Origin of the sequence: Arthrobacter sp. CDRTa11, from assembly GCF_026427775.1 — a bacterium.
Taxonomy (GTDB): domain Bacteria; phylum Actinomycetota; class Actinomycetes; order Actinomycetales; family Micrococcaceae; genus Arthrobacter.
Genome location: NZ_CP044532.1, coordinates 4,856,520 through 4,971,862, shown reverse-complemented (window position 1 = coordinate 4,971,862; position 115,343 = coordinate 4,856,520). Strand labels below are relative to the sequence as shown.

Below are 115,343 nucleotides of genomic sequence, written 5' to 3'. Positions count from 1 at the left end.
CGGCGCCGGGTGCGCCGTCATTTCGCTGGACTGCTGCGTTGCCTGCGCAGTTTTCTTCTGCTGGTCCAGCCACGCCATGATGGCGGCCAAGCGGATTCGCCGGTGCGTGCCGCGGTATTCCACCGGGATCTCGCCGCGGTCCGTCATGTTCCGCAGGTAGGTGTGGGAGATGCCGGCAAGTTCGGCGGCCTGGGAGGTGGTCAGCATTTCTTCGACGCTGCTGACGGTCACCGCTTCTCCCCTGCTGAAGCGGCTGAGGAGATCGACGACGGCGTCCCTCGCCTGGGGCGGGAGCCTGTGGACGGTGCCATCCACGAATACTGTGATGTCATGGCTGCCCTGAAGGGCGCGCTGCAGTTTCTCTGCGTCCTCGGCCGGCAGGCCGGCCGTCATCCTCGGGGCGATCAGTGCCATGCGCTCAAGCCTATCCCTGCGCCTTCAGACAACGGGTATGCTCGCCAGATGAAACTCAGTGGTGGCCGGGACGTGGAGTCCGGTGGACTGACCGGGCGGGTGTATGCGTCCGTGGACCACAAAAACGACGGCCCGCGGCCAACGTACGTGCTGCTTCACGGAATCGGCGTCTCACACCGCTACCTTGCCCGGCTGCATCTTGAGCTGGCCCTCTCGGCCAACGTCTACACTTTTGACCTCCCGGGATTCGGCGACGCACCACGGCCGCGTCGGCAGGTGCCGGTAGGCGAGTATGCAGCCTTTGTGCACACCGTCCTGACCGAGGCTGGGGCCGGGCCGGTTGTGGTTATTGGTCACTCCATGGGCGTGCAGTACGCCGTGGAACTCGCGCTGCAGGAGCCCGCCTCTGTTGCTGGCCTGGTACTGATGGGCCCGGTGGTGGACGACGATCGAAAGTCCGTGCCATGGCAGGCGATGGCACTGGCCCGCGATGCCCTGTTATGTGAGTCCCTGTCCTCGAACATCATCGTATTCTCGGACTACTTCCGTGCCGGGCTGCGCTGGTACCTCACGGAGCTGCCCGTGATGATGGAATATCCGCTCGAAACAAGGCTGCCAGGCGTGAGCCAGCCTGTACTGGTGATGCGCGGAAGCAAGGACCCGGTAGCCCGCCGTCCCTGGTGCGAACGCCTGGCATCCACGGCACCGCGGGGGAGCCTGGCCGAAGTTCCCGGCGTGGGCCACGTCCTCCAGCACACCGCGACGGCGGCGACCGCGGCCGCGATCAGCAGCTGGGTACGGGCGGCGGACGGCTTCGGTGTGACCGCCTGACCCGGCGCTCTAGCTCCCGCCGGACGCGTCTGACCGCCCGGACCGGCCTGGCCGCCCTGGCGCGTCTGACCGCGCGGCCCGGCGTTACCGCCGTCAGAGACCGAGTTCTTCCAGGACGGGCAGTTTCTCCCGCACCCAGGCCCGCGCCTCATTGGCGCTTGGCGCGGACAGCGCAAGTTTGGCCAGTTGCTGCGCCTCCGCGAGGGTAACTGTCTTCAACACTGCCGCCACCGCGGCCAGGGACCGTGCCGTCATGGACAGCGTCGAAACCCCCAGGCCGGTGAGGACGACGGCGAGGGCAGGATCCGCTGCCGCCTCACCGCAGACGCCGACAGGTTTGTTGCTGCCTTCGGCCCGGGAACCTTCAACAGTGAGGCCAACCAGCCTCAGGACGGCAGGCTGCCACGGCGTGTTCAGGTTGGCGAGCGGGCCGAGCTGACGGTCGGCCGCCATGGCGTACTGGGTGAGGTCGTTGGTGCCCAGGCTGGCGAAGCCCACCTCGCGCAGGATGGCCTCTGCCGTCAGGGCCGCGGAAGGAACCTCCACCATAACGCCCGGAGTCTTGATGCCGGCATCTGCGCACATGGAGGCAAAACGGGCAGCTTCCTCGGCCGTCGAGATCATGGGGGCCATGACCCACACGTCCGCCTCGGACTGCTTCTCCGCCAGTGCAATGGCCTCCAGTTGGCGGTCCAGGACGCCAGGGGTGGTGAAATCGGTGCGGTAGCCTCGGACGCCCAGGGCGGGATTGGGCTCGGTGGAGTCCGTCAGGAAGGGGAGTGGCTTGTCGGCGCCCGCGTCGAGCGTGCGCAGCACAACCTTCTTGCCGGGGAAGGCATCAAAAACCTTCTTATAGGCGACGGCCTGTTCTTCGACCGAGGGTTCGGTGTCCCGTTCGAGGAAGCAGAACTCGGTGCGGAACAGGCCAACGCCCTGCGCGCCCAGCTTGGCCGCAGCCTCGGCATCCTTGCCGCCGCCCACATTGGCGAGCAGCGGCACCAGGTGGCCATCCGCCGTCGCGCCCGTGCCGCTGAACTCGGCCAACAGCGAAGCCGTGGCCGCCCATGCCTCCGCTGCGGCACGCAGTGATTCGTCCGGTTCAGAGACGACGGTGCCCGCGGCACCATCCAAATACACTTCCAAGCCGTCCGGAAGTTCGTCCACGCCCACTGCGGCGACGACCGCGGGAAGGCCAAGGGAGCGGGCGATGATGGCGGTGTGTGACTGGGGCCCGCCGCCCGACGTCACTAGGGCCAGGACCTTGTTCGGGTCCAGGGTGGCGGTGTCGGCCGGAGCCAGGTCCTCGGCCACTAGGACAAAGGGAGTGCTGGACGTGGGGATGCCCGGTGCGGGAACGCCCCGCAGTGCGGCGACGATACGGGCCCGGACGTCCAGGACGTCGGTGGCGCGTTCTGCCATGTAGCCGCCCAGGTTGTGGAGCATTTCCGAGACGGAGGACCCGGATTCCCAGATGGCGCGTTCGGCTGATACGCCGCGGGCGACGAGCTTGGCGGCACCCTTGATCAACATGGTGTCCTTAGCCATCAGTGCCGTGGCTTCCAAGACTGCCTTGCCGTCGCCGGTGGCATGCGCGGCTCGCGCTTTGAGCTCGTCATGCACGGCCTGGGAAGCCGACTTGAGCGCGGCCGTGGCTTCCTCGGCGGAGGTTTCCGCGGCCAGCTGCTCTCCAGCCGGAGGTTCGCTGATCGGTTTGGGCATCTGCCGGATGGTGCCGATGATGCGGCCGGGGCTCACGCCTACTCCTGGGAAGTTCTGCACTGAAGGTCCTCATTCTCTGCCGGTAGCCAGGCCCGCCAAGGTTGTCCCGGCGCCATGCCGGGGGCCGCCGCACCCGGGTGGTGCGGCGGCGGAAACGCGCCTGAAAAAATTGTATGTGATGCAGTTCATATAGCAACGCTATAGGTGATAGGGTAGCGGCTATGAGTTTGGATGGCCAGCTTCCCCCCAAAATGAGACTGCTGCGTGCGGCGGCCGAATTGCTGGCAAACTCTGCGGGGGCTCCCGTTTCCACCCGCCAGATCACCCAGCTGGCGGGCGTCACGGCGCCCACGCTGTACCACCACTTCGGTGACAAGGAAGGTCTGTTCGACGCCGTCGTCGCCGCAGGTTTTGAAGAGTATGTTGCGGGCGAGAGGGACTTCGCCCCGTCCGGGCACCCGCTGGAAGATATCCGGCGGATGTGGGACAACCACGTACAGTTCGGCCTCAACCAGCCGGAACTCTACTTGGTGATGTTCGGCAATATCCGGCCTGAAAGCCGCCCCGCCATCGTGGCTGATGCTGAGGCGCTGATGGAGGAGATGCTGAACAAGGCAGCAATGGCAGGCCAGCTCAATGTCCAGCCGCGGGAGGCAGCCAGGTCCATCCTGGCCGCGAACGTGGGTGTGACGCTCATGCTGATCGCGGAACCCGCCACCGAACGGAACCTTGAACTCTCCACCATGACCCGGGACGCCATGATTTTTGCGGTGTCCGCCGAGCAGTCCGCCGGTGCGGGCCCGGATGACTCCGGGAAGTCCTCGGTAGTGGTGGCAGCGATTGCCCTGAACGCCGCGCTTCAGTCATCGCACTCCGACCAGCTCTCCAGCTCCGAACTCAAACTCTTCCTCGAATGGCTGCACCGGATCTCGTCCAGCTCCAACGGCTAGTCAGCGCCCGCAGCCAGGCAGCTTCACCTTTTGCAACGGCGACACCTCACATCGGCGACACCTCACAACGGCAACAGCGAACACAGTTGCCGTCACCATCGGACATCCTGCGGAGCAGCAGGAATCACGGTTAGGAAATCACATGGCAACAGAGACAGTTGCAAAGCCTCGCACCAGCATGCGGGTAGGCGTCCAGAAATTCGGGACGTTCCTGTCCGGCATGATCATGCCCAATATCGGGGCGTTCATCGCCTGGGGCCTGATCACGGCGCTTTTCATCGAAAAGGGCTGGATTCCCGTTCCCCAACTGGGCGGCTATGGCGAGACGAACGGTGTCAAAAATGTTGGCCTGGTTGGCCCCATGATCACCTACCTGCTGCCGCTGCTGATCGCCTACACCGGCGGCCGGATGGTCTACGACGTCCGCGGCGGCGTCGTGGGTGCCATCGGCACCATGGGCGTGATCGTGGGTGCCGGCATCCCGATGTTCATCGGCGCCATGATCATGGGCCCGCTTGGCGGCTGGACCATGAAGAAGATCGACTCCCTCTGGGAAGGGAAGATCCGGCCCGGCTTCGAGATGCTGGTCAACAACTTCTCTGCCGGTATCTGGGGCGCCCTGCTGGCCATGCTGGGCTTCTATGGCATCTCCCCACTGGTCACCGCCTTCAGTACCGGAGCAGGCAACGTGGTGCAGTTCCTGGTCAATAACGGCCTGCTGCCGCTGACCAGCATCTTCATCGAACCCGCTAAAGTGCTGTTCCTGAACAACGCCATCAACCACGGCGTGCTGACCCCGCTGGGCATCCAGCAGTCCCTTGACCAGGGCAAGTCCATCCTGTTCCTGCTCGAAGCCAACCCCGGCCCGGGCCTGGGTATCCTGCTCGCGTACATGTTCTTCGGCCGCGGCATTGCAAAGGCCTCCGCCCCCGGTGCCGCCATCATCCACTTTTTCGGCGGCATCCACGAAATCTACTTCCCGTACGTCCTGATGCGTCCGCTGCTGATCCTGGCATCGATCGCCGGCGGCATGACGGGCATCGCCACACTGGCCATCACCAACGCAGGCCTCGTGGCGCCCGCGGCTCCGGGTTCCATCATTGCGGTGCTCGCCCAGACCTCCCGTGACAGCTACGTCGGCGTGATCCTCTCCGTGGTGCTTGCCACCACCGTTTCGTTCCTGGTTGCTTCCGTGATCCTGAAGACCACCAAGCACAGCGACGAAGTGGACCTCAGCGACGCCACGTCCAAGATGGAGGCGATGAAGGGCAAGAAGAGCTCCGTCGCCTCGACACTGACCGGTGCCGGTGCGGGAGCCGCTGGCGGCGTGGGCACCGCTGTGATGGCAGGTCCCATCCGAAACATCGTGTTCGCCTGCGACGCCGGCATGGGATCCAGCGCCATGGGCGCCTCGGTACTGCGGAACAAGATCAAAGCGGCCGGTTTCCCGGACGTCAAGGTCACCAACGCGTCCATCGCCAGCCTGAAGGACGACTACGACGTGGTGATCACCCACCAGGACCTCACCGAACGCGCCAAGCCCGTCACGTCCAGCGCCGCGCATTTCTCGGTGGACAACTTCATGAACAGCCCGCGGTACGACGAGATCGTTGAGCTGGTCAAGGAAAGTAACACCGAGGGAACCCCGCAAAGGACGTCCGACGCCGGCGCTCCCGCGGCCCATGGTGCCCATGCAGCTGATGTTCCCGCCGGAACTGCGGCCGGAACCGCTGCCGCAACGGGAACCGCTGCCGCAGCCGGGGGCGCTGCTGCAGGTCCCGCCGTCGGACGTTCTGAGATCCTGTCACCGGACAGCGTGATCCTCAACGGCACCGCCACTACCCGCGACGCCGCGATCGACGAGGCCGGCCGGCTCCTGCTGGCCCGGGACGCCGTCGACGAGGGCTACATCACCGCCATGCACGAGCGCGAGGAATCTGTCTCCACCTACATGGGCAGCTACCTGGCCATCCCGCACGGCACCAACGCAGCCAAGGACCACATCAAGAGGTCCGCGGTTTCCGTGATCCGCTACCCGGACGGCATCGACTGGAACGGCAAAGAGGTGAAGTTCGTGGTGGGCGTGGCCGGCATCAACAATGAGCACCTCCACATCCTGTCCTCCATTGCAAAGGTCTTCACCGACAAGGCCCAGGTGGCCCAGCTCGAAGCGGCCACCACTGTGGATGAAGTGCTGGCGCTGTTCGGAAAGGTCAACTCATAGTGAAGGCGGTACATTTCGGAGCGGGCAACATCGGCCGCGGCTTTGTGGGCCTCCTGCTGCACCAGGCCGGGTATGAGGTGGTTTTCGCAGATGTCGCCGACGACCTCATCAACCAGCTCGCCGCGGCGGACAGCTACGCGGTTCACGAGGTGGGCGAGAACCCCACAGTCAGGACGGTAACCAACTTCCGCGCGCTGAACTCCAACACCCAGGAGGCGGAGCTTGTTGCAGAAATTGCGACGGCGGATATCGTCACCACCGCTGTGGGGCCGCAGGTCCTGAAGTTTGTGGCACCGGTGATTGCCAGGGGCATGGTTGCAAGGGGACCAGAACTGGCTCCGCTGCAGGTCATGGCCTGTGAGAACGCCATCAATGCCACAGACATCCTGGCCAAGGAAGTGGCTTCCCAGCCGGGCGCCGCCGCCGGGGCGCTGGACGGCAAAGCGGTGTTCGCGAACACCGCAGTGGACCGGATCGTGCCCAACCAGGAACCCGGACAGGGCCTGGACGTCGCGGTGGAGACGTTCTACGAGTGGGTCATCGACCGGACGCCCTTTGCCGGGGCAGCACCGGGCATCCCCGGGGCCACCTTTGTGGACGAGCTTTCGCCCTACATCGAACGGAAGCTCTTCACGGTGAATACGGGGCACGCCTCGGCGGCCTACTTCGGCTTTGAGGCAGGCCTGGAGAAGATCTCGGACGCCATGGCTGACCAGGATGTGGCCGAAGACGTGCGGGCGGTCCTGGAGGAAACCAAGCAGCTCCTGGTGGCCAAGCACGGCTTCAACAGCGACGAGCAGGAAGCCTACGTCCAGAAGATCCTGGTCCGGTTCTCCAACCCGCACCTGCCAGACACTGTGCATCGGGTGGGCCGCGCCCCGCTGCGCAAACTCAGCCGGAACGAACGCTTCATCAGCCCGGCGGCTGAGCTGGCCGAACGCGGGATCGTGCCGGAGGCCCTGCTGGGCGCCATCGCCGCCGCACTGCGCTTCAACGATCCCGCCGACGCAGAGGCCACGGAACTGGCACAGATCCTGGCGTCGTCTTCTCCTGACGCGGCAACGGAGAGGATCACCGGCCTGGCTCCCGGGCACCCGCTGTTTGCTGCTATCTCCACCCTGGTGGAGGAACGCCAGGCGGAGGTGGCCAAGGCCCCGGCCTGACCTCCTCCCGACGCTCTCTCACCTTGGCGGCTTTTGGCGGAAGCCTTCCCCGCACGACGCCGGCGCTCACCCCGAGTGCCGGCGTCGTGCGTTTCTGCTTTGGCTCGGCTTTTGCCTCCCGGCTAATCCGGATATGCAATGCTGGGCTGGTGACCCAAAACCCAGGTGCCCTCTCCGCTTTGCTGACTGCTGATGTCGGCGGCGGTACGTTCCACCTCCGCCGCGCCCTGCGGACCGATGTGGCGGCCATCGTTGGACTGCTCGCCGATGATGCGCTGGGTGCCTCCCGTGAAAGCGCGGAGGATCTGGCGCCCTACGAGGAGGCCTTCGGGGCGATCGACGCGGACCCCAACCACTTGCTGGTGGTGGGCGAGCTGGTGCCTGACGGCGAGGCGTCAGGGCAGGTGGTGGCCACGTTCCAGCTGAGTTTCCTGCCGGGAATTTCACGCCGCGGTTCGTGGCGTGCCCAGATTGAGGCTGTCAGGGTAGCGGCAAGCCTGCGCGGCCAGGGGATCGGCAATCTGATGGTGAACTGGGCCATCGAAGAGTCACGGGCACGCGGCTGCACCACAATGCAACTGACCACCCACAAGACGCGCAAGGACGCCCACCGGTTTTATGAGCGCCTTGGGTTCGATATGAGCCACGAGGGCATGAAGCTCACGCTCTAACTTTCCCAACTAGGTAGCAGTAAGTGTCGTTATGAGCCCTCAAAACGACACTTACTGCGACCTAGTTGGGAAACAGGGGCGGACAGGGGAGAGGGGCGGTGCAGTCACTTACGCCTTGACTGATCCCTTGGGCACAAACAGGGTCTCGGCCTGTTCCAGGGACATGCCGTTGGTTTCAGGCACCTTGAACATCACAAAGAAGAATGACGCCGCCGCGAACAGTGCGTACATGGCGTAGGTCAGCGGCAGGGAGGCGGCCGCCATCACGGGGAAGCTGAGCGTGATGGCGAAGTTGGCCACCCACTGCGCCGCCGCAGCCAGGCCAAGGGCGCGGGCGCGGATCCGGGATGGGAAGATCTCGCCCAGGAGTACCCACACCAGGGGTCCCCAGGAAGCTCCGAAGCTGACCACAAAGATGTTGGCGGCCACCAGGGCCACCGGTCCCCATGCGCCCGGCAGGGAGATGTCCGGGCCGGAACCCACCGCGGCGGAGAACGCCAGGGCCATGGTGCCGAGCGCGACGGCCATGCCAATCGAGCCGGCCAACAGGATGGGCCGGCGCCCGATGCGGTCCACCAGAGCGATGGCCACCAGGGTGACCAGGATATTGGTGATGGAGGTGGCCACGGAGATGGTCAGCGAGTCCTTCTCCTGGAAGCCAACCGCCTTCCACAGCGTGGTGGAGTAATAGAAGATCACGTTGATGCCCACGAACTGCTGCAGCACGGACAGGGTAATGCCCACCCAGACCACGGCCTGGAGGCCAAAGGTCCTGCCGCGGAGGGATCCCTTCTGGCCCGCCAGCTTGTCCTCTTCGATCGCATCCTGGATTTCGCGGATGTGCCTGTCGGTGTCTTCCGCCGGGGCGATGGAGTCGAAGACCTTGCGGGCTTCCTCGTCTTTGCCCTGGAAGACCAGGAAACGGGGGGACTCGGGGAGGGTGTAGGCGATCCAGCCGTAAACCACAGCAGGCACCGCCGCGGCCAGGAACATCCAGCGCCACGCTTCAATGCCCAGCCAGAACCCCTGGTCCGCTCCACCTGCGCTGGTGGCGAAGAGGGCGTCTGAGAGGAGCGCGGCGAAGATACCTGTGGTGATGGCCAGCTGCTGCAGCGAGGCCAGCCGGCCGCGCACCTGCCGTGGGGAAATCTCCGAGATGTAGGCGGGGGCGATGACCGAGGCCAGCCCGATGCCGAGTCCTCCCACCAGGCGCCAGAAGATCAGGTCCCAGACGCCGAAGGCAAAGCCTGTCCCGATGGCGCTGACCAGGAACAGCAGCGCGCCAAGCTTCATGGCGGGAATGCGGCCGTAACGGTCGGCAACCTTGCCGGCCAGGTAGGCGCCCGCCGCGCAGCCCAGCAGGGCAATGGCCACGGCGAAGCCGGTGACGGCCTCGGAGAGCGCAAACTCGTCCTTGATGGCGTCAACAGCGCCGTTGACCACCGACGAGTCGAAGCCGAAGAGGAAGCCGCCCACCGCGCCCGCCAGTGCCAGCCAGATCACCCGCTGAGGGATCTTGGCGGTTATCTGCTCCTTGGCGGTGGACATGGTACTCCCTGGGTTTGGGGTCGGGTGGCTGCGGTGCGGACGTCGTCGGCTGCGGTACCGGCCCAGACGCCGGCGCACACGCGCTACACAGTGTGGCACGTCACCGGCCACTGTTCCACTTGGGCCCCACCTGCCCCACAACGGAAGACGACGACGGCGTGATGCGCGCCGTCGTCGTCTTCAGCCCTATTTTCGTCTTCCGCGCTCGGCGTGGGCCAGTGAGTCGGGTCAGTGCGCTGGCACTGCCTCCGGCGCCTTCTGCGGCGCGGACTTCGGGTCCATCAGCTTCTTGTTCGGCAAGGCGAAGCTGATGAGGAAGGCGATCCCCGTGAGCACTGCCGCGGTGATCATCACGGTGTCGATCGCGTAGGCGAATCCCTCGGTGATGGGCCGGGTGAGCACGCTGTTGGCGGTGTGCAGCCAACTGGTGTCGTTGAGGGACTCGTTGGATGCGCCGTGCTGGAAGAACTCATAGAGCTTGGCGTTGGCGGGGTCGGCGGCCACGGCCGGGTCATTGAGCACGGCCTGGTAGTCGGCACTTCCCATGGCCGATTTCATGGTGTCGGCAATCCGGGCCGCGGCCAGGCTGAAGAGCATGGAGATGAACACCGCCGTGCCCACCGCGCCGCCCATCGAGCGGAAGAACGCGGCGGAGGAGGTTCCCACGCCCATGTCCTTCGCGGGGACCGAGACCTGCATGGCCAGGGTCAGCGGCTGCATGCAGAAGCCCAGTCCCATGCCAAAGAAGACGGCGATGAGACCCGGCACCCAGAGGCCGGTATCCACGCCGAGGGTCAGGCCCATGGCCAGGGCGGCGGCGGTCAGGATGGCCGTACCCATGATGGGGAAGATCCGGTAGGTGCCGGAGGCGGAAATGGTGCGGCCGGCTGTGATGGAGCCGGTGAGGATGCCTGCAGTGAAGGTGATCATCATCAGGCCGGCCTCCGTGGGGGTGAGCCCCTTGACCAGCTGCAGGTACATGGGAAGCATGGCGATGGCCCCGAACATGCCGACGCCGATGATGAAGTTCAGGAGCGAGGACAGGCCGAAGGTCAGGTTCTTGAACAGCCGGAGCGGAATCAGTGCGTAGTCTCCGGCACCCTTCTCGGCCAGCAGGAACCAGACGATCCCCACCACGCCCAGGCCGTAGCAGAGGAACGAGGTCAGGGACGTCCAGCCCCAGCTGCGGCCCTGCTCCGCGACGAGCAGGAGCGGCACGATGGCAAGGGTGATGGCCGCTGCGCCCCAGTAGTCGATCTTTTGCTTGACGTGCTTGGCCGGCAGGTGCAGGTAGAGGAACACCACGGCCAGGGCGGCCAGGCCGATCGGCAGGTTGATGAAGAACACCCAGCGCCAGCCGTCGAATCCCAGGATGTTCGCGGAGCCGGCGAAGGCGCCACCCACCACGGGGCCGAGGACAGAGGAGATGCCGAACACGGACATGAAGTAGCCCTGGAACTTGGCACGGTCCTTGAGGGAGACGATGTCGCCGATGATGGTCAGGGCGAGGGCCAGCAGGCCGCCGGCGCCCATGCCCTGGATGCCGCGGGCAATGGCCAGCTCTGTCATGGAGTGCACGGACCCGGCGTACAGCGAGCCTGCCAGGAAGATCACGATGGCGGCAAGGTACAGCGGGCGCCGGCCGAAGATGTCGCTCAGCTTGCCGTACAGCGGCGTGCTGACGGTGGAGGTGATGAGGTAGGCGGTGGTGGCCCACGCCTGGAGGGAGAGCCCGTCCAGGTCGTTGGCGATGGTGTAGATGGACGTGGACACGATGGTCTGGTCAAGCGATGACAGGAACATGCCAAGCATGAGCCCCACCATCACTGTGACTGTTTGCCGGTGCGTCAGGGTTTCTCCGGCGGCCCGCACTGCGGTGGCTTTGGACATGGCTGCTCCCAGGGAAAAAGAGGAATTGGTACTAATAGTTGCTTCCAGTAACTATGTTAGTTCCGTTTTTGTTCCCGCAGCCTGAATTTATTCCCGCTCAGCGCTCCACAAGGATGCCGTCGGGGTCGCACCAGACAGTGATACCGGGGCGGAAGGTCACGCCGTCGATCTCCACATCCACGTCAACCTCGCCGGCGCCGGCCTTGGCGCTCTTGCGCGGATTGCTGCCCAGCGCCTTGACCCCCAGGTCCAGCCGGGCAATGGCCTCACGGTCCCGAATGGCACCGTTGATCACCACACCGGCCCAGCCGTTCGCGACGGCGCTTTCGGCAATCATGTCGCCCATCAGGGCCGTGCCCAGCGATCCGCCGCCGTCCACCACCAGCACCGCGCCGTCGCCGGGAGTTGCCAGCGTCGACTTCACCAGGGCGTTGTCCTGGAAGCAGCGGATGGTCCTGACCGGGCCGCTGAAGTGTGAGCGGCCACCGAGGGACTGGAACTGCAGCGACACTGAGGCCAGGTCTTCGCCGCGCTCATCGTAGAGGTCTGCGGTGTTGACCGCCTGGGCTGGTTGGTTTCCTGCAGCTGTTGTCATGCGTTCTCCTGAGGTTTGCGCGCCGCTGGAAGGCAGTTTTGCCGTATGGCAAGCGGCGCGATGAAGCCCACGATAGTCTGATTTTCAGAATCACCAACTGTTCCAGGGGGAACCAGCCATGAGCCTGTCCAACACACCCGCACCGCCGGATCCCGGCGCCGCAGCGGACAGCACGACGGCGGCACTCGCCGAACCCACCCGGAAGGTCACCGCCCGCTGGGTCACCGGCCTGGTGCTGGTCAACGTTGGCATTAATGCGGCGTTCTTTGGACCCATCAACATCTTTATCGGCCAGCAGGCCATCGGCATTGACGAGGACAACAAGGAAGCCATCCTGTCCCTTGTGACAGCGTGCGGCGCTGCCGTGTCACTGGTGGCCAATCCGTTGTTTGGCGCCCTCTCTGACCGCACCACCTCCCGCTTTGGCCGCCGGTCGCCCTGGGTGCTGGCCGGTGCCATCCTGGGAACGGCCGCGCTCCTGGCACTGTCAGGGGCGACGACCGTAGCTCTGATGGTGCTCTTCTGGTGCCTGGTGCAGTTGGGGGCCAACGCGGCCTACGCCGCCATCACCGCTGCTGTCCCGGACCGTGTTCCGGTGCTTCAGCGCGGCGGTGTGGGCGGGCTGGCTGCCATGGGCCAGACGGTGGGAATCCTGATCGGCGCGGTGTTCGGCGCCGTCGTCAGTGGCAACTACATGGTGGGATACGCCCTGTGTGCTGCTGCGCTCATACTCTCTGTGCTGCCCTATCTGTTCCACCGGAACGATCCGCAACTGCCCAAGGGGGAGAAGGTTCCGTTCCGGCTGGGGGAGTTCGTCCGGAGCTTCTGGATCAGCCCTGCCCGCCACCCGGACTTCGCCTGGGCCTGGCTCACCCGCTTCCTGGTCAACGTCTGCAACCAGATGACCATCGTGTACCTGCTCTTCTTCCTCCGGGACGTCCTCAAGCATGAGGACCCGGCCCTGGGGGTCCTGACCCTGACTGGCATTTATGCGGTGATGGTGATGATCACCGCGGTGGTGGCGGGCCCGTGGAGCGACCGGCTGGGCCTGCGGAAGCCGTTTGTGATCGGGTCCTCCGGAATCATCGCCGCAGCGGGACTGACCATGGCCTTCTTCCCTGTCTGGACCGGCGCCCTCATAGGAGCCGGCATCCTGGGCGTCGGGTTCGGGGCATACCTCGCCGTCGACTTCGCCCTGCTCACCCAGGTACTGCCGCAGGCGGCGGACCGGGGCAAGGACATGGGTGTCATCAATGTGGCCAACTCGCTGCCGCAGGTGTTCGCGCCAGGCCTCGCATTCCTTGCCGTGACGTACTTCGGCGGGTACCTGACGCTGTTCATCACGGCCGCCTGCATCGGGCTGCTGGGCGCGGTCTTTGTGGTGAAGATCAAGGGCGTTGACTGACAGCCGCAGGCCCGAACGGCGGCCCATGGACAGCGTGTGCCCGGCGTTGATGGTGTCCGGGAAGTGCGCTCAAAATGTTTCAGCACTGGCTTCGTCAGTGATGCAGCAGGCGTCAGCGGGACCAGGGCGAAGGGTCAGGAGCGCGCAGAGCAGTGCCGCCGTCCCTCGCCACGCGTAGACCCCTTGCTGCCTTTCCGCTCAGAACACGCTTTACCGATGAACGGAAGTTCGCCGTTGCATCCCCTGAATTGCAGGCTTCTGCAGGGAGCCGATCGAGACCTCGGAGCTGACATTACAGCCGGCGTGTCCGTGTCCATGGGACGCTGTATGCCAAATTCAATCAGTCCTAAAAAACCGCCGTGAAGCCACCCCAGCCCCAGCCGACGACGGCGGATCCCTTCCAGCCGCAGGCGCCGTCGCCGTAGTACGCGAGTAGTTGCCCTGCCGAGTTGATGGCCCAGACATCGGGATGGCCGTCACCGTTGAAGTCCCCAGCGCTGCCGACCCGGCTCATGTTCTCCCAGCCCTGTCCTATGACCGCCGTGGTGGTCCAGCCTGCGCCGCCGTTGCCCCCGTAGAAATGGAGCAGACCTGACCGATCCCGGGACAGGATGTCTGCGTAGCCGTTTCCATCGAAGTCACCCGGCGAGAACACCGTGTCCATGGTCCCCCAGCCGGCGCCAATGACCTCCGGAGGATAAAAGCTCCCCTTGCCGTCGCCCGGATACATCGTGAGAAGCCCGTCCGCGGTTCGTCCGATAATGTCGTTTTTGCCGTCGCCGCTGAAGTCACCAGGGGCAACGAGGATGTCAAAAATGTTCCAGCCCCAGCCGATCTGTGCCGGGGGGAGCCAGCCTCCGGTTCCGTCACCGGGGTAGAGGAAGAGCTCGCCGGCGTCGTTGCGGGCAATGATGTCGTTGTGGAGATCGCCGTTGAAATCGCCGGCTTTCAGGATTGCGCTGAACCCCGTCCAGCCCCACCCGATGGCCCGCGGGTCATGCCAGCTGCCGTCGCCGCTGGTGGGATACATCCTCAGCTGCCCGGAACTGTCGCGGGTCATGAAGTCGGGAGTGCCGTCGTCATCGAAGCCGCTGGAGAAGTGGGAGTCGGATTTCAGCCACCACGTAGTCGATCCATGATTGCGGCGGGTGCTGGGTCCCTCCAGCAGAGTCTCGCCGACCATGACATCGAGCGACGCCGCAACCCACATTGGCCCGCCCCACTCGCTGGGGACCAGATCAGCGGGCATGATCCGGTACCACGGTCCGGACGGCCGATCAATCGGAGCAGATCCTGTCCAACGGAAGGCAGCCGCCACCTCCACGCCTTCCGGGGCGATCACAGAGCCTAGATCGAAGTCCGGGCGCAGGATGGACCCCACCGACATTTGGCCTAGCATAGGAATCTGTTCGCCACTCGTCACGGGCCCGACCGGGTCCGTCGTGAAGTCGACAGGGAAGAAGCCCGGCCTCGTCCAGGTGACCCGGACCCGGCACATCCGACCGAGGTCCCAATGGGCCAGCCTGATGGTATGCCACGAAAGCTCGAAAGGCCCGGGCTCGCTCCACCGGCCAAGGTCCACCCCCAGGGTGAAGCCCGACCGAGGAACGCCGATGATCGATGGCTCCGACAGCATCTCGTTGACCCGAAGGGCTTGGCCAGTCCCGTCCACGGCAAAGTCCAGCTCTGTGAAATCAGGAAACCATGAGTCGGGGTCCACGGGTTCGCCGTCGCCCGTTTGTGTGATTTCGCCGCTGCGGTCGTAGTGCACCGAACCGCCTGGGAAGGTGATCTCGATCCGCTGAAGCGTGTGCTCGCCGGCAAAGAAATCGCCATCCACGATTGTCGTAGCTGTGGCAGTTATCGGACCGGATTCAGAGTCTCCGTCCCACCACAGGCTCTGAGTGTTGACCGTGGATTCGTCTGTATAGAGGAACCTGACAGTCTGTGCACCTTCGCTCAACGAGAAGTCGGCGCTGGCCGTTTCGCCGACTGTCAGGATGGGGTCCGATGTCAATTGAACGCCGGTGAGGACTGGAGAGGCGGGTTCCGCCGCTGCAGGCGCCAGCGGGACCAGGGCGAAGGTGGTCAGAAGCGCGCAGAGCAGTGCCGCCGTCGTGCCTCTTACAGTGCCACGCGACGGTCCTTTGCGGAGCCGTACGCGGCCCTTGCGCATTGGAGGCCCTTTAACCGATGAACTGAAGTGCACCATTGAATCCCCCTGAATTGCTGGCAAAGGCCAGCAGGTCCCCTAGAAGACGGCAGTAAAGATCTGCCACCCCTGTCCTATGGCTTCATCTCCAGTCCAGCCACCTGCGCCGTTGCCGTAGTAGGCCAACAGGCGTCCGTCTGAACCGATGGCGAAAACGTCATTGGTTGCATCGCCGTTGAAGTCTCCGGCGCCGCCAATAATGTTCATGACATCCCACCCTTGGCCGATGGTGCTGACCTCGCCCCAACCGCCAGTCCCGTCCGTGTTGTACAGATGCAGTGCCCCGCTTCCGTCGCGGGCAGCCAGGTCCACGGTGCCGTTGCCGTCGAAATCGCCTGTGGCGAGAATGGCGTCCATCACGCCCCAGCCACTGCCCACCACTGACGGCTGCAGCCAGCCGCCGGCTCCGTCTCCGGGATACAAATAGAGTGTTCCGTCAAAGCTGGCGGCAAGGACATCATTGGTGCCATCGCCGTTGAAGTCTCCCGGGCTGAATATTGATTCGAAGATGTTCCAGCCGCTGCCGATCTGCTTCCCTGGAAACATCCCGCCGTCGCCCGTTCCGCCGTACAGGAACAGCCGGCCGGAACTGTCGCGGGCCAGAACGTCATTGTTGCCGTCAGCGTCAAAGTCGCCGGGGGAGAGGAGCTGGTTGAAAATGTTCCAGCCCCATCCGACAGTCCGGGGGGCTTCCCAGGCGCCGTTCACTTTTGAGTACAGGTTCAGCGTGCCGCTGGACGTACAGGCCAGGAGCTCAGATGCGCCGCGCCCCGTGTATCCGTTGACGCGGTTGGAGGCTGCTATGGGCGGCGTTGGCCCGCTGTGGACGGCCATAGGTTCGCAGGGGTAGTTGCTGGCCACATGTGCCTCGATCTGGCTGCCACGGTCCTCTTCGCTCAGATGGTAAAACCACCACGTGCCGTGACTTGGCATGATCTCACCGTCGCGGGTCCAATAGATGCGGTAGTCCGGACCGGCCGCTGCTCCACAGCCGCGGTATGACGTAGGATCGATCTCCACTGTCAGGGTTGATCCGACGAAGGGCTGCCCGCTGATCACGGGATTGTCCGGGTCATTATTCGCGTTGGCCGCCCCGGAAATGGCGAAAGCAGCAGCCATTGCCACGGCTACGCTGGCCCCCAGGCGCGCTGCCCACTTGGCACGTTTGATGATGCTCATTCTGAGACCTCATTTTCAGTTTTGAAAAATAGCTGCAGCCGTTGGTGGTATTGACTCCAGCGGCTCCCGAAGCGAGTGCACTCCAGCCTGCGCCCGCATCCAGGGATTTGGCCCACCAGCCCTTGAAGTTCCCCAGAGTAAGGAACCGGTGTTCCGTACGGCCCTTGTATTACTGGGGCCAGCCATCAAGTCCCCCGACATCATGACATCCATATCGTCTCACCCCAACGATCCAACGGGCTAGCCATGTCTTATTCCGCACGCAGTAAGACAGCTGGCCGCAAGACATCCTGGCCGGGGTAAACACGAATCCGGGGACCCAAGGCTGGCCGGCGGGTTGGCCAGGAAAATTGGGGCCGGCACCAGAAGTGCCGGCTGGATTCACCGGTTCAGGGAGGCCGAAGACGGCCGAGTCCACCGGTGTCCGCTCCGTAGCTGCCGGCCTCCCGGGCGCTCCCTCTGAAGGGACAAATCAAAGGAATGGACAAATTACGCCACGAAAGTGTGGCGTATAGTTGGACCGGATTTGCAGGTGGCATTGGATGGGGATGCTCCTGGCCGCAGCACCATAAAACACAACCTCCGGAAACCTGATGCCCGAGACCCTTTCAGACCATCCGCCCATGGCCGCGAGGCCCTCTGCTCCACGTCAGCAGTTACGCTATGCCCGAATCCTGGAGGCCGCCGCAGGGTGGGCGCGTAAAGGCCTGGACTCTGTGGATATGGCCGAGGTTGCGGCCAGGGCCGACGTGCCGCTGGGCACCCTGTACCGCTACTTTCCCACTCCGACACATCTGATGCTTGCGCTGTATCGCCACCAATTGGAGGAGCTGCAGGGCGCCGCACGGAATGCGAGCCCGCGCTTCCGCAGCCGAGCCCTCGCTGGGGTGGTGATGGAGATCTTCCACATGAGGGTGATGCAGCCCGCCGTCGAGCAGTGCCTCACCAGGGGCGCATACATCACGGGAAGGGACACCACTGCGCTGCTGCGTGAAATCGACGTCCTGGGTGAGAAGGCGCTGGCACCGGTATGCGGCGATCCGGCCGTGGCAAGGGTCCTGCTGCTGACCGTCACTGGTCTGGTCCAGTCGGTCCGAAACAGGCGCCTCTCGCTTTTTGAGGCGGAAGAGGACCTGAAGAAGGCCTGCAGCCTCTTCGATCAGGCCTCCGACGAAGGCTATTCACTGCACCATTCCGCCTGAGTGGTCTAGACCAATCCTGTATTAAATACGTCTTATTACCGTGATCCGGATCACTAAATGAAGTGAAAAATCGTTTCTTCTGCGCTTCCGAGGCCCGGACTGCCAGTTGACGGCTTCCGTTCTGTTTACCATTGCAGAACCGGAGTGGCTGGCAACCCGCCCTGCAAGGGCTTCACACCGGGCCCGACACCCCTGGGCCCTGCGAAGCGCCGACTTGCTCCGCCTTGAGCCTCCCTGTGCTTGAGCCATTATGCGCCGTGCGCCCACGGCTAGCCCCAGGAGACAAAGACGTGTCCATTGACGCAATTGCACCCATCGACAACTCCGCAGCAACGGCCCTGACCGAAGCCGAGATCTTCGACGCCCACCAGGGCGGCAAGCTCTCGATCTCCAGCACCGTCCCGCTGTCAAACAAGCGCGACCTGTCCATCGCCTACACCCCTGGTGTGGCCGAAGTCAGCCGTGCCATCCACAACAAGCCCGAGCTTGCACGCACACTCACCTGGGCCCAGCGCCTGGTGGTAGTGGTCAGCGATGGCACTGCCGTACTGGGCCTGGGCGACATCGGACCCAGCGCTTCGCTTCCAGTGATGGAGGGAAAGTCAGCCCTCTTCAAGACCTTCGGCGACCTTGATTCCATCCCGCTGGTCCTTAACACCACCGACGTGGACGAGATCGTGGAGACCCTGGTCCGGCTGCGCCCCAGCTTCGGCGCCGTGAACCTCGAGGACATTTCCGCGCCGCGCTGCTTCGAGCTGGAAGAGAAGCTCATTGAGGCGCTTGACTGCCCGGTCATGCATGATGACCAGCACGGCACCGCCGTGGTGGCGCTGGCAGCCCTGACCAACGCAGCAAAGGTCACCGGCCGCGACCTGGCCGGCCTTCGCGTAGTGGTTTCCGGTGCCGGGGCAGCGGGCATCGCAGTGGCAGAAATCCTCCTCACCGCCGGCATCCAGGATGTGGTTCTGCTGGATTCGCGCGGTGTCATCAACAGCGAGCGTGCCGACATTGCCGCCGGCCCGGATAGCAAGAAGGCCCAGATGGCACAGCGCAGCAACCCGCGTGGCGTCAGCGGCGGCCCGGGTGAGGCCCTCCTCGGCGCGGACGTTTTCATCGGCGTTTCCTCCTCGAAGCTGGATGAAGAGCACCTGAAGCTGATGAACAGCGACTCCATCGTGTTCGCCCTCTCCAACCCGGACCCCGAAGTCCTTCCGGAGGTTGCCTCCAAGTACGCCGCAGTAGTGGCCACCGGCCGCAGCGATTTCCCGAACCAGATCAACAATGTCCTCGCGTTCCCCGGGATCTTCCGCGGCGCCTTGGACGCCGGAGCGCGCCGCATCACGCCGGCCATGAAGCTTGCGGCAGCCCGCGCCATCGCAGAGCTGGCGGAGGCTGACCTCTCGGCAGAGTACATCGTGCCCAGCCCGCTGGACCCGCGCGTCGCTCCCGCCGTCACTGCCGCTGTCGCCGCAGCGGTGGAAGCGGAGTAGCAAACAGCGACTGCCTGTAGCAGGCCAAAACGTTCGACGGCGGTGCCTCCCGTGTAGGGGAGGCGCCGCCGTCGAGGGTTAACCGGCAACCTGCACGCTGGGAAACCAACCAGGAAGGGGTTCGCCCGGCTGCCGCCCTACACTTGGGGTCATGAACTCCGAAACGGTGGTGACAGTCCTGTGTGGCCTGGCGATCCTGGTGGGCGTGGCCGGCACCGTTATCCCGGTCCTTCCCGGCAGCATCCTGATCGGGGCGAGCCTGCTGGCGTGGGCTATCTGGGGCGGGGCCGGAACAGCCGGCTGGGTGGTTTTGGCGGTGGGGCTGCCGCTCGTTCTGGCGGGAATGGTGGCAAGCGCGGTGCTGACCGGCCGCAAACTGAGGGAGCACCGGATTCCCAACCGAAGCGTGCTGATCGGTCTGGCTGCCGGCGTCGCGGGCATGTTCATCATTCCGCTGGTTGGGCTCTTTGTCGGTTTTGCCACCGGGCTCCTGCTCAGTGAGTTCCACCGCACCAGGAGCATCGGTACCGCAACGTCAACCAGCTGGGCCGCGCTGAAGGCAACCGGACTGGGCATACTGGTGGAGTTTGGCCTGGCGTGCCTGGCGGCAAGCACCTGGGTCATCGGCCTGTGGGTCTCGCTGGCGACGTAGCATGGAGAAATGACCTCGGGGGATGCTGCACTACCAATTTATCGGGACACCCGGGACCTGACGCCGTTCGGGCACGTCCACCTCCGGACGCCGGTGCGGGAACTGGCCGACGGCGTGGGCGGGCTGATCCACGGAGTGCTGGGCGGCCGCGACCCGGCGTTGATTTCGGTGGACGGGGACGTCCCCAGGCTCAAGAGGATGCCGAGCAAGGCGGCCAAGGCCGTCCATACTGCCATCTTCGGCAGCAAGGAACCGGAACGGCTGATTACCGTGGCCCGCACCTATCCCGGGTGGGCAGGCCTCTGCTACATGATGGCCGGGTTGCTGGAGTACAAGCACGGCGGCTACCTGCGTGCCTCTGAGCTCCTTCAGCGCGGCCTGTCCACCAGGAACGACGACGACGCGAACCAGTACGCCGCCGCCTACCTGATGCGCGTGGTCACCAGGGTGGAAGTGGCCGAACGCATCGAAGTTCCCGTGCTCTTCAGCGAGGAGTCGGTGTTCCTGGCGCTCTCGCATTCCCTGCGGGAAACGGGCCAGCTGGAGGCCGCGCTGCAGACTGTGGCCAGGCTGCCGCCGTCGTTGCCCTCCGCGCTGGCGCGCTGTTCACTGGCCTTCGCCCTTGGATGGGACAAGGAAGTGGTGGTCTGGACAGAAGGCCTGCTCAACTCTGATGATCTGTCCGCTGCGTTGCTGTTGCTCAGGGCGCGCTCGCTCCGGCGGCTCGGTGCCCGCGCGAAGGCCCACGAAACGTTGAAGGAGGTCCTCCGCCGCCGTAAAACGGACCTGGCTTTGCGTAATGACGCCCTGACCGACCGCGCCCTGCTCCTGCTGGACAACGGCCGAAAGACCCTCAACCCCCGGGACTGGCTTCGCGGCAGGCCGGCGGAGCTTGAAACATTCGAGGTCATCCGAAAGGACGTCGAGGAGCGCAGGCTCTGGGAACAGGACTGGAAGCAGTCCGGCGGCGACTGAGGCGGGAGTAAGCCTGCCCGGTCAGGACAGGCGCACGTTCCTCAGGACAGGAACAGCGGGACCGCCTGCTCGGACAGGAGCACCAGGCCCAGTCCCACCATGATGATGCCGCTGGCCAGTGTGACCTTCCGCGCAGCCCCGGGGCGGGACTGGAGGAGCTTGCGGGCCAGGAGCGCCACGCAGGTGTAGACGATTGCCGCGAGCAGCACAAACGTCAGGCCCAGCAGGCCGGACTGCACCGGAACGGGGAGGGGCGCCTCCGGGCTCACAAATTGGGGCACCAAAGCCACGTAGAACAGCAGGCCCTTGGGGTTGATGCCACTGGTGCCCATCCCCTGGAAAAAGGTGCGGACCTGGTTGGCGGCCATCCCGGCGTCGGATGCTGTGCTGAACGAGGCTCCGCGCCAGGAGCGCAGGGTGCTGACCCCGAGCCACAAAAGATACGCGGCACCAGCCAGGGTGAGCCAGCTGAGGACGCCGGGCATGCCCGTCAGCAGCGCGGCCAGGCCGACTACCATCAGCACCGTATGTAGGACGTAACCGCCGCACAGCCCAGCCACCGCGGGAACAAAACTGCGCTGGCGCAGGCCGGCCGTGATGGAGTAGGCCCAATCCACACCGGGAGTGCAGGCGAGGGCGGCGGCCACCAGCACAAAGGCGAAAAACAGCTGGGCATTCATGGGGGACTCCTGTCAGATGGCTACAGGACAAACCCTAGTAATTTCACTGCCAGAAGTGCTCGCCTTTTTCGCGCGAAAACCGACGGTCTGGGTAAGATAATTGCGTGATAGACCACATTGACAGAAATATTTTGCGCCACCTTAAAGAGGATGGCCGGATGACCGCAACCGCGCTCGCCGCCAAGGTGGGCCTCACTGTGGCACCCTGCCATCGCCGGCTGCGTGACCTGGAGACGTCAGGAGTGATCCGCGGCTACAAGGCGGACATTGATCCCGCCGCTGTGGGGCTGGGGTTCGAGGCCATCGTCTTTGTGACCCTGCGCCAGGTGGACCGGCCCACGATGGAGATCTTCGAGAACCGTGTGGCGGACAATCCCAACATCGTGGAGGCCCAGCGGCTGTTCGGCTCGCCTGACTACCTGCTCAAGGTCATTGCCGAGGACCTGCCGGCCTACCAGCGCTTCTACGATGCCGAACTGACGTCACTGCCCGGGGTTGAGAGGCTCACCTCAACCCTGGTGATGAAAAACCTCAAGTCCAACGCGGGCCCGCCGGTATAGCGCTTCTATTCGTTGAGTGGTTTCGCTGGGTATTTCGCTCGGTTTCCTACGCGGCCGGCCTGACGTGGACGATGATCACCTGGGTGGACTTGCCGCCGTCGTACCGCAGGTCGTAATTTACGTCCAGCCCCGTTGACCTGCCGGAGGTGATGGAGAAGTCGCTCTTGGTGCCCGGATCCTCCCGGGTACTGCTGATCCAGCGTTCGGCGGAGGCGGAATCGATGCCGTAACGGGCCACGCCGTCCCGGATGAGGTCAAAATACTCCTCCGGTGAATCGGCGGTCAGGAAGTAGGTGACTTCGGTGAAGTCCTGCCGCTTGGTGGTGGTATTGAACCGGATCCGGTCAGTGTCAGCGCTGATCTCGCCGCTGGGGCCAACGATGGTGAGGCTGATCTTTCCTGAATCCTTGGTATTGATTTCGGGTCCGTAGCTGTCGTCGGTGACCCGCACGGCAGTCTTTTCCAGCCGCCCTGAGCTCATGTCCAGCCGGGCAGCCTTGGACGTGCGGATCTGCTCCACTCCGGCAGCGTCCAGCGTAGAGAATTCCGAGGTGCTCATGGTGCTCCCTTGAGAGGTTGGTTCGGTGGTGGTCCCGCTGGCCTGGCAGCCGGTCAGAGCGAGGCTGCCTGCCGCTGCAATGAGGACAGCTGCAGCGGCGTGCCGCCGGAAATGGCGGGTGGCTGTCACTGGTGAACCTCCGCGCTAAAGCCATCCAGGAAGCGGTCCATGATGCCGGGGATGTTGTTGGTGGGGCGGTGTTGCTCCACCCGGTCGTTGAAGTCCGAACCGATGATTTGGCCGGCGCGCGCCGGATCATCGGCCAGGAGGTTCTGATAGGCAGGCAGGGTGTCCTGCCTGATGAGTTCCCACCGCTGGTTTGCATCCGCGATATTGCCGTCAGGGAAGCCTGTGGTGAAGTCCGTACGGAATTGGGCGGGGTTGTCCCAGTTGGTGAAGGGTATGTTTTCCGGCCCTGGGCTTTCCACGTCGAACGTGTAGGGGAACACCTCGGCGTAGCTCTTAGCGCCGGGGATGGAGGGCTCTCCGGCAAGCGTCACCATGTACGTCACGGCTTCCCCGCCAGGATGGTTGCGCATGTTGTCGTAGTCGTCCGCGATGATCTCGTTTTGTTCCCGGAAGAGCAACGCCGTGTTGCCCTCCTTGACCAGTTCGGGGTCCCCGGAAGCAATTTTGGCCCATTCCTGGGCGGTGCCGGGGTCTATTGCGCCCGAATCGCGCAACCGGTTGATCTCGTCCATTCCCCCGGTCATGTAGGCCTGATGCTGGCGGGCCTGGTCCAGGAAGATCTCCTTGTTCATATCCAGCATGCTGGTTTCGTAGTAGCGGATTTCCTGGTCGGTCATCCCCGCCAGTTGTTCAATCTGGTCCAGGACGGGCAGCGGGATGTCCGACGCCGGATTGTCCGAAATCTGTTGGGCGAGCTCCCGAAGCATGGCCATGTCCTTGAACCCGCCCGCGAATGACGGACCGATCATGTTGGCCATTCCGGCCCACTGCAGGTCAGGGTTGGAGAGGTAGGCCTGGCCGTAGAAATCGTAGACCTTGCTGATGGTCTCCCAGTTGTGCTCCGTGCCCTTGGACGTGTCCCAATCGGAGAGGTCGATGCCCATGTCGAGCATTGCCCGCTGGTTCCAGTACGAGCTCAGGAAGTCACCGTACACCTTGGAGTTTTTATCGATCAGGCCCGAATCCGCGGCGGCGTCCATGGCAGTTTTGGCTGCTTCAGGGTTATCCAGGGCCCATTGCTTGAACTCAGCGCTCTTGAGGTAGTCCGCGCGTTCTTCAGCGGTCATGCCGGTCAGGGTGTCGGTCAGATCCTGGGCTGTGCCCTCCCCGGCCCCACTGTTGCTTCCGTTGCCTGCACCGCCGCCGGAACCGCCTGCACCGCTGCCGTTGCCTGTCCCGCCGCTGGTGCTTGCCTTGTCCTGCTCATCAGCGTTGGCGAGCAGCGCCCTGGATGCCAGCTCCAGCCCCGCGGATGCAGACTTTAGTACCTTCAGGTGTCCGGAGTTCCAGTCGCTGCGGAACCTGTCGCCGTCGTGCCCTTTCCAGGGGCTGTTAGTGACGGAGCCGTTGAGTTGCTGGCCCAGCAGGTCCAGCCGGCTGGCGCCGCTGGCCAACTCCTTGGCGAGCTGCCGAAGCGCCGGCACGTCAGCGCCGTAGAATGTTCCCGCCATGTTGCCCCCTGTGTGGATTCCCGTGACAGCCTAGCCGCGTTGAGCTGGTGTCCGCGATGGGGAGAGCTCCCCGTGCCAGCCGGAACTCAGCCCTTCAGCAGTCCGGTGGTCCGGTAAGGGATGACTTCGCGCAGGAACATGCTGGTGGACGTCCGCACGATTCCGGGGCAGAGCCGGATTTCCTCGGAGACGCGGTAGAGGTCATCGGGGCTGGTGGCCACCACGCGAATCAGCAGGTCGGTGTCGCCGGCCGGGGCATGGCACTCCAGGACCTCGGGGATCTCGCGAAGCGCGGCGATGGCTTCGTTGAGGTGGCTCTGGTCCAGCTCAGCGCTGACGGCTGCGGCCACACCGCGGCCCAACGCTGCAGGAAGCACGCGGCTGCTGTTGGGGCGCAGGGCTCCCGACGCCGTCATCCGCTCCAGGCGCGACTGCACAGTCCCGCGGGCCAGGCCCAGCTTTTGGGCAAGCACCATGATGGGTACCCGGGGATCCTCATCCAGGGCCTTGAGGATCCGCCGGTCCGTTGCGTCCAGTTCCTGCAATCTGATCAGTTCCTGCCGGTCACCCCGGCAGGTATTGGTCGGATTGATCAATCAAAGCTCTGCCGGTTGTGCCAACTGTAGGGTGCCTGCTCAAATAATGGCAAGAAGGGCTAAAGGCTACCGCCGCAACCCGCAGGCTACAGGCACCCCGGCACACCACCCGGTCCCTGGACTTCGCTTCCCGCAAGGAGGCCGCCGCTGATTGACACTTGTTCACACCACGGTCATTCTGCAAACACACGGCAAGAGCCCCTGAGCTCCCGACGTCGGTCCGCCGAAGTCATCGGTAGCTGAGGGGCTCTTGTGCTGTGCCGGCTCTTTAGATCTGTCCTGTTCTTCAGCCATGCGTTCTTCAGCCGTCCGCTCATCGGCCTAGTGTTGTTCCATGACTTCCGCCGGCCGCTTCGCCCCGAGCCCTTCCGGTGAACTGCATGTTGGCAACCTTCGGACAGCCATCCTTGCCTGGCTGTTTGCCAGGTCCACGGGCCGGAACTTCCTGTTGCGCGTGGAGGACCTGGACCGCGCCCGGGCCGGTGCGGAGGCGGAGCAGCTCCGCGATCTGGCGGCTATCGGCGTGAGGTGGGACGGCGCCGTCGTACGCCAGACGGACCGCGGAGGGCTGTACGCCGCGGCGATCAGCAGGCTGGCTGATGCCGGCCGGACGTATGAATGCTTCTGCACGCGCCGGGAAATCCAGGAGGCGCCGTCAGCTCCGCACGCGCCCCAGGGTGCCTATCCAGGCACCTGCCGGAACCTTGACCCTGCCGAGCTTGAGTTCAAGAGATCCACCCGGCCGGCTGCCATCAGGCTGCGTTCGGACACGGCGGAGTACACCGTGCGGGACATCCTGCACGGTGAGTTCACGGGAGTGGTGGACGACTTTGTGCTGCGCCGCAACGACGGCGTGACGGCGTACAACCTGGCGGTGGTGGTGGACGACGCCGCGCAGGGGATTGACCAGGTGGTCCGCGGGGACGATCTGCTGGCGTCCACCCCCAGGCAGGCGTACCTGGCCTCGCTGCTGGACATACCGGTTCCGGAATATGCGCACGTCCCGCTGGTGGTGAATTCCGACGGCGTCCGGCTGGCCAAGCGCGACGGTGCCGTCACGCTGGCCGACCTCGCGCTCGCAGGAGTGTCCGCGCCCGCGGTGCGGGACGTGCTGTTGCAGTCCCTGGGCCTGCCGGCCGGAACCCTGGAGCAGGCGCTGGCGGTCTTCCGGCCAGAGGGGCTGCCCCGCGAATCGTGGGTGTGGCCCGGCTACCCTGGCAGGCTGCAGTGAGGCGGCGGCAGCGCTCCAGCGTGTGCGTTCCTGGGCTCAGGCCCGGCCGGAGGGCTGGGCTCCGCTGGTCCTTCGAAGCTCGGCCTTCCTGATCTTGCCGCTTGCCGTCCGCGGCATCTCGTCCACGAACACCACGGATTTGGGGATCTTGTAGCGCGCCAGCCGGCCCTCAAGGTGCGCCCGAAGCTCCTCTTCGGTCAGCTGCATGCCCTCGCGGAGCAGCACCACGGCCCGCGGCACCTCGCCCCACTTCTCGTCCGGCACACCAATCACAGCAACGCCCTCCACGGCCTCCAGCTCCGCGATGACCTGTTCCACTTCCGCCGGATAGATGTTCTCGCCGCCGGAGATGATCATGTCCTTGAGCCGGTCCGAGACAAACACAAACCCGTCGTCGTCCTTGTAGCCCATATCCCCGGACTTGAACCATCCGCCGGGGGCGTAGGATTCCGCTGTTGCCTCGGGCTGGTTCCAGTACTGCCGGATCACGTTGGGGCCTTTTACCTGGATCTCACCCACTGCGCCGGGAGCAGCCAAAGTGCCGTCAAAGTCCGCAATGCGGACGTCAGTGAAGAAATGCGGAAGCCCCGACGAGCCGGCCTTTTCCCGGGAACGGGCGGCCGGAAGCGTGGTGGCTCCAGGCGCTGTTTCGGTCATGCCGTAGCCGTTGGAAAGAACAAGGCCACGCTTTTCATAAGCTTCCAGGATCCGCAGGGGAACAGCGGAGCCGCCGCACGTAAGTTTGTTGAGCGAAGATAGGTCGGTTCCCTCCCAATCCGGGTGCTCGCACAGCATCTGGTACGTGGTGGGGACACCGCTCATGGTGGTGGCATGGTGCTTTTCGATCAGTTCCAGCGTCCTCTGGGGATTGAACTTCGCCTCCAGAACAACGGTCCCGCCCTTCAGCAGGGTTGGCAGCACGCCCATGTTCAGGGACGCAACATGGAACATCGGCGAGATGATCAGCACCACGTCCGTAGACGCGAAATCAAAGTCCACCACCACGTTGAGGCAATTCCAGACAATGTTCCCGTGCGTCAGGAGCGCCCCCTTGGGCCGTCCCGTGGTTCCGGACGTGTAGAGGATCATGGCGCCGTCGTCGAGACCCACTTGCTCGTCCGAAAACTCGGCCGCGCCGGACGCGACGGCGGCCTCGAAATCCTCCACCACCGTCGTGCCCTGTTCGGTGTTGAATTCAGTGGCTCCTGTTCCCGTTGCGTCTTGGACAATGATGCGCCGGGCCACCGGAGTACCCGTTGCGCCACTGATGGCCAGTCCGTCCAAGCTGCTGGAATGGACCAGGCACGCGGCATCGCAGTCCTGGAGCTGGAACTGGATCTCGGGCGGTGCCAGCCGGGTGTTGACGGGGACGAACACGGCCCCCAGCAGGCCACAGGCAAAGAGGGTTTCCAGGAAGGACGGATGGTTCTCACCGAGGTAGGCAACCCTGTCTCCCCTGGCCACTCCGCGGTCCCGTAAGGCGTTGGCCAGCCTGATGCTGCGGTCCGCGAGTTGGTCGTAGCTCACTTCCCGGTCACCGCTGATCAGTGCTGTCTTGGTGCCGGACTTGGGGCGGCGACGCTGCAGCCACGAGCCAAAGTTTTCCACGGCGAATCCTTCCTATCTGTGAGACTAGTCCGTTCTGACTGGCTTGGACCCGGGAAGCGAGTCCGGGGTGGGACGCCAGGAGGTGGGAGGAAGCTAGATGTAGAAGCGGGCGAGGAACTCAGCCACCACGGCGGGGCGTTCCTGGCCTTCGATGTGGATGGTGTTGGCCACTTTGATCTGGGCTCCGCCCTTAACCTCGGTGACGTCGGCGATAGTGGCTTGCATGCGGATCCGTGAGCCCACCTTTACGGGCGAGGTGAAGCGGACCTTATCAAGCCCATAGTTCACCTTGGTGGTGACGTTCTCGACGTCGAACAGCTCGCCCCAGAAGGGGATGATGAGCGAGAGCGTAAGGAAGCCGTGCGCGATCGGGGCGCCGAACGGCCCGTCCTTGGCGCGCTCGGGATCCACGTGGATCCACTGGTCGTCCCCGGTGGCCTCGGCGAACTTATTGATCTGTTCCTGGGTAATTTCCCGGTACTCGGTGAATCCGAGGTCCGTGCCGGTGAGCGTGAGCAGTTTGTCGAAGTCGACGACGAGGTTGGGCATTGGTGGGCTCCTGTGCTTCTGATGTTTAGGGATTATGTGGAGAAGGACTAAAGATGAAGAGGTCAGCTGCCTGGCCCGGTCAATTTAGTCCAAGCAGGCGGATGGCGTTGTGTTTGAGGATTTTGGGGCGGACCTCGTCTTTGAGTGGCAGGTCCGCAAAAGCACCCAGCCATTTTTGTGGGGTGATGAGCGGGAAGTCGGTGCCGAAGAGGACCTTGTCCTGCAGTACAGAGTTGGACAGGCGGACGAGGGATTCCGGGAAGTACTTTGGTGACCAGCCGGAGAGGTCGATGAAGACGTTTGCCTTGTGGGTGGCGATGGAGTTGGCTTCGTCCTGCCAGGGCACGGAGGGGTGGGCCATGATGATCTGCAGTTCCGGGAAGTCCGCGGCAACGGCGTCCAGCAGCAGCGGGTTGGAGTAGGCCAGTTTGATGCCGTAGCCGCCGGGAAGGCCGGCGCCCATGCCGTTCTGGCCGGTGTGGAAGATGGCCGGCAGGCCGAGTTCCTGCAGGGTTTCCCAGAGCGGGTAGAAGCGTTCGTTGGAGGGGTCGAAGCCCTGCAGGGACGGGTGGAACTTGAAGCCGCGGGCACCGAGTTCGATGGCCTGGTGCTTGGCTCCGGCGATTGCGTCCTCGCCGGTGCGCGGGTCAACGCTGCCGAACGGGATCAGGACGTCATTGTTCCGGGCTGCGCCGGCGATCAGTTCCGGGATGCTGTTGGGTTCGTGCTTGAGCTGGGTGCGGGCGTCCACGGTGAAGACGACTGCGGCCATGTTCAGTTCGCGGTACACCTCGGCGATGCGGTCTAGGGACGGGGTGCGGTCCTCGGCCTTGAAGTACTTCGCCGAGGCCTCGGTCAGCGCGTCCGGGAGGGACCCGTGGCCGCAGCTGTCCACCTCGAGATGGACGTGCATGTCGATCGCGTCCAGCGTGGCGGCATCGATGCCCAGTTCGTAGCGTGCCATGGTCAGCGGGCCTGTGCTTGCGAGGGCTGCAGTTCCTCGGGCAGCGGGAGGAATTCCTCGCCGTAACTCTGCAGGGTGTCCGGGCTGAAGAGGGATGCGGCGTTGTCGTGGAGGGCGTCGTAGCTCCAGCCGCCCTCGAGGTATTCGGTGGTGGCCGCTACCGGGTGGGTCCAGACCTGCAACCGGTCACCGCCGGCGCCGATGGCCTGGCCGGTGATGTTGGCGGCCTCGTCCGAGGCGAGGAAGGCAACCAGCCCGGCGACGTCGTCGGCCGTTCCGAAACCTAGGTCGTGGCGGAAGAAGGACGGCATGGCTTCGCCGCGCTCGTCCGCTTCCACAGCCTTTTGGAAATACGGGACTGTTTTAGTCATCGCGGTGGCAGCCACCGGAATCACGCAGTTCACAGTCACGCCGGCCTTCTTCATCTCCAGCGCCCAGGTGCGGACCATGCCCACAATCCCGGCCTTCGCCGCAGCGTAATTGGTCTGGCCGAAGTTGCCGCGCTGACCGGTGGGCGAACCGATCGTGATAATCCGGCCCGGGATGTTGTTTTCCTTGAAGTACGCGAAGGCCTCCCGGACGCAGGTGAACGTCCCCTTCAGGTGGACATTGATCACCAGGTCAAAGTCCTCGTCCGTCATCTTCAGCAGTGACTTGTCCCGCAGGATCCCGGCGTTGGTGACCAGGATGTCCAGCCGGCCAAAGGCCTCCACAGCTTTGGCGACCAGTTGCTTTGCAACATCCGTGCTGCCCACGGGGGCGACGACGGAAACGGCCCGTCCGCCGTCGGCCTCGATGGTCCGGACTGCATCAGCAGCTACATCGGAATCCACATCATTGATGACCACGGCGGCGCCCTGGCGTGCCAGTTCCCGGGCGTAGGCCAGGCCCAATCCCCGTCCGCTTCCGGTGACGATTGCTACTTTGCCTGACAGGCTCATGGTTGCTCCTTTGCTCGCTGACGTACGCAGCATGCTCTTTGGCATAACTGCTGTGCTCATATCAATGAGAATCCATATTGTTGTAAAAGTCAACGATTAATTCTGTTGCCTGGTACCACTTGTTCGACTTTCCATGCCCGTGCTCTAGTTGACGTATGCGAGCCACCGGCGTTTCTGCAGCTGACGCCTCCGCCGAGGCGCTTGGCCGTTTTGCCATCCAGAGCAAAATCCCCGACGAGGCACTGGACATCGGTGGCAAGGTCTACTACCCCCACCACTTGGACATGGGCCGTTCGGCTGAGGATTTTCAATGGCGCACCAAGGGCATAACCCTCGAGGGCGTGACCCTGGGCCTGCTGGAATACGGGACTCCGATGAAGATCTCCACGGGCGATTTGGAGACCGCCTACCAGGTCAATTTCCCCCGGTTTGGCCGGATGAAGTTTTCCCAGGGCAACAGTGTGGTGCTGGGCAGCCCCTCCCTTGCCGCCATCCACGGTCCTGTGGGGCCCACCACCCTCCAGGGCTGGTCGGAACCGACGCAGCTGCTTGGGCTGAAGATCCCCACGTCCCTGATGCATCAGGAACTCGAAGCGCTCCTGGGGCGCTCAGCCGAAAAGGAGCTTGCCTTTGAAGGCTCCTTTGACCTGACCTCCCACCGGGGTAAGGAGTGGCGTGCCGCCGTCGAACTGCTGATTGCCGGCGTGAGCAATCCCGACTCTCTCCTGAGTTCGCCGCTGATGGCACACGCCGCCGTCCAGTACGCCGTGCGGGGATTGCTCCTGTCGGCTCCCAACAACTTCAGCGAAGAACTGGCCGGTGATGCGGAGGCGGTGGGATCTGCAGCCGTTCGGCGGGCAATTGACTTCATGGAATCCAACGCCCATTTGCCCATCACCCTGGAAGCCTTGGCAGCCGACGCCTTTGTCAGCCCGCGGGCGCTCCAGCTGGGGTTCCGGAAGCACCTCGACACCACGCCCATGGACCATTTGCGCAGCATCCGCCTCCGCCGCGTCCGCAGCGAGCTCATCTCGGCCAGGCCTTCCACCCGCGTGGGGGATGTCGCCGCACGCTGGGGGTTCCCGCACGCAGGCCGGTTCGCTATCCACTATGCGAAGACTTTTGGCGAGGCACCCTCACAAACGTTGAAAAAATCAACTGAACCCACGGCTTCCTAACCCTGGACTATCCGAATCGCGCAGGAGGCCATTGTCCTGCCCGTGTTTGACGGCAATCATGATCCGCATCACCCTAGATCCAGCGCAGCGCGTCGCCTGGTCTGGGATTCATGCTTACCGCGAACAAGGAAGTTCAAGCCAATGACAATGACAGAGTCTGAAAAAGTACTCATTCCGTCGGTCACCCTTCCGGACGCCGTCAACCGGGGCCAGTTGTTCATCAACGGCGAATGGCGGCCTTCGTCCGACGGGGGCACCACGGACATTATCAACCCCGCCACCGGTGCGGTGGCCGCCACAGTCGCTGCCGGGACAGTCTCAGACATCAACGCCGCTGTTGCCGCTGCCAAAACCGCGTTCGACGACGGCAGGTGGTCCCGCCTCAGCGGCCGGGAACGCTCACGCGTGCTGAATAGGGCGGCGCTGCTGATACGGGAACGCGCCGAGGATTTGGCACTCACCGAGAGCACCGACGTCGGGAAGCCCATCACCTTCGCACGTGTGGTGGATGTGGCCACAGCAGCTGACCAGTACGAGTACGTGGCCGCCCTGGCGCAGCAGCTCGACGGATCCGTCCGGGAGACGCCCCTCCCTGCCCATGCCTTCACCAAGAGGGAGCCCTTGGGGGTGGTGGCCGCGATTACGCCGTTCAATTTTCCGCTGATCCTTTCCAGCACCAAGATTGCTGCAGCCCTGGCGGCCGGCAACTCGGTAGTCCACAAACCGGCGGGTGACACTCCGCTCAGTGCCCTGCTGATGGCCGAGATTCTCACCGAAGCAGGTGTGCCGGCGGGCGTCTTTAATGTTGTGACCGGCTCGGGCGGCATCCTGGGGGATCAACTTGTGGCACACCCCGACGTCAGCAAGGTGGCCTTCACCGGCTCCACCGACGTCGGCCGGCATGTGGCTGCCCTCGCCGGCCAGAACCTCCGCCCGGTCACTGCCGAGCTTGGCGGCAATGCCGCGAACATCCTTTTCGCCGACGCGGACCTGGACCAGGCCATCGGCACCGTGATCGGCGCCTTCGTCTTCAATTCTGGCCAGTTCTGCATGGGCGGGCCACGGCTCCTGGTGGAACGGCCCATCTATGAAACGGTTTTGGGGATCCTGAAAGAGGCCGTTGCCGGTGTTCCTGTGGGCGATCCAAGCAACCCGGAAACCGTGATGGGGCCATTGGCCAGCCGGAAACAGCTGGACAAAGTAGCTGACTTTGTTGAGGGCGCCAAGGCAGCCGGGGGCCAGGTGGTGGTGGGCGGCGAGCGGCTGGAGCTGAACGGCGGGTTCTTCTACAAGCCGACAGTTATTGCCGGCCTCGCCAATGATGCAGCGGCTGTCCGGGAGGAGGTCTTTGGCCCCGTCCTGACGGTCCAGCCTTTCGACTCCGAGGAGGAGGCCATCGAGCTGGCCAACAGCACTGAGTACGGGCTGGCCTCCGGGGTCCAGACATCAAGCATTGCCCGGGCGCACCGCGTTTCCTCAAGACTTGATGCCGGTATTGTCTGGGTCAACTCCTGGGCGCTGTTGGATCCTGCGGTGCCTTTCGGCGGGGTCAAGAACTCCGGTTGGGGCCGCGAATATGGCCCTGAGGCCCTGGAGTCCTACAGCCGCACCAAGTCCGTCGTCATCGCCACGGATTAGGAGATGACCATGCTTCTTACTACCGACGCCGCCATTGTTGAGTCCCCGGGTGCCCCTTTTTCCATCCAGTCCGTGCAGCTGGACAACCTCAGGCCCCATGAGGTCCTGGTGGATATCAAGGCCGCCGGCCTGTGCCACACCGACCTTTCCGTGGCCGGCGGAGGCCTGCCCTTTCCACTGCCGGGCGTCCTGGGACATGAAGGTGCCGGCGTGGTGGCCGACGTTGGCACCGCTGTCACCAGGGTCCGGCCGGGCGACAAGGTAGTGCTTTCCTTTACCTCCTGCGGATCCTGCGGGAACTGCCGGGACGGCCACCCGGCCTACTGCGACACCTGGCTTCCCGCGAACCTGATCGGGGGAGCCAGAAGCGACGGAACTTCCCCCATATCCCGGGGAGGAGAACCTGTGGGTGGCCACTTTTTCGGCCAGTCATCCTTCGCGCGGCAGTCTGTAGTGGACGAGCGGAGCATTGTAAAAGTGGAGAGCGATCTTCCCTTTGAGCACCTGTCACCGTTGGCCTGTGGCGTGCAGACCGGTGCGGGGGCGGTGTGGAACGCCATTCAGCCCAGGCCAGGATCCAGCCTTGCTGTGTTCGGCGTCGGAGCTGTAGGACTGTCAGCCATCATGGCCGCGGCGCTGTCTCCGGCGGCCACCATCATCGCCGTCGACATGGTTCCTGCCCGCCTGGACCTTGCCCGGGAGTTGGGCGCGACCCACACCATCGATGCCTCCCAAACCCAGGACGTCCCCGCCGAAATCCACAGGATCACCGGCGGCGGCGCGAACGCGGCGATTGAGGCGACCGGGCACACGAAGGTCCTGGAGCAGGCGGTCTTCTCTACGGCGGCCCGGGGCGAGATTGTGGCTGTTGGTGCGCCCGCTTTTGGTGCGACGGCTGCAGTAGACGTCAACTTTATGATGCCGGGGCGCCGTATCCAGGGAATCACGCTGGGGGACAGCGAAATCGAGAGGCTCATCCCAGCCATCATTGCGCTGATGGAAGCCGGCCGGTTCCCCCTGGACAAGCTGGTCAGCACGTACAAACTCGAAGACATCAACCTGGCTGTGGAAGACATGAAATCAGGGCAGTCCATCAAGCCCGTTCTGGTTCTCTGAGCGGGATTTGAGCGGCCCGCCCGGCGCGTAGGCTGGGACTATGTCTGAATTGGAATTTACGGAAGCCGGCTCTCCGGATGTTGGGCCCCGGCCGCGATTCACGGTTGAGACGGCCAAGGTCCTGGCCGAGGTGGCCCACAACCGCCAGAAGGACAAGCTCAAGCGTCCCTACCGTGACCACGTGATCGCGGTAGGGGACGCGCTGGCCGATTTCGACGACGACATCCGGATTGCCGGGTACCTGCACGACATCGCGGAGGACACCCCCATTACGCGCCAGGCCCTCCTGGACATGGGGGTTTCCGAGCGGGCAGTAAGCATTATCGAGCGCGTTACCAAACGACTCCACGACGACCCGGATGACTACCAGGCTGGCATCCGCTTCATCGCCGAAGACCACGATGCCGCACTGGTGAAGATCGCGGACAACGCCCACAACTCCCTGCCCGAGCGGGTCAAAGCCCTGGCCGACAAGTGGCCGGACAAGCCGCCCGTCACGCGCTATGACGACGCCCGGCCGGTGCTGTACGCAGCCGTAGACGTGGAGGAAGTCCGGAAGATCCTGGCCCGGGTGAACCCCTGGCTGCTCAAGGAACTGGACGACAGGCTGGATGACGAGGACCAGACGGACTATGAGAACCTCTCGTACGAAGAGGCCCCCAGCGGAACGTCCGACTCCCGCGAGTCCTAGGCCGGACGGCGCGTTTTAGCCTCCGCCTCAAGCTGTTCCAAGGCCGCGTTCATTTTTTCGACGCCGCGGCGTTCGTCCACGACGATCGAGGCGCCGAGTGCCAGCACGATCACCAAGAGGCAGACGGGAACTGGGACCCCAGCCGCAGCCATGCCGATCGTTGCCGCCATTGCTGCGGTGACGCCTGCGGTTACGGCCATCACCGAGCGGTCCCGGCAGATCATGCCGCTGAACAGCCAGGTCAGCGAGACCTTGAAGAGCACGACCGGAACTGCGACGCTGGCCACCGCTACGGCCGCGCTGATGTGTGCCTGGTGGTCGATGTAGTAGGCCACGACGTGCAGTCCGGCACCTGTGGCCGCAATCGCAGCGAAGACGGGCATGTGTCCGTAGCCAAAGAAGTACGAACGGTGGCGGCGCAGATGCAGTGCGCGGCCGGCGGGCAGGATGAAGTAGATCCACCACATGCCAAAGGCCAGCGCGGTGCCGCCGAAGCCCACCAGTGCAGCATCAACGCTCCAGCCGTGGAGGGCCACGATGGCCCGAAGGGTTTCGATGGCGCCGATCAGGCACTCGCCCAGGGTGATGATGGCCAGGAGGCCGTAGCGCTCGGCGATATGGTGCGCGTGCCATGGCGTGGTTGCCCGGCGTTCGGCGAAGTACGGCGTGGCCATTTCCAGCACGAACAGGGGCACGACCATCATGAAGGTGGTCAACACATCAGCCTGGATGACCGCCACTGCGATCCACCCGAGTTGCACCAGTCCAAGGCAGGTGGCGTAGCGCAGGCAGGTTTCACGGCGGGCGGGATCCTGCCGGGAAGCGCGCACCCATTGGAATACGAGAGCAAGCCTCATGATCACGTAGCCGCCCACCATCACTGCGTTGTCCACGCTTTTTCCCTCAACCAGCGACTCGAACAACGGCTCGATGCCCATCGCCAAAATCAGGACTCCCAGCAACTGAACCATGGTGACGACACGGAAGATCCAGTCGTCGGTGTCATAGGCGCTCGCGAACCACGTGAAATTTATCCAGGCCCAGATCACCGAGAACATGGCGAACCCGAACCCGAGGAACCCGGCGGCAAAGTGGGCCTCGGCAATCTCGTGGGCGAACTGGCTGCCGGCCACTCCGAAGGCAATCACGAAGGTGAGGTCGAAGAAGAGTTCCAGCGGAGTGGCGGCTCGGTGGGCTTGATGCGGATCGCGGCCGCCCATGCGGGCCATGGCGTGCCGAAGCGGGTTCGAGGGCATGGGTCAAAGATTACAGCCCGCCCTGCTCGCTGTTCCACAGCATCGGGGGCGAGGGGCGAGGGGCGAGGGGCGAGGGGCGTGGGGCGTGGTCCGGGGGGAGGCGTGGTCCGGAGGAGGTCCCGGTCCCCTCCGGACCTGGCTCGTGTCGGATAGAGGGCGCGACTCGGCCGTGGGCCAGGTACGGACGGTTGGCCCCGCTCCGACCCGGGCCATGTTCAGAGGGTTGGCGCGGTCCAGACCGGGTGGGATCGAACGGTTGGCGCAGCCTCGGCCCGGGCTAGTTCAGACGGTTGGGGTCGCCTAGACCCGTGTAAGGCCCCATGTCATTCGAGAAGGCTCGGTGTGCGATCCGGCCAGGTGGGTGGTTCCCAGTCTTGGTGTTCGCTTTTGTAGTGGCGGCCGGTGGGTGAGGTCCAGCCGGGTGGTTGGTTTTTGCTGGCTGGGGTTGGTTGCCAGGCCGAGTTGTGTTTGAGGTGGTGGTGTTTTCGGCAGGGTTGGCCGAGGTTGTTGATGCCGGTGGTGCCGCCGTCTGCCCAGGCGAGGAGGTGGTCTGCTTCGTTGTCGAGGGAGTGGTTGTTGCAGCCGGGGAAGGGGCATTTGGCGTCGCGGAGTCTGAGCCATTGGCGCATGGCTGTGGTGAGGCGGTAGCTGGTTCTGCCGATTTCCAGTGGTGCGCCGTCGCGGGGGTCGGTCAGGACGCGGTGGAAGGAGTCGGCTCCGTTGGCGACCAGGTTCCGGGCCATGGAGGCGGGGATGGGGCCGTGGCCGTCGAGGGTGGCAGGTTCATCGGTCAGGCCCAGGAGCGAGAAGACGGGCACGGTGACCAGTACCTGGGCCCGCAGCGGCGGGACCTGCCCGGCTGTGCGCTCTGCGTCGTCATCACGAGTGCGCTCTTCGCCGCCAGTGGGCCGGTTCTTTTCGACGTTCGTGGTTTCTCCGCTGAGGAGTGCGGTGGCGAGGGTGTCGGCGCGGAGTTGGGTGAGGGTGCGGGATTCGGTGGGGCTTTGGAGTGCCCGGGCTGTGGTGGTGGTGTGTTCCCAGATGGCGGCGGCTTGGTCGGCGGGCAGGTAGGCGGAGAGCCAGGCCATGCCGTCGCGGTCCGGGGTGTATTCGACCCGGCGGTCCAGGACGCACTTGGCGTGGCGGGTTTCGATCGAGACGGGGTGGTGGCGTTCGCGCCAGGTCCGGGCCTTGGCACGGAACCGTGAGGGTGTGAGGTCCCCGGCCAGGCAGGCGCGGGAAGCCTTCGCTGCGTCGGGGTTCAGGAAGTGGGCTTCCAGGGCTGCAGCGCCGGCGGGGCCCAAGCCGGTGGTTTCGTCGCAGAGGATCCGGGCGTGCTGCCAGGAGATGGCCCCGGTCTGCAGGGCGGACAGGGTGCGCGGCAGTTCGGTGCTCAGTTGGCGGGACTGGACCAGGAAGGCTGAGGCGGTGCCTTCGCTGATGGTCAGGACACAGGCGACCTCCGCGACCATGCCCATCTCCGCCACAGACTGGTCGTGCAGTGAGGCCGACGGAGGAAGCAGGCGGCGGCAGGCGTCCGCGTAGGCGGCGGCCGCGCGGGCCTTCCGGGCAGCGGCCCGGGCCTCATCACGGGCCGCCTCCGCCATGACAGCCAGGCACTCCTCCGCCAAATCCCGCAACGGATCAGAACCAGCACCGGAAACAAGACCAGCGTCAGGATCAGTATCGGCGCCCGAGCCAGAAGCAGCATCAGGATGCCCGGCGGCAAGAGAAACAGCATCAGGACCTGCATAAGAATCAACGGCAGCGGAGCACGGCTTGGAGTCAGGCCGGATCAAGGCCGCACCAGGTGCGTCTGCTGCCTCCAAGACTTCCCCGTTGTCCATACCCTTAGCTTGTCAGCAGCCACCGACAGTAATGATGGAATTGGCTGTGTTGCGGTGTGACTCCGGCACTGACTGACGCCCGGTGAAGGGTTTGTCTTCTAAATGATCTGTCCGCCGCAATGCAGCTGCATTAGACGCGGCGGCCAGGTGGACATGACCTCATAGGAGCCTGTTCGAGGAGTCCCATTACTGTCTTGTCTGCCCACCCGGCCGGCGTGCCCCTTCGTGTCCATCGCATGCAACGGAAGGTCAGGGCAGTTTCATCATGGCAAAGGAACATCTGAAAGTCATCGCCGGGATCGACACCCATACCGACACCCATCACGTCGCCATCATCTCCGAAACCGGCCGGCACGTTGCCGACCAGGAATTCCTGGCCGTCGAGTCTGGCTATCGAAAGATCATCGAGTTCATAACCGGCTTCGGGCCGGTCGTCGCCGCCGGTGTCGAAGGTACCGGCAGCTATGGAGCTGAGCTCGCCCGAATTTTGACGAAGGAAGGGATCCAGGTCCTAGAGGTCATGCGCCCGAACCGGCAAGGCCGTCGGTTGCAAGGCAAATCTGACCCGCTGGACGCCTATCAGGCCGCGGAATCGGTGCTCGCCGGCCGTAGCACCGCCACGCCCAAGGCCCGGGACGGGGCTGTGGAGTCACTTCGCGTCCTGCGGGCCGAACGGGCGACCGCGATGCGGGCACGCGTCGCGGTCATGAATCAGGTCCAGGGCATCCTCGTCTCCGCTCCTGAGCCGCTCCGTGCCAAATACCGCGGGCTGGGCAGCGCGGCCATCATTGCCGCGCTGGAAAAGACCCGACCTGCCGGGAACATCTCAGAACCTCTGAACGCCACCGCTACCGCCCTCAAACGCCTCGCCCACCGGTACCGGGCGTTGCACCAGGAAATAGCTTTGATCGATGCTGAACTCGACACGATCATCACCACTCACGCGCCTTTGCTCCGCGACCTGCACGGGGTCGGCACAGACGTGGCAAGCCAGCTGCTGGTCACCGTGGGCGACAACCCCCAACGGATCGGCACCGAAGCACAATTCGCCGCCCTCGTGGGGGTCGCACCGATCCCCGCATCCTCCGGCAAGACCACACGACACCGGCTCAGCCGCGGCGGCGATCGGCAGGCGAACAAAGCGATCCACAGTGTCGTGCTCGTGCGGATGATGAGTGACAGTCGCACCAAAACCTATGTCACCAGGCGCCGGGCCGAAGGCAAGAGCACCAAAGAAATCATGCGATGCCTCAAACGCTACATCGCGCGCGAAATCTACGAGCAGCTCCTACACCCGCACCCGGCACCAGATGCTGGAGCACTCCGCGCCCTGCGCAAATCTAAAAACATTACGCTCCAGACCGCCGCCGGTGACCTCCGTGTCTGGCCCACGGCGCTCTCCAGACTCGAACGGGGACTCACCCGCGACGACCACTTCCACGAACGCTATACAAACTGGCTCAACGACCATTGACAGCTATAGGAGCATCAGTAACCGTCCCGAAGCTCGCCCGCTCCCAAAAACGTTCCGTACCCGCAAACGCAGTGGCAACGGCATCCCGTCCAGCCCCCGCCGGGCTCTTCCGGCTCGCTCATTCCAGCCCGACGCCCTATGCCTCGGCCGCCAGACGGTCAGGGCTTGAGTGTCTGCCCGCGCCCGGTGGAGGTGCTTAAGTGTCCGTTCGCGCAGGGGGAGGTGGGGAAGAAGAAAGCTGACCCTGCTTAGACGCGGCCCAGGCGGTCGATATCCTCCAGGAAGTCCTGGTGAACCTCGTCGCTGACGGTGGTCCGCGTCTCGCCGATAGCGTCGAGGTAATCCTGTGTGGAGGGGCCCTTCCGCACCGCGTCGCGAACGGAAAGGGTCCCGCCCGAAGCCAGCCCCCCGTCGTCGTACACTGCTTTTTCCAGCGCACGCTGGGAAGCGCTCCGGGCGGCATACTCAATATCCGCGGGGGAGAAGCCCTCGGTGCGATCCACCAGGAGTTCCACGTCCACGTTGTCCACCACGGCGGAAGGGATGAAACGCTGCCACATCGCTTCGCGAGCCTGGCGGTCCGGCAGGCCGATGGGGATGACGTAGTCGAACCGGCCGTGGCGCAGGAACGCCGTGTCCAGGGATTTGATGAAGTTGGTGGCACAGACCAGGAGGCGGCCGGGCTGTTCGCGGAAGGCGGGAATGATCTTCAGGAGCTCGTTGGTGACTCCCTGCAGCGGCGACGGCGGTTCGCCGGAACGCTGGGAGGCGATCTCCTCCACCTCGTCAATGAACACCACGGCGTGCTCCAGCTCGGCAATTTCCAGGAATGTTTCCCGCAGCGCTCCTGCCAGGCCTTTCGGATCGGAGGCAAGCCTGGACGGAAACACTTCCACAAACGGCCATTCCAGCCGCGATGCGATCGCCTTGGCGAAGGTGGTTTTGCCCGTTCCCGGAGGACCGAAAAGCACGACGGCGCGCGGCGGCACCACGCCGTATTCATCGGCGAGATCGGCTTCAGCCAGGGGGAGGACCAAGCGCCGCTCAAGGAGTTCCTTTTCCTTGCGCATGCCGGCCACGTTTTCCCACAGGTCACGGGCCAGGATCCGGCCGCCCAGTTGGCCGAGCGCACCGAGCTCCTGGCGCTGAACCGGAATGGTCCGCTCGAAATAGCGCAGGTTCTTCTTCAGCGCGAACCCCCGGCTGAGGAAGGCCTCCACCCGGGTTTCCGCTTCGGGCATCAGGGCCGAGAGCTTGTTAAGCCCGTGCGGAGCCATGCGGTTTTCGACGGCGGCCAGCAGCGAGGTCCCGATCCCGCGGCCCCGGTACTCCGGAAGGGTGGCCAGGAAAACAATCCAGCCCTGGTCATGCGCCGCACGTCCGACGGCGGCGCCCACCACCATGTCGCCCAGCACAGCCACCACGGCGTGGTCCTTTTCGCAGGAGGCCAGGACCTCGGAAAGGGCATAGACGGGTTCCACATTGGTTGCCTTGAGCGTTTCCCACAGGTGCAGGATCCCGTCAAGGTCCGCTGAATGAAAGTCCCTGATCCGCCAGTTGGTCATGCCGTGTCTCCCGGGTGGTTCGTCATTGAATCGCTCGTTGAACGTTGAACGTTGATCGCGACGCGCCGAGGCGCTCTGCTGAGCATAGGCGATCAACTCCCGCGCAAGGTTGCGGGAGCGTTGCGTTAAGCGGAGCGGCTCAGGCTGCGGGTTTGATGTTCTGGTTGATGTGGAACAGGTTGTCAGGATCGTACTTGGCCTTAATGCTGGCCAACCGCTGGTAGTTTCCTGCATAGTTGTCGCGGATCCTGGACTGGTCGTCGGCGTCCATAAACCCTATATAGCCGCCGCCGGCGCTGTGCGGATGCAGCCCGGACCAGTAGTCCCTGACCCACGCGACGTTCGCATCGTTGTCCGCTGGATCTTGCCACATGCCCGCGATCACCGCCGCAAAATCCGCACCCCGGTAGGGAAAGGCCGTAGCGTCCGCAGGTACCCGTTGGACGGCGCCGTTGATGGGGTAGAAGTGGTTCGCAGACTCCTCGCTGGGTATGCCTTTGCCGAATTCCTGGGCAACGCGGATGGCCTCGTCACCCAGGGAGGGCAAGAATTCGGCCTTCCAGTACGCCTGGAGTCCCTTAGGAAGGAGCGGGTCGAAGAGGGTGTTGAGGGCGGGGTAGGGGAGAGGGCCCACAAATGCACCCGCCACCGGCGCGACATCCAGGAATTTTTGCCACTGACGCTGCCCTTCGTCGTGGGGGCCGGTCCAGGCGCCCACTATTACTGCCACGGGGCGCCCGTGGTACTCCTCCGGCAGGAAGGGGACGGGAGGGCCCTGGTGAACCCCCAGGAAAATGCCCATTTCTTCGGGAGCGGTGGCGATGTAGTCGCGATACAGCTGCCCAACGGCTTCCATATGCTCCAGCAGGTAGATGACCACCCCGCCGTACACCACGTCCACCGGATGCAGGCTGAACTCAAGGGAGGTCACCACGCCGAAGTTTCCGGTTCCCCCGCGAAGAGCCCAGAACAAGTCATCGTTCTCAGTGGTGCTGGCGTGGCGGAATTTTCCGTCTGCCGTGATCACGTCAGCGGATTTCAGGTTGTCGCAGGACAGGCCGTATTTCCGGGAAAGGTAGCCGATGCCGCCGCCGAGAGTCAGCCCGGCCACCCCCGTGGAACCGATGATGCCCCCGGTTGTGGCGAGACCGAAGGCGTTGGTTGCGTAGTTGAAGTCGGCCCACGTAGTGCCGCCTTCAGCCCTGGCGGTAGCGGTGGAGGGATCCACCCGCACTCCCCGGCAATTGACGAAATCAATCACCAGGCCGCCGTCGCAGGTGCCGAAGCCCGGAGCACTGTGGCCGCCGCCCCGAATGGCAATATCCATTCCTTCGTCCCGTGCGAAATTCACTGCCGAAATCACGTCGGCCACCTGGGAAACCTGGAGTACGGCTGCAGGGCGCTTGTCGATCATGCCGTTGTAGACCAATCGGGCGGCGTCATAACCAGTGTGATCTGCGGTGATGACGGTTCCCCGTACTTTTTCCTGTAGAGACTGCAGGGCGCTGTTGTCCATGTTGAACTCCATAGCTGCTGGTGCTTTGGTGCTCAGGCATGGCGTCCCTCAGCTGGGCATGCCCGATATGCGGTTGCGAGACCGGTGCACCACTGCAGCCGTAAGGTTGGGCCAAAGAGCCTGCGGTGGCGTGCTTCATCAATGCGCGGCGGCCCCGAAAGGCAGCCCCCTTTCCGGTCTGATCATCTGCAGATAGCGGGCCGGATAATGGCAAAGTACGCCTCCGGACCGGGGCGGTCAACAGGTGGATGCTAATCATGAAACAGGCGGGGATGCGCAACCTCGAAGCCGCGTCGATCCAGGCCGAGTCAGGCCGTGGCAGCGTGGCTGAGGAGGGGCGGCCAGAGGAGCCGCGCGCTGAAGGAACGCTAGCCGAGCGGCCTCAGCCGCAACCCCTGCATGCCGCCGTCCACAGCCAGGGACGTGCCGGAAGTTGACCCCGAACGAGGGCTTGCCAGGTACGCTACGGCCTCTGCCACTTCCTCAGCTGCCACTAGCCGGCCATGGGGTTGGCGGGCATTGAGGGCGGCACGCTCGCCTTCAGGATCGTCCGCCTGGCCAAGTAGCCGGGAAACCCAGGGGGTATCCACTGTTCCCGGGTTGACGCAGTTGACCCGGATGCCTTCGCGGATGTGGTCGGCCGCCATGGCGAGGGTCAGTGACAGCACGGCACCCTTGGACGCCGAATACAACGCCCGCTGTGGGAGTCCGGCCGTGGCGGCGATGGAACACGTATTGACAATGGCTGCCGCGGGGGATTGGCGCAGGTACGGAAGGGCAGCACGCGTCACCCTGGCAACCCCCACAACGTTGATGTCCAGCACACGCGCCCATTCGGCGTCGTCGTTGGCCGCGACGTCGCCCATGGCGCCGATCCCAGCGTTGTTCACCACAATGTCCAGCCTGCCGAATTGTGCGGCGACGGCGTCCACCGCGGCCCTCACCGATGCGTCCTCTGCCACGTTGCACTCAACGGCGTAATGAGAGGTACCGGCGGGGTTGAGGTCCAGGACCGCCACCTTGGCGCCGCCTGCCACCAGCCTGTCCGCTATGGCTGCCCCGATTCCGGACGCTCCGCCGGTCACCAAAGCCACCAGGCCCTCGAAATCCCTGTTCACAAAACTCTCCGGTGTGGCAGTCACTGCGATGCTCCTTCACGGTAGAACTCCTGGCGTTGGCGGCCCAGGCCTTCGATGTCCAGTTCCACCACGTCCCCCGGCTGGAGATACGGGAACCGGCCGGACAGGGCCACCCCCTCCGGAGTGCCGGTGAGGATGACATCTCCAGGTTCCAGGAGCATGTATTGGCTGACGTGGTGTACCAGCGTGGGGACGTCAAAAATCAGGTCGGCCGTGGAGGAGTCCTGCCGGACCTCGCCATTGACCCGGGTCTGGAGCTGCAGGCGGCCCGCGTTGATCTGGTCAGCCGGGACGAGCCACGGGCCAAGCGGTGTCGAGGCGGGCAGGGACTTGCCTTTCGTCCACTGGCCTGCGGCACCTGGCAGCTGATAGTTCCGCTCCGAGAGATCGTTGGCCACGAGGTATCCGGCCACGCATTCCAAGGCCTGGCTGGGATCGGAAAGGTACCTCGCTTCCCGTCCAATAACAACGCCCAGCTCCACTTCCCAGTCGTATTTTTCCGACGACGGCGGGATGGGTGCCGCGTCGAAAGGGCCACTGGCAGTGTTGGAAGGCTTAAGGAATACGACCGGGATTTCCGGCGGAGCCGAGCCTGATTCTGCGGCATGCGCCGCGTAATTCATCCCGATGCAAATGATTGAGCCGGGACGGGCAACGGGTGCCCCGATCCGAACCCCGGACGCTGAAACCTCCGCCAGTTCCCCCGCCGTAAGAGCCTGCCGGGTCCGTTCTACGCCGTCAGAAGCGAGGAAGGCGCCGTCGATGTCCTGCGTCAGGGCACCAAGGCTGAAGTATTTGTGGCCCCCGCTCCCGTCAGCCACGAGCACCACAGGTTCTTCTTTGCCTCGTTCACCGAGCCGGGCCAGCTTGATATCCATAAGTTTCCTTCGATTTCCTGGAGCTGCAGCAAGCTAACATCCGAGCTTTGCTTCAACCGTTTTCCTAATAGTACGCAAAACCAGCCCATTGACAAGTGAAACATCCGATGTTTAGGTTGATCTCAGATTTCAGGCCCGGGAGCGTCATCATTTGCCGGGCCGGCCAGCAAGCGGCCCTTCCAACGGCTGCACACGAGGAGCATTGTGAGCATCATTACCGCGGTAGAGACCTTTGACATCCGCTTTCCCACGTCCAGGGACCTCGACGGTTCCGACGCCATGAACCCGGACCCCGATTACTCGGCTGCCTACCTGATCATCGGCACCGATGCCGGAGACGGGCACGAAGGCCACGGATTCGTCTTCACCATTGGACGCGGAAATGAGGTGGAGGCGGCCGCGATTGATGCCCTTCGTCCGCACATCCTTGGCAAGAACGCTGAAGAGCTGCTGGCTGACATGGGAACCACGTGGAAGCTGCTGGCCCACGATTCCCAGCTGCGGTGGCTGGGCCCGGAAAAAGGTGTGATGCACATGGCGATTGGCGCCGTGATCAACGCACTGTGGGACCTGAAAGCCAAGCGCGCCGGGCTGCCGCTCTGGGATTTGCTGGCGGGTCTTAGCCCTGAGGAGATCGTGGCGCTGGTTGATTTCCGTTACCTGAGTGACGCGCTCACCCCCGAGGAGGCACTGGAGATCCTCCGTAAGGCCGAGCCGGGGCGGGCTGAGCGCCGCGCCCGCCTCCTCGCGGAAGGCTACGCCGGCTACACCACAACGCCAGGCTGGCTCGGGTACAGCGACCAGAAGCTGACGCGGCTGGCCAAGGAGGCCGTGGCGGATGGCTTCGGCCAGATCAAGCTGAAGGTTGGCGCTTCGCTGGAGGACGACCTCCGCCGTGTTCGTGTAGCCCGTGAAGCGGTGGGACCAAACATCAAGATCGCCGTCGACGCCAACCAGCGCTGGGATGTGCAGGACGCGATTGAATGGATGGGGCACCTGGCACCCTACGACATCGCCTGGATTGAAGAACCCACCAGCCCGGACGACATCCTGGGCCACGCCGCCATTGCCCGGGGCGTCGCGCCCATTCCCGTGGCTACCGGGGAGCACGTCCACAACCGGGTGATGTTCAAGCAGCTGCTGCAGGCGCAATCCCTGGAAGTGCTCCAGATCGACGCTGCCCGCGTAGGTGGTGTGAACGAGAACATCGCGATCCTGCTGCTCGCCGCAAAGTTCGGTGTCCGGGTTTGCCCCCATGCCGGCGGAGTTGGCCTCTGTGAAGCAGTCCAGCATCTGTCCATGTTCGATTTCATTGCTGTCTCGGCGGATAAAGACGGCCGTATGATTGAATTCGTTGACCACCTCCACGAGCATTTCATCACCCCCGTGGACGTTCACGATGGCTGTTACTGGCCACCGTCAGCACCAGGCGCCGGCGCGGAGATGCACCGGAATACTCTGGCTGCCTACAGTTACCCGGACGGCGTGGAATGGAGCGCCACATCAGCTGCTGACGGCAGTTTCGAGCTGGTGCCGGAATTCCCCCTCAAAGAAGCCGCAGCTGATGCCTGAGACCATCGTCCTGCACACCAGGCTGAAGGCGGGTGCCGCCGAGGCATATGCGGACGCCCATGACGCCATACCGGCCGAGCTCGTGGCAGCCCTGAAGGGAGCCGGCGTCGTTAATTGGCGGATCTGGCGCAGCGGCCGCGAGCTGATCCACCTGGTGGAAGTGGAGGACTACAAGCGCATGCGCCGCGAACTCGCCCAGCATCCAGCGAACGTCCCCTGGCAGGCGCGGATGGCCGAGCTCCTGGAAGTACAGGACGATTACAGCGGACAAGACTCCGGCATCCCGCTCGTTTGGGAGCTGCCGTGAGCGCGCCACTGCGCCTTGGCTCGCTGGGCTTCGGGGGAGCGGGAATCGGCAACCTCTACCGCGCCATGCCGGACAGCAGGGCCACCGCCATTGTTGAAGCGGCGTGGGATGCCGGCATCAGGTACTTCGACACGGCCCCCCACTACGGACTGGGCCTGTCGGAGCGCCGGCTGGGCCGGGTGCTTCAGGGAAAGCCGAGGCATGAATTTGTGCTGTCCACCAAGGTGGGACGCCTCCTGGTCCCACACCAGGGCGTTCTGACGGGTGATACGCCGCCCGACATCCGTACTGCTCAGGATGTGCCGCGCGACCCCGAAGGCTTCGACGTGCCCGCCGTCAGCAGGCGCATCTGGGACTTTTCCGAACAGGGTATCCGGCAAAGCCTGGAGGAGTCGCTCGAGCGCCTCGGCCTTGACCACGTGGACATTGCGTACCTGCACGACGCCGATGTCCATGATCTCGCCGCCGGCATCCGCGACGGATTGCCCGCGCTGGAGAAATTGCGCTCCGAAGGGCTGGTCCGCGCCATCGGCGTGGGGATCAACTCGGCGGAGGCAGCGCTGGAATGCGTCGAGGCGGCCAGCCTGGACCTGGTGATGCTGGCCGGACGCTACACGCTGCTGGAGCAGCCGCAGGTTCCGCTGCTGGAGCGCTGCGTGGAAAAGGGTACAGGAGTGGTAAATGTTGGAGCCTACAATTCCGGACTGCTGGCGCGGCAGGACGTGCCTGATGACGCGCACTATAACTACGGGCAGGCGCCCCACGCGAAGATTGAGCGCGCACGCCAGCTCGCCGGCATCTGCGCACGCTTTGGTGTGGAACTTCCGACGGCGGCCCTGCAGTTCGGACTGCGCCACCCCGCCGTGGTCAATGTGACAGTGGGGGCAACGTCCCCTGACCAGATCCGGGATAACGCGGCTCGGATGGCTGAAGAGGTTCCCGGCGAACTTTGGGCGGAGCTCTTGCGGCAGGAGCTGATCCCGTCATGATCGACTCGCACCTCCACTTATGGGACCTGCAGTCAGGGGACCAGCCTGCAAAAGGGCTGCCAGACGCCGGCCGATCCTCGGAACAGGACGCCTTGGAACAGGACGGCGCCGCCCGCCCCTATTCGTGGCTGGGACCCCAGCACGGAGCGCTCTTCCGCAGCTTTGGGGAAGCGGAGGCCCAACAGACCATCGCCGACGCCGGAGTCAGCGCCGCGGTACTGGTGCAGGCTGACGACACCCTTGCCGACACGGAATCCATGCTCGCCGTTGCTGACCGGAACGACTGGGTCCTCGCTGTCGTCGGCTGGATTCCTTTGGAACACCCGGAGCAGGCAGCAGCTGCGCTGGAACGGTTTGCCCGGAACCCGAAGTTCCGGGGCGTCCGCCACCTGATCCATGACGATCCACGGGACAACTTCCTGGAGCTGCCAGAGGTCCGCGAGTCTTTGCGGCTGGTGGCGGCCAGGGGCCTGGCGCTGGACATTCCGGATGCCTTTCCCCGGCATCTGGGCCGGGCCGCCGATCTTGCCTGCGACCTTCCGGAGCTGACAGTTGTGCTGGATCACCTGGGTAAGCCGCCGCTCGGGGCCACCGCCGGGCCTGACGCAGGGGCAGCAGATGACGGGCTGGACCGCTGGCGCCGGGAGTTCCGGGCCCTGGCCGGGTTGCCCAACACAGTGGCAAAGGTATCCGGCCTGTACATACCAGGGACGGAATATTCAGCCCCGGCTTTGCGGCCGGTTTGGGAAGAGGCCTTGGCAAGCTTTGGGCCTCAAAGGCTCATGATCGGGATGGACTGGCCGGTCAGCACGCTCGGGGCGCCGTACCAGCGCACGTTGGATGTGCTGTTGGAGCTGACCGAGGAGCTGGATGCTGCGGGTCGGCACGCCTTCCTTGAAGCCACGGCGCAGCGCATCTACGGGCCGCAGCACACAGAAGACATGCCGGAAGCGGCAACTACAAGCAAGGAAGAAGGGGTGAGAGCATGACCGCGGATCAAACAACGCTGTTGTCCGTGCATGGGGTGGGCAAGACATTCCCCGGGGTCAGGGCTTTGCACAACATGCAGCTGGACCTTCGGCACGGTGAAGTGCTGGCGCTGGTAGGCGAAAACGGTGCGGGCAAGTCAACGCTGATGAAGCTGCTCTCCGGCATCTACGTTCCCGACCAGGGAACCTTCGAACTCAACGGTGTGGCCTTCACGCCGGCCGGACCAAAGCACGCCCAGGAGCTGGGTATCAGCATCATCCATCAGGAGTTCAACCTGATGCCGGACCTGACAGTGGCCCAGAACATCTACATCGGCCGCGAGCCCCGGCGCTATGGAATCCTCAGCGAGCGCGCCCTCAACCGGAAAACCCAGGACCTGTTTGACCGGATGAGCCTCAAGCTGGACCCCAGGGAGCGCTGCGGGGACCTGACAGTGGCCAAGCAGCAGATGGTGGAGATCGCCAAGGCATTGAGCCACGACTCCAAGGTGATCATCATGGACGAGCCCACCGCCGCCCTCAATGATGCCGAGGTGGCCACCCTGCACGAACTGATTCGCGGCTTCGTTTCGGCTGACACCGGCGTCATCTACATTTCGCACCGTATGGATGAACTCAAGCAGATTTCCCAGCGCATCACCGTTATCCGCGACGGCGAATATGTGGACACTGTGGATACCGCAGCGAGCACCATGCGGGAGGTCATCTCGCTGATGGTGGGCCGTTCCATCTCCGGCGAACAGCGGCCGGCCGCCGAAGAAGCACACGGCGCGGACGACGTCGTACTGGCTGTTGCCGGGCTGTCCACTCCGTCCCTGCTGAAGGACGTCAGCTTTGAGCTGCACCGGGGCGAAATCCTTGGGTTCGCCGGTCTGATGGGCGCCGGCCGGACGGAGGTTGCCAGGGCACTGGTGGGCGCGGACAAGGCCAGCTTCCGGCAGCTGCAGGTAAACGGGGCCGACGAACGGATCCCTAACCCGGCGGCCGCGGCGAAGCTGGGAATCGGCTACCTCTCCGAGGACCGGAAGCACCTTGGCCTTCTGCTGGAACGCGACGTCAAGGAGAACATCATGCTCTCCTCGCTGGCAAAAAATTCGACGGCGGGATTCATCAATGACGGGTCCCTGCGCCGCACGGCCGACGAATACTCGCGGAAGCTTCGGATCAAGACGCCGTCCATCAAGCAGCTGGCCCGGAATCTTTCCGGCGGCAACCAGCAGAAGGTGGTCATCGCCAAATGGCTCGTCAAGGACTGCGACATCCTCATCTTTGACGAACCCACCCGCGGCATTGACGTGGGCGCCAAGGACGAAATCTACAAACTGCTGAACGAGCTCGCAGCTGAGGGCAAGGCGATCATCATGATCTCCTCGGAACTCCCCGAAGTCCTGCGCCTGTCCCATCGGATCGCCGTCATGTGCGAAGGGCGAATCACCGGCTTCCTCACCAACGCCGAAGCCACCCAGGAAAACATCATGGAACTTGCCACCCGGCGGGTCTCCATCACCACAGGAGCACCAACCTCATGAGCATCGTACAAACCCCCACACCGAAAGAATCCAAGGTGCTGACGGCGAAGTCCCAGCCCACGCGGGGAAACGGCCTTAGCCTGCGGCTTCGCTCCTCCCTGCAGCAGCTCTTGGCCTTCGGCTCGCTGATTGTCCTGGTGGTCTTCTTTGGAGCCATGAATTCGCGGTTCCTGCTGCCCGGCAACCTCTCGGACATCCTCCTCTCCACCGTTGTCATCGGACTGCTGGCGCTTGGCGCCACGTTCGTCATCATCACGGGCGGCATCGACCTTTCGGTGGGCACGGGAATGAGTCTGTGCTCAGTGATGGTGGGCGTGGTGCTGACCTACCTGGGCCTGCCGCTGTGGGCCGGGGTGGTGGGCGGCATCCTGATGGGTGCGCTGATCGGGGCAGTGAACGGCTTCCTCATCTCGTTCCTGAAAATCCCGCCCTTCATCGCCACCCTGGCAACCATGCTGGTGGCCCAGGGCATGGCTCTGGTGGTCTCGGGAACCAAGCCCATCTACTTCACCGGGACCGAAGGCTTTTCCAACCTCGCCCTCGGTAAACCGATCGTCGGACTGGTGATTCCGAACGCTGTCTTCATCTTCTTCGCCGTTGCCACCATAGCGGGCGTGGTGATGAGCAAGACCCTCCTGGGCCGCTACACCTTCTCCATCGGGTCCAACGAGGAGGCCACGGCACTGTCCGGCATTAATGTGCGCAGCTGGAAGCTCTGGATCTACACCGCCGCGGGCGCCTTCACCGGGCTGGCCGGCGTGATCATCGCTGCCCGGCTTAACTCGGCGCAGCCCGGACAGGGCATGGGATATGAGCTGCAGGCGATTGCCGCCGTCGTGATCGGTGGAACCTCCCTGGCCGGAGGCAAGGGCTCCATCGTGGGAACGGTGATCGGTGCCCTCATCATGTCCGTCCTCACCAATGGCCTGCGGGTCATTTCGGTGCCGCAGGAGTGGCAGAACGTGGCCATTGGCGTCGTGATCCTGGTGGCCGTCTACCTGGACATGCTTCGCCGGAAGGAGGCCGCCACGTAGCGCCTCCCGCCGCCGCCGGACGGCATCCCCCGGCAACGCACCATCCCAACCATCTCCATTCCCCATCAAAAAACAACGGAGTTTTCACGAATGAACAAGCCCACTTTTGACCGCCGCAGTTTCCTCACCTTGTCCGGCCTGGCTCTGGGCGTGGTGGCAATCGCCGGCTGCGAGGCACCGGCAGGAACGCCGGCCGGAACGGCCGCCGGCGGAGCCAAGCCGTACATCGCCATCGTTTCCAAGGGGTTCCAGCACCAGTTCTGGCAGGCCGTGAAGCAGGGCGCTGACCAGGCTGCCAAGGAGTTCGACGTCGAAGTCAGCTTCGAGGGTCCCAACACCGAGAAGGACGTGGACCAGCAGATCCAGATGTTGACCACGGCCCTGGGCAAATCACCGGCCGCCATCGGTTTTGCTGCCCTCGACTCACAGGCAGCCACGCCGCTGCTGGAACAGGCCAAGGGCAAGAACATCCCGGTGGTTGCCTTCGACTCCGGCGTGGACTCGGACATTCCCGTCACCACGGCATCCACGGACAACAAGGCTGCCGCTGCGGAGGCCGCCAAACACCTGGCCGAGCTCATTGGCGGCAAGGGCGAGATCGCCATCATCGGCCACGACCAGACCTCCAAGTCGGGTACGGACAGGCGGGACGGCTTCAAGGAATACATCGAGAAGAACCACCCGGACGTCAAGATCGTGGCCATCCAGTATGCCGGCGGCGATCAGCTCCTCTCCGCGGATGCGGCCAAGGCCATTGTGACGGCCAACCCCAACCTGAAGGGCATGTACGGCACCAATGAGGGTTCGGCCATCGGCGTGGTCAAGGCTGTGGAGGAACTTGGCCTCAAAGGCAAGCTGACCATTGTCGGCTTCGATTCGGGCAAAGCCCAGATCGACGCCATCCGGTCCGGTCTAATGGCAGGTGCCGTGACGCAGAACCCGGTGGGAATCGGCTATGAAACCGTGAAGGCTGCGGTAGCCGCGATCAAGGGCGACAAGCTGGAGAAGGTGGTGGATACCGGGTTCTACTGGTACGACGCCACGAACATTGACTCGGAGAAGATCAAACCGAACCTCTACCAGTAGGTCCTGCCAACCAGCCAGCCAGCCCGGCAGCATCCTGCCGGGCTGGCGCAGTCTGATGGGATGGGAAAGGCCCGCTGCTGACGCAGCGGGCCTTTTCTGTTCCCTCTTTAGAGTGCCTGCCTCAGCCAGCTCTCGACGCCGCTGATGTGGACGGTTACAAGCGCCCTGACAAGTTCCGCGTCGCCGCGTTCAAGGGCATCGGCAATGGCCTTGTGTTCGGCAAGGGTGTGCGCAACTGCGCGGTCCTGCGTGAGCCCGCGCCAGATGCGGGCCCGCACCGTGCTGCCGGACAGGGCATCCAGCAGGCTTTCCAAATACGCGTTGCCCGCGGCCCTGCTGATGATGCGGTGGAACTCCAGGTCATGGGCGACCAGTTCCTCCACGTCGGTGTTCTCGTCGATGCCCTCCATGGTGGCGCTCAGTTCAAGGAGTTCGCCGGCCCCGATCTTGCCGGTGGCGATAAAAGCGGTGGCGGGTTCGAGAATACGTCGGACCTCGAAGAGCTCAAGGATGGACTTGTCCTGATGAAGTTCCACCACAAAAGCCACGGCCTCGTTGAGCAGCTTCGCGTCCAGGCTGGTGACATAGGTGCCGTCCCCGCGCCTGACGTCCAGCACCTTGATGAGCTCCAATGCCTTGACTGCCTCGCGCAGGGAGCTCCGGGAGAGGCCCAGCCGGTCGCTGAGCTCCTTCTCCGGGGGCAGGCGGTCGCCGGCCTTGAGTTCGCCCCGAAGGAGCATGTCCTTGATCTTGCCGATCGCTTCATCAGTGACTGCCATGGCTCCATCTTAGCGGCCATACATCTGATGTTTAGCAGAAACCGCGACGGCGGCACCTGGGTTCCGTGAAAACAGAACCCGGGTGCCGCCGTCGGGCGTTGCCTGCGGTGGGTATGGCAGGTGTTATTTGCCGTCCTTGCGGGTACCGGGAGCCGGACGATTAGCCACCAGGGGGTACGGCCCAGTGTGGCCGTCGCGGACCTTGGCGATTTCCAGGACGCGGTCGCGGCAGAGGTACCAGCCGAGCATCAGGGCCGGAATGATGACCACCAGTGAAGCGACAGTCCAGGTTCCGGCCGGGGAGTCGAAGGCCATCATGACCAGCACCGCGGCAAGGAATGCGAGCGTAAGCCAGCCGGTCACCGGGGCGCCGGGCATCCGGAAGGCCGGACGCAGTACCTCTCCACGCTTGGCGAGCTTGGCCAGCTGCATCTGGCACAGGACGATCATGGCCCAGGTGCTGATGATGCCCAGCGAGGCGACGTTCAGGACAATCTCGAACGCTTCCGCCGGAACGATCGCATTCAGGACCACACCAAGGACAGCCACCACTGCGGTCAGCGCGATGCCGCCGTAGGGGACACCGGCCTTGTTCATGCGTCCGGCGAACTTCGGGGCCGAGCCGGCCAGCGACATGGAGCGCATGATGCGTCCCGTGGAGTACAGCCCGGCGTTCAGCGAAGACAGCGCCGCCGTGAGCACCACGAGGTTCATGATCGCGTCAATGCCCTCCACGCCGATGGAGCCGAAGAAGGTGACAAACGGGCTTTCGCCGGCCTTGTAGGCCGTGAACGGGAGCAGCAGCGAAAGCAGGATCAGGGAACCGACGTAGAACACAGCGATACGCAGGACCACAGTGTTGATGGCCTTCGGCATGATCTTTTCCGGGTTCTCGGTTTCACCGGCGGCGGTACCGATCAGCTCGATGGAGGCGTAGGCGAACAGCACACCCTGCATCACCACAATGGCCGGCAGCAGGCCATTCGGGAACATGCCGCCGTTGTCGGCGATCAGCGTGAAGCCAACTTCCTGGCCCTCCACCGGAGTGCCAAAGATGACGAAGTAGATGCCAATGATCAGGAAGCTCACCAGGGCAACCACCTTGATGAGGGCGAACCAGAACTCAAGCTCGCCGAACACCTTGACGGAAACCAGGTTCAGGCCGAGGACCAGAACGAGGGCCAGCAGCGCCCAAATCCACTGCTGCACATCTGCGATGGCCGGTACGTACTTCTTGAAAAAGTTCATGTAAAGCGCGACGGCGGTGATGTCCACAATCGCCGTCATCGCCCAGTTAAGCCAGTAGAGCCAGCCGGTGACGAACGCTGCCTTCTCACCGAAGAATTCGCGGGCATATGACACGAAGGAACCGGAGGACGGCCGGTGCATGACCAGTTCGCCCAGGGCCCGGAGGATCATAAAGGCGAAGAAGCCACAGACTGCGTAGCTGATGATCAGGGCGGGGCCTGCGGAGGCAAGGCGGCCGCCGGCACCCATGAACAGGCCGGTGCCGATGGCGCCGCCGATCGCGATCATCTGGACCTGGCGGGGCTTAAGGCCCTTGTGGTAGCCCTCGTCCTCCAGATGCAGGGTTGCTTCGGAGGCGTGGGCGTGCGCTGGAATGGTGTGGTCGGAGATGGCCGCTTTTTGCTGGGCGGCCACTGGGGGCTGTGTCACGGGAGTCCTTTTTCTCTTGGGGTGGGGACTATCAGGTGGGGCTTTTATTAGTGCTCTTGCTGTTATTGCTGGGTGGCGCGTTTGGTGAGGTTTGCCAGGCGTTCGGGGCTGAGGAGTTCCTGGAGCTGCGCGTCGGTGAGCAGTCCGTGTTCGAGGACGAGTTCGGCGACGCCTTTGCCGGTGGCGAGTGCTTCCTGGGCGATGGCGGTGGCCGTGGTGTAGCCCAGGTGCGGGTTCAGTGCGGTGACCAGGCCGATGGATTGTTGGACGGTCAGGCGCAGGTGTTCAGTGTTGGCGGTGATGCCTCGGATGCAGCGTGCGGTGAGGGTGGTGCAGGCTGCCTGGAGGTGGGAGATGCTCTTGTGGAGGCTGTGGACGATGATGGGTTCGAAGGCGTTGAGTTGGAGTTGCCCGGCTTCGGCGGCCATGGTGATGGTGACGTCGTTGCCGATCACTTCGTAGGCGACCTGGGAGACTACTTCCGGGATGACGGGGTTGATCTTGCCGGGCATGATGGAGGAGCCGGACTGGACGGCGGGGAGGTTGATTTCGCCGAAGCCGGCGCGCGGGCCGGAGGAGAGCAGGCGCAGGTCGTTGCAGGTTTTGGAGAGTTTCACGGCGACGCGTTTGAGGACGCCGGAGAGGTGGACGAACGCGCCGACGTCCTGGGTGGCTTCGATCAGGTCCGGCGCGGTGACCAGGGGCAGGCCGGTGATTTGGGCGAGGTGGCGGCAGGCGGCTTCGGTGTAGCCGGCGGGGGCGTTCAGGCCGGTGCCGATGGCGGTGGCGCCGAGGTTGATTTCGTGGATGAGCAGGTTTGCTTCGGCGAGCCGGAGCCGGTCTTCGCCGATGGTGATGGCGTAGGTGCCGAATTCCTGGCCCAGGGTCATGGGCACGGCGTCCTGGAGTTGGGTGCGGCCCATTTTGACGACGGTGCGGAATTCCAGGGCTTTGGCGGCGAAGGCTTCTTCGAGTTCTTCGAGCGCGGCGAGGAGTTCCTTGACGGCGAAGATGGTGCCCAGTTTCACGGCGGTGGGGTAGACGTCGTTGGTGGACTGGGAGAGGTTGACGTGGTCGTTGGGGTGCAGGCGGGTGTATTCGCCTTTGGCGTGGCCGAGGATTTGCAGGGCCCGGTTGGCGATGACCTCGTTGGCGTTCATGTTTGAGGAGGTCCCGGCGCCGCCCTGGATGACGTCCACGACGAACTGGTCTGCGTAGTGGCCGTTCATCACGTCGGTGCAGGCCTGTTCGATCGCGGCGGCGCGTTCGGGGTCCAGGAGGCCGAGTTCGAGGTTGGTGCGGGCCGCGGCCTGTTTGACCGCGGCCAGGCCGCGGACCAGGTGCATGTTCGAGGACAGCGGCTGGCCGGTGATGGGGAAATTTTCCACCGCGCGCAGGGTATGCACGCCCCAGTAAGCCTCCGCCGGGACGTCCCGGTCACCAAGCAGATCATGCTCAGAACGCGTAGACACTTTCTTGCCAACACCGGGGGGTGTGGCAAAGCCGGTAGCGGAGGTTGCCGCCATCCCGTCCGCTGCCTTTGTTGAGGCTGCGGCCTTGATGGCGTCACTGGTATCGGGGGTGGTCATGGGGGTCCTCACGCGGCTTCTTTGACGGGCGTGGACAAAAAGTCAGTGGACAGCAGCCGCCCTACCTGGCGGCCTCCACCCAACACGGGGGCACTGGCAATGCCGGCGAGGGACGCGGTGTCCTCACCCAGCGCCTTGAGGACGCGCACGGTGACGGGCATCCGGGCGCGGTCGGCGCCGTCGGCGATCTTCACGGCTACGGCGCGGCCGTCGGGCAGGCCCACCAGCTGAATCCCTTCAAAGCCGTCCTTGGCCACGGTACCGGGCAGCAGGTGCATCAGTTCGGTGACGTCCCGGTGGTCGCCGGCCACCATGTCCGGGTGCAGCTGGATGGCACGGCCAACGGCGGCTTCTGCCGTCAGCGGCAGTGTCCCGCCGTCGTCGGATGTGACGGTCTTCGTGTTGCCCGCAGCGGCGCTTGTGGTGCCTGCAGGGGCGCTGGCCCGGCCGATCCGGCCGAAGGCGCGCGCCATGCCGGGGAGTGTTAAGGCCAGGAGCGGGGTGCCGCAGCCGTCCGTGCTGTAGGCGAACGGCTGCTCGCCCGTCAACTCGATAATGGTTTGGGCCACGAACTGCTGCAGCGGGTGGGACGGCTCAAGGTAGCCGCGCACAGGCCAGCCGTTGATGACGCACGTGGCTGCCATGGCGGCGTGCTTGCCGGAGCAATTCTGGGCCAGCTGGGTTGCCCGCCCTCCCGAACGAAGCCATTCTTCGCGTTCACTGATGCCGTAGGGAAGGTCGGTGCTGTTTTCCAGGTCGCTGGCCGTGAGGCCGTGCTGTTCCAGGATCCGCAGGGCGCCGTCGCGGTGCTTAGCAGCACCGGAGTGGCTGGCGGCAGCGAGGGCCAGCAGATCGGCCGGGAGTTCCAGCCCGGCCCGGACCATGGCTACGGCCTGCAGCGGCTTGAGCGAGGAACGCGGATAGAACGGGCGGAGGGGATCGCCGGCCGCCGCAAGGATCGAACCATCCGGAGCGGTGGCAATGACCGAGCCGTAGTGCACGCTTTCCACCAGGCCGTCGCGGACGGCAACCGCCAGGGCGGCATGCTGCGGCAGATCATGGGCTGCCGGTGCCACGTCAGCGGTCGCGGCGGTCACCGGGCCAGTCACGTCGAGGGCCCCGACTTCGGTGCGGGCAGCCTTCTGGGCAGCGGAAAATGCAGGGGTTGGCATGGGGTCCTTGGGGTAACGGTTACTTGTTCAGGATGGAATCGAGGGCAAGGCCCACTGCGTACAGGTGCTCGGCCATGGCGGCGCTTGCCTCTTCGGCAGAGCCGGCTTCGATGGCAGCGAGAATCTTCTGGTGCTCCGCGTCTGAGGCGTGCTGGCGGTCAGCCACCATGTTCAGGGTTTCGGACTGGAAGGCCAGGGCGCCCCTGATTTCTGCGACCACACTGGCAAAAACCTTGTTGCGGCTGGCGAACGCTATGGCGGCATGGAAGCTGGAGTCCAGGGCCACCCATGATTCGGGATCGGTTTCCGTGGACATTGCTGCCACGATGTGCCGGAGGGTCTCCAGTTCTTCATCCGTGCGGCGCTGGGCCGCCAGCCCTGCAGCCGGAACTTCGATGTGAGGGCGGGCTTCGTTGAGGTCCCGGGCGGAGTACTGTCCCAGCGTGAGGTCGTTGGCCACCTTGTTGGCCACCACAAAGGTGCCCTTGCCTGTTTTGGTCACGGTGAGGCCCAAGGCGGTGCAGGAGCGCAAGGCTTCCCTGATGACGGAGCGGCTTACGCCATATTGCTGCGAAAGCGTGGCTTCAGAGCTGAGTTTGCCACCAACGGGCACCTTGCCTGACTCGATGTCGGCGCGGATGGCATTGAACACTGCTTCGGCAGCACTGAGCCGGGCCAATGGCTGGGCCATTCCCCCTTGCAGCCCTTGGGCGGCTGGCTGGCTGGCTGAGGACTCGGCAGGCTGTCCTGCTGTCCGGCTGTCTGACAGGTTCACGCTTAAAATATGGCACGGGTCACAGGCGCTGTCAACATCCGGGGGTTATCGAAAGAGCGGAGGCTTTGATCTGCGGGTCAGATCAGGGGTCCCTGCACTGGGCCGGACCTCGTGTCAGATGCTGCTTCACGAGGCCTCAGCGCTGCGCCGGCGCTGTTGGGCTTTGAGGAGCCGCAGGCCGCTGGCCAGCACGCCCACATGGCTGAAGGCCTGCGGAAAGTTCCCCAGGAACTCTCCGGTGTCAGGGTGGATCTGCTCGGGAAACAGTCCCAGCGGGTTCGCCCGCTTGCACAGGGATTCGTAGAGTTCGTGGGCCTCATCCACACGTCCTTGCCCTGCCATGTTGTCTACCAGCCAGAAGCTGCACAGGAGGAATGCGCCTTCGCCGCCCGGCAGGCCGTCCGGGGATTCTGATGGGAGATAGCGGAACAGCAGTCCGTTGCCTGCGTCCAGGTTGGCAGCGATGGCTTGGGTGGTGGCCACCATCCTGGGGTCACTGAACGAAATGACGTTCCGGACGGGGAGCGTCAGGAGCGTGGCATCAAGCCCTCCGGAGCCGCCCAGGTGTTCGGTGAAGGTGCCCCTGTCCTCGTTCCAGGACAATCCAAGGGCGGCGTTGTGAATCTCCCTCGCCGCCGCCTCCCAGCGCCGTTTTGGATACGGCAGCTTGTGTCGCCGGGCGATGCGGATGGCACGGTCGATGGCCACATGGCACATGGCTGCCGAATAGGTGAAGGGCCGGCCGGTGCTCCTGACTTCCCAGGGGCCGCTGTCCGGGCTCCTCCAGCTCCTGATGGCGGCTTCGACGATGGGAGTCAGGGCAGCCCAAAGCTGGCGGTCCACTGGCTGCCCGCTGTTGGACCACTGGTACGCAACGTCCACTATTTCTCCGTAGACATCGTGCTGGGCCTGGTGCCTGGCACCGTTTCCCCAACGCACGGGGGAGGATCCCCGGTAGCCGTGCAGCACCGGATCTTCCACTTCTTCAGGCGGCTGGGAGCCGTCCAGGGCGTACATCACGTGTGGCTCGCCGTCGCGCTCCACGTTGGTGAGGACCCAGGCGAGGAACACGTCGGCATCGCTGGGATCGCCAATTCGGCGGAAGACGTAGTTGGAGAAGGCGGCGTCCCGCACCCAGGTGTACCGGTAGTCCCAGTTGCGGGGCGCACCAGGCCATTCGGGCAGGGAAGACGTGGCGGCGGCCATGATCGCGCCCGTCTCTGCGTGATCCAGCATCTTCAGCGTAAGGGCCGAGCGCTTCATGAGATCGGCCTGGGATCCCTCACAGTCCAGGCCAGAGGCCCACTGGCGCCAGCCCCGCACCGTCTGGTCGATCAGCACCCTGGCGTCCGGCCGCTGACGCAGCCGGAAGCGCCCGGACCAGTGCAGGGACACGGTAATTGATTCACCCGCACGCAGGGTTAACTCAGCGGAGAGGCCGCGGCCGTCAGGCCGGAGTTCCACCGAGGACCAGAGGTACACCTCCGAGGTGCCGTTCACCGGCCAGTCAAACCGCCACCCGCCGGCGAGCTTGTCAAAGCTCGTACCGACCTTGGGCGTCAGGCGGACCCGGACCCGCACATCGCCTCCCACCGCCCGGGCCTGGCGGAGCAACTCACGCCGGCCGGCCGGGACGGGCTCCGCAAGATTGGCTCCGGAGCGAAGGGTAAGGCAGTCCGTCACCTGGAGCATGCCGTGATCGGAGAACAGGGAGGTGACCAGCACGCAGGAGTCCTCCGTATACCGCTGCGCGGAGGAATGCAGAGGCACGGGTGTGATCTCAAAGAGCCCGCCGGCCTCCATGTCCAGAATGCCTGCCAGGAAAGGCGGACTGTCGAATTCAGGGAGGCAGAGCCAGGAAATTGCACCGTCCCGCCCTACCAAGGCACAGGAGGAACCGTCGCCGATGAGTCCATGATCCTCGATAGGCAGGTACCCATCGAGGCGCTCCACCGGGCGCGGGATCGCCGCAGCAAACATGCCTGCTGGTTCCTTCAGATTCTCTTTCCCTGGGTACTTAAATTATCCCGCTGATGCGGCCAGTCCGCCACTGATGGATGGAATTTCCGGAGCGCTACCGGCACGTTCGTTCCGATCCACCTCTTCCGTCTAGGCATGCGTGAGCGTAGACTCTAGCCACCACTGATAATCGGAACGATCGTACCTATAGGAGCGCCGAGCATCATGCCAGAACCCATCAGTGTCCTCCTGGCAGCAGAGGTCCGGACACGGCGGGGACGGCTTGGGCTCACCCAGCAGGATCTTGCAGACATGGCGGGTGTGTCCGAGCGCTTCGTCCGGTTCGTGGAGCAGGGAAAACCAAGCATCCAGCTGGATTCACTCACCGCCGTACTTGAAACGCTTGGGCTGGAACTCCGGCTGGCCGGCAAGCTCGGCAAGGCGGCCCATTCGGTCGCCAGCCAGGCCACGGACGGTGAATCCAGGCCATGAAGCACCGCGTCGCGGACATCTGCAAGGCAGGCGTGCTGGCTGCCCGGCTCGAGAGGCACGACGGCGGCACGCGCTTCAGCTACCTGCCCGCGTACCTTGCGGGCGGGGGACCCGCCGTCGCCACGTCGCTGCCGCTCACGGCGCAGCCGGTGCTGTCCGCGGCCGGGGCGGCCCCACCCTACTTCACCGGCCTGCTCCCCGAGGGGCGCAGGCTCAACGCGCTGCGGCGGTCCGTCAAAACCAGCATTGATGATGACCTCTCCCTGCTGATTGCGACGGGCGCCAACCCGGTGGGAGATGTGCAGATCGTCGGGCACGGTGAACCGCTGGACCCTGACGAGCACGCCGTAGAGCTGGACACCCGGCAGCCTGTGGACTTCGACGAACTGCTGGGCGATCCGGACCTGATCGATCCGGTAGCCCTCGCCGGGGTGCAGGACAAGCTCTCCGCCGGGATGATTTCATTGCCGGTGGCCAGTGCTGGCAAGCGCTTCATCCTCAAACTCAACGCCCCCGAATTTCCCCATGTGGTGGAGAACGAGCTGGTGATGTTCCGTTATGCGGCGCGGCTGCGGATCCCGCTCAGCAGGGTACGGCTGATCCGCGATGTTGCCGGCAGGCCTGGCCTGCTGGTGGAACGCTTCGACCGGGTGCCGGCAGCAGGGGCGGCGCCGGCAGCCCGTGGACCTGATGTGCAGCGCCTTGCCGTGGAGGACGGGGCCCAGGTGCTTCGGCTTTACCCCGCGGACAAATACAACGTGGGCTACGGGCAGGTGGCCCACGCCTTGGCTGACCACTGCTCCGCGCCCCTCCCGGCGCTCCGCAATCTGGCGCTCCAGGCCGCTTTTGCCTGGCTGACGGGCAACGGTGACCTGCACGCAAAGAACGTCTCCATGGTTCAGCATCCGGAGGGTGAGTGGACCATCGCGCCCGTCTATGACATCCCCTCCACAGTGGTCTATGGGGACAAAACACTGGCGCTGACGCTGGGCGGGAAACGCACCGGGATCTCACGGCGGCATTTTCTCGGCTGGGCCACCGAACTCGGGCTGACGGAGCGCGCGGCGGCCCACGTGCTGACGCTCGCCTTGACGGCGTCCGGTCCGCTGATTCCGGACCTGGAGGCGGGCCGGGCCTTCGCCGGCGTGAACGCGGAGGCCGGGAACGACGACGGCGGCTCACCGTTTCCCGATCTGGTCACCAGATCATGGGTCAAGGAGCTGAAGCACCGGCGGAGGCTGCTGGAAAGGTGAGGTACTGCTGGATCGGGGAGGTACCGCGGAGGGCTAAAGGTGCTGGATTCCGGCCCGCTGCATGGCGTCCCGGTAGATCTCCACGCTCTTGGCCAGAAGGTCTTCCTGCTTGGCTTCGGAGACGGCGAAGGCGCGGCCGCCCAGGGCGCTGGCCTTGTAGATCTTGATGCCGCTGTTCTTCAGCGACGAGTGGTACGTCTTCTCGAAGAGGGTGAGGAACGTGGAGGCGTCCGTGCCGTGGGCGATGACGGCGGAGACGCGGCGGTTGATCTTGAGGAACTGACGGAAGGGGCGCAGGCCGTCTGTTTTCTCCTGGACATTCAGTGCTGAGGGAAGGTCCGGATCCCGGATCCAAGGGTAGGCGTTCCATGGCATGACATAGCGGGGGTCAAGCTCTGCGAGTTCGTAAATCTGGGTGGCCCGGCGCGCGGCTTCGTCGTCGTTGTAGTGGGAGATGAACCCGGACTCGGTGCCCTTGCCGGGGCTTACCTGAAGGCTCACGATCCGGCATTCGTCCTCGTCATGCACGGGATCGATGTAGGGAACGATTGACCCTGGCTTCTTTTCCATCAGTTCGTCGCAAAGCTGCGTTACCGCCGCGATGTTCGGTTCCTGTAGCAGGGCCTTTTTTTCGTCCCAGTCAATCGTCACGATCTCTCCCTCAGCAGCACGGCGTCCAGAATCAGGCGTCTTAGCCCACTCTACGCTTTTGGGCGTTAGGGTGCGCGGGGAGAATCTTCCATTACCGACCACCAGCGTCCCTTCACAGCGGGCCATTGAGGAAGAATATCAACGGGGACCCACGTCACCGCACCGTCACGGCTAAAAAAGGAACCTCACGATGGTCAGCAGGAAAACACTCAAGGCTGACGGATTTTCAGGATTCAGGGCCGTGGACGCGCTGGAGATTATGCGGGTGCCGCAGGGGACCGGCGTTTTTGCCGTGCTCCGGCCGGACGGCTTCGAACCTCAATTTCTCAAGAAAAGCACTGCCGGGATTTTCAAAAAGAAGAATCCGTCGCTGCCACTTTCAGCCCTGGGCGCCGAATGGATTAAGGATGCGGATGTCCTCTACATCGGCAAAGCCGGTCCAGGGAGCAAGGGTAACCGGGGACTGCGTCGCCAAATCCAGGAGTTCCTCGATTTCGGGAAAGGGAAACCGCCGGGTCATTGGGAGGGCAGGCTGGTATGGCAGCTCCTGCACGCCGAATCGCTGCTCATCGCCTGGAAAGAGCTGCCTGCAGCGGAACTGAACGCCGCTGAAGCCCGGCTTCACGCGGATTTTGTCGCCGAGTTTGGCAGGTTGCCGTTTGCGAACCTGGTGCAGGCCCGCGTGCGGAACTAAGCCAGTCCGCCGTCGTACGTGAACCTGCCAGACAGGAGCGTGGCCGCAACAGGCATCGCGGCAAACACGCCGTCCGGAACGGTGAGCGGATCGGCGTCGAGCACCACCAGATCCGCCGGATCTCCCACCCTGATGCTGTGACGGCCCCGCGCCGATGCCGAAAGAGCCTGCCGCCTGCTGATGCCCTGCTCCGGATGCCAGGGCCCACGGCCGTCCTGCCTGGCACTGGTGGTGGCGGCCGACATTGCACCCCATGGATCGATCGGCGCAACAGGAGCATCAGAGCCGAGAGCCAAGGCGGCCCCTGAATCCAGGAGGGACCGCAGTGGAAACGCCCGCTCGGTGCGGCCCGGCCAGTTTGCCTCGGCAGCGTCACGGTCGTCGAGGGCATGGGCCGGCTGCACGCTGGCGGTAACTCCCAGCTGGCCAAACCGGGGAAGATCCTGCTGCCGGACAAACTGGGCGTGCTCAATCCGGCCGCCCAAGCCCGCGCGTTCAAAGGCGTCCAACGCCACCCGGTTTGCAGCATCACCGATGGCATGAACGGCCGGAACAAAGTCTGCCGCTTTCGCCTCCTCCAGGAGCTCCAGCAGCTCCGTCTCACTGACGGTCAGCAGCCCGTGGCCGCCGTGGGGATAAGGGTCCGCGCAGAAGGCGGTGCGGGTGTTGAGCGAGCCATCGATGAGCACCTTCAGGGGGCCAACGCGCAGCAGTCCATTCCCGCCGTCGACTACGAGGCCTGTGCGCATGCCGTCGCTGCGGGCCCGCCCGAGGTCCGCCGGATAAACGCCCGCGTCCACCCGCAAGGCGTCGAAGCCGCTGCCGATGCGCCGCAGCCAGGCGTCCCGGTTCCAGGTCATCTCAAAGTCAACGATGCCCACGATGCCGCGGGCAGCTGCCGCGTTTGCCGCATCGGCGACCCAGCGGTCCACCACCTCATGCGGCAGTTTGCCGAGTTCACGGGTTAGCGCGAAAGCCGGTTCCTCCCGGAGCAGGCCACTCCCGTCAACCGCCACCCCGTACCGGGCCGCGGCCGAGCTGTTCACCCACATACAATGCAGGTCGTGGCTGATCAGGGCGGTCGGCTGGTTGCCGGTGGCGGCGTCGAGCATGTCGAGGGTGGGGACATCCTGCCAGAGAGCATCGCGGAAGCCCACGCCCACGGTTGTGACGGAAGACTGAGCGCCGTGGCGGTGGGATCCGACGGCGGCCGCAGCCTCGCGGGCCGAGCGGGCCTCCGCCAGGTCGAGCCTGTTGGAATGCAGGGCCCACTGGACCATGTGAACGTGTTCATCCCAGAGCCCGGGAATGACATAACGCCCATCGAGGCTGACTACGCGGGTGCCGTCCGGAATCAAGCCTCCCCGGCTGATCCGGCTCACCGCGCCATCCACAATGTGCAGGTCCGAGATGGCGTCGCTCCCGGGCTGGCGGACGGACTTCAGGACGAGGCCGGTCATGGATCCAACACCGCAAGCTCCTCGTCAGAACACGGCCCCGCCTCGACAGGAACGCTAAGCGTCAAATCGACCGACGTCCGGCCGAAAATCCGCACCCTTGCTCCCTGCGCATTGCCCGACGTCACAGACCACCATCCCTTGGACCCCTCATCCAGAACTGAGACGCGGCTGAAGCCGTTCGGTTCCAACACGGGATTGATAGTGTCCATAACCCGCTGGAACTCATCCGACGCTCCCACGACGTCACCGTTGCTCCGGAACGAGGGCAGCCGGAGCGAACACTGCCCATCGGTCCGTTCCCCGATGGAGTACGCATCCCCCGCCCGCCAGCTGATATCTGGAAACTCATCTTCCAGCGCCCTTCGGATGTCGTCGATGACCGGTCCATACTTTTGGGAGCTTTCCACCACATTCAACGGCGGCTCGGTCACCGTTGGCAGTACGGGACGTGTCTCTGTCTGCTGGCACCCGGTCAGGGCAGGAAGCAGCAGGGTTCCGAGCAGAATTCCTGCCACGGCCAGCCCCCGATGCGGCGTTCGTGAAACGCCGTAGATGCGCCGAACGGCAGGCTTTTTTGCTGTCCCCATGGTTCCCCCTGATCTGAGGCGGCCCGAGTATCCATCCCCAACCGCAACGGTTCCGATGTACGCCGCCCCGGCCGCCGTACCAGCCTAGCCTTCAGCCTTGCCCGCGCCGATGGGCAGGACTGACCATCGTTCGCACCGGGCGCTGTTCAGGAAACGGAAACCAGATGTCCGAACGCCTAGGTTGCTGGGCCCCGCAGCCGCTCCATATCGCGGCGGTCCTTCTTGGTTGGCCGCCCTGCGCCGCGGTCGCGCTGGGGAAGACCGAGGGCCGGCGCAACGGGACGCGGCGGGGTGTGATCGGTAAAGCAATGGGAAGCCGCCTCTGCCCCAACGCGCTTGGCAATCAGGCGCCTCACCTCAAGAGTCCGTTCGTAGCCGGACATGCGGACTGTCACGGTGTCACCCGTGACCAGGGTGGCGGACGCCTTGGCCGGACTGCCGTTGAGGCGAACATGGCCGGCGCGGCAGGAGGCAGTGGCTGCGGAGCGGGTTTTGTAGGCGCGGATGGCCCACAGCCAAGCGTCGATTCGAACACTGGCAGGGGAGGAAGGAAGGCTGGTCATGGCTGCGACTGAGTATACGGGCGCGGCGGGCCGTTCACGTTTTTGTCCCTCGCAAGTTCTTGACCCATGATGAACTAAAATACCGGCCGTATGGCTTTTTAATGAATTCGTGCGTAGCATGGCGCATACAGCAGACAGGCGTCGGGCACTTTTGGGGGGTGTCCGACGCATCTGTTTAAGCCCGCCGGGGTGCTCTGAATCCCTTACTCCACGATGGCGTTTACGTGCTGCACCACGTTGTTGCTCAGCCCCTGGTAGTTCCAGTTCTGTTCCAGCGGCTGGACAGCCCCGGTGGCATCCGTGCCACGGCAGGCCAGCACATGCTCCCCGGGATCGGCCACCCATGGCAGAGTCCACTTGCACCAGGCGAACGGGCCCGGAGGTTTCTCCAGCTGGGCCGGCAGCCACTCGCCGTCGATCCCCACCTCAACGCCCGTGACCGCGCCCTCGCCTGACCAGGCCCTGCCGTGCAGCAGCACAGGTCCCGGCGGAAGCGACCGCCTGCGCGTGAAAAAGTCGGGGATGCCCGGCGGAATCATCAGGGAACGGATCCTGATTCGCGAAACCGGTGTGCCGGCGTCGTCCGCGGTGTCCTGGTACCTGTATGCCAGGTGCTGCTGGAATCCGGTAAAGGGGGCTGTCACCACCTCAATCGACTCCAGCCACTTAACGCTTGTCATGCCGTACCAGCCGGGAACCACCAGCCGGAGGGGATAGCCGTGCTGCGGCGGGAGGTCCGCGCCGTTCATCCGATAGGCAAGCACGACGTCGGGGCGCAGCGCTTCCCGGATGGGCAGGCTGCGGGCGTACTTCTGCCGGACGCCGCCCTGGATCCCTTCGTCGGCACCGGTGAAGACAACTTCCACGGCCTCATCCAGGACGCCGGCCTTCGCCAGTAAATAGGCAAGCGGGACCCCGGTCCACTCCGCCGTGCCTACCGCCTCAAGGACCCAAGGCTGGCTGAGCGGGCGGGGCTTCAGCAGCGAGCGGCCGTTGCCGGCGCACTCGAGCGTGACCGGGATGGTGATGGCTGGGTCCTTTTTGAGGGCGGCAAGGCTGAGTTCCATCGCCCGTTCCACCGCACCGCCGATCCGCAGATGCCAGGGCCTTGTGCCGGTGTCCGGGATATCGAAGTGCGTCAGGATGTAGTGCATCCCCGGCGGCGTGACATCGTACCGCAGAGCCTCCAGCGGCATGGAGTGGTTGCGGGCCGACAGCTGAAGCTCCTCAGGAGTCAGCGGCCCTGAGGTGGGCTCGCCGGCCTGCGGCACGGCGCGAGTGGATGGACGTTGCCTGTAGATCTGTTTTGTCATGGCGGTGCGATTCTGCTCGAGCGGCGGCCGGATCCCCTGCTCACAGGTTTACGCCCGGCCGCCCGCTCCGTCAACGATCAAATAACCGCCAGCGGTCCAATGCCCGCCTGAACCAGGGCTACAGGATCCAATGTGGCAATCACATCCCCAGAACCAGGGCGCTCCCTAGGCTTCCCGGGTGGCCGGGGATTTTGTCAGCGCCGGATCACGCTCGGCCAGCGCCCCGATGGCGTCGTCGATTTTCTTCAGGATCTGGGGCTCAAGCGTGACGCCCGCCGCCGCTGCGCTGTCCGCGATCTGCTCAGGCCGGGACGCTCCGATGATGGCCGAAGCCACGTTCGGGTTCTGCAGCACCCAGGCCACGGCGAGCTGCGGCATGGACAGCCCGGCTTCCTGGGCAATGGGCTTCAGTGCCTGAACTCCGGTGAGGACGTCGTCGCGCATCCATCGTTCGATCATCCTGGCGCCGCCCTTCTCATCCGTGGCACGGCTGCCTTCGGGCGCCGGCTGGCCGGGCAGGTACTTGCCGCTGAGCACTCCCTGAGCCATGGGGGACCACACAATCTGGGATACGCCCAATTCTTCCGACGCCGGAACCACCTCAGCCTCGATGACCCGCCACAGCATGGAGTACTGCGGCTGGTTCGAGATCAGTTGGAAGCCCAGTTCCTTGGAGAGCGCATGCCCTTCACGGAGCTGGGCGGCCGTCCATTCACTGACGCCGATATACAGGGCCTTTCCCTGCCGCACGATGTCCGCAAACGCCTGCATGGTCTCCTCCAGCGGCGTTTCAAAATCGTAGCGGTGCGCCTGATAGAGGTCGACGTAGTCGGTTTGCAGCCTGCCCAGGGATCCATTGATGGATTCCATAATGTGTTTGCGGGACAGGCCCACATCGTTCTTGCCCTTGGGGCCGGTGGCGCCGAAGACCTTCGTGAAGATTTCCACGGACTCCCGGCGCTCGCCTTTCAGCGCCTCACCGAGGACGGTTTCCGCAGCCGTGTTGGCGTAGACGTCCGCCGTGTCGAAAGTGCTGATGCCGGCGTCAAGTGCCGCCCGCACGCACTGGCTGGCGACGTCGTTCTCCACCTGCGATCCGTGCGTGAGCCAGTTTCCGAACGTAATTTCCGAGACTTTGAAGCCACTGTTTCCGAGGTATCTGAATTCCATGCTTTTCAAGCTACCGGACTTCTACGAATCCGGAAAGGGCTTTCCGAAGCAAAACGATGAGACAGTGAACGGTGAGACTTAGCGGGACGGGCCCAAACATCCACCCCTAGCGTCTGCGCAGCTCGGCGTACTCCAGGGAAGGAACTACAGCCCCTGCATCGCGCTCCACAAAGTTGGTTCCCGGCGGCACCAGGTCATCGATCAAATCAAGCACGGACTCGTCTAACACAGTGTCGGCGGCCTTCAGGTAGGCCTGCAGGTGCTCTTCGCTGCGGGGACCGATGATCACGCTGCTGATGGCTGGGTGGCTCAGGGCAAAACCGACTGCCAGTTCCACCAGGGTCAGCTCCAGCTTATCCGCCAGGCGCGCCAGCGAATCGGCGGCCAGCAGCTTCCGCTCGCTTGCCGGTCCGGAAATGTCGTAGCGGCCAGGGAGTGAATGCGTCCGAGTGGGCGCCCGTCCAGCGTCCAAAACAAAGTCCCCGGAGAGCCAGCCTCCGGCCAGCGGGCCGTAGGCGAGAACGCCCAGGCCGTATTGCTGGGCGATGGGAAGGACGTCCCGTTCGTTGCCGCGAACCAGCATGGAATAGGGGACCTGGTTGGCAACCGGAGGGATCAGGTGGTTGGTGGTGGCAAGCCATTGGGCTTCCACCAGCTGCGCGGGGGTGAATACCGAGGTGCCGTAGTACAGGATTTTTCCCTGCCTGATCAGATCGTTCAGGGCAGTGATGGTCTCCAGAACATCGGTGTTGTAGTCCGGACGGTGGGCTTGGTAGAGGTCGATCCGGTCTGTTTGCAGGCGTCGGAGGCTTCCCTCCACGGCCCGCATGATCCATCGCCGGGAGTTTCCCGAATGGGCGGGGTTGGGGCTCATTTGCCCGTGGAACTTGGTGGCGAGGAAAACATCGTCGCGGCGGCCCCGAAGTGCTCGGCCCACCACCTGCTCCGACTCGCCCTGTGAGTAGACATCGGCGGTGTCCACCGCTGTGATGCCCGCGTCCAGCGCGGCCTGAATGATACGGATGGACTCGTCGGCACCGGTGGGGGCGCCGCCTGGTAGGCCGCTGCCTGATGCACCTGACCCCTCGCCGAAGTTCATGGTGCCCAAAGTGAGCGGGCTGATGGGCGTACCTGACCGCCCGAATACCCGCAGTTCGCTGAGGCTCATCCCCGGATTCCTCACATTAGATTGCCCACGCGGATTGCTGTGGATCGTCATGAGGCTACCCAAATTCCCGGCCGCACAGCCGGAAAGCGCCACAGTGCTTCGCTTTTCGTAGCATGGGGTAACGCCGCGGTTCCGGGTGACGATTTGTGAAGATCGGGCCGGCTGAATCAGGCCGGCTAGATCAGGATGCTTGAGGCCAGCCGCTGGACTCAGTGCCGGTCTGCCGGCAGCTTGCCCTTAAGTACTTTGGCATGGCCGGAGAGGGATACCAGCGAGCCTGTGTCCAGCATGGACAGCGGAGCAGCGGCTGGAGGTTTCTTGAACGAGCGCGGAACATCGTGCACCGGCTTGTCCTGATGCAAAGCAGACTCCACCAGCGGCGCCACGGCTTCCACCTTTTCGGCTGGGACGGCGGGACTGGGAAGTTCCCGCACTGACAGCTTGATCTCGGGTGCCGCGGCCCGTGCACGAGCAATGGCCCGCGCGTCTGCTTCCGCCACGGCCGCGGCCCAGTCCTTGGCCAGGACCGGCGGCTCACTCCGGGCTGCGGTGAGCAAGGGGTGATGTTCGACGGCGGTGCGGAACCGGGAGCGGAGCTCTGCCGGTTTCAGGAGGGCGCCCCAGTCGCGGGGAGCCGTCGGCGCTGAAGCCGGCCTCGCCACCCTGGACCGAAGGACCCGAAGTACTCCGCCGGCCGGTGCTTTCGAGGCAGGGGAGGAGGCGGCAGCGGCGTCGTCGGACTCAGGAATGCCGCGAGACTCTGAAAAGCTGCCCGACACGGGGACTGACTGATCCGGAACCGCTGGGCCCGGTTCCTCTGCTGCCCGGGCTGTGCCTGCTGTCTGTGCTTTGGGGGCAGGGAAGTGGACCAGCGAGGCGGGGTCGTTCCGGGGGAACCTTCCAAAGAGGGCCATCACCAGAAGGGCGGCCAGGCGTCCGATGCCGGCCAGTACAAGGGTGGCCACAACCAGCAGGAACAGGATAAAAAACATCAAGAAGGCGAGGCCGAGTGTCCCGAAAAAGGTCAGATTGAGGGCAATCGTTGTTGCGTCTCCCACGTCACCTTCTCCTCTCTGCCGGCAGCGAGGCCCGTGCCGGCACCATCAACCACGGGCAACAGCCCCCCACCACCTTACGGACTATTCCTGAGCGCTGCCGCCGCCGGGTAGGGCGCGTTCGAGGTTGTTTCAAACCTGTTACCGGAAAACACGATTCCCCGGGCGTTTATAGTCGGATTAGCCCCGGCTGCGATCCGAACCCGCGCCCGGCAGCCCCCGACAGGAGCCCCATGTTTGAGAAGCCGATCAATGCTCGCCCCTGCGTGTGCCTCTCCGGCCTTGAGTACTTTGAGTGCTGCGGCCGTTTCCACAGTGGCGAAGCCCGGGCGGGAACCGCTGAGCAACTGATGCGCTCCCGCTACAGCGCGTTTGTCCTGCTCGACGCTGATTACCTGATGGCCACATGGCACCCCCGCACCGCTCCCGCCGAGCTGGAACTGGACCAGGGGATGCAGTGGCGCCGCCTCGACATCCTTTCCGCCACTGGCGGGCCGTTTGATACCGAGGGCACTGTGGAGTTCAAGGCCCATTTTCTCTATGGCGGGGAACGGGGAGTTCATCATGAAACCAGCCGTTTTGTGCGGGAGGAGGGGCGCTGGTACTACGTCGACGCCGTCCTCATTTCTTAGGTTTCGACTGCCTGGGTTTCGATTGCTTAAGTCTCGTCGTAGGCTTCGTCCGGAGTAAAGCCTGCCCGGTCCACCTTGCGGTGGAAGTGCATGCCTGCCAGCCCGCCCAGCACCGCTCCCGCCAGCGCGATCAGCGCCACAACTACAGCGGCGATGATGCTTGCCGTGGTCAGCTCGCCTTCGTTGATGGGGATGCGCGGAAAGCTGTTCAGATTGGCCAGGATGTTGAACTGTTGCCCGGCGATGAGGCCCAACAAGGCCACCGCCACGGCGGCGATCAGTGCCCAGATCCACACCATGAAGCCCTGCTTGGCGCCGTTGAACCTGGCCATCCTGCCGGCCACGTACCCGCCCGAATAGTAGGAGACAAAAAGGATGGCCAGCAGGACGATGATCCCCACGATCCCCACTGCGCCGTTCGTCGTCACCTGGTTGACCGCCTCATTGACATCCGTGTTGTTGGCGAGGCCTACGGCGGTTCCGGCTCCGGCCACCAGTGCGGTCAGGAGGACGGACATTCCAGTGGCGGTGAGCCAGCCAAAGAAAGCTGAGCCCACTTTAATGCCGCCGAACTGTTCCTTCTCGCGGGCCACAGCCGTGGCGCGGTCGGTCAGGTTCGGATCCGCCGCAGCGGGGTAGGCCGTCCCCGTGTCCGCGTCCGGATCGGCCACGTACTCCCGTTCGCCGTAGGCGGGTGCAGGAGCCTGATCGAATGCCTGGGTCGGCTGTCCGCCGGCGAATGTTTCATCACGAGCACTTTCCCTGCGGAAGTTCTCATCCCCGGCACGCCTGGTTTCATCCCCGGGGGGCCTGTTTTCATCCCCGGCACGCCGCGGAAGCCTGTCATTTGGGCCTGTTGAGCTGCTCATGGCACCACTCAACCACTGCTCAACTGGGATAGCAAGGATGCTTACTATCTGCTAACGGTAGTTTCGGTGCAGGTTTTCCTTCTTGGAGGGGCCGGGAGTGGCGTCCGCAATCCAGGGTCCAGTGCCTTCAGATGAGTCAAGGACACCGGCCTCCAGCCAGGTGTAATCCCCGGCCAGGACCTTGCGGGAAAGGTCATGGTCGGCGTCGTCGGTGTTGCGCCACAGCTGGTCGAAGTACTCGTCAACGCGCACCTTGGCCTGCTCGCAGTACGCCTCGGCCAGTTCGTACGCTGTGGCACCCCGTTCCGGGGCTGTGCGGAGCAGCATTTCAGCCCGCGAACAGCAGGCGGCCATGGCAAACAGTTCCGCGCCGATGTCCACCACACGGCCAAGGAAAGCCTGCTTGTGCTCGAGCTTTGCCTGCCAGCGTCCCATGCCGTAGAAGGTCTGCCGGGCCAGCCGCCGCGAGGACCGCTCCACGAACCTGAGTTGCTTGGCGAGCCGGCCGAACTCGCTGTAGGACCGGGGGTCCATCCCCGCGCCGGCCACGAGCTTGGGCAGCCATCTGGCATAGAAACCCGAAGCCCCGACGGCGGCCCTGGCTTTGTCCGAGAGGCTGGCATCAGCGGAGGCGAGGTCACCCGCGGCGGCAAGGTGTGCATCCACCGCTTCCCGTGCGATGAGGAGCTTCATGATCTCCGACGATCCTTCGAAGATCCTGTTGATCCGTAGGTCACGCAGCTGTTGTTCGGCCGGAACGGCCCGTTCCCCCCTGGCTTCCAGGGATTCGGCGGTTTCGAAACCACGGCCGCCTCGGATTTGCACCAGTTCGTCAGCGATCCGGCAGCTTATTTCGGTGGACCAGAGCTTGGCCAGCGCCGCCTCGATCCGGACATCCTTCTGGCCGGCGTCGGCAAGTTCAGCGGACAGTTCAAAAACGGCGTCCAGGGCAAAAGCCGAAGCTGCGATGAAGGCGATCTTTTTGCCCACGGCTTCATGCTTGCCCACGGGCCTGCCCCACTGGGTGCGGGCATTGGACCATTCCCGGGCGATCTTCAGGCTCCAGCGGCCCGAGGCGACACAAAGGGCGGGAAGGGCCAGCCTGCCGGTGTTCAGTGTGGTCAGCGCGATCTTGAGCCCCTGGCCTTCGCGGCCCAGCCGGTTAGCGGCAGGAACGCGGACCTGATGGAACCTGGTCACCCCGTTTTCGATTCCGCGCAGTCCCATAAAGGCGTTGCGGTTCTCCACGGTGATGCCGGGGGAGTCCATCTCAACTACGAATGCGCTGATCCCGCCCTTGTGTTGGGTGCCGTCCGAATCGGTGTGCGCCGGGACCAGCGCCATGACCACCACCAGTTCGGCGATTACGCCGTTAGTGGTCCACAGCTTCACGCCGTCCAGAATGTAGGACTCGCCGTCGTCCGTTGGTACTGCGGTGCTGCCCATCCGGGCGGGGTCACTGCCGACGTCGGGCTCGGTCAGCAGGAAGGCAGTGATGGCGCCGGCGGCGCACCTGGGAAGGTACTCGTGCTTCTGCTCGGCTGTGCCAAACACCTTCACGGGTTCAGGAACACCGATGGACTGGTGGGCGGAGAGGAGCGCCCCGATGCTGGGGTGGACACTTCCCAGGAGGGCCAGAGCCCGGCCGTAGTAGACCAGCGAAAGCCCCAGGCCGCCGTACTCCTGCGGGATCTTCATTCCAAAGGCGCCCAGCTCGGCCAGTCCGCGCAGGTACTCGTCCGGGATTTTGGATTCACGTTCGATCACTCTGCCGGACAGGGTGCGGGCATATTCGGTCAGCCGCGCCAGAAACGCCTCACCGCGTTCCACGTCCCCGGCATCAGCCGCGGGCCAAGGGTGGATGAGGTTAAGGTCAAAGCTCCCCAGGTACAGGCCCTTCGCGAAGCTTGGCCTGTCCCAGCCGCTCTCCCTGGCGGCTTCCGCCACTGCACGGGCTTCCTCGGCAGTGACTTCGGGGCCGATCTTGCGGGCGGCAACAGGGGTTTCGGCGGCGGGACTGTCAGTAGCGGAGCTCATGGGTTATCTCCTTGACCGGGATGGCCGTTCAAGCCATGGATCCGCCGGGTTGGAGAACCCTTTAGCTGTCCCTCTATATTACCCGCGGGTAGCTACCGGTGCTAGGGGATTGCTGTCCTTGAAAGTCTCCGGATACCTCCACCGTAGAGGCGTGGTGCACCAGCCTGTCCCAGCCGTGGTTAATGCCATGAACCACGGCCAGCAACGTGCTGGACAGGATGACCCAGGCGAGCTTGCCTACACCCACCAGGACAAGGGCGATGAACGCCGCCGTCAGGACAAAAACCAGCAGGACGAGGGCAAACATCAGGGTCCCGATGAACACCATGGTGCCTGTCTCCACTGCACTTAAGTCGAACTGCATGCTTCCCCCTGCTGCGATTTCTACTTTGGTTGAGATCTGGATGGGATCAGTAGCATGAGCGTAGGGGCAGCCGGGGCTCGCTGCCAGACCCGGAACGTTGGATCAGGGTGTTGATGCGGGATCGAAATGCTACCTCGGCGTAGGTCACGGGCCGGTTGCGGAAGCCCCCCGATTAGGGGCCTGATTAGGGGCTGCGCCGGGCTGCGTTAACCTTGTAGCTGGCAGTTTCCGATTCTGCTGCCGTCCCCCATGCAGCTGAAGGAGTATCTGTGCCCCGTTCCGCCAGGTCATCCGCTGAGGCCATCAGCGCCAGGCTCCGGGACCTCGAACTCCTCACCAAGGGACCGGCCTGGGCGCTGACACGCTCCGCACCCTGGGTGATCGCCGTACTGCAGGCCTCGTTTACCCGCGTCCGTCCGCAACTTCCCCTCGAAGAGTTCCATGCCGACGTCGATTCCTTCCTTGAGCAGCTGCGGCGCCAGGAACCGGGGATGGGCGGCGGGGCGAACGGAACGCCTTCCGGGAAAAAATACGCTGATGAATGGACACGCAAACAGTTCCTGACCCGGCGCAACCAGTCAGGGCAGATCATCTATGAAGTCACGGAACCAGCGGCCCGTGTTCTGGCGTTTCTGGACAGCCTGTCCAGCGAGCGCTCCACCCTGAACGGGTCCCGGCTGGGCACGCTCCTGGGCGACGTGGAGAAGCTGGCCAACGAGACCAACCCGGACCAGAGCGCGCGGCTGGAATCCCTTGAGGAGGAGATCGAAGACCGCCGGCAGCTGATCCAGGACATCAGCTCCGGAGACTTCGACGGCCTGCTGGACGACGACGAAGCCGTAGAAGCCGCCGGGAACATCCTGGACCTGGCCGCCAGCTTGCCCGCTGACTACAAAAAGATGCGCGACCGCATCGAGGAGCTGGTGGGCGAACTGCGCAACCAGATCATTGAGGAGTCGCTTAGCAAGGGCGCTACCATGGCCCAGGTGCTGGAGGCGGACAAGAGGCTGCGGCAGAGCCCCGAAGGCAGGACCTTCCGTTCCTTCACGGCCTTCCTGGAGGACCCGCAGCAGCAGCTCAGGTTCCGCTCGGCCATCGGTGAAGTCCTGAGCCGCCAGTTCGCTGACGACCTGTCCCCCGAGGACCGCGAAACCCTCAAGAACCTGGTTGCCGAACTCCGGCAGCAGCACAGCCAAATCCAGCGGATCTACGGCAAGCTCAGCGAGAGCCTGAACACCTACGTTCAAAGCGATGACTTCCGTCAATCAGTACGGCTCCGGAAAGTGCTGCGCGAAGCCGAACAGGCCATCCGTTCCCTGCCGTACGAGCGGGAACGTCCGGGCCTGGTGGCCGGTCCCGTCCTGTACAACGCCGGATTTGAATCCCTGGCCATGGTTAAGCTCTATGATCCGGACGAGTTCGCTGTCCCGCCCAGGCTCGCTGACCCCATTGCCTTCAGTGACTCAGACCGTGTGCGCTCGCCGAGGACGGCCAAGGCCCGCCCCGATGTTGTCAGGGCCGCCGTCGCCGGGGCCTCCACGCTCGCGGAGGCCTGGGGCCAGCTGCCGTCGGAAGAGCGTCACATCAACACCATGCGCGCCCTTCTCTCTCACGCCCTCCAGGCGGGGGCGGACTTCGACCGCGACGCCTGGGGCGCGCTGGACTTTGAACAGATAGACGGCACCACCCGCACGGCCTACCTGCCGGTGGTCACGCTCGCAAAGGATCCCCATGACTGAAGAAATGACGACGGCGGCGCCCCCCGCTGAAGAGGCGACAGTTCCGGACGAGGAAGCCGTTCCTTTGGAGGCGGCAGTTCCTGTGGACCCAGTTCCTTTGGAGACGGGCTCCTTGGCCGAGCGGCCATTTACGGTGACCCCCAGGGACACGTTCGTTGACGGCGCGGCACTCTTCCCCGGGGATACCGGCGTGCTGTCCATGAAGGTCCGTCAGGCGCTGGTGAAGCTCCTGAAGGGTCCTTACATTGATGGCGGCCGGGACGAAAAGCTGTGGACGACGCTCCTGGACAACCAACTGATCCTCCGAAGCCGCCTGTCCGAGCTTTTCCTCACCCTGCAGATGGACCATGAACGCAAGATCGCGGTTTTGCGCCCTGTTGACCCCGAGGCCATCGGCGGCGGCACCCGCTCCAGCATCCTGCGCCAGCAGCGGGCCCTGAGCCGGGTGGAAACCATCGTGCTCCTCCGCCTCCGGCTCCTGCTTGACCGCCACGTCACCGCCCAGACAGACCCCACCATTGCCCGGGAGGAAATCGCAGACCTGGTAGCCCACTACCAGCCCGCCGGCCAGCAGGATGCCCTCCGGGACGCCGACGTGGTCAGCAGGGCAATCACCAAACTCATGGCACGCCAACTCCTCCTCAGCACCGGCCTGGACGACGTCTACACCATCTCCAACGCCCTCCCGCTGGCACTGCCCTTCGAAAACATCGGCGACATCCCAGCCCAAATCGAAGCCCTGGTAGCGGCAACCACAGATCCCACAGGAACCGAAGCGCTGCTGGAGCTCGACGGCGACACTCCCCCGGAGGACGAACCGGACGACGCCGAAGGTGACGCGAACAACGACGACGACGGTGCTGCCGCCCAGGGAGTGGCATCGGGCCTGTCGGAGCCGGACGGCCTGCTGCTTGCAGCAGAGCCGTCCGGCGGAGGGGCGGGGGCGGCAGCGCCGTCGTCGTACCCAACCACGACCTCGGAGGAAGTCAAGTGAGCATCGCAACCATGCTGCCGATGGGCGAGCTCACGAACCCGGGGCAGATGCGCCTTGCCCTGGTCCAGGTGGTTAATTGGGGCACTTTCCATGGAGCCCACACGATGCACGTGGACCGCAACGGCACTCTGCTGACGGGCAACTCCGGCGTGGGGAAATCCACGCTGTTCGATGCGATGCTGCGCGTGTTCGATGCCCGGCCGCGCTCTAATGAGGCGGCGGCCCAGCGTGCGGGCGGTGCTGTGGAGGACAAGAGGACCACTTTCACGTACATGCGCGGAAAAGTGGGCGACAAGGCCGTGGGCGAGGGCTCGGCAAGTGCCTTCCAGCGCCCGGGTGCCACGTGGTCCGCCGTGGCCCTGACGTTCGATAACGCTGCCGGTACCCGGGTGACGGTGTCGGCACTCTTTGACTTGCCCAAGAACGGCACGGAATCCAGCGTCGGCCGTTTCTACGTGATTGACGGCAAGCCGCTGGACCTGGCCGCCGTCGAGGACATTGCGGAGAAGCGCTTCACCAAGGCGGCGCTGGAGACGATCTTCCCGGACGCCCAGATCTTCGATGTCCACAAGGCCTTCGCCGAACGCTTCCGGCGCCTGCTGGGCATCAGCTCGGACCAGGCTTTGCCCCTCCTGCGTGTGATTCAGGCCGGTAAAGGGCTGGGCGGCAGCGTCAACACCTTTTTCCGGGAACAGGTCCTGGACGCCCCGGGCACCCTCGCGGCTGCCGATGACGTGGTGGAGGAATTCAGCAACCTGATGTCCATCCGGCAGCGGTTGGAGGACGTGCGGCAGCAACGTGATCAGCTGGCACCGGTGCCCGGGCTGAACAAGGAGTACGCGCAGTCGCTGCTGGACGCGAACCGGCTCCGCGACCTGGCCGGCGAGGAATTCGATGCCTATAAGCAGCAGCTCTCCGTAGCAGTGCACCAAAAGACCCTGGCCCGGTTCAAGGAGCTGGCCCAGGAAAAGGCCAAGGAGCTCGGGGCGGAGCGGGCGGTGCGTGACGGACTGGCCAAGGAACTGCGCCAGCTGGAGACCGACTACAACAACCAGGGCGGCAACGCGATTTCCGCCATTGAGCAGTCGCTGGAAAATGCCCAGGTAGGGCTGCGCCTCCGTGAACAGGTGGAGGAAGCCGCCCGGAAAGCCCTGGCCGACGCCGGGCTGCAGCTTGAATGGACAGCAGAGGGCTGGGAACAGGCCCACGAGCAGGCGGAGGCCCGAACAGCTGAGCTGAAGGACGATTCGAAGGCGCTCCAGGAACTTCGCTTTGAGGCCTTTGACGGCCACGCCACCAAAAAACGTGAACTCGCGGCAGCACAGCAGGAGCTGGTGTCGCTGAAAACGCGCAAGTCCCTGCTGCCGCCGTCGAGCATTGAAAACCGGGCAGCGATAGCAGCAGCCACCGGCGTTCCGGAGGAGCGGATGCCGTTCGGCGGCGAGCTGATCGACCTCGCCGAGGGGGAGGAGCGGTGGCGGCCTGCCGCAGAGCGCGCACTCCGGAACCTTGCCACCACGCTGCTGGTCCCGGGCGAACATTTCGCGGCGGTGACCCGCTACCTCAATGACAACACTGTCCGTGGCGCCCTGCGCGCAGTGGACGTGTCGAAGCCGCTGCCCGGCGGAGCGCCGGCGGTAGAGGACGTGCGCGACGGCGATCTGCTGACCAAGCTGGACATCCTCACCACTAATGCCGCCGCAGACGCCGGGGCGTGGATCCGGGAGCGGATCGCCCTCGATTTCGCCTTCCCGTGCGTCGAGGACCCGGATGAACTGGCAGCGCTGGACAAGGGCCTGAGCCTGGGCGGGGTGGTTAAGCGCAACCGCCACACGGTGGAGAAGGATGACCGCTTCACCAGCCGGCAGGACTACGTTCTCGGGTTCGACAACGCGTCCAAGCTGGAGCTGGTGGCTGCGCAGGTGGAGGATCTGCAGCAGGAACTGTCCAAGGCAGCGGAGCTGGCGCAAAGCCGCGAGGAGTCGCACCAGGGCATGAGCCGCCAGCTCGAGGCCCTGCGGCGCATCGCCGAAGACCACCGGCCATGGGAACAGGTCTCGGCAGCCGTGGCCGCAGAGGAACTCGGCAGGATTGAACAGCGGCTCAAGGACGCCCTGGCCGCACAGGCGGACCTGGAGCCACTGCGTGCCAACATCGAAACGGCGCGCCGGAAACACCAGTCCAGCACGGAGGCGGCTGCAGTCCTGCAAAGCGAATACAAGGCGCTTGACCGGCAGATGAGCGCCGCCGATTCCCTGCTGGAAGCTGCCCGCGCCCGCCTGAACCAGGCGCCGCCGTCGGAGGCCACCGTCAAGGCGCTGGAACCGTACTTCACCGGGTTTGGTGACGTCACGGAGATGCATGAGCTGGACAACCTGGCCAACCGGGTACGAACGGTACTCCTGGGCGAGCTGCATGCCGCTGAATCGAGCGGGCAGGCTACCTCAGAGCGGCTGACCCGGATTTTTGAGGGGTTTGTGCGGGAGTGGGGAACCGCGATCTCCGCGGACCATGGCACATCCATCGGCGCAGCCGGCGAATTCGAAACCCGGTACCACGCGATTGTGAGCGACGGCCTTCCCTCTCAGGAAGCGGAGTTCCGGCAGTTCTTCAACCAGCGCACGCACGAGTCCTTTAGCACCCTCCTGCACCTGCTGGACGAGGAACGACGGGCCATCACCAGCCGCATCCTGCCGCTGAACGGCATCCTGTCGCAGGTGAACTTCCATGAAGGCAGTTACCTGGAACTGGACATCAAGCAGACCCTGCCGGCCACGGCAAAGCAGTTCAAGGACGCGATCCAGAATGCGTTGAAGGCGCGCCACACCCGTCCGGGTAAACCCGACGGATCCGACGACGGCGAACTAACCACCCGCTACAAGTCGCTGGAGACCCTCGTCAAACGGCTCAGCTCGCAGGCGCCGGAGGACCGGCGATGGCGGGCGGAGGTGCTGGACGTGCGCGGGCACCTGTTCATCCAGTGCAAGGAACATCGCCACCTCGCGGCGGAGACAGCCGTGGGACAGGCGGTTGTAGGACAGGCAGTTGCAGGACAGGCAGAAACAAAGGGCCGGAACGGCGACGCGAAAAAGACCGACATTTACATGCACGCAGACACCGGCTCCATGTCCGGCGGTGAGCGGCAGAGGTTCACGGCATTCATCATGGCCGCGGCGCTGAGCTACCAGCTGGGGATAGCGGAACAGGGCTTCACCACGTATGGCACGGTGATGATGGACGAGGCATTTGTCCTGGCCTCGGAGGAGTTTGCCGGCGCGGGTATCAAGGCCCTTCACGAGTTCGGCTTCCAGCTACTGCTTGCTGCCCCGGAGAACGTTATCGACCTCTCCCGGCACTTGGGCTCGGTGACGGAGATTCTGCGGGATAAGCGCACCAACCGCTCCGGTGTGCTGACCGCTCCCGTAATCAACACTTCGAAGGGTTCCTCCGGCGCCTGGCGTTCTGAAGCCAACCCGGTGGACATTGTGCTCCGTTGACGCACCTCGTTTCCATGCGCCGAGGCGGTCAGTGTTGTTTATATAACAAATCGATGGAGATATTGCCGAAACCCTAGTGGAAGGTGCTGTCTGGCTGCCATTCTGGTGGGCATCAAACACCTCGCCCTGATCCTCCCCCAAGGTGCCGCGGAACGCTGGGTCCCGCTGAGTGCCGGCCGAGTCCGAGGGGCTTTTCCTGAAAGGCACCATCAATGCGCCCAGCACAAGCACGTCTTTTTGCTGTCCTTGCCACAGCCACCCTCGCTCTGACCGGCTGCATGGCCAACGCCTCAACTGCCGGTTCGGAAGCCCCGGGTTTGGAAGCTTCCGCCCCGGCCAGTCTTTCGGCAGCCTCGTCAAGCGCTCCGCCTTCATCATCAAACGCCATCCCGGGTGCGAACACTGCCGGCCCGACGGCGGCCACAGCACCGCCGTCGTCCACTTCCGTTCCGACCGGGCTGGCGACGTATACGTTCCCCGACGGCAGGCTGTCCTTTAAATACCCGGCGGACTGGCGGGTGGAGCTGTTTGAAGCATCAGCCTCGCCCTTTGTGGGCACGGCCACCGTGTACGACGCGAGCGGGGCCAGGCAGGCTGAGATATATACGGGAGAGATTGCCGATGGCGTCAGCAGTCCTGTCACCCGGACGGTTTTCGAATCGGTGCCGGTTCCAGGCCTTCAGGAACAGCCCGACCCGGCTGCCCACTACTCCTTCTACGTAGACAAGGTGAACGACATTTCCACGTACCGGATGCACCTGACGCCCGGGGCGCCCATAGCCGGAGCGGAGATGGCGCTGGGCGGGATCATCCGGATTGGCGACCGCATCCTCATCGCCGAGGTTGACTTCATTGACAACCCCTTTGCCAGCGAGGATGCAGCCAAGTCCTGGCTCGCCGGCCAGGAAGGCCAGTCACTCAGGACGCTCCTGATGAGCATCTCCTACGCATAGCAGAAGGCAGGGGTGTTTCGTTAGCCCTACTCCGAAAGGCTTCCCCGCTGCAGGGGAAGCCTTTCCTGTTATGCCTAAAGTGTGTCCTTAATCACTTGGAAGCAATTAAGACATGGAATCCTTGCGTAATGGAGGCGAGGCTAGGCTAGCCTTACTTGGGTTCGCATCATTCACCTAAGGAGTTCCGTGACTTCCCCCTTTTTCTCCGGCCCAAGTGCCACCCGCCGCACGCTGTTCAAGTCGGCCGGCAAGGCATCAGCTGTTCTGGCCGCCGCGGCGCTCACCATGACTGCCTGCTCCACAGGACCTGCGTCCTCTGCCACAGATGCCGGCACCTCCAGCGCCAGCAGCTCGCAGTTCCCCGTCACCATCAAGCACGTCTATGGCGAGACCACCATTAAGGAACAGCCCAAGCGCGTGGCCACCGTTTCCTGGGTCAACGACGACGTCTCCATCGCCCTCGGTGTGGTCCCGGTTGGACTCCCGAAGAACGAATGGGGCGGGAACGACCAGGGCTCCACGCCCTGGAAGGACGCAGCCCTCGAAAAGCTCGGTGCAGGCTTCGGCTCAGACAAGGCTCCCGTCCAGTACTCCGAGACTGACGGCATCAACTTCACCGAAATCGCCAAGCTCACCCCGGACGTCATCCTGGCCGCCTACTCAGGGCTGACCGAAGAGGACTACAAGAAGCTGAACGAGATCGCCCCCGTGGTTGCGCACCCGGAGCTGGCGTACGGTACCTCCTGGCAGGATTCCACCTCCATCATTGGCAAGGCCCTTGGCAAGGACGCCGAGGCCGCCAAGCTGATCGCCGACACCGAGTCCACCATCAAGGACAAGGTCGCCAAGTTCCCGCAGATCGCCGGAAAGACCTTCATCTACGGCAACCTGGAACCCGCCTCGGCTGACGGCGTCAACGTCTATACCGCCAATGACAACCGCCCCCGCTTCCTGAGCGAGATCGGCATGAAGCTGGCTTCTGTTGTGGAGGACAACTCCAAGGGTTCCAAGGAATTCTTCCTTCCGTGGTCTGCGGAAAAGGCCAACGAGCTTGACTCGGACATCTTCGTCACCTGGGTTCCGGACGCCGCCACCACCGACACCATCAAGTCCGACCCCCTGCTCGGCCAGATCCCGGCCATCAAAAAGGGCGGCCTTGTTGCAGATTCGGACAACACCCTCACGCTGTCCATCTCCGCATCCTCCCCGCTGAGCCTGCCGTGGTCACTGGACACGTTCCTGCCGCAGCTTGCGAGCGCAGCGGATAAAGTCACCGGTGCAGTGAAGTAAGCACTGTCCCATGACGGAAAGTACGACGACGGCGCCCTCCACTGTGCGCGAACTGGCAGATAATGCCCCCAAAACCGCAAAAACACGGCATTATCTGCCAGTTCGCGCCGGTGGCGGGGTCCGCGAAGGCGGAAAAACCAGAACCACGCAGGCCGCCTGGCTGATTGCCGCCGTCGTCGTACTTGCCCTTTTGACAGCCCTCTCCTTGGCCATCGGCGCCCGCGGCCTTTCCCTGGGCACCGTAGGGCAGGCCCTCGCCGAGTTTGATCCGGCCAATGGCGATCACGCAGTTGTCCATGCCCGCATCCCGCGCACCGTGCTGGGACTGCTCGCCGGCGGCGCCCTCGGCCTGGCCGGCGCCGCCATGCAGGGTGTGGCTCGCAACCCCTTGGCAGATCCCGGAATCATTGGCGTGAATGCCGGGGCCGCCCTCGCCGTCGTCACCGGGATCTACGTGTTCGGGGTTTCCTCCCTCACCGGCTACATCTGGTTCGCTTTCATCGGAGCCGCAGCGGCCGCCGTCGTGGTTTATCTGGTTGCGTCCCTGGGCAGGGACGGCGCGACGCCTATTAAGCTCGCTTTGGCTGGTGCCGCACTCAGCGCGGGACTGTACTCGCTGATGAACGTCATCCTGGTTTCCAGCCAGGACACCCTGGACAGGTTCCGCTTCTGGCAGGTGGGCGGGATAGCAGGCCGCGACTGGTCTGTGGTGCTCCCGGGCCTGCCTTTCCTGGCAGTGGGGGCGTTGATTGTGCTCTTCACCGGCCGCATCCTCAACAGCCTGGCCCTGGGCGACGACATTGCGCGCGGTCTTGGCCAGCGGGTTGGCCTGGCACGCGGCGTCACGGCGCTGGGTATTGTCCTGCTCTGCGGTTCCGCGACGGCCCTGGCCGGCCCCATTGCTTTTGTTGGCCTGGTCATTCCGCACGCCGTCCGTTCCCTCACCGGCCCGGACTACCGCTGGATCCTGCCGTTCTCCCTGGTCCTGGCCCCTGCTTTGCTGCTGGCCGCAGACATCATTGGCCGGGTGGTGCTGCTGCCCGGTGAGGTTCCGGCCGGCATCATGACCGCCATCGTGGGTGCGCCCGTTTTCGTCTGGCTGATCCGCCGCGGGAAGGGAGCAGGGCTGTGAGCCTGACCGAAACCAACCACCCCGTTGATCTATCACTTCCGGTCCCCAAAACACCGTCTAAGCAGCCATATCTGATAGCGCAGCGCGGGTGGCGCACACCCATACTTGCCATCGGTGTGGTGGCGCTCTTCGCCGCCTACGTTCTGCTGGGCAGTTATACGGTGACGGTCCCGGACTTCTTCCGAATCGTCATCGCCCACCTGACCGGCGGTGAAAAGATCCCCGGCGCCAGCTTCATTGTGATGGAAAACAAACTACCCCGCGCGGTCATCGGCACCATGATCGGCGCCGCGTTTGGTCTTGCCGGGGGCCTCTTCCAGACCATGCTTCGCAACCCCTTGGCCAGCCCTGACGTCATCGGCATTACGTCCGGCGCCAGTGCGGCGGCGGTGACGTCGATTGTCATCTTCGGGGCCTCGGGCGCTGCCGTTTCTGGTGCAGCCCTGGGCGGCGCGCTGGGCGTGGCCGCCCTGATCTACGCCATCTCCCGCGGCGGCTCCCTTGGAACAGGTGGCGGCAACACCGGCAACGCGGCCGGCAACCGACTCATCCTGGCCGGCGTGGGCATCGCCGCCGCACTGCACGCAGTTGTCAGCTTCCTGATGACGCGGGCGGACATCCGGACGGCTGCAGATGCCCTTGTCTGGCTCAACGGCTCACTCAACTCGGCCAACTGGGAACGCTCCGGCGTGCTGGCGCTCTCGCTCCTGATCCTGGTTCCCGCTGTGGTGGCCCTGGCCGGTCCGCTCCGCATCCTGGAACTCGGCGATGACGCCGCAGCAGGATTAGGAATCCGCGTGGGGTTCACCCGCCTGGCAGTGATCATCACCGCCGTCGCTTTGGCAGCGGTCGCGACGGCGGCAGCAGGCCCGGTCTCGTTCGTCGCCTTCCTTGCCGGTCCCATCGCCCGCCGCTTTACCCGCCAAGCCAGCCTTCCGGCGTCGGCCTTTGTGGGTGCCCTGATTGTCCTGGCGGCGGATTATTTCGCTGCCAACATCGCCCCCCTGCTGCTGGATGGCACCGTGCTGCCCGTTGGCGTGATCACGGGGGCGCTGGGTGCCCCGTTCCTGCTGTGGCTCCTGGTCACGGCCAACCGAAAGGATGCCTGACATGGCAGTTCTGACCGCCCGGAACCTCACGCTCAAATATGACCAGCGCTGCGTGGTGGACGGCCTCACGGCAGAAATCCCCGAGGGCAAGGTGACCATGATCGTGGGCGCCAACGCGTGCGGAAAGTCGACGCTGCTCCGCGGCCTGTCCAGGCTCCTCAAACCCGCGGCCGGTTCAGTCACGCTCGACGGCAAGGACATCCACTCCCGGCCGGCCCGCGAACTTGCACGCACCCTGGGCCTCCTCCCGCAGCACCCCACGGCTCCGGACGGCATCACCGTCCGTGACCTCGTAGGCCGGGGACGGTACCCGCACCAGGGCTTCTTCCGCAGCTGGTCTGAGAAGGACGACGCCGCCGTGCAGCGTGCGCTGGAAGCCACCGAAACGCTTGAACTAGCCAGCCGGAACGTGGACGAACTGTCCGGCGGGCAGCGTCAGCGCGTGTGGATCGCCATGGCGCTGGCGCAGGAAACCGAGGTGCTGCTGCTGGATGAGCCCACCACCTACCTGGATCTCGCCCACCAGGTGGAAGTCCTGGACCTCGTCACGGACCTGAACCGCCAGCGCGGCACCACGGTGGCCATCGTCCTGCACGACCTGAACCTGGCGGCCCGCTATGCGGACCACGTCATCGCCATGAAGGGCGGCGAGGTGGTGGCGCTGGGCGCCCCCGGTGACGTTGTCACTGAGGAACTGGTCCGCAAAGTCTTCGGACTGGAGTCTCGCGTGATTCCCGATCCTGTTTCGGGAACACCCCTGATCATCCCCATCGGCCGCCACCACGCCGCTGCCCATGACGCCGTCAACGAACTGGAGTTTGTTTCATGAAGACCCGCGATGTTGCCTCCACCGAACCCATGACCCTGGCATTTGAAGTGACGGTTTCCTCCGTGCAGGAGCTCAGCCCCAATTTCCGCCGCGTAACCTTCGGCGGCTATTCCCTGCGCGACTTCGGTGTCCACGGCGACACCATGGACCTTCGGATCAAGCTCATGATCCCGTCCCTGGCCGAGGACGGCACCCAGCTTCCGCTGCCCGTCTTCGAAATGGCCGAGTCCGGCTGGTACCGCGAATGGCTGGCGATGGACCCTGCTGTCCGCGGCTCCATGCGGACCTACACCGTTCGCCAGTCACGGCTGGATTCGGTGTACCCCGAGATCGACGTGGACTTTGTGATGCACTTCGACGACCACGGTCATGGCGGCCCGGCCGCCCACTGGGCCCTCAACGCGAAGCCCGGCGACGCAATCACCATCATCGGCCCCAACAACCGCGCCGCGCACTGCGTCACTGCCGAGATCTACTCGGGCATCGAATGGCGGCCGGGAATGGCCCAGCGTGTCCTTCTCGCCGGCGATGAGACAGCCATTCCAGCGATCTCCGCCATCCTCGAGAACTTGCCCTCGTACATGAGCGGCCACGCCTTCCTTGAGGTGCCGCAGGCCGGTGACTTCCTGGACCTTAAGACCGCCGCCGACGTCCAGATCACCTGGCTGGCCCGGGGCGCCGCCATCGGACGGTCCCGGCCGCACGGCGAACTGCTGCAGCAGGCAGTGCGCCAGGCAATTCCGGTTCCCGGATGGGTGGGTATTAAGGAGTCCGACGGCGGCGCCGGCCCCGAGCCCGAGGACGTCAATGTGGACGTGGACATCCTCTGGGAGACTCCCGCCCGGATGGAAACAGCCGAGATCGAAGCCACGAAGAACCCCGACATGCCTGCCGGCGCCATGCCCTTCTACGCCTGGATCGCCGGCGAGGCCGCGGTCATCAAGGACATGCGGCGGTACCTGGTGCGGGACGTGGGGATCGACCGGAAGCAGGTCGCGTTCATGGGGTACTGGCGGCAGGGTAAGGCCGAGGGGTAGTTCTCCTCGGTCCTGGTTTGCCTGTTGCCGGGCTTTCCTTTGCGGTGGCAGGGTGCGCCGCCGGCGCAGTTTTGCCGTCGCTTAGACACCTTCCTACGCTCCGCTCGGCCGCTGACGGCCTCACCGCGCTCTGGTCGGCGATGCGCTCCTACGCAAAACTGCGTCGCCGGCTCGATGCATCACTCACCTTTGCTGCTGCCTCCTCACCAAACGCTCTCTCACCTTTTGCTGGTTTTTTGGCGACGCTCTCTCACCTCTTTGAACTGCTCCCCGGAAGTTGGACTGAGAAATTCAGTTCCGACTTCCGGGGAGCAGTTTTATGCGTGCACGTAGTTCATGGTCTGAGGCTCAGCGCGAGGCGGCTGTAGCGTTGTTTGAGAGGGGCATCGGGTATCGGGCGGCGGCCCGGTTGGTGGATGCGCCTCTTGTGCCGGTCAGGGCACTGTTTGGGCGGTGGAGGATTCATGGGCAAGGAGTGCTGGTGAGCAGGCCGGCGAAGTCATACTCTTTCGAGTTCAAGCTGGCCTTGGTGCAGCGGTTCCTTGCGGGCGAGTCCGGGCCGGATCTGGCAGTGGAGGCCGGTTTGGCCTCCCGTGAGCTGCTGCAAAAGTGGGTCCGGGCGTATCGTCTGGACGGTGAGGACGGGTTGCGGCCAAAGCCCAAAGGCAGACCGCGGAAACCCGATTCCCCGCCGCCTGCGGGGCTGCCCGAGCTTGAACGGTTGCGGCGGGAGAACGAGCGGCTGCGCGCGGAGGTGGCGTACCTGGGAAAACTGCGGGCCTTGAGGGAACAAGGACGACGCTAAAGGTTCAAGCCGTCGTTTCCCTCAAGGCTGACTATCCGCTTGCTGTCCTGTTGGACGTTGCCGGCCTGGCCAGGTCCACGTTCTTCTATCATCAGCTCCGGCTCCAGGCCCCGGACCCGAAAGAGAAGCTCAAAGCCGCGGTCACGGAGATATTCACAACGAATCACGGCCGATACGGGCACCGGCGCATCCATACGGAATTATCCAAACAAGGCTGGGTGACCGCGAAGAAGACCGTCCTGAAACTGATGCGTGCGCTCGGGCTGGCGTGCAAAGTCCGGAGGAAGAAGCGCTACAACTCCCACCAGGGCGAACAGGGCAGGATCGCCCCGAACCTATTGAACCGACAGTTCGAGGCCGATGCTCCGAACCGGAAGTGGGTCACCGACGTGACCGAATTCAGCGTCGGCGACCGGAAGCTCTACCTCTCACCGATCATGGACCTTTTTGACCGGCAGATCATTTCCCATTCGATCAGCACGTCCCCGAACCTGGCTCTCACCAACAGTTCACTGCAGCAGGCTCTCGCCTGCCTCCAGCCCGGCCAGCATCCGCTTGTACATTCAGACCAGGGCTTCCAGTATCAGCACGTAACCTGGCGGACTCTCCTCGAAGGCGCCGGCGCAGTCCAGTCAATGTCACGCAAGGGCAACTGCTACGACAATGCCGTGATGGAGAACTTTTTCGGGCACCTCAAGGAAGAACTCTTCCACCGTGTCCGGTTCATCAGTACCGATGCCCTGGCTGCCCAACTAAATGACTACATCCACTGGTACAACACCAACCGAATCTCAACAAAGCTAAAGGGCCTGAGCCCGGTGCAATACCGTGCCCAGGCCCTTGCGGCCTAGAATCCCATTTAGCCAGTCCAACAATCGGGGACCAGTTCATCTTGTTCATCCCGGCGTCGTGCTGGCGTTTCCTTTGGTGGTTAGGTTGGCGGGATGGGTGCTGATCCTTTGCTTCCGGACAGGGATGGGCGGCGGGTCTTTGTTGCCCTGGGGGATTCGTTTACCGAGGGGGTCGGTGACCATGACGAGCGCTTCCCCAACGGCGTCCGCGGATGGGCTGACCGGGTGGCGGAGAAATTGGCCAAGGCGCAGCCCGGGTGGAGGTACGCCAACCTGGCTATCAGGAGCAAGCGGCTGCGGCACATCATCAGCGAGCAGCTGGAACCGGCGGTGGCGATGCGGCCCACGCTGGTCACGCTGTATGCCGGCGGCAACGACATCCTGGACCTCGGCACCGACATGGACGCCCTGATGGCCGATTACGAATATATGGTGTCGAAGCTGGCCGGAACAGGAGCCATCCTTGTCCTTTTTACCGGTTTCGACGTCAAAGTCTCAGCACTCCTTGAGCCCCTGAAGAAACGCAACACCACTTACAACCAAAGGGTGCGTGAGATAGCTGCGGAGTACGGCGCCGTCCTGGTGGATTACTGGTGCCTGGACGCCTTCCATGACCGGCGGATGTGGGACGCCGACAGGCTGCATATGTCCAAGGCAGGGCACAAGTACCTTGCGGGACAGGTTCTGGACCAACTCGGCGTGCCGCACAAGATCCTTCCCAAGGAATGGGACCCGCCGGCGAGGCTCAGCCTGCGGGAATGGGAAAAGCGGCAACGGCGCTGGGTGCACGACTGGGTCCTGCCGCTGTTCGGCCGAAAGCTCCGGGGCATCACGCTGGGGGATGCGCTCAGCCCCCGCTGGCCCGAGCCTGTCCGGGTGCCACCAAAGCGCGGCCTAAAGAAGCTGGCTGAGAAACGGCCTGCCATCGGTCCTTAGGAGTCCAGGAGGTTCTCGAAGCCCTCTGCCACGCTAGTGGCCTTGAACTCGATGACCTCGAACTCGGCGACGCCATTGCTGTAGAAAGGATCCCGGGCCAGCGACTCCTCAAGGGTGGAACGGTCTGCTCCGGACAGCAACACGCCGCCCACTGCCGGAACCCGGCGTCCCGACGCAAGGAACACGCCGGCGTCGAACGCTTCTTTGACCCAGGCCATATGCGCGGGGCGGTGGAAGTCGACGATGTCTTCGGGCATCTTATAGGTCAACGACACAACAAACATAAGGTCAGCCTACCGCTGGCAGGAGTGCTCACTTGAAGGCTCAAGCACGCATACTCCTAGAATGGACCCATGACTGAACCGCGCTGGCTCAATGCCGACGAACGCCGTGCCTGGCTGGCGCTCCTGAGCATCAACACCATGCTTCCCGCCGCCCTGGACAACCAGCTCCACACGGCAGGCAAGCTGTCCCTTTTCGACTACAACGTCATGGCGATGCTGTCGGAGGCTGAGGGCCGGTTTCTGCCCATGAGTGAACTTGCCGCCCGCACCAGCTCATCCCTGTCCAGGCTCTCGCACGTGGTCACCAAGCTTGAAAAGCGCGGGTTTATGCAGCGGCGTCCGCATCCGGGGGACGCCCGCGTCACCACAGCGCACCTGTCCGACGCCGGGATGGCCACTTTGGTTTCCCTCGCACCCGGGCACGTGGAAGCGGTCCGGGACAAGTTTTTGGACGCACTGACGGAACGCGACGTTGCGGATCTGGCCCGGATTGGCGAAAAGATCGTTGCCAGACTGAACGAAGACCACTGGATCCTTCGCGAGAGCTCGCCCTAGTCGCTCGCACGCTCAGCCGGTCTGAGCCTGCACTTGGTTGCTCCCAGCAACGGATGACACACTGGCGCTATGGATTTTTCAGCCCGGTACGTAGCACTCGGTGACTCCTTTACGGAAGGCGTTGGCGATGAGGATCCCTCACGCCCCAACGGTGTACGCGGCTGGGCGGACCGGGTAGCTGAGCAGTTGGGTGCCGCCGATCCCGGTTTTGGTTACGCAAACCTCGCCATCCGGGGGAGGAAACTGCGCCAAATCATGGCAGAGCAGGTGGACGCCGCCGTCGAACTTAAACCCACGCTGGTGACCGTTTATGCGGGTGCGAACGATATCTTCCGCCCCAAGGTCGACATCGATGATCTCCTGGTGGAGTACGACGCCGGTATCCGTAAGCTGACCGCCACGGGTGCCACCGTGGTCATGTTCACCGGCTTTGATTCCAGGGGTTCCAAGATTTTCGGCACCACCAGGGGCCGAACCGCTATCTACAACGAACTGGTGCGTGGAATCGCCGGCGACCACGGTGCCCTGCTGGTGGATTATTGGCGTTTCAGTGAGTACTACGACTGGGGAATGTGGGCCCAGGACCGGATGCATATGTCCGTGGCCGGGCACGCCAACATGGCCAAGCGCGTCCTCACAGTCCTGGAACACGATCATTCGATCGAGGTTCCCCCGATGACCCCAGTACCGGAACTCAGCCGGACGGAAGCGCTTCGCGCCAACGCACGCTGGGTTCGTGAATTCGCCGCCCCCTGGGTGGTCCGCCGTGTAACCGGAAGGTCTTCAGGCGACGGACTGAAGCCCCGATATGCGCAGCTGACCCGCGTCTGACTGGCCCCCTGCTTATACACCTTCCGAGGCCGGATTGGTCTTTAATTACTTGAACTCGTAGACTTGGTAGGCGCTAAGTGCGCGGAGCGTGCGCAATTGCTCCGGTGGCCCGGTAATTTTCTCCAGGGTAGCCGGTAGTTAGGGGCTCAAGTTGCGTGACTAACCGTTCGCCCTGATTAGTTTGGGTCGCACTTGGACGCATGATCCAGCAGCAGATATGCGGATCATTACTTTCAATTCTTGAGGAGAAGTCATGGCAGCACACTGCCAAGTGACCGGAGCCGAGCCGGGCTTTGGGCACAGCATTTCGCACTCGCACCGCCGCAACAAGCGTCGGTTCGATCCGAACATCCAGAAGAAGCGCTACTGGGTTCCGTCCCTGCGCCGTAACGTCACGCTGCAGGTTTCTGCACGTGGCATCAAGACCATCGACGTGCGCGGCATCGACGTAGTCGTTGCCTCCATCCTTGCTCGGGGAGTGAAGCTCTAATGGCTAAGGACAAGGACGTACGTCCGATCATCAAGCTCAAGTCGACTGCGGGCACGGGTTACACCTACGTAACCCGCAAGAACCGTCGTAACGATCCGGACCGCATGGTTCTGAAGAAGTACGATCCCAAGATCCGCCAGCACGTCGAATTCCGAGAGGAGCGCTAAACCATGGCTAAGAAGTCAAAGATTGCTCGCAACGAGCAGCGCAAGGTCATCGTTGAGCGTTACGCTGCAAAGCGCCTCGAACTGAAGAAGACCCTCGTCGACGCCAACGCCACCGACGAAGCACGCGAAGCTGCACGCCTCGGCCTGCAGAAGCTGCCCCGCAACGCGTCCCCGATCCGTCTGCGTAACCGCGACATCATCGACGGCCGCCCCCGCGGTACCTTCCAGAAGTTCGGTATCTCCCGTGTTCGCTTCCGCGACATGGCTCACCGTGGCGAACTCCCGGGCATCACCAAGTCTTCCTGGTAATTCAGCACCGCTGATTCCAGCTGCTTGAGAAGGGCCGGCAACCGTTTGGTTGCCGGCCCTTCTGCGCGTTAAGGCTGCCTGCCTGCAACGCTCCCTGGCCACGATGGGGGACATCCAGCCACTGTGTCGCAGGACACGGAAACCCCGGACGACGACGGCGCCTTGGTTTTGCCTTCGGCCGCCCCTTCGGCCCAGTAACGGCGCGGGTTTGGCCCCCTCCGGAGGGGATTTGCGATGGGCGCTGAGTGGGTGTATTGTTTTTCTAGTCGCCAGAGGGAGACAGCGAAGAGCTGGTTACCAGGGCGGCGAAACCCACAAATTCAACACCAGATTCTGGTAGCTCTTTAGAGTGCTTCAGTTCGGGTGCGGGAATGGTTTTTGACCGGGTGCGGGTCCTGAAAGATGGATTTGCAACCGGGACGGAAACCGGGTAGGTTTGAAAAGTTGCTCCGGAGCGATCCGCGGCCCTTGAGGGGTTGTGGTGGTGCCGGGTGTGTCTGTTGTTTGAGAACTCAATAGTGTGCCAAGTTTGTTGATACCGGTTTATTTTATATGAATTGGTTGAATTTGCTGAATTGACCACCCCGTGGTTGGTTTGGTTTTTACAGCTGGTTTCAAATTTTGTGCAGCCGTTTTATCCCGTTTTCCCGGGGTTGGTGGTTGTGTCTGTTTTTGTTTTACTTCAACGGAGAGTTTGATCCTGGCTCAGGATGAACGCTGGCGGCGTGCTTAACACATGCAAGTCGAACGATGAAGCCAGCTTGCTGGTGGATTAGTGGCGAACGGGTGAGTAACACGTGAGTAACCTGCCCTTAACTCTGGGATAAGCCTGGGAAACTGGGTCTAATACCGGATATGACTCCTCATCGCATGGTGGGGGGTGGAAAGCTTTATTGTGGTTTTGGATGGACTCGCGGCCTATCAGCTTGTTGGTGAGGTAATGGCTCACCAAGGCGACGACGGGTAGCCGGCCTGAGAGGGTGACCGGCCACACTGGGACTGAGACACGGCCCAGACTCCTACGGGAGGCAGCAGTGGGGAATATTGCACAATGGGCGAAAGCCTGATGCAGCGACGCCGCGTGAGGGATGACGGCCTTCGGGTTGTAAACCTCTTTCAGTAGGGAAGAAGCGAAAGTGACGGTACCTGCAGAAGAAGCGCCGGCTAACTACGTGCCAGCAGCCGCGGTAATACGTAGGGCGCAAGCGTTATCCGGAATTATTGGGCGTAAAGAGCTCGTAGGCGGTTTGTCGCGTCTGCCGTGAAAGTCCGGGGCTCAACTCCGGATCTGCGGTGGGTACGGGCAGACTAGAGTGATGTAGGGGAGACTGGAATTCCTGGTGTAGCGGTGAAATGCGCAGATATCAGGAGGAACACCGATGGCGAAGGCAGGTCTCTGGGCATTAACTGACGCTGAGGAGCGAAAGCATGGGGAGCGAACAGGATTAGATACCCTGGTAGTCCATGCCGTAAACGTTGGGCACTAGGTGTGGGGGACATTCCACGTTTTCCGCGCCGTAGCTAACGCATTAAGTGCCCCGCCTGGGGAGTACGGCCGCAAGGCTAAAACTCAAAGGAATTGACGGGGGCCCGCACAAGCGGCGGAGCATGCGGATTAATTCGATGCAACGCGAAGAACCTTACCAAGGCTTGACATGGACTGGATCGCCGCAGAAATGTGGTTTCCCCTTTGGGGCTGGTTCACAGGTGGTGCATGGTTGTCGTCAGCTCGTGTCGTGAGATGTTGGGTTAAGTCCCGCAACGAGCGCAACCCTCGTTCTATGTTGCCAGCGCGTTATGGCGGGGACTCATAGGAGACTGCCGGGGTCAACTCGGAGGAAGGTGGGGACGACGTCAAATCATCATGCCCCTTATGTCTTGGGCTTCACGCATGCTACAATGGCCGGTACAAAGGGTTGCGATACTGTGAGGTGGAGCTAATCCCAAAAAGCCGGTCTCAGTTCGGATTGGGGTCTGCAACTCGACCCCATGAAGTCGGAGTCGCTAGTAATCGCAGATCAGCAACGCTGCGGTGAATACGTTCCCGGGCCTTGTACACACCGCCCGTCAAGTCACGAAAGTTGGTAACACCCGAAGCCGGTGGCCTAACCCCTTGTGGGAGGGAGCTGTCGAAGGTGGGACTGGCGATTGGGACTAAGTCGTAACAAGGTAGCCGTACCGGAAGGTGCGGCTGGATCACCTCCTTTCTAAGGAGCACCTACAGACCACTGCTGCGTGTATGCGTTGGTGGGGGTTTGTCAGGAGTATATGCCCGTTGCGCAGACGCAAGTTCTGCGGCGGGTGCTCATGGGTGGAATATCAACGAATAGGTGCCTGGTGGCACGGACCGTTTGCTAGTACGGATGTTTTGTTCTTTCCTTTGGGAAGGGCGGGTGTCCTGGAACGCGGATGGATCGGGTTGCTGGGTAGTGTTTGGCACACTGTTGGGTCCTGAGGCAACAGGGCCGGGGTTCTTCTGTGAGGGAGGGTTCCGGGTTTGTTTGTTTCTGGTTTCCTGGCTGCACCGATCGCACGGTTTTGATCTTCTTTTGGAGGGTTGTGTGTGTGGGGTGTGTGGTTTGGGGTTGTTGTTTGAGAACTACATAGTGGACGCGAGCATCTTTTATAAGAAGCAATTTCCAAGAATATGAACCTGGATCTGGCTGCGCTGTTGATGCCCTTCGTGGGTGTTGGGGTGTGGTTGGTTTTCGTGGTTCTCTCGAAAATTACTGATTGATCTTTTGTGGTCAAGTTTTTTAAGAGCACACGGTGGATGCCTTGGCATTAGGAGCCGAAGAAGGACGTAGGAATCTGCGATAAGCCTGGGGGAGTCGATAACCGGACTGTGATCCCAGGGTGTCCGAATGGGGAAACCCCGCCAGACGCGCGAGTGATCTGGTGACCCGCATCTGAACACATAGGGTGCGTGGAGGGAACGCGGGGAAGTGAAACATCTCAGTACCCGCAGGAAGAGAAAACAATAGTGATTCCGTGAGTAGTGGCGAGCGAAAGCGGATCAGGCTAAACCGTTCCATGTGTGATAGCCGGCGGGCGTTGCATGGTCGGGGTTGTGGGACTTTCCGTTCTGTCTCTGCCGGGACAGTGGGGTGTGATGTGCAGGCATAGGTGAACGGTCTTGAAAGGCCGGCCAGAGAGGGTGGGAGCCCCGTAACCGAAATGTTTTGTACCGCCTGGAGAGTATCCCAAGTAGCACGGGGCCCGAGAAATCCCGTGCGAATCTGTCAGGACCACCTGATAAGCCTAAATACTCCCTAATGACCGATAGCGGACCAGTACCGTGAGGGAAAGGTGAAAAGTACCCCGGGAGGGGAGTGAAACAGTACCTGAAACCGTGTGCTTACAATCCGTCGGAGCAGCCGCACCTTGTGTGCATAGTAGCTGTGACGGCGTGCCTTTTGAAGAATGAGCCTGCGAGTTAGTGTTACGTCGCGAGGTTAACCCGTGTGGGGAAGCCGTAGCGAAAGCGAGTCTGAATAGGGCGTTGCAGTGGCGTGATCTAGACCCGAAGCGAAGTGATCTACCCATGGCCAGGTTGAAGCGACGGTAAGACGTCGTGGAGGACCGAACCCACTTCAGTTGAAAATGGAGGGGATGAGCTGTGGGTAGGGGTGAAAGGCCAATCAAACTTCGTGATAGCTGGTTCTCCCCGAAATGCATTTAGGTGCAGCGTTGCGTGTTTCTTACCGGAGGTAGAGCTACTGGATGGCTAATGGGCCCTACAAGGTTACTGACGTCAGCCAAACTCCGAATGCCGGTAAGTGAGAGCGCAGCAGTGAGACTGTGGGGGATAAGCTTCATAGTCGAGAGGGAAACAGCCCAGACCACCAACTAAGGCCCCTAAGCGTGTGCTAAGTGGGAAAGGATGTGGAGTTGCGAAGACAACCAGGAGGTTGGCTTAGAAGCAGCCATCCTTAAAAGAGTGCGTAATAGCTCACTGGTCAAGTGATTCCGCGCCGACAATGTAGCGGGGCTCAAGTACACCGCCGAAGTTGTGGCATTCAGATATTAGCTAAGCCCTTGTGGTTCAGGCGTCTGGATGGGTAGGGGAGCGTCGTGTGGGCAGTGAAGTCGCGGTGTAAACCAGCGGTGGAGCCTACACGAGTGAGAATGCAGGCATGAGTAGCGAAAGACGGGTGAGAAACCCGTCCGCCGAATGATCAAGGGTTCCAGGGTCAAGCTAATCTGCCCTGGGTAAGTCGGGACCTAAGGCGAGGCCGACAGGCGTAGTCGATGGACAACGGGTTGATATTCCCGTACCGGCGAAAAACCGTCCATGCTGAACAGGGGATACTAACTGCCCGAAACCTGCCCGCCCACCCTTGTGGTGACGTGGGTTTTGGTGGAGCGCGGGACCTGATCCTGGGAGGTAAGCGTATTAACAGGTGTGACGCAGGAAGGTAGCCAAGCCGGGCGATGGTTGTCCCGGTCTAAGGATGTAGGGCGAACGGTAGGCAAATCCGCTGTTCATGATGCCTGAGATCTGATGGGACCCCCTCACGGGGGGATTTGGTGATCCTATGCTGCCGAGAAAAGCATCGACGCGAGGTTTTAGCCGCCCGTACCCCAAACCGACACAGGTGATCAGGTAGAGAATACTAAGGCGATCGAGAGAATTATGGTTAAGGAACTCGGCAAAATGCCCCCGTAACTTCGGGAGAAGGGGGGCCCCAACCTTGAACGGTACTAGCGACCGGGAGGGGATCGGGGCCGCAGAGACCAGGGGGAAGCGACTGTTTACTAAAAACACAGGTCCGTGCGAAGTCGCAAGACGATGTATACGGACTGACTCCTGCCCGGTGCTGGAAGGTTAAGAGGACCGGTTAGCCTCACGGCGAAGCTGAGAATTCAAGCCCCAGTAAACGGCGGTGGTAACTATAACCATCCTAAGGTAGCGAAATTCCTTGTCGGGTAAGTTCCGACCTGCACGAATGGAGTAACGACTTCCCCGCTGTCTCAACCATAAACTCGGCGAAATTGCAGTACGAGTAAAGATGCTCGTTACGCGCAGCAGGACGGAAAGACCCCGAGACCTTTACTATAGTTTGGTATTGGTGTTCGGAGTGGCTTGTGTAGGATAGGTGGGAGACGTTGAAGCCCGGACGCCAGTTCGGGTGGAGTCATCGTTGAAATACCACTCTGGTCACTTTGGACATCTAACTTCGGCCCGTAATCCGGGTCAGGGACAGTGCCTGATGGGTAGTTTAACTGGGGCGGTTGCCTCCTAAAAAGTAACGGAGGCGCCCAAAGGTTCCCTCAGCCTGGTTGGCAATCAGGTGTCGAGTGTAAGTGCACAAGGGAGCTTGACTGTGAGAGAGACATCTCGAGCAGGGACGAAAGTCGGGACTAGTGATCCGGCGGTACATTGTGGAATGGCCGTCGCTCAACGGATAAAAGGTACCTCGGGGATAACAGGCTGATCTTGCCCAAGAGTCCATATCGACGGCATGGTTTGGCACCTCGATGTCGGCTCGTCGCATCCTGGGGCTGGAGTAGGTCCCAAGGGTTGGGCTGTTCGCCCATTAAAGCGGTACGCGAGCTGGGTTTAGAACGTCGTGAGACAGTTCGGTCCCTATCCGCTGCGCGCGCAGGAAATTTGAGAAGGGCTGTCCTTAGTACGAGAGGACCGGGACGGACGAACCTCTGGTGTGTCAGTTGTACTGCCAAGTGCACCGCTGATTAGCTACGTTCGGATGGGATAACCGCTGAAAGCATCTAAGCGGGAAGCTCGCTTCGAGATGAGATTTCCATACACCTTGTGTGTGAGAGGCCCCCAGCCAGACCACTGGGTTGATAGGCCGGATGTGGAAGCGAGGACTAACGACTCGTGAAGCTGACCGGTACTAATAGGCCGATAACTTACACCACACACTTTCTTCGTGAACGGCATTCAAAAGACGTTCACACCCGAAGAAAGTAAAAAGATAACAAGACTGCTTGCGTCCACTATGTGGTTCCCAAACAACAAACCAAACGTTGCTTGAGGAACAAAACTAAATAACAACACCACAACTGCCTTAACCGGCAGAACACGTTGTAACCACAAAGACTTCCCACCCCCACCAGCACGGGGGACGGGTACAAGGGTTACGGCGGTCATAGCGTGGGGGAAACGCCCGGTCCCATTCCGAACCCGGAAGCTAAGACCCACAGCGCCGATGGTACTGCACCCGGGAGGGTGTGGGAGAGTAGGACACCGCCGGACAATCATTAGGCTCAGGCCCCGACACACAATGTCGGGGCAAACCACACCCCATACCCGCAGCGCCGGCACCGCCGTCATACACCCAGAACCCCGGAGAGCGTCACGCCAAACTAGACTTACGGTCTATGACCTCCACTTCGCGTATCCCCCGGGCCAAACGGGCCACGATCCTGGACGTGGCGGCCGCTGCAGGAGTCTCACGGCAAACCGTCACCAGGGCCATGAACGATATGCCGGGCATTCGGCAGGAAACGCGGGAGCGTGTCCAGGAGTTGGCTCGGGAGCTTGGCTATACACCAAGCAGGTATGCAAGAGGCCTGGTCCAGGGAGCACACACCTCCGTGGGCCTGGCCATCCCGGACCTCACCAACCCGTACTTTCCGGCGTTTGCGTCAAGTGTGGTGGAGATGGCCACACAGCGCGGCTGGAATGTGGTGATGGATGATTTTGGTCACGGCAGCAGCAGCGCGCTGGACGCGGTGGCGCGGCTCGCCCCTCAGGTTGACGCGGTCATTGGATACCTTGGTCCGGACTCGGAGGCGGCGCAGGCCATGCTGGGGCGGCGTCCGGCGGTTGTCCTGGATCATCCCTATATGGCTGCCGGAAGGATCTCATTCGATTACCCCCATGCAGCCAGGCTCGCCCTGGACCACCTGCTGTCGCGGGGCTGCCGCGAGATTGCTTACCTGGATTCCGGCACGAAAGGATCACTGACGGCCCGGGGCGCAGCGGTGGTGGGAGTGGCCGCGGACCGTGGAATCGGGCTCATAGTGGCCCATTCCGCCGAGGCTGCCCAGCCTTCACGCGATGCCGTCCAGGACCTGCTGTCACGCCACCCAAGGCTGGACGGGCTGCTGGCCTTTAACGACCTGATGGCTGCCGGCGTCCTGAAGGCTTTGGCTGGAAATGGCCGCAGCGTGCCGGATGATTGCGCCGTGATTGGTATGGACGGCATCCCGCTGGGTGAGCTGGTGACCCCTGCGCTGACTACCTTGTCCATGAACCTGCGAGACGTTGGCCGGGCCGCCGTCGACCTTCTTGAGGGGTTACTGTCCGGGACCATTGTGCCAGGCAGCCCGGAGGCCGATTTGACGCTCAGGCATGACCTTGTCCTCCGGCAGTCGGCTTAGGCCAAGCCCTACCAAATCTGTGTCGTTGGGGATAGAATCTTCCAAAACCGTGAACGTTCACGAGACTTCCAAGTCCGGGTATGAGGCGGTACTCCCCAACACTCTGGAGCAAGGAATATCCATGTCAGTTCAGTCACCCTCGGCACCGGCAGCGGCAGAGACCGAAGTAGCCGCACAGAGCAGCCAAGGCACCGGCGCCCAAGGACGGGCCTTGGAAATTGGCGCAGGCGCAGTCCAGGAGCTGGCCTCGGTTCAGCCAGGTCGAGGAACCCTGCCGGCGCGCGCCTACCTGCACAGCGATGCACCCCGACAGTCATTGAACGGTGAATGGCAGTTTCGGCTCAGCCCGGGCATTCGGCAGGCTCCGGAAGGCGGCTGGCAGTTGGGACGGAGCACGGACGGATTTACCGGGCTTGCCGTGCCGTCGAGCTGGCCCATGCACGGCCATGGCTCACCGTGGTACACCAACGTACAGTTCCCCTTCCCGGTGGAACCGCCCCATGTCCCGGAGGCAAACCCCATCGGCGACCACCTGGTGGAATTCCACGCCGGACCGGAGTTTCAGCCGCGCGCCATCCTCCGGTTTGACGGCATCGAGTCCGCGGGCACCGTGTGGTTGAACGGCACGGAACTGGGCACGACCCGCGGCAGCCGGCTTGCCCACGAGTTTGACGTGTCCGGGATCCTCGTTGAAGGAAAAAACATCCTGGCCGTGCGCGTGGCCCAGTTCTCGGCAGCCACGTACACAGAGGACCAGGACATGTGGTGGCTTCCCGGGATCTTCCGTGATGTCACCCTGCAGTCCAGGCCTGAACAGGGCATTGACGACGCGTTCGTCCATGCGGACTATGACCACCACACCGGCGAAGGAACCCTGCGCGTGGTGGTGAGCCGGGCCGGTGAGGCGATTGACGCCGTCGTACGCATCCCGGAACTGGGGCTCGAAGTGCCCGCCGGCTCCGAACACCGCATCAAGGACATTTCGCCCTGGTCCGCGGAGCTGCCGCGGCTCTATGAGGCCACCGTCAGCACCCCCGGGGAAACCATTGAGCTGCAGATCGGCTTCCGCAGCATCACCATCGAGGACGCCCAGTTCAAAGTCAACGGCCAACGGATCCTGCTGCGCGGCGTCAACCGGCATGAGCATCATCCGCGCCTGGGCAGGGTAGTGCCCAGGGACGTGGTGGAGGGCGAGCTCCGACTCATGAAGCAGCACAACATCAATGCCATCCGGACCTCGCACTACCCGCCGCACCCCGATTTCCTTGCCCTGGCGGACCAGTTGGGCTTTTACGTTGTGCTCGAATGCGATCTGGAAACCCATGGCTTCGTCAGTGCCGGCTGGAACCAGAACCCCAGCGATGACCCGCAATGGGAGGCGGCCCTGCTGGACAGGATGCGCCGTACCGTGGAACGGGACAAAAACCACGCCGCCGTCATCATGTGGTCCCTCGGGAACGAAGCCGGCACCGGCCGTAACCTCGAGGCGATGTCGCGCTGGACCAAGGACCGCGATCCCTCACGGCCCATCCACTATGAGGGCGACTGGACCTGCGCCTACGTGGACGTCTATTCGCGAATGTATGCCAACCAGGCGGAAACTGCGTTGATCGGCCAAGGCCTGGAGGAGGCGCTGGAGGATCCCGCCCTGGACGCCCGCCGCCGTGCCATGCCGTTCGTCCTGTGCGAGTACGTCCACGCCATGGGCAACGGTCCGGGAGGCATGTCCGAGTACCAGGAGCTGTTCGGCCGCTACCCGCGGCTGATGGGCGGTTTCGTTTGGGAGTGGCTGGAGCATGGCATAACAGTCACGGACGAGGACGGCCGGGAGCATTTTGCGTACGGCGGCGACTTCGGTGAGGAAGTTCACGACGGCAACTTTGTCACCGACGGCCTGGTGGACGCGAACCGGAATCCCCGGCCCGGGCTGCTTGACTTCAAGAAGGTCATCGAGCCGCTGAAGATCGACGTGGAAGAGGGCTGGGCCGGATTCACCGTGCGCAACGGCTTTGACTTCGCAGATACGTCGGCGTTCACCTTCCGCTACGTCGTGGAGTCCGACGGCGTGACGCTCGACGGCGGCACCGTGGCCCTCGCGCCGTTGGCGCCCCGCGCGGAAACCCGCGCGGAACTCCCCGCCGGCCTCGCCGGGCTGGCCGAGGGACGGCCCTCAATCCTCACCGTCAGTGCTGTTCTTGCTGCTGAAACCGATTGGGCTGCCGCTGGTCATGAGCTGGCTTGGGGCCAGGCCGTCCAGGATATTGCAGCGGGCGAAGAGCCTTCTGCAACGGAACCCGTTCAGGTTGATAACACGGAACTGCGGCTGGGCCCGGTGGTGTTCAACCGCCTCTCGGGACTCCCCACCTCCATCGGCGCCGTGCCAGTGGACCATCTGGGACTGGTGCTCTGGTGGCCTCCCACGGACAATGACATGGGCGGCGAATGGACCGGGCCCGACCGCCGTCCGCTGGCCACCCAATGGAAGGAAGCCGGCCTCGACCGTCTCCACAGCCGGTTGCTGGGCATCACTGCGGTTCCCTCCCCGGACGGCGGGGAGGTGCTGACGGTCCGCACCCGGATGGGCGCTGCCGACAAGCAGTTTGGCGTGCTGGTGGACTATTCGTGGAGCAGCGACGGTACCAGCGTGAACCTCCGCACCCAGGTGCGGCCGGATGGGGATTGGACCAGCGCCGGCCATGGTGTGGAGTGGGCGCGGATCGGGCTCGAAATGGTGCTGGACACTCAGACCAACACCGTGAGCTGGTTCGGTAGCGGCCCGCACCAAAGCTATGCGGATACCGGTCAGGGTGCCAGGACAGGCTGGTTTCAGCTGCCGCTGGCGGAGATGGACGTCGACTATGTCCGTCCCCAGGAATCGGGTGCGCGGTCCGGCGTGCGCAAGGCGGGCCTGGAGCTCGACGCCGGCACTCTCGAAATTGCCGGCAGCCCCTTCGCTTTGACGGTCCGCCCCTATGGCCAGGATGTCCTTGACTCAGCCACCCACCGGACTGACCTGCTCGCGGATGGCCGCACCTACGTCTACGTTGACCACGTGATGCGCGGTGTGGGAACGGCAGCCTGCGGGCCGGGCGCCCTGGAGCCGTACCGGCTGAAGCCGCAGGAAGCTGACTTCTCAGTGGTGTTGACCGTGCGGGACTGACGTTGCCGGATTGAGCGTCAGCTAATGTGACCCACTCCATAAGACCGGGTTTTCGCTCGCGTCCCCGCCCGATAGCCTTCGAGGCCCCCGGAATCCGCGCCATAACAAGGATTTTGGGGGCCTCTCCCGTGCTGTGGGAGGTGATTTGCCGTTGCGGTTCCGGCCGTGTATTGTTTTCTGAGTCGCCGCCGCTGAAGCGGAAAAATAGCGACCGACCCCCTTCTTCAACAGCCTGAAAATGGCTCGCTTATTAGCGTGCCGGAGCCGGGTGGGGCCGATTGTGTGGAGCTTGAATCGCCGAAACGCTGATTTGCAAAGCTTCCAGGAATCGGGTAAATTTGAAAAGTTGCTCCGGAGCGATCCGCGGCCCTTGAGGGGTTGTGGTGGTGCCGGGTGTGTCTGTTGTTTGAGAACTCAATAGTGTGCCAAGTTTGTTGATACCGGTTTATTTTATATGAATTGGTTGAATTTGCTGAATTGACCACCCCGTGGTTGGTTTGGTTTTTACAGCTGGTTTCAAATTTTGTGCAGCCGTTTTATCCCGTTTTCCCGGGGTTGGTGGTTGTGTCTGTTTTTGTTTTACTTCAACGGAGAGTTTGATCCTGGCTCAGGATGAACGCTGGCGGCGTGCTTAACACATGCAAGTCGAACGATGAAGCCAGCTTGCTGGTGGATTAGTGGCGAACGGGTGAGTAACACGTGAGTAACCTGCCCTTAACTCTGGGATAAGCCTGGGAAACTGGGTCTAATACCGGATATGACTCCTCATCGCATGGTGGGGGGTGGAAAGCTTTATTGTGGTTTTGGATGGACTCGCGGCCTATCAGCTTGTTGGTGAGGTAATGGCTCACCAAGGCGACGACGGGTAGCCGGCCTGAGAGGGTGACCGGCCACACTGGGACTGAGACACGGCCCAGACTCCTACGGGAGGCAGCAGTGGGGAATATTGCACAATGGGCGAAAGCCTGATGCAGCGACGCCGCGTGAGGGATGACGGCCTTCGGGTTGTAAACCTCTTTCAGTAGGGAAGAAGCGAAAGTGACGGTACCTGCAGAAGAAGCGCCGGCTAACTACGTGCCAGCAGCCGCGGTAATACGTAGGGCGCAAGCGTTATCCGGAATTATTGGGCGTAAAGAGCTCGTAGGCGGTTTGTCGCGTCTGCCGTGAAAGTCCGGGGCTCAACTCCGGATCTGCGGTGGGTACGGGCAGACTAGAGTGATGTAGGGGAGACTGGAATTCCTGGTGTAGCGGTGAAATGCGCAGATATCAGGAGGAACACCGATGGCGAAGGCAGGTCTCTGGGCATTAACTGACGCTGAGGAGCGAAAGCATGGGGAGCGAACAGGATTAGATACCCTGGTAGTCCATGCCGTAAACGTTGGGCACTAGGTGTGGGGGACATTCCACGTTTTCCGCGCCGTAGCTAACGCATTAAGTGCCCCGCCTGGGGAGTACGGCCGCAAGGCTAAAACTCAAAGGAATTGACGGGGGCCCGCACAAGCGGCGGAGCATGCGGATTAATTCGATGCAACGCGAAGAACCTTACCAAGGCTTGACATGGACTGGATCGCCGCAGAAATGTGGTTTCCCCTTTGGGGCTGGTTCACAGGTGGTGCATGGTTGTCGTCAGCTCGTGTCGTGAGATGTTGGGTTAAGTCCCGCAACGAGCGCAACCCTCGTTCTATGTTGCCAGCGCGTTATGGCGGGGACTCATAGGAGACTGCCGGGGTCAACTCGGAGGAAGGTGGGGACGACGTCAAATCATCATGCCCCTTATGTCTTGGGCTTCACGCATGCTACAATGGCCGGTACAAAGGGTTGCGATACTGTGAGGTGGAGCTAATCCCAAAAAGCCGGTCTCAGTTCGGATTGGGGTCTGCAACTCGACCCCATGAAGTCGGAGTCGCTAGTAATCGCAGATCAGCAACGCTGCGGTGAATACGTTCCCGGGCCTTGTACACACCGCCCGTCAAGTCACGAAAGTTGGTAACACCCGAAGCCGGTGGCCTAACCCCTTGTGGGAGGGAGCTGTCGAAGGTGGGACTGGCGATTGGGACTAAGTCGTAACAAGGTAGCCGTACCGGAAGGTGCGGCTGGATCACCTCCTTTCTAAGGAGCACCTACAGACCACTGCTGCGTGTATGCGTTGGTGGGGGTTTGTCAGGAGTATATGCCCGTTGCGCAGACGCAAGTTCTGCGGCGGGTGCTCATGGGTGGAATATCAACGAATAGGTGCCTGGTGGCACGGACCGTTTGCTAGTACGGATGTTTTGTTCTTTCCTTTGGGAAGGGCGGGTGTCCTGGAACGCGGATGGATCGGGTTGCTGGGTAGTGTTTGGCACACTGTTGGGTCCTGAGGCAACAGGGCCGGGGTTCTTCTGTGAGGGAGGGTTCCGGGTTTGTTTGTTTCTGGTTTCCTGGCTGCACCGATCGCACGGTTTTGATCTTCTTTTGGAGGGTTGTGTGTGTGGGGTGTGTGGTTTGGGGTTGTTGTTTGAGAACTACATAGTGGACGCGAGCATCTTTTATAAGAAGCAATTTCCAAGAATATGAACCTGGATCTGGCTGCGCTGTTGATGCCCTTCGTGGGTGTTGGGGTGTGGTTGGTTTTCGTGGTTCTCTCGAAAATTACTGATTGATCTTTTGTGGTCAAGTTTTTAAGAGCACACGGTGGATGCCTTGGCATTAGGAGCCGAAGAAGGACGTAGGAATCTGCGATAAGCCTGGGGGAGTCGATAACCGGACTGTGATCCCAGGGTGTCCGAATGGGGAAACCCCGCCAGACGCGCGAGTGATCTGGTGACCCGCATCTGAACACATAGGGTGCGTGGAGGGAACGCGGGGAAGTGAAACATCTCAGTACCCGCAGGAAGAGAAAACAATAGTGATTCCGTGAGTAGTGGCGAGCGAAAGCGGATCAGGCTAAACCGTTCCATGTGTGATAGCCGGCGGGCGTTGCATGGTCGGGGTTGTGGGACTTTCCGTTCTGTCTCTGCCGGGACAGTGGGGTGTGATGTGCAGGCATAGGTGAACGGTCTTGAAAGGCCGGCCAGAGAGGGTGGGAGCCCCGTAACCGAAATGTTTTGTACCGCCTGGAGAGTATCCCAAGTAGCACGGGGCCCGAGAAATCCCGTGCGAATCTGTCAGGACCACCTGATAAGCCTAAATACTCCCTAATGACCGATAGCGGACCAGTACCGTGAGGGAAAGGTGAAAAGTACCCCGGGAGGGGAGTGAAACAGTACCTGAAACCGTGTGCTTACAATCCGTCGGAGCAGCCGCACCTTGTGTGCATAGTAGCTGTGACGGCGTGCCTTTTGAAGAATGAGCCTGCGAGTTAGTGTTACGTCGCGAGGTTAACCCGTGTGGGGAAGCCGTAGCGAAAGCGAGTCTGAATAGGGCGTTGCAGTGGCGTGATCTAGACCCGAAGCGAAGTGATCTACCCATGGCCAGGTTGAAGCGACGGTAAGACGTCGTGGAGGACCGAACCCACTTCAGTTGAAAATGGAGGGGATGAGCTGTGGGTAGGGGTGAAAGGCCAATCAAACTTCGTGATAGCTGGTTCTCCCCGAAATGCATTTAGGTGCAGCGTTGCGTGTTTCTTACCGGAGGTAGAGCTACTGGATGGCTAATGGGCCCTACAAGGTTACTGACGTCAGCCAAACTCCGAATGCCGGTAAGTGAGAGCGCAGCAGTGAGACTGTGGGGGATAAGCTTCATAGTCGAGAGGGAAACAGCCCAGACCACCAACTAAGGCCCCTAAGCGTGTGCTAAGTGGGAAAGGATGTGGAGTTGCGAAGACAACCAGGAGGTTGGCTTAGAAGCAGCCATCCTTAAAAGAGTGCGTAATAGCTCACTGGTCAAGTGATTCCGCGCCGACAATGTAGCGGGGCTCAAGTACACCGCCGAAGTTGTGGCATTCAGATATTAGCTAAGCCCTTGTGGTTCAGGCGTCTGGATGGGTAGGGGAGCGTCGTGTGGGCAGTGAAGTCGCGGTGTAAACCAGCGGTGGAGCCTACACGAGTGAGAATGCAGGCATGAGTAGCGAAAGACGGGTGAGAAACCCGTCCGCCGAATGATCAAGGGTTCCAGGGTCAAGCTAATCTGCCCTGGGTAAGTCGGGACCTAAGGCGAGGCCGACAGGCGTAGTCGATGGACAACGGGTTGATATTCCCGTACCGGCGAAAAACCGTCCATGCTGAACAGGGGATACTAACTGCCCGAAACCTGCCCGCCCACCCTTGTGGTGACGTGGGTTTTGGTGGAGCGCGGGACCTGATCCTGGGAGGTAAGCGTATTAACAGGTGTGACGCAGGAAGGTAGCCAAGCCGGGCGATGGTTGTCCCGGTCTAAGGATGTAGGGCGAACGGTAGGCAAATCCGCTGTTCATGATGCCTGAGATCTGATGGGACCCCCTCACGGGGGGATTTGGTGATCCTATGCTGCCGAGAAAAGCATCGACGCGAGGTTTTAGCCGCCCGTACCCCAAACCGACACAGGTGATCAGGTAGAGAATACTAAGGCGATCGAGAGAATTATGGTTAAAGGAACTCGGCAAAATGCCCCCGTAACTTCGGGAGAAGGGGGGCCCCAACCTTGAACGGTACTAGCGACCGGGAGGGGATCGGGGCCGCAGAGACCAGGGGGAAGCGACTGTTTACTAAAAACACAGGTCCGTGCGAAGTCGCAAGACGATGTATACGGACTGACTCCTGCCCGGTGCTGGAAGGTTAAGAGGACCGGTTAGCCTCACGGCGAAGCTGAGAATTCAAGCCCCAGTAAACGGCGGTGGTAACTATAACCATCCTAAGGTAGCGAAATTCCTTGTCGGGTAAGTTCCGACCTGCACGAATGGAGTAACGACTTCCCCGCTGTCTCAACCATAAACTCGGCGAAATTGCAGTACGAGTAAAGATGCTCGTTACGCGCAGCAGGACGGAAAGACCCCGAGACCTTTACTATAGTTTGGTATTGGTGTTCGGAGTGGCTTGTGTAGGATAGGTGGGAGACGTTGAAGCCCGGACGCCAGTTCGGGTGGAGTCATCGTTGAAATACCACTCTGGTCACTTTGGACATCTAACTTCGGCCCGTAATCCGGGTCAGGGACAGTGCCTGATGGGTAGTTTAACTGGGGCGGTTGCCTCCTAAAAAGTAACGGAGGCGCCCAAAGGTTCCCTCAGCCTGGTTGGCAATCAGGTGTCGAGTGTAAGTGCACAAGGGAGCTTGACTGTGAGAGAGACATCTCGAGCAGGGACGAAAGTCGGGACTAGTGATCCGGCGGTACATTGTGGAATGGCCGTCGCTCAACGGATAAAAGGTACCTCGGGGATAACAGGCTGATCTTGCCCAAGAGTCCATATCGACGGCATGGTTTGGCACCTCGATGTCGGCTCGTCGCATCCTGGGGCTGGAGTAGGTCCCAAGGGTTGGGCTGTTCGCCCATTAAAGCGGTACGCGAGCTGGGTTTAGAACGTCGTGAGACAGTTCGGTCCCTATCCGCTGCGCGCGCAGGAAATTTGAGAAGGGCTGTCCTTAGTACGAGAGGACCGGGACGGACGAACCTCTGGTGTGTCAGTTGTACTGCCAAGTGCACCGCTGATTAGCTACGTTCGGATGGGATAACCGCTGAAAGCATCTAAGCGGGAAGCTCGCTTCGAGATGAGATTTCCATACACCTTGTGTGTGAGAGGCCCCCAGCCAGACCACTGGGTTGATAGGCCGGATGTGGAAGCGAGGACTAACGACTCGTGAAGCTGACCGGTACTAATAGGCCGATAACTTACACCACACACTTTCTTCGTGAACGGCATTCAAAAGACGTTCACACCCGAAGAAAGTAAAAAGATAAACAAGACTGCTTGCGTCCACTATGTGGTTCCCAAACAACAAACCAAACCGGTTACGTTGCAGGGAACATAACTAAATAACAACACCACAACTGCCTTAACCGGCAGAACACGTTGTAACCACAAAGACTTCCCACCCCCACCAGCACCACGGGGGACGGGTACAAGGGTTACGGCGGTCATAGCGTGGGGGAAACGCCCGGTCCCATTCCGAACCCGGAAGCTAAGACCCACAGCGCCGATGGTACTGCACCCGGGAGGGTGTGGGAGAGTAGGACACCGCCGGACAATCATTAGGCTCAGGCCCCGACACACAATGTCGGGGCCTGACCCATTTAACACCCAAAATGCCCTCTCACATCCAACGCGAGAAAGCATCCGTCCACAGCCGGCAGGACCTGAGAGAGCGTCGCCCCACGGCCTGCAGGATGTGAGAGAGCGTCGCCACAAAAACTGCAGGATGTGAGAGAGCGTTTGCCCCACGGCCTGCAGGACCTGAGGGAGCGTCCCACCACAGCCCGCAGGACGTGAGGGAGCGTCCCGCCACGGCCGACAGGACCTAAGGGAGCGTCCGCTGAGGGCGCAATTCCCCGCAGAATCCCCTAAATTCGGGAGATTTAACCCAAAAAATCGCGGAAACACGCGGAATTTGCGGTCCTCGAGGGCCCAAGCTGGTAAGTTTTCGAACAGTGGCTTGTACGCATGCCGCGTTCAGGCTCCAGAAATCGTGACCGTCCAGGAGGACATCAATGGCTAAGAACCGTAGTGAACTTGTTTCAGAGGTAGCAGGCAAGGCCGGCACCAGCCAGGCTGCCGTCAACTCCGTCCTCGATGCACTGTTCGAGGTTTTCGAGACTTCTGTCGCCCAGGGCGAGAAGATCACCATTCCGGGCTGGCTCGCAGTCGAGCGCACCGACCGTGCAGCACGCACCGGCCGTAACCCGCAGACGGGTGAGACCATCCAGATTGCAGCAGGCCACAGCGTTAAGCTGACCGCCGGCTCCAAGCTGAAGGCTGCAGTAGCCAAGAAGAAGTAGTCTTCTACAGAAGCAGCAATGGAGCGGCGCCCCCCGGGCGTCGCTCCATTGCTTTTAAGTGCTCTCAAGCCGATTCGCCGCGCAGGCACCCGTGGCGGACAATGGATAGGTGCCTTCCGCAGCAAAGTCCCGTTACACAGCAGCCCGTCCATCCTCTGGCAGGGGAGCGTCGGGCGAGGCTGGCGGCTTCCTGGGGGTTTCCCGGCCATGGCAGGTGGCAGCGCTTGCAGCACTGTTGCTGGGCCTGGCGGCGGCACTCCTGTTCTCCGGTGCGGCTGCAGCCCGTGGGGTCTCAGACCCGGGCGCGTTGGTCCGCTGGGGACTTCCCGTCAGCAAGGCCATCCACAACGTGTCCCTAGCGACGGTCATCGGGGGCCTGATCTTCGCCGTCGGTATCCTCCCCAGAACCTCGGGACCGCGCTCCCGGACCAACGATAGCGAGGCTCCAGAACACCCGGCTTTTGCCCGGGCACTGGCCGTAGCGGCCGCGGCCGGTGCGGCGTGGACATTGTCGGCCATTGCGGTGCTGGTGCTCACTTACGCTGACGTAGCCGGCCAGGGAGTGTCCGGAGACGCCGAGTTTACGCAGGCGCTGGTGTTCTTCATGACGGACATCGAAACGGGGCGCGCCTGGCTGGCGGTGACCATCATCGCCGCTGTCGTGACCACAGCACTCTTTGGTGTGCGCTCTCTCAACGCCTTGGCCCTGACCTTGATCCTGGCTTTGGCGGGGCTGGTGCCCCCAGCACTGATTGGGCATTCGTCGAGTTCCTCCGACCATGAGGGTGCCATCAACTCCCTTGGCCTGCACCTGGTGGGCGTCAGCGTCTGGGTGGGCGGCATCATCATGCTGGCCCTCATCTCTGGGATCCTGACGGGGTCCAAGGCAGGAGCGGGCATTGACATTACCGAGCCCACGTTGCGCCGGTTCTCCGCGCTTGCAGGGTTTGCCTTTGTCCTGGTGTTTGCTTCCGGCGTGATGAATGCAAGCATCCGCATCACCAACTGGGGCGACCTGTTCGGCTCGCCTTACGGGCAGCTGATCCTGGCCAAGTCAGCGGCTACCCTGGTCCTGGGCGGCATCGGCCTGATGCACCGGCAATGGGTGATCCCGCAGCTCGGACGGAAGGGAGCTGCCTTCTCCTCCCGCAGGGTGCTGTGGCAATTGGTACTGGTGGAACTCCTGGTCATGGCGGCAACCTCAGGTGTAGCTGTGGCGCTGAGCCGCTCAGCGCCACCACAGCCCACCAGCTTTGCGCCGGACGCATCCCCCGCCTTCATCCTCACCGGCTATGAACTCCCGCCCGAGCTGACTCCGGAACGGTGGCTCACCGAGTGGCGGCTGGACCTTCTCTGGGTTGCCCTTGCCCTGTTCGGCCTGGTGTCCTACTTCCTGGGCGTCGCCAAAGTACGCCGCCGGGGAGACAAATGGCCTTGGTTCCGTTCCGTGAACTGGGTGATCGGCCTGATGGTGCTGACCTACATCACGTCGGGGCCGCCGGCGGTCTATGGCCGCATCCTTTTCTCGGCCCACATGGTGGATCATATGGCCCTGACCATGGTGGCACCGATCTTCCTTGTCCTGGGCGCCCCCGTGACTCTGGCCCTGCGGGCCCTGCCCGCCCGGGGCGACGGCTCCCGCGGCCTCCGGGAGTGGCTCCTGGTCTTTGTACATTCCAGGTTTTCCCAGCTGGTGACCCATCCCATTTTTGCGGCGGGCAACTTCGCCGGCTCGATTGTGCTGTTCTACTACTCTGACGCCTTCGGCTTCGCCATGCGCGAGCATGTCGGCCACGAGCTGATGAACCTGCACTTCGCTATTACGGGGTACATCTTCATCCTGAGCATGATCGGAACGGATCCGCTGCCACGCCGGGCCCCATACCCCATGCGGCTCCTCCTCCTGCTGGCCACCATGGGTTTCCACGCCTTCTTTGGCGTGGCCATCATGGGCGGCACGGGGCTGCTGGCGGCAGACTACTTTGGCAACCTGGGCCGGACGTGGGGCCCCTCTGCGCTGCTGGACCAGCAGATGGGCGGCGCGGTGGCCTGGGGCATCGGCGAGGTGCCCACGCTGCTGGTGGCGATCGGCGTCGCCATTATGTGGTCCCGGTCAGATGAACGCGAGAAGCGGCGCGTTGACCGGGCGGCGGACAGGAATAACGACGCCGATCTCACCGCTTACAACGATATGTTTGCCAAATTGGCCGAACGCGATGCCAAGCTGGCAGAACGAAACAAGCTGGAAGGACGCTGATGAGCGAAACCGTACGCACCCACCACCGGGTCCGCGCCTCCGAACTGGTGGGCCGCAACTGGCTCAACACCGGCGGCAAATCACTGGACCTGGAAGCGCTGCGCGGCAAGATCGTGCTGCTGGACTTCTGGACTTTCTGCTGCATCAACTGCCTGCACGTCCTGGATGAGCTTCGGCCCCTGGAGGAACAGTACTCGGACGTCCTGGTGACGGTGGGCGTCCACTCGCCCAAGTTTGAGCATGAAGCCGATCCGGTGGCACTTGCTGCGGCCGTGGAGCGCTACGAGATCCACCACCCCGTCCTGGATGACCCCGAGCTGGAAACCTGGAAGGCGTACACCGCCCGTGCCTGGCCCACCCTGGTGGTCATTGATCCCGAGGGCTACATCGTGGCGCACCTCTCGGGCGAGGGGCACGCCGACGGCCTGGCCGTGCTCATCCCCGAACTGATCGCCGAACACGAGGCCAAAGGGACCCTGCACCGCGGTTCCGGCCCGTACGTGGCACCGGAGCCAACCTCCGGCACCCTGCGCTTCCCGGGCAAGGCCCTCTACCTTCCGCACGGGCGCGGTTCCGCGGCTGCCGCAGACGCCTCCGGGCATGGCAGCTGGCTTGTCACGGACACCGGCCACCACCGGCTGGTGGAGCTCGCAACCGACTTCAAGACAGTACTGGCAACCTTCGGCTCCGGAACCAAGGGCCACGCCGACGGCGACGCCGCCGGTGAGGGAGCCACGGCCCGGTTCAATGAGCCGCAGGGCCTGGTCCTGCTCCCGGAGGACGTGGCACGGAAGGTGGGCTACGACGTCGTCATTGCCGACTCGGTTAACCATCGCCTCCGCGGGCTGTCCCTGGCGGACGGGAAGGCCACCACCTTGGCCGGCAACGGCGTCCAGCGGCTGCTGGAGACAGGGCCCGCCCGCGTGGATGAGGACGCTGCGGGCTTCACCGGCCGCCTCAGTGAGCACCCGCTGGAGGTTTCCCTGAGCTCGCCCTGGGACGTTGTCTGGTCCAGGAAGCTCAGCGCCGTGGTGATCGCAATGGCCGGCGTGCACCAGATCTTCAGCTTCGACCCCCTCAGCGGTGCCGTTGAAATCGCGGCCGGAAATGGCCTGGAAGGACTGCTGGACGGAGCCGCGCACGAGGCCTGGTTCGCACAGCCTTCGGGCCTTGCCGAGGACAGCGATGGCAACATCTGGGTGGCGGATTCCGAAACGTCCGCGCTCCGCAAGCTGGTGATTGACGACGACGGCACCCTGACGGTGGAGTCAGCCGTGGGCAAGGGACTGTTTGATTTCGGATTCCGGGATGGTGAGGCGTCTGCTGCCCGGCTCCAGCATCCGCTGGGGGTGACGGTTTTGCCGGACGGCTCTGTGGCCGTGGCGGATACCTACAACGGCGCAGTGCGGCGGTATGACCCGGCGGCGGGAACGGTTTCCACCCTTGCCCGTGGCCTGTCCGAACCGTCCGATGTCATAGTGGACCACACCCAGGCGGCCGGCTCCGAGCCGCTGCTGGTGGTAGTGGAGGCGAACCAGCACCAACTGGTGTACGTTCCCATCCCCAAGGAAGCTCAGCAAGTGGATGAGGGTGCGGTGCAGACCCACCGGCCCAAGAGCCCCGTAGCCCCCGGGCTGCATGAGCTGACCGTCCGCTTCACCGCTCCCACAGGCCAGAAGCTTGATGACCGCTGGGGCGATCCCACCCAGCTCAAGATCTCCTCCACGCCCCCGGAGCTCATCGTGTCCGGCGGCGGAACGTCCGTAGGCCTGCTGCGCACATTGGAGCTCGCCTCCGACATCCCTGAAGGCATCCTGCACATCGCTGCCCGCGCGGCTGCCTGTGACGGTGCCGAAACCGAGGACGGCGAGATCCCGGACCATGCTGCCTGCCACCTCTACCAGCAGGACTGGGGCATCCCCGTCCTGATGACGGACGACGGCGACAGGGAACTGGTCCTGGACCTGCGCGGCATGGACTGATCACCGCCGTCGTGAGGCGGAGGGGCTAGTAGGTCAGGAGCGGCGTGACGTTGATGGTGTCGCCGTCGACGTCCAGGCGCGTGGTGAAGCTGAAGTCCACTTCCTCGTCCAGCGGGAACCAGGCTCCCGTGAAGGAGTTCTGCTGCAGCCCCTCCACCTTGGCCTTGCCGTCCAGCGGGGACACTACCCAGCGGCCGTCAAACGGTTCGATCGCCACCTCGGGGTATTCGGTGACGGTCCATTTGATGGTCCCGTCCTTCACCACATTGTTGCTGGCGAAGTAGAAGGGACAGTCCGGCTGGAGCTTTTGCTGCTTCACGGCATCGGCCGCACACGTGTCCAGGAACTCCTTGACCTTCGCGGACACATCCTCCCGCAGGTCGCCGGTGGCTTCGGTCAGCAGGTTCAGCGGGGCAACGGGCGCTTCGCGGGAGGTGACCGTGGCACGAGTGGGCGGGGCCGCGAAATATTCGCCGTTCAGTGACGCTTCATATTCCCCGGGATAGAACACGGCGAAGGAGTTGCGGCCATTGGGCATATTCACCGGCACCCCGTTCAGAGTGGCCTCGCTGGCGTTCACCACGGTGATATCCAGTGTGGGCAGCCGCGACGGGACGAAGGCCCAGGTGTTGAAGAAGAGCCACTCCGTCCCGGTCTTCTCCAGCAGGAACTCGGTGCGCAGCCGGCTGCCGTCAATGGTGTATTCCATGGGCACCATCACCTGCCCGCCGGCGCGTTCCTCGGCCTTGCCCAGCTTGACGTTTGTGAAGCGTGAAGCGGCTGTCTGCAGGGCGGTACCGTCGAGCATGGCAGCGTTTCCCGGGGGCACAGCGGCCCGCAACAGGCCCAGTGCCTTACCGCCGTCGCCGTCGTGCAGGGCGTCCAGATATTCACGGACCGGCTGCTGCGGACTGGCAACTGTGTTGTTGACCAGGTTCACCGCGACCACCGCTCCGGCGACGGCAAGCATGAGGCCCAGCAGCCATACGGCCGCTATCCTCACCAACGCTTGACTCATCTGCACGTCCCTTACGTTACCTGCAACCCTGCTAAATTCAGGCTTTGCGGGCACCAAGGGGGACCGGAAACGGACGCTTTCGGGACGTCCGACGACGGCGGATCAGGCACCGGGGGACCGCCAGGTTCTGCCTATCGGCGGCGCCTGGACGACGTTCCGAACACGCCCCGTAACAGTTCCCGGCCGAGCTGGGTGCCCATGGATCTGGCCATGCTTTTCAGGCCACCGCCCAGTGCCCCGCCCAGCGCTCCAGCCAGATCGTCCATCATTGTCCCGCCGGCCGGGATGGACCGCTCGCGCGGCTCCGGAGCGGGCCGTTGTCCGGGGCTTGATGTTTCCGGGAACGACGGCGGTGCGGGCCGGCTGCTGGG

The 115,343-nt window shown here is 63.3% G+C and carries 91 protein-coding genes and 6 rRNA genes (2 of these 97 cut by a window edge); 56 read left to right on the top strand and 41 right to left on the bottom strand.

Annotated elements, in window-relative coordinates; genetic code table 11:
- On the bottom strand, window positions 1-414 hold the 5' portion of the coding sequence (locus F8G81_RS22665; RefSeq protein ID WP_267276863.1) for a helix-turn-helix domain-containing protein. It extends 36 nt beyond the left edge of the window; 414 of the gene's 450 nt are visible here — the first part of the coding sequence; the start codon lies at window positions 412-414; its stop codon lies beyond the left edge, outside the window.
- Between the two features lie 48 nt (window positions 415-462).
- On the opposite strand from F8G81_RS22665, the gene F8G81_RS22660 reads away from it, so the two are divergent.
- A complete protein-coding gene (locus F8G81_RS22660) occupies window positions 463-1,245 on the top strand; it encodes an alpha/beta fold hydrolase (protein WP_267276862.1) in 783 nt (260 codons plus the stop codon).
- Between the two features lie 93 nt (window positions 1,246-1,338).
- Here F8G81_RS22660 and ptsP read toward each other — a convergent pair whose 3' ends face one another.
- A complete protein-coding gene (gene ptsP, locus F8G81_RS22655; RefSeq protein WP_267276861.1) occupies window positions 1,339-3,024 on the bottom strand; it encodes a phosphoenolpyruvate--protein phosphotransferase in 1,686 nt (561 codons plus the stop codon).
- A 161-nt stretch (window positions 3,025-3,185) separates the two neighbouring features.
- Here ptsP and F8G81_RS22650 point away from each other — a divergent pair, with 161 nt between their 5' ends.
- The 4 genes from F8G81_RS22650 to F8G81_RS22635 all read left to right on the top strand — a co-directional run bounded on the left by F8G81_RS22650 (window position 3,186) and on the right by F8G81_RS22635 (window position 7,972).
- Window positions 3,186-3,914, top strand: coding sequence for a TetR/AcrR family transcriptional regulator (locus tag F8G81_RS22650; RefSeq protein WP_267276860.1), 729 nt, complete (start codon window positions 3,186-3,188; stop codon window positions 3,912-3,914).
- A gap of 142 nt (window positions 3,915-4,056) precedes the next feature.
- On the top strand, window positions 4,057-6,138 hold the full coding sequence (locus F8G81_RS22645; protein WP_267276859.1) for a PTS mannitol transporter subunit IICBA: 2,082 nt from the start codon (window positions 4,057-4,059) through the stop codon (window positions 6,136-6,138).
- On the top strand, window positions 6,138-7,301 hold the full coding sequence (locus F8G81_RS22640) for a mannitol-1-phosphate 5-dehydrogenase (RefSeq protein ID WP_267276858.1): 1,164 nt from the start codon (window positions 6,138-6,140) through the stop codon (window positions 7,299-7,301). Before F8G81_RS22645 ends, F8G81_RS22640 begins: the two co-directional genes overlap by 1 nt.
- Window positions 7,302-7,447: 146 nt before the next feature.
- Window positions 7,448-7,972: a GNAT family N-acetyltransferase gene (locus F8G81_RS22635; RefSeq protein WP_416377155.1), complete on the top strand. Its 525-nt coding sequence runs from the start codon at window positions 7,448-7,450 to the stop codon at window positions 7,970-7,972.
- A 108-nt stretch (window positions 7,973-8,080) separates the two neighbouring features.
- Here the strand turns inward: F8G81_RS22635 and F8G81_RS22630 are convergent, their stop codons facing one another.
- From F8G81_RS22630 to rraA, 3 genes are all read right to left on the bottom strand, one after another.
- Entirely contained in the window at window positions 8,081-9,520 is a 1,440-nt protein-coding gene (locus F8G81_RS22630) for a sugar porter family MFS transporter (protein ID WP_267276856.1), read from the bottom strand.
- Between the two features lie 228 nt (window positions 9,521-9,748).
- The gene (locus tag F8G81_RS22625) at window positions 9,749-11,410 is read right to left on the bottom strand and encodes an MDR family MFS transporter (RefSeq protein WP_267276855.1); all 1,662 of its coding nucleotides are present in this window, start codon (window positions 11,408-11,410) and stop codon (window positions 9,749-9,751) included.
- A 97-nt stretch (window positions 11,411-11,507) separates the two neighbouring features.
- Window positions 11,508-12,005, bottom strand: coding sequence for a ribonuclease E activity regulator RraA (gene rraA / locus F8G81_RS22620; protein WP_267276854.1), 498 nt, complete (start codon window positions 12,003-12,005; stop codon window positions 11,508-11,510).
- A 118-nt stretch (window positions 12,006-12,123) separates the two neighbouring features.
- Here rraA and F8G81_RS22615 point away from each other — a divergent pair, with 118 nt between their 5' ends.
- Entirely contained in the window at window positions 12,124-13,410 is a 1,287-nt protein-coding gene (locus F8G81_RS22615; protein WP_267276853.1) for an MFS transporter, read from the top strand.
- Between the two features lie 346 nt (window positions 13,411-13,756).
- Here F8G81_RS22615 and F8G81_RS22610 read toward each other — a convergent pair whose 3' ends face one another.
- Window positions 13,757-15,586, bottom strand: coding sequence for an FG-GAP repeat domain-containing protein (locus F8G81_RS22610; protein ID WP_267276852.1), 1,830 nt, complete (start codon window positions 15,584-15,586; stop codon window positions 13,757-13,759).
- 75 nt (window positions 15,587-15,661) lie between these two features.
- Window positions 15,662-16,801, bottom strand: a complete 1,140-nt coding sequence (locus F8G81_RS22605; RefSeq protein WP_267276851.1) for an FG-GAP repeat domain-containing protein — start codon at window positions 16,799-16,801, stop codon at window positions 15,662-15,664.
- A 593-nt stretch (window positions 16,802-17,394) separates the two neighbouring features.
- Between F8G81_RS22605 and F8G81_RS22600 the strand changes: the two genes are divergently transcribed.
- The 4 genes from F8G81_RS22600 to F8G81_RS22585 all read left to right on the top strand — a co-directional run bounded on the left by F8G81_RS22600 (window position 17,395) and on the right by F8G81_RS22585 (window position 21,120).
- On the top strand, window positions 17,395-18,003 hold the full coding sequence (locus F8G81_RS22600) for a TetR/AcrR family transcriptional regulator (RefSeq protein WP_267276850.1): 609 nt from the start codon (window positions 17,395-17,397) through the stop codon (window positions 18,001-18,003).
- A 290-nt stretch (window positions 18,004-18,293) separates the two neighbouring features.
- A complete protein-coding gene (locus F8G81_RS22595; RefSeq protein WP_267276849.1) occupies window positions 18,294-19,493 on the top strand; it encodes an NAD(P)-dependent malic enzyme in 1,200 nt (399 codons plus the stop codon).
- Window positions 19,494-19,644: 151 nt separating this feature from the next.
- On the top strand, window positions 19,645-20,145 hold the full coding sequence (locus F8G81_RS22590) for a DUF456 domain-containing protein (protein WP_267276848.1): 501 nt from the start codon (window positions 19,645-19,647) through the stop codon (window positions 20,143-20,145).
- A gap of 9 nt (window positions 20,146-20,154) precedes the next feature.
- The gene (locus F8G81_RS22585; protein WP_267276847.1) at window positions 20,155-21,120 is read left to right on the top strand and encodes a hypothetical protein; all 966 of its coding nucleotides are present in this window, start codon (window positions 20,155-20,157) and stop codon (window positions 21,118-21,120) included.
- A gap of 41 nt (window positions 21,121-21,161) precedes the next feature.
- Here the strand turns inward: F8G81_RS22585 and F8G81_RS22580 are convergent, their stop codons facing one another.
- Window positions 21,162-21,800 carry a LysE family translocator gene (locus F8G81_RS22580; protein WP_267276846.1) on the bottom strand — a complete coding sequence of 213 codons (639 nt, stop codon included), beginning with the start codon at window positions 21,798-21,800 and terminating at the stop codon, window positions 21,162-21,164.
- A 104-nt stretch (window positions 21,801-21,904) separates the two neighbouring features.
- Here F8G81_RS22580 and F8G81_RS22575 point away from each other — a divergent pair, with 104 nt between their 5' ends.
- Window positions 21,905-22,360 carry an Lrp/AsnC family transcriptional regulator gene (locus F8G81_RS22575; protein WP_267276845.1) on the top strand — a complete coding sequence of 152 codons (456 nt, stop codon included), beginning with the start codon at window positions 21,905-21,907 and terminating at the stop codon, window positions 22,358-22,360.
- 46 nt (window positions 22,361-22,406) lie between these two features.
- On the opposite strand, the gene F8G81_RS22570 is transcribed toward F8G81_RS22575, so the two are convergent.
- The 3 genes from F8G81_RS22570 to F8G81_RS22560 form a co-directional block, all read right to left on the bottom strand.
- Window positions 22,407-23,048: a hypothetical protein gene (locus tag F8G81_RS22570; RefSeq protein WP_267276844.1), complete on the bottom strand. Its 642-nt coding sequence runs from the start codon at window positions 23,046-23,048 to the stop codon at window positions 22,407-22,409.
- Complete coding sequence (locus F8G81_RS22565; RefSeq protein WP_267276843.1) at window positions 23,045-24,559, bottom strand: WXG100 family type VII secretion target; 1,515 nt, start codon at window positions 24,557-24,559, stop codon at window positions 23,045-23,047. Before F8G81_RS22565 ends, F8G81_RS22570 begins: the two co-directional genes overlap by 4 nt.
- Window positions 24,560-24,645: 86 nt before the next feature.
- Window positions 24,646-25,104: an Lrp/AsnC family transcriptional regulator gene (locus F8G81_RS22560; RefSeq protein ID WP_267276842.1), complete on the bottom strand. Its 459-nt coding sequence runs from the start codon at window positions 25,102-25,104 to the stop codon at window positions 24,646-24,648.
- Between the two features lie 385 nt (window positions 25,105-25,489).
- On the opposite strand from F8G81_RS22560, the gene gluQRS reads away from it, so the two are divergent.
- Window positions 25,490-26,386, top strand: coding sequence for a tRNA glutamyl-Q(34) synthetase GluQRS (gene gluQRS / locus F8G81_RS22555; RefSeq protein ID WP_267276841.1), 897 nt, complete (start codon window positions 25,490-25,492; stop codon window positions 26,384-26,386).
- Between the two features lie 36 nt (window positions 26,387-26,422).
- Here gluQRS and menE read toward each other — a convergent pair whose 3' ends face one another.
- The 4 genes from menE to F8G81_RS22535 form a co-directional block, all read right to left on the bottom strand.
- The gene (menE, locus tag F8G81_RS22550) at window positions 26,423-27,994 is read right to left on the bottom strand and encodes an o-succinylbenzoate--CoA ligase (protein ID WP_267276840.1); all 1,572 of its coding nucleotides are present in this window, start codon (window positions 27,992-27,994) and stop codon (window positions 26,423-26,425) included.
- A 93-nt stretch (window positions 27,995-28,087) separates the two neighbouring features.
- Window positions 28,088-28,543: a MaoC family dehydratase gene (locus tag F8G81_RS22545; protein ID WP_267276839.1), complete on the bottom strand. Its 456-nt coding sequence runs from the start codon at window positions 28,541-28,543 to the stop codon at window positions 28,088-28,090.
- 79 nt (window positions 28,544-28,622) lie between these two features.
- Window positions 28,623-29,507: an amidohydrolase family protein gene (locus tag F8G81_RS22540; protein ID WP_267276838.1), complete on the bottom strand. Its 885-nt coding sequence runs from the start codon at window positions 29,505-29,507 to the stop codon at window positions 28,623-28,625.
- 2 nt (window positions 29,508-29,509) lie between these two features.
- Window positions 29,510-30,448, bottom strand: coding sequence for an SDR family NAD(P)-dependent oxidoreductase (locus F8G81_RS22535; RefSeq protein ID WP_267276837.1), 939 nt, complete (start codon window positions 30,446-30,448; stop codon window positions 29,510-29,512).
- A 155-nt stretch (window positions 30,449-30,603) separates the two neighbouring features.
- Between F8G81_RS22535 and F8G81_RS22530 the strand changes: the two genes are divergently transcribed.
- From F8G81_RS22530 to F8G81_RS22515, 4 genes are all read left to right on the top strand, one after another.
- A complete protein-coding gene (locus tag F8G81_RS22530) occupies window positions 30,604-31,626 on the top strand; it encodes an AraC family transcriptional regulator (protein WP_267276836.1) in 1,023 nt (340 codons plus the stop codon).
- Between the two features lie 141 nt (window positions 31,627-31,767).
- Window positions 31,768-33,264 carry an aldehyde dehydrogenase family protein gene (locus F8G81_RS22525; protein WP_267276835.1) on the top strand — a complete coding sequence of 499 codons (1,497 nt, stop codon included), beginning with the start codon at window positions 31,768-31,770 and terminating at the stop codon, window positions 33,262-33,264.
- Between the two features lie 9 nt (window positions 33,265-33,273).
- Entirely contained in the window at window positions 33,274-34,380 is a 1,107-nt protein-coding gene (locus F8G81_RS22520; RefSeq protein ID WP_267276834.1) for an NAD(P)-dependent alcohol dehydrogenase, read from the top strand.
- Window positions 34,381-34,420: 40 nt separating this feature from the next.
- Window positions 34,421-35,071 (top strand): phosphohydrolase, encoded by a 651-nt coding sequence (locus F8G81_RS22515; RefSeq protein ID WP_267276833.1) that lies wholly within the window; start codon window positions 34,421-34,423, stop codon window positions 35,069-35,071.
- On the opposite strand, the gene F8G81_RS22510 is transcribed toward F8G81_RS22515, so the two are convergent.
- Together F8G81_RS22510 and F8G81_RS22505 are read right to left on the bottom strand one after the other, a co-directional pair.
- Window positions 35,068-36,327 carry a low temperature requirement protein A gene (locus F8G81_RS22510; protein ID WP_267276832.1) on the bottom strand — a complete coding sequence of 420 codons (1,260 nt, stop codon included), beginning with the start codon at window positions 36,325-36,327 and terminating at the stop codon, window positions 35,068-35,070. The genes F8G81_RS22515 and F8G81_RS22510 overlap by 4 nt on opposite strands.
- A 323-nt stretch (window positions 36,328-36,650) precedes the next feature.
- Entirely contained in the window at window positions 36,651-38,174 is a 1,524-nt protein-coding gene (locus F8G81_RS22505; protein ID WP_267276831.1) for an HNH endonuclease signature motif containing protein, read from the bottom strand.
- A gap of 265 nt (window positions 38,175-38,439) precedes the next feature.
- Here F8G81_RS22505 and F8G81_RS22500 point away from each other — a divergent pair, with 265 nt between their 5' ends.
- Window positions 38,440-39,648, top strand: a complete 1,209-nt coding sequence (locus F8G81_RS22500) for an IS110 family transposase (protein ID WP_267276830.1) — start codon at window positions 38,440-38,442, stop codon at window positions 39,646-39,648.
- A gap of 248 nt (window positions 39,649-39,896) precedes the next feature.
- Here F8G81_RS22500 and F8G81_RS22495 read toward each other — a convergent pair whose 3' ends face one another.
- The 4 genes from F8G81_RS22495 to F8G81_RS22480 form a co-directional block, all read right to left on the bottom strand.
- Window positions 39,897-41,213 carry an ATP-binding protein gene (locus F8G81_RS22495; RefSeq protein ID WP_267276829.1) on the bottom strand — a complete coding sequence of 439 codons (1,317 nt, stop codon included), beginning with the start codon at window positions 41,211-41,213 and terminating at the stop codon, window positions 39,897-39,899.
- A gap of 139 nt (window positions 41,214-41,352) precedes the next feature.
- Window positions 41,353-42,729, bottom strand: coding sequence for an FAD-binding oxidoreductase (locus F8G81_RS22490; RefSeq protein ID WP_267276828.1), 1,377 nt, complete (start codon window positions 42,727-42,729; stop codon window positions 41,353-41,355).
- 368 nt (window positions 42,730-43,097) lie between these two features.
- Window positions 43,098-43,871, bottom strand: a complete 774-nt coding sequence (locus tag F8G81_RS22485) for an SDR family NAD(P)-dependent oxidoreductase (protein ID WP_267276827.1) — start codon at window positions 43,869-43,871, stop codon at window positions 43,098-43,100.
- The gene (locus F8G81_RS22480; protein ID WP_267276826.1) at window positions 43,868-44,746 is read right to left on the bottom strand and encodes a fumarylacetoacetate hydrolase family protein; all 879 of its coding nucleotides are present in this window, start codon (window positions 44,744-44,746) and stop codon (window positions 43,868-43,870) included. The genes F8G81_RS22485 and F8G81_RS22480 overlap by 4 nt, the downstream gene beginning before the upstream one ends.
- 204 nt (window positions 44,747-44,950) lie before the next feature.
- Here F8G81_RS22480 and F8G81_RS22475 point away from each other — a divergent pair, with 204 nt between their 5' ends.
- From F8G81_RS22475 to F8G81_RS22445, 7 genes are all read left to right on the top strand, one after another.
- On the top strand, window positions 44,951-46,318 hold the full coding sequence (locus F8G81_RS22475) for an L-fuconate dehydratase (protein ID WP_267276825.1): 1,368 nt from the start codon (window positions 44,951-44,953) through the stop codon (window positions 46,316-46,318).
- Window positions 46,311-46,625, top strand: a complete 315-nt coding sequence (locus F8G81_RS22470; protein ID WP_267276824.1) for an L-rhamnose mutarotase — start codon at window positions 46,311-46,313, stop codon at window positions 46,623-46,625. The genes F8G81_RS22475 and F8G81_RS22470 overlap by 8 nt, the downstream gene beginning before the upstream one ends.
- Window positions 46,622-47,614, top strand: coding sequence for an aldo/keto reductase (locus F8G81_RS22465; RefSeq protein WP_267276823.1), 993 nt, complete (start codon window positions 46,622-46,624; stop codon window positions 47,612-47,614). The genes F8G81_RS22470 and F8G81_RS22465 overlap by 4 nt, the downstream gene beginning before the upstream one ends.
- The gene (locus F8G81_RS22460; RefSeq protein WP_267276822.1) at window positions 47,611-48,603 is read left to right on the top strand and encodes an amidohydrolase family protein; all 993 of its coding nucleotides are present in this window, start codon (window positions 47,611-47,613) and stop codon (window positions 48,601-48,603) included. The genes F8G81_RS22465 and F8G81_RS22460 overlap by 4 nt, the downstream gene beginning before the upstream one ends.
- Complete coding sequence (locus F8G81_RS22455) at window positions 48,600-50,132, top strand: sugar ABC transporter ATP-binding protein (RefSeq protein WP_267276821.1); 1,533 nt, start codon at window positions 48,600-48,602, stop codon at window positions 50,130-50,132. Before F8G81_RS22460 ends, F8G81_RS22455 begins: the two co-directional genes overlap by 4 nt.
- Complete coding sequence (locus F8G81_RS22450) at window positions 50,129-51,166, top strand: ABC transporter permease (RefSeq protein ID WP_267276820.1); 1,038 nt, start codon at window positions 50,129-50,131, stop codon at window positions 51,164-51,166. Before F8G81_RS22455 ends, F8G81_RS22450 begins: the two co-directional genes overlap by 4 nt.
- A gap of 90 nt (window positions 51,167-51,256) precedes the next feature.
- A complete protein-coding gene (locus F8G81_RS22445; protein WP_267276819.1) occupies window positions 51,257-52,252 on the top strand; it encodes an ABC transporter substrate-binding protein in 996 nt (331 codons plus the stop codon).
- A gap of 107 nt (window positions 52,253-52,359) precedes the next feature.
- Here the strand turns inward: F8G81_RS22445 and F8G81_RS22440 are convergent, their stop codons facing one another.
- The 6 genes from F8G81_RS22440 to F8G81_RS22415 form a co-directional block, all read right to left on the bottom strand.
- Entirely contained in the window at window positions 52,360-53,031 is a 672-nt protein-coding gene (locus F8G81_RS22440) for a FadR/GntR family transcriptional regulator (protein WP_267276818.1), read from the bottom strand.
- Between the two features lie 123 nt (window positions 53,032-53,154).
- Entirely contained in the window at window positions 53,155-54,669 is a 1,515-nt protein-coding gene (locus F8G81_RS22435; RefSeq protein ID WP_267279332.1) for an amino acid permease, read from the bottom strand.
- A 101-nt stretch (window positions 54,670-54,770) separates the two neighbouring features.
- Window positions 54,771-56,234 carry an aspartate ammonia-lyase gene (locus F8G81_RS22430; protein WP_267279331.1) on the bottom strand — a complete coding sequence of 488 codons (1,464 nt, stop codon included), beginning with the start codon at window positions 56,232-56,234 and terminating at the stop codon, window positions 54,771-54,773.
- A gap of 71 nt (window positions 56,235-56,305) precedes the next feature.
- The gene (locus tag F8G81_RS22425; protein ID WP_267276817.1) at window positions 56,306-57,469 is read right to left on the bottom strand and encodes an asparaginase; all 1,164 of its coding nucleotides are present in this window, start codon (window positions 57,467-57,469) and stop codon (window positions 56,306-56,308) included.
- Between the two features lie 19 nt (window positions 57,470-57,488).
- Entirely contained in the window at window positions 57,489-58,244 is a 756-nt protein-coding gene (locus F8G81_RS22420) for a FadR/GntR family transcriptional regulator (protein ID WP_416377077.1), read from the bottom strand.
- Between the two features lie 126 nt (window positions 58,245-58,370).
- Window positions 58,371-60,224 carry a glycoside hydrolase family 15 protein gene (locus F8G81_RS22415; RefSeq protein WP_267276816.1) on the bottom strand — a complete coding sequence of 618 codons (1,854 nt, stop codon included), beginning with the start codon at window positions 60,222-60,224 and terminating at the stop codon, window positions 58,371-58,373.
- A 204-nt stretch (window positions 60,225-60,428) separates the two neighbouring features.
- Between F8G81_RS22415 and F8G81_RS22410 the strand changes: the two genes are divergently transcribed.
- Both F8G81_RS22410 and F8G81_RS22405 read left to right on the top strand, forming a co-directional pair.
- On the top strand, window positions 60,429-60,695 hold the full coding sequence (locus F8G81_RS22410; protein WP_267276815.1) for a helix-turn-helix transcriptional regulator: 267 nt from the start codon (window positions 60,429-60,431) through the stop codon (window positions 60,693-60,695).
- Window positions 60,692-61,948, top strand: a complete 1,257-nt coding sequence (locus tag F8G81_RS22405) for a type II toxin-antitoxin system HipA family toxin (protein ID WP_267276814.1) — start codon at window positions 60,692-60,694, stop codon at window positions 61,946-61,948. Before F8G81_RS22410 ends, F8G81_RS22405 begins: the two co-directional genes overlap by 4 nt.
- Window positions 61,949-61,981: 33 nt before the next feature.
- On the opposite strand, the gene F8G81_RS22400 is transcribed toward F8G81_RS22405, so the two are convergent.
- Entirely contained in the window at window positions 61,982-62,599 is a 618-nt protein-coding gene (locus F8G81_RS22400) for a uracil-DNA glycosylase (protein ID WP_267276813.1), read from the bottom strand.
- Window positions 62,600-62,789: 190 nt separating this feature from the next.
- Here F8G81_RS22400 and F8G81_RS22395 point away from each other — a divergent pair, with 190 nt between their 5' ends.
- On the top strand, window positions 62,790-63,293 hold the full coding sequence (locus tag F8G81_RS22395) for a hypothetical protein (RefSeq protein ID WP_267276812.1): 504 nt from the start codon (window positions 62,790-62,792) through the stop codon (window positions 63,291-63,293).
- On the opposite strand, the gene F8G81_RS22390 is transcribed toward F8G81_RS22395, so the two are convergent.
- From F8G81_RS22390 to F8G81_RS22360, 7 genes are all read right to left on the bottom strand, one after another.
- A complete protein-coding gene (locus F8G81_RS22390; RefSeq protein WP_267276811.1) occupies window positions 63,290-64,753 on the bottom strand; it encodes an amidohydrolase in 1,464 nt (487 codons plus the stop codon). The genes F8G81_RS22395 and F8G81_RS22390 overlap by 4 nt on opposite strands.
- Complete coding sequence (locus F8G81_RS22385; RefSeq protein ID WP_267276810.1) at window positions 64,750-65,340, bottom strand: hypothetical protein; 591 nt, start codon at window positions 65,338-65,340, stop codon at window positions 64,750-64,752. Before F8G81_RS22385 ends, F8G81_RS22390 begins: the two co-directional genes overlap by 4 nt.
- 176 nt (window positions 65,341-65,516) lie before the next feature.
- Window positions 65,517-65,903, bottom strand: coding sequence for an RNA-binding S4 domain-containing protein (locus tag F8G81_RS22380; protein ID WP_267276809.1), 387 nt, complete (start codon window positions 65,901-65,903; stop codon window positions 65,517-65,519).
- 203 nt (window positions 65,904-66,106) lie between these two features.
- Entirely contained in the window at window positions 66,107-67,216 is a 1,110-nt protein-coding gene (locus F8G81_RS22375; protein WP_267276808.1) for a sulfite oxidase, read from the bottom strand.
- A gap of 165 nt (window positions 67,217-67,381) precedes the next feature.
- The gene (locus F8G81_RS22370) at window positions 67,382-68,386 is read right to left on the bottom strand and encodes an aldo/keto reductase family protein (protein ID WP_267276807.1); all 1,005 of its coding nucleotides are present in this window, start codon (window positions 68,384-68,386) and stop codon (window positions 67,382-67,384) included.
- A 106-nt stretch (window positions 68,387-68,492) separates the two neighbouring features.
- Complete coding sequence (locus F8G81_RS22365) at window positions 68,493-69,554, bottom strand: aldo/keto reductase (protein WP_267276806.1); 1,062 nt, start codon at window positions 69,552-69,554, stop codon at window positions 68,493-68,495.
- Window positions 69,555-69,763: 209 nt separating this feature from the next.
- Entirely contained in the window at window positions 69,764-70,612 is an 849-nt protein-coding gene (locus F8G81_RS22360; protein ID WP_267276805.1) for a hypothetical protein, read from the bottom strand.
- A gap of 230 nt (window positions 70,613-70,842) precedes the next feature.
- On the opposite strand from F8G81_RS22360, the gene F8G81_RS22355 reads away from it, so the two are divergent.
- Window positions 70,843-71,241 carry a YchJ family protein gene (locus tag F8G81_RS22355; protein ID WP_267276804.1) on the top strand — a complete coding sequence of 133 codons (399 nt, stop codon included), beginning with the start codon at window positions 70,843-70,845 and terminating at the stop codon, window positions 71,239-71,241.
- Window positions 71,242-71,267: 26 nt separating this feature from the next.
- Here the strand turns inward: F8G81_RS22355 and F8G81_RS22350 are convergent, their stop codons facing one another.
- From F8G81_RS22350 to F8G81_RS22340, 3 genes are all read right to left on the bottom strand, one after another.
- Window positions 71,268-72,110 carry a hypothetical protein gene (locus F8G81_RS22350; protein WP_267276803.1) on the bottom strand — a complete coding sequence of 281 codons (843 nt, stop codon included), beginning with the start codon at window positions 72,108-72,110 and terminating at the stop codon, window positions 71,268-71,270.
- Window positions 72,111-72,161: 51 nt separating this feature from the next.
- Entirely contained in the window at window positions 72,162-74,147 is a 1,986-nt protein-coding gene (locus tag F8G81_RS22345; RefSeq protein ID WP_267276802.1) for an acyl-CoA dehydrogenase family protein, read from the bottom strand.
- A gap of 73 nt (window positions 74,148-74,220) precedes the next feature.
- Window positions 74,221-74,511 (bottom strand): hypothetical protein, encoded by a 291-nt coding sequence (locus F8G81_RS22340; protein ID WP_267276801.1) that lies wholly within the window; start codon window positions 74,509-74,511, stop codon window positions 74,221-74,223.
- Between the two features lie 269 nt (window positions 74,512-74,780).
- Between F8G81_RS22340 and F8G81_RS22335 the strand changes: the two genes are divergently transcribed.
- The 12 genes from F8G81_RS22335 to F8G81_RS22280 all read left to right on the top strand — a co-directional run bounded on the left by F8G81_RS22335 (window position 74,781) and on the right by F8G81_RS22280 (window position 89,683).
- A complete protein-coding gene (locus F8G81_RS22335) occupies window positions 74,781-76,250 on the top strand; it encodes a DUF3375 family protein (RefSeq protein ID WP_267276800.1) in 1,470 nt (489 codons plus the stop codon).
- The gene (locus F8G81_RS22330) at window positions 76,243-77,244 is read left to right on the top strand and encodes a DUF4194 domain-containing protein (protein WP_267276799.1); all 1,002 of its coding nucleotides are present in this window, start codon (window positions 76,243-76,245) and stop codon (window positions 77,242-77,244) included. The genes F8G81_RS22335 and F8G81_RS22330 overlap by 8 nt, the downstream gene beginning before the upstream one ends.
- Entirely contained in the window at window positions 77,241-80,741 is a 3,501-nt protein-coding gene (locus tag F8G81_RS22325) for an ATP-binding protein (RefSeq protein WP_267276798.1), read from the top strand. The genes F8G81_RS22330 and F8G81_RS22325 overlap by 4 nt, the downstream gene beginning before the upstream one ends.
- A gap of 212 nt (window positions 80,742-80,953) precedes the next feature.
- Entirely contained in the window at window positions 80,954-81,694 is a 741-nt protein-coding gene (locus F8G81_RS22320; protein ID WP_267276797.1) for a hypothetical protein, read from the top strand.
- Between the two features lie 186 nt (window positions 81,695-81,880).
- A complete protein-coding gene (locus F8G81_RS22315) occupies window positions 81,881-82,984 on the top strand; it encodes an iron-siderophore ABC transporter substrate-binding protein (RefSeq protein ID WP_267276796.1) in 1,104 nt (367 codons plus the stop codon).
- Window positions 82,985-82,994: 10 nt separating this feature from the next.
- Complete coding sequence (locus tag F8G81_RS22310; protein WP_267276795.1) at window positions 82,995-84,116, top strand: FecCD family ABC transporter permease; 1,122 nt, start codon at window positions 82,995-82,997, stop codon at window positions 84,114-84,116.
- Between the two features lie 71 nt (window positions 84,117-84,187).
- Window positions 84,188-85,225: a FecCD family ABC transporter permease gene (locus tag F8G81_RS22305; protein ID WP_267279329.1), complete on the top strand. Its 1,038-nt coding sequence runs from the start codon at window positions 84,188-84,190 to the stop codon at window positions 85,223-85,225.
- A gap of 1 nt (window position 85,226) precedes the next feature.
- The gene (locus F8G81_RS22300; protein ID WP_267276794.1) at window positions 85,227-86,054 is read left to right on the top strand and encodes an ABC transporter ATP-binding protein; all 828 of its coding nucleotides are present in this window, start codon (window positions 85,227-85,229) and stop codon (window positions 86,052-86,054) included.
- A complete protein-coding gene (locus F8G81_RS22295) occupies window positions 86,051-87,091 on the top strand; it encodes a siderophore-interacting protein (protein WP_267276793.1) in 1,041 nt (346 codons plus the stop codon). Before F8G81_RS22300 ends, F8G81_RS22295 begins: the two co-directional genes overlap by 4 nt.
- Before the next feature lie 481 nt (window positions 87,092-87,572).
- Complete coding sequence (locus F8G81_RS22290) at window positions 87,573-87,896, top strand: helix-turn-helix domain-containing protein (protein WP_267275892.1); 324 nt, start codon at window positions 87,573-87,575, stop codon at window positions 87,894-87,896.
- A gap of 47 nt (window positions 87,897-87,943) precedes the next feature.
- Entirely contained in the window at window positions 87,944-88,747 is an 804-nt protein-coding gene (locus tag F8G81_RS22285; RefSeq protein WP_267279270.1) for an IS3 family transposase, read from the top strand.
- A 93-nt stretch (window positions 88,748-88,840) separates the two neighbouring features.
- Window positions 88,841-89,683, top strand: coding sequence for an SGNH/GDSL hydrolase family protein (locus tag F8G81_RS22280; protein WP_267276792.1), 843 nt, complete (start codon window positions 88,841-88,843; stop codon window positions 89,681-89,683).
- Here the strand turns inward: F8G81_RS22280 and F8G81_RS22275 are convergent.
- Window positions 89,680-89,967, bottom strand: coding sequence for a YciI family protein (locus F8G81_RS22275; RefSeq protein ID WP_267276791.1), 288 nt, complete (start codon window positions 89,965-89,967; stop codon window positions 89,680-89,682). The genes F8G81_RS22280 and F8G81_RS22275 overlap by 4 nt on opposite strands.
- A 69-nt stretch (window positions 89,968-90,036) precedes the next feature.
- Between F8G81_RS22275 and F8G81_RS22270 the strand changes: the two genes are divergently transcribed.
- From F8G81_RS22270 to F8G81_RS22195, 16 genes are all read left to right on the top strand, one after another.
- Window positions 90,037-90,522: a MarR family winged helix-turn-helix transcriptional regulator gene (locus F8G81_RS22270; protein ID WP_267276790.1), complete on the top strand. Its 486-nt coding sequence runs from the start codon at window positions 90,037-90,039 to the stop codon at window positions 90,520-90,522.
- A 69-nt stretch (window positions 90,523-90,591) separates the two neighbouring features.
- Window positions 90,592-91,353 carry an SGNH/GDSL hydrolase family protein gene (locus tag F8G81_RS22265; protein ID WP_267276789.1) on the top strand — a complete coding sequence of 254 codons (762 nt, stop codon included), beginning with the start codon at window positions 90,592-90,594 and terminating at the stop codon, window positions 91,351-91,353.
- Between the two features lie 253 nt (window positions 91,354-91,606).
- The gene (rpmB, locus tag F8G81_RS22260) at window positions 91,607-91,843 is read left to right on the top strand and encodes a 50S ribosomal protein L28 (protein WP_108598676.1); all 237 of its coding nucleotides are present in this window, start codon (window positions 91,607-91,609) and stop codon (window positions 91,841-91,843) included.
- Entirely contained in the window at window positions 91,843-92,010 is a 168-nt protein-coding gene (rpmG, locus tag F8G81_RS22255) for a 50S ribosomal protein L33 (protein ID WP_013602737.1), read from the top strand. Before rpmB ends, rpmG begins: the two co-directional genes overlap by 1 nt.
- Before the next feature lie 3 nt (window positions 92,011-92,013).
- Entirely contained in the window at window positions 92,014-92,319 is a 306-nt protein-coding gene (gene rpsN, locus F8G81_RS22250) for a 30S ribosomal protein S14 (protein WP_050687445.1), read from the top strand.
- Window positions 92,320-93,001: 682 nt separating this feature from the next.
- Window positions 93,002-94,526 (top strand): 16S ribosomal RNA (locus F8G81_RS22245).
- Between the two features lie 538 nt (window positions 94,527-95,064).
- Window positions 95,065-98,205: ribosomal RNA gene (locus tag F8G81_RS22240) — 23S ribosomal RNA — on the top strand.
- 220 nt (window positions 98,206-98,425) lie between these two features.
- Window positions 98,426-98,542 (top strand): 5S ribosomal RNA (gene rrf, locus F8G81_RS22235).
- The 16S, 23S and 5S rRNA genes sit together here, the layout of an rRNA operon.
- 125 nt (window positions 98,543-98,667) lie before the next feature.
- A complete protein-coding gene (locus F8G81_RS22230; RefSeq protein ID WP_267276788.1) occupies window positions 98,668-99,672 on the top strand; it encodes a LacI family DNA-binding transcriptional regulator in 1,005 nt (334 codons plus the stop codon).
- Window positions 99,673-99,793: 121 nt separating this feature from the next.
- Window positions 99,794-102,832 carry a glycoside hydrolase family 2 TIM barrel-domain containing protein gene (locus tag F8G81_RS22225; protein ID WP_267276787.1) on the top strand — a complete coding sequence of 1,013 codons (3,039 nt, stop codon included), beginning with the start codon at window positions 99,794-99,796 and terminating at the stop codon, window positions 102,830-102,832.
- Between the two features lie 584 nt (window positions 102,833-103,416).
- Window positions 103,417-104,941 (top strand): 16S ribosomal RNA (locus F8G81_RS22220).
- Window positions 104,942-105,479: 538 nt separating this feature from the next.
- Window positions 105,480-108,620 (top strand): 23S ribosomal RNA (locus F8G81_RS22215).
- Window positions 108,621-108,849: 229 nt separating this feature from the next.
- A 5S ribosomal RNA gene (gene rrf / locus F8G81_RS22210) occupies window positions 108,850-108,966 on the top strand.
- A gap of 461 nt (window positions 108,967-109,427) precedes the next feature.
- On the top strand, window positions 109,428-109,715 hold the full coding sequence (locus F8G81_RS22205) for an HU family DNA-binding protein (protein ID WP_267276786.1): 288 nt from the start codon (window positions 109,428-109,430) through the stop codon (window positions 109,713-109,715).
- A gap of 109 nt (window positions 109,716-109,824) precedes the next feature.
- Entirely contained in the window at window positions 109,825-111,972 is a 2,148-nt protein-coding gene (locus tag F8G81_RS22200) for a cytochrome c oxidase assembly protein (protein WP_267276785.1), read from the top strand.
- On the top strand, window positions 111,972-113,954 hold the full coding sequence (locus tag F8G81_RS22195; RefSeq protein WP_267276784.1) for an NHL domain-containing thioredoxin family protein: 1,983 nt from the start codon (window positions 111,972-111,974) through the stop codon (window positions 113,952-113,954). Before F8G81_RS22200 ends, F8G81_RS22195 begins: the two co-directional genes overlap by 1 nt.
- Before the next feature lie 25 nt (window positions 113,955-113,979).
- Here the strand turns inward: F8G81_RS22195 and F8G81_RS22190 are convergent, their stop codons facing one another.
- On the bottom strand, window positions 113,980-114,972 hold the full coding sequence (locus tag F8G81_RS22190) for a hypothetical protein (RefSeq protein ID WP_267276783.1): 993 nt from the start codon (window positions 114,970-114,972) through the stop codon (window positions 113,980-113,982).
- Window positions 114,973-115,103: 131 nt separating this feature from the next.
- A protein-coding gene (locus tag F8G81_RS22185; RefSeq protein ID WP_267276782.1) for a helicase HerA-like domain-containing protein crosses the window boundary here: on the bottom strand, window positions 115,104-115,343 show its final stretch. Its footprint extends 1,476 nt past the window's final position; 240 of the gene's 1,716 nt are visible here — the last part of the coding sequence; its start codon lies beyond the right edge, outside the window; its stop codon occupies window positions 115,104-115,106.

Bases quoted from the DNA above. Each gene is read 5' to 3' on its own strand.
- F8G81_RS22535 (WP_267276837.1), bottom strand. From the start codon at position 30,448: ATGAGCCTGTCAGGCAAAGTAGCAATCGTCACCGGAAGCGGACGGGGA.
- rpmB (WP_108598676.1), top strand. From the start codon at position 91,607: ATGGCAGCACACTGCCAAGTGACCGGAGCCGAGCCGGGCTTTGGGCAC.
- F8G81_RS22520 (WP_267276834.1), top strand. From the start codon at position 33,274: ATGCTTCTTACTACCGACGCCGCCATTGTTGAGTCCCCGGGTGCCCCT.
- F8G81_RS22380 (WP_267276809.1), bottom strand. From the start codon at position 65,903: ATGACCAGCCTTCCTTCCTCCCCTGCCAGTGTTCGAATCGACGCTTGG.
- F8G81_RS22565 (WP_267276843.1), bottom strand. From the start codon at position 24,559: ATGGCGGGAACATTCTACGGCGCTGACGTGCCGGCGCTTCGGCAGCTC.
- F8G81_RS22590 (WP_267276848.1), top strand. From the start codon at position 19,645: ATGAACTCCGAAACGGTGGTGACAGTCCTGTGTGGCCTGGCGATCCTG.
- F8G81_RS22525 (WP_267276835.1), top strand. From the start codon at position 31,768: ATGACAATGACAGAGTCTGAAAAAGTACTCATTCCGTCGGTCACCCTT.
- F8G81_RS22385 (WP_267276810.1), bottom strand. From the start codon at position 65,340: ATGGGGACAGCAAAAAAGCCTGCCGTTCGGCGCATCTACGGCGTTTCA.
- F8G81_RS22615 (WP_267276853.1), top strand. From the start codon at position 12,124: ATGAGCCTGTCCAACACACCCGCACCGCCGGATCCCGGCGCCGCAGCG.
- F8G81_RS22455 (WP_267276821.1), top strand. From the start codon at position 48,600: ATGACCGCGGATCAAACAACGCTGTTGTCCGTGCATGGGGTGGGCAAG.
- F8G81_RS22610 (WP_267276852.1), bottom strand. From the start codon at position 15,586: ATGCGCAAGGGCCGCGTACGGCTCCGCAAAGGACCGTCGCGTGGCACT.
- F8G81_RS22415 (WP_267276816.1), bottom strand. From the start codon at position 60,224: ATGTTTGCTGCGGCGATCCCGCGCCCGGTGGAGCGCCTCGATGGGTAC.
- F8G81_RS22340 (WP_267276801.1), bottom strand. From the start codon at position 74,511: ATGCAGTTCGACTTAAGTGCAGTGGAGACAGGCACCATGGTGTTCATC.
- F8G81_RS22300 (WP_267276794.1), top strand. From the start codon at position 85,227: ATGGCAGTTCTGACCGCCCGGAACCTCACGCTCAAATATGACCAGCGC.
- F8G81_RS22605 (WP_267276851.1), bottom strand. From the start codon at position 16,801: ATGAGCATCATCAAACGTGCCAAGTGGGCAGCGCGCCTGGGGGCCAGC.
- F8G81_RS22355 (WP_267276804.1), top strand. From the start codon at position 70,843: ATGTTTGAGAAGCCGATCAATGCTCGCCCCTGCGTGTGCCTCTCCGGC.
- F8G81_RS22275 (WP_267276791.1), bottom strand. From the start codon at position 89,967: ATGTTTGTTGTGTCGTTGACCTATAAGATGCCCGAAGACATCGTCGAC.
- F8G81_RS22460 (WP_267276822.1), top strand. From the start codon at position 47,611: ATGATCGACTCGCACCTCCACTTATGGGACCTGCAGTCAGGGGACCAG.
- F8G81_RS22390 (WP_267276811.1), bottom strand. From the start codon at position 64,753: ATGACCGGCCTCGTCCTGAAGTCCGTCCGCCAGCCCGGGAGCGACGCC.
- F8G81_RS22350 (WP_267276803.1), bottom strand. From the start codon at position 72,110: ATGAGCAGCTCAACAGGCCCAAATGACAGGCTTCCGCGGCGTGCCGGG.
- F8G81_RS22375 (WP_267276808.1), bottom strand. From the start codon at position 67,216: ATGACAAAACAGATCTACAGGCAACGTCCATCCACTCGCGCCGTGCCG.
- F8G81_RS22545 (WP_267276839.1), bottom strand. From the start codon at position 28,543: ATGCCCAACCTCGTCGTCGACTTCGACAAACTGCTCACGCTCACCGGC.
- F8G81_RS22190 (WP_267276783.1), bottom strand. From the start codon at position 114,972: ATGAGTCAAGCGTTGGTGAGGATAGCGGCCGTATGGCTGCTGGGCCTC.
- F8G81_RS22310 (WP_267276795.1), top strand. From the start codon at position 82,995: ATGACGGAAAGTACGACGACGGCGCCCTCCACTGTGCGCGAACTGGCA.
- F8G81_RS22585 (WP_267276847.1), top strand. From the start codon at position 20,155: ATGACCTCGGGGGATGCTGCACTACCAATTTATCGGGACACCCGGGAC.
- F8G81_RS22430 (WP_267279331.1), bottom strand. From the start codon at position 56,234: ATGGCGGCAACCTCCGCTACCGGCTTTGCCACACCCCCCGGTGTTGGC.
- F8G81_RS22320 (WP_267276797.1), top strand. From the start codon at position 80,954: ATGCGCCCAGCACAAGCACGTCTTTTTGCTGTCCTTGCCACAGCCACC.
- rpsN (WP_050687445.1), top strand. From the start codon at position 92,014: ATGGCTAAGAAGTCAAAGATTGCTCGCAACGAGCAGCGCAAGGTCATC.
- F8G81_RS22405 (WP_267276814.1), top strand. From the start codon at position 60,692: ATGAAGCACCGCGTCGCGGACATCTGCAAGGCAGGCGTGCTGGCTGCC.
- F8G81_RS22530 (WP_267276836.1), top strand. From the start codon at position 30,604: ATGCGAGCCACCGGCGTTTCTGCAGCTGACGCCTCCGCCGAGGCGCTT.
- F8G81_RS22295 (WP_267276793.1), top strand. From the start codon at position 86,051: ATGAAGACCCGCGATGTTGCCTCCACCGAACCCATGACCCTGGCATTT.
- F8G81_RS22395 (WP_267276812.1), top strand. From the start codon at position 62,790: ATGGTCAGCAGGAAAACACTCAAGGCTGACGGATTTTCAGGATTCAGG.
- F8G81_RS22495 (WP_267276829.1), bottom strand. From the start codon at position 41,213: ATGACCAACTGGCGGATCAGGGACTTTCATTCAGCGGACCTTGACGGG.
- F8G81_RS22270 (WP_267276790.1), top strand. From the start codon at position 90,037: ATGACTGAACCGCGCTGGCTCAATGCCGACGAACGCCGTGCCTGGCTG.
- F8G81_RS22225 (WP_267276787.1), top strand. From the start codon at position 99,794: ATGTCAGTTCAGTCACCCTCGGCACCGGCAGCGGCAGAGACCGAAGTA.
- F8G81_RS22490 (WP_267276828.1), bottom strand. From the start codon at position 42,729: ATGGACAACAGCGCCCTGCAGTCTCTACAGGAAAAAGTACGGGGAACC.
- F8G81_RS22580 (WP_267276846.1), bottom strand. From the start codon at position 21,800: ATGAATGCCCAGCTGTTTTTCGCCTTTGTGCTGGTGGCCGCCGCCCTC.
- F8G81_RS22450 (WP_267276820.1), top strand. From the start codon at position 50,129: ATGAGCATCGTACAAACCCCCACACCGAAAGAATCCAAGGTGCTGACG.
- F8G81_RS22265 (WP_267276789.1), top strand. From the start codon at position 90,592: ATGGATTTTTCAGCCCGGTACGTAGCACTCGGTGACTCCTTTACGGAA.
- F8G81_RS22330 (WP_267276799.1), top strand. From the start codon at position 76,243: ATGACTGAAGAAATGACGACGGCGGCGCCCCCCGCTGAAGAGGCGACA.
- F8G81_RS22630 (WP_267276856.1), bottom strand. From the start codon at position 9,520: ATGTCCACCGCCAAGGAGCAGATAACCGCCAAGATCCCTCAGCGGGTG.
- F8G81_RS22625 (WP_267276855.1), bottom strand. From the start codon at position 11,410: ATGTCCAAAGCCACCGCAGTGCGGGCCGCCGGAGAAACCCTGACGCAC.
- F8G81_RS22280 (WP_267276792.1), top strand. From the start codon at position 88,841: ATGGGTGCTGATCCTTTGCTTCCGGACAGGGATGGGCGGCGGGTCTTT.
- rpmG (WP_013602737.1), top strand. From the start codon at position 91,843: ATGGCTAAGGACAAGGACGTACGTCCGATCATCAAGCTCAAGTCGACT.
- F8G81_RS22505 (WP_267276831.1), bottom strand. From the start codon at position 38,174: ATGGACAACGGGGAAGTCTTGGAGGCAGCAGACGCACCTGGTGCGGCC.
- F8G81_RS22195 (WP_267276784.1), top strand. From the start codon at position 111,972: ATGAGCGAAACCGTACGCACCCACCACCGGGTCCGCGCCTCCGAACTG.
- F8G81_RS22515 (WP_267276833.1), top strand. From the start codon at position 34,421: ATGTCTGAATTGGAATTTACGGAAGCCGGCTCTCCGGATGTTGGGCCC.
- F8G81_RS22205 (WP_267276786.1), top strand. From the start codon at position 109,428: ATGGCTAAGAACCGTAGTGAACTTGTTTCAGAGGTAGCAGGCAAGGCC.
- F8G81_RS22600 (WP_267276850.1), top strand. From the start codon at position 17,395: ATGCCCGAGACCCTTTCAGACCATCCGCCCATGGCCGCGAGGCCCTCT.
- F8G81_RS22440 (WP_267276818.1), bottom strand. From the start codon at position 53,031: ATGGCAGTCACTGATGAAGCGATCGGCAAGATCAAGGACATGCTCCTT.
- F8G81_RS22445 (WP_267276819.1), top strand. From the start codon at position 51,257: ATGAACAAGCCCACTTTTGACCGCCGCAGTTTCCTCACCTTGTCCGGC.
- rraA (WP_267276854.1), bottom strand. From the start codon at position 12,005: ATGACAACAGCTGCAGGAAACCAACCAGCCCAGGCGGTCAACACCGCA.
- F8G81_RS22470 (WP_267276824.1), top strand. From the start codon at position 46,311: ATGCCTGAGACCATCGTCCTGCACACCAGGCTGAAGGCGGGTGCCGCC.
- F8G81_RS22370 (WP_267276807.1), bottom strand. From the start codon at position 68,386: ATGGAATTCAGATACCTCGGAAACAGTGGCTTCAAAGTCTCGGAAATT.
- F8G81_RS22480 (WP_267276826.1), bottom strand. From the start codon at position 44,746: ATGGATATCAAGCTGGCCCGGCTCGGTGAACGAGGCAAAGAAGAACCT.
- F8G81_RS22500 (WP_267276830.1), top strand. From the start codon at position 38,440: ATGGCAAAGGAACATCTGAAAGTCATCGCCGGGATCGACACCCATACC.
- F8G81_RS22660 (WP_267276862.1), top strand. From the start codon at position 463: ATGAAACTCAGTGGTGGCCGGGACGTGGAGTCCGGTGGACTGACCGGG.
- F8G81_RS22345 (WP_267276802.1), bottom strand. From the start codon at position 74,147: ATGAGCTCCGCTACTGACAGTCCCGCCGCCGAAACCCCTGTTGCCGCC.
- F8G81_RS22365 (WP_267276806.1), bottom strand. From the start codon at position 69,554: ATGAGCCTCAGCGAACTGCGGGTATTCGGGCGGTCAGGTACGCCCATC.
- gluQRS (WP_267276841.1), top strand. From the start codon at position 25,490: ATGACTTCCGCCGGCCGCTTCGCCCCGAGCCCTTCCGGTGAACTGCAT.
- F8G81_RS22645 (WP_267276859.1), top strand. From the start codon at position 4,057: ATGGCAACAGAGACAGTTGCAAAGCCTCGCACCAGCATGCGGGTAGGC.
- F8G81_RS22425 (WP_267276817.1), bottom strand. From the start codon at position 57,469: ATGCCAACCCCTGCATTTTCCGCTGCCCAGAAGGCTGCCCGCACCGAA.
- F8G81_RS22230 (WP_267276788.1), top strand. From the start codon at position 98,668: ATGACCTCCACTTCGCGTATCCCCCGGGCCAAACGGGCCACGATCCTG.
- F8G81_RS22410 (WP_267276815.1), top strand. From the start codon at position 60,429: ATGCCAGAACCCATCAGTGTCCTCCTGGCAGCAGAGGTCCGGACACGG.
- F8G81_RS22650 (WP_267276860.1), top strand. From the start codon at position 3,186: ATGAGTTTGGATGGCCAGCTTCCCCCCAAAATGAGACTGCTGCGTGCG.
- F8G81_RS22510 (WP_267276832.1), bottom strand. From the start codon at position 36,327: ATGCCCTCGAACCCGCTTCGGCACGCCATGGCCCGCATGGGCGGCCGC.
- F8G81_RS22540 (WP_267276838.1), bottom strand. From the start codon at position 29,507: ATGGCACGCTACGAACTGGGCATCGATGCCGCCACGCTGGACGCGATC.